106 protein-coding genes (1 of these 106 running past the window's edge) are annotated in these 115,343 nt (G+C 55.9%); 50 read left to right on the top strand and 56 right to left on the bottom strand.

Annotated features, from left to right (window positions below):
- Positions 1-1,351: the 3' portion of an MFS transporter gene (locus tag PUZ33_RS03200; RefSeq protein ID WP_047024879.1), read on the top strand. 137 nt of this gene lie to the left of the window's left edge; 1,351 of the gene's 1,488 nt are visible here — the last part of the coding sequence; the start codon falls outside the window, past its left edge; it ends in the stop codon at positions 1,349-1,351.
- Positions 1,352-1,413: 62 nt separating this feature from the next.
- Here the strand turns inward: PUZ33_RS03200 and PUZ33_RS03195 are convergent, their stop codons facing one another.
- From PUZ33_RS03195 to yddG, 3 genes are all read right to left on the bottom strand, one after another.
- Positions 1,414-1,950 (bottom strand): dihydrofolate reductase family protein, encoded by a 537-nt coding sequence (locus PUZ33_RS03195; protein ID WP_062676899.1) that lies wholly within the window; start codon positions 1,948-1,950, stop codon positions 1,414-1,416.
- A gap of 141 nt (positions 1,951-2,091) precedes the next feature.
- Complete coding sequence (gene ompC / locus PUZ33_RS03190; RefSeq protein ID WP_013096520.1) at positions 2,092-3,165, bottom strand: porin OmpC; 1,074 nt, start codon at positions 3,163-3,165, stop codon at positions 2,092-2,094.
- 625 nt (positions 3,166-3,790) lie between these two features.
- Positions 3,791-4,669, bottom strand: coding sequence for an aromatic amino acid DMT transporter YddG (gene yddG, locus PUZ33_RS03185; RefSeq protein WP_062676900.1), 879 nt, complete (start codon positions 4,667-4,669; stop codon positions 3,791-3,793).
- 368 nt (positions 4,670-5,037) lie between these two features.
- Between yddG and fdnG the strand changes: the two genes are divergently transcribed.
- From fdnG to fdnI, 3 genes are read left to right on the top strand one after another with little or no spacing between them, the layout of a single operon-like run.
- Positions 5,038-8,085 (top strand): formate dehydrogenase-N subunit alpha, encoded by a 3,048-nt coding sequence (gene fdnG / locus PUZ33_RS03180; RefSeq protein WP_095427444.1) that lies wholly within the window; start codon positions 5,038-5,040, stop codon positions 8,083-8,085.
- 11 nt (positions 8,086-8,096) lie between these two features.
- Positions 8,097-8,981 (top strand): formate dehydrogenase subunit beta, encoded by an 885-nt coding sequence (gene fdxH / locus PUZ33_RS03175; protein ID WP_062676901.1) that lies wholly within the window; start codon positions 8,097-8,099, stop codon positions 8,979-8,981.
- A complete protein-coding gene (gene fdnI / locus PUZ33_RS03170) occupies positions 8,974-9,630 on the top strand; it encodes a formate dehydrogenase-N subunit gamma (RefSeq protein ID WP_013096526.1) in 657 nt (218 codons plus the stop codon). Before fdxH ends, fdnI begins: the two co-directional genes overlap by 8 nt.
- A 54-nt stretch (positions 9,631-9,684) precedes the next feature.
- On the opposite strand, the gene PUZ33_RS03165 is transcribed toward fdnI, so the two are convergent.
- Positions 9,685-10,008, bottom strand: a complete 324-nt coding sequence (locus PUZ33_RS03165) for a CcdB family protein (RefSeq protein WP_072262788.1) — start codon at positions 10,006-10,008, stop codon at positions 9,685-9,687.
- A gap of 291 nt (positions 10,009-10,299) precedes the next feature.
- Positions 10,300-11,118, bottom strand: a complete 819-nt coding sequence (gene ppk2 / locus PUZ33_RS03160; protein WP_058682723.1) for a polyphosphate kinase 2 — start codon at positions 11,116-11,118, stop codon at positions 10,300-10,302.
- 167 nt (positions 11,119-11,285) lie between these two features.
- Here ppk2 and araJ point away from each other — a divergent pair, with 167 nt between their 5' ends.
- A complete protein-coding gene (gene araJ / locus PUZ33_RS03155; protein ID WP_062676902.1) occupies positions 11,286-12,461 on the top strand; it encodes an MFS transporter AraJ in 1,176 nt (391 codons plus the stop codon).
- Positions 12,462-12,520: 59 nt separating this feature from the next.
- On the opposite strand, the gene adhP is transcribed toward araJ, so the two are convergent.
- The 6 genes from adhP to PUZ33_RS03125 form a co-directional block, all read right to left on the bottom strand.
- Positions 12,521-13,531 carry an alcohol dehydrogenase AdhP gene (gene adhP / locus PUZ33_RS03150; RefSeq protein WP_013096530.1) on the bottom strand — a complete coding sequence of 337 codons (1,011 nt, stop codon included), beginning with the start codon at positions 13,529-13,531 and terminating at the stop codon, positions 12,521-12,523.
- A gap of 195 nt (positions 13,532-13,726) precedes the next feature.
- Complete coding sequence (locus PUZ33_RS03145) at positions 13,727-15,436, bottom strand: ABC-F family ATP-binding cassette domain-containing protein (protein ID WP_062676903.1); 1,710 nt, start codon at positions 15,434-15,436, stop codon at positions 13,727-13,729.
- Between the two features lie 723 nt (positions 15,437-16,159).
- On the bottom strand, positions 16,160-17,857 hold the full coding sequence (locus PUZ33_RS03140) for an NAD-dependent malic enzyme (protein WP_013096532.1): 1,698 nt from the start codon (positions 17,855-17,857) through the stop codon (positions 16,160-16,162).
- A 176-nt stretch (positions 17,858-18,033) separates the two neighbouring features.
- On the bottom strand, positions 18,034-18,171 hold the full coding sequence (sra, locus tag PUZ33_RS03135; RefSeq protein WP_013096533.1) for a stationary-phase-induced ribosome-associated protein: 138 nt from the start codon (positions 18,169-18,171) through the stop codon (positions 18,034-18,036).
- 95 nt (positions 18,172-18,266) lie between these two features.
- A complete protein-coding gene (bdm, locus tag PUZ33_RS03130) occupies positions 18,267-18,482 on the bottom strand; it encodes a biofilm-dependent modulation protein (protein WP_013096534.1) in 216 nt (71 codons plus the stop codon).
- Between the two features lie 233 nt (positions 18,483-18,715).
- Positions 18,716-19,567, bottom strand: coding sequence for a Vmh family MBL fold metallo-hydrolase (locus PUZ33_RS03125; RefSeq protein ID WP_062676904.1), 852 nt, complete (start codon positions 19,565-19,567; stop codon positions 18,716-18,718).
- Positions 19,568-19,678: 111 nt separating this feature from the next.
- Here PUZ33_RS03125 and PUZ33_RS03120 point away from each other — a divergent pair, with 111 nt between their 5' ends.
- Both PUZ33_RS03120 and PUZ33_RS03115 read left to right on the top strand, forming a co-directional pair.
- The gene (locus PUZ33_RS03120; protein ID WP_072262789.1) at positions 19,679-20,572 is read left to right on the top strand and encodes a LysR family transcriptional regulator; all 894 of its coding nucleotides are present in this window, start codon (positions 19,679-19,681) and stop codon (positions 20,570-20,572) included.
- A gap of 81 nt (positions 20,573-20,653) precedes the next feature.
- Positions 20,654-21,082, top strand: a complete 429-nt coding sequence (locus tag PUZ33_RS03115) for an OsmC family protein (RefSeq protein ID WP_020690322.1) — start codon at positions 20,654-20,656, stop codon at positions 21,080-21,082.
- Positions 21,083-21,105: 23 nt separating this feature from the next.
- Here the strand turns inward: PUZ33_RS03115 and PUZ33_RS03110 are convergent, their stop codons facing one another.
- Positions 21,106-22,011: a LysR family transcriptional regulator gene (locus tag PUZ33_RS03110; protein ID WP_062676906.1), complete on the bottom strand. Its 906-nt coding sequence runs from the start codon at positions 22,009-22,011 to the stop codon at positions 21,106-21,108.
- Between the two features lie 135 nt (positions 22,012-22,146).
- On the opposite strand from PUZ33_RS03110, the gene PUZ33_RS03105 reads away from it, so the two are divergent.
- Positions 22,147-22,896, top strand: a complete 750-nt coding sequence (locus PUZ33_RS03105; RefSeq protein WP_029883329.1) for an SDR family NAD(P)-dependent oxidoreductase — start codon at positions 22,147-22,149, stop codon at positions 22,894-22,896.
- Here PUZ33_RS03105 and PUZ33_RS03100 read toward each other — a convergent pair.
- From PUZ33_RS03100 to PUZ33_RS03070, 7 genes are read right to left on the bottom strand one after another with little or no spacing between them, the layout of a single operon-like run.
- Positions 22,893-23,822 carry an ABC transporter ATP-binding protein gene (locus PUZ33_RS03100; protein ID WP_062676907.1) on the bottom strand — a complete coding sequence of 310 codons (930 nt, stop codon included), beginning with the start codon at positions 23,820-23,822 and terminating at the stop codon, positions 22,893-22,895. The genes PUZ33_RS03105 and PUZ33_RS03100 overlap by 4 nt on opposite strands.
- The gene (locus tag PUZ33_RS03095; RefSeq protein ID WP_062676908.1) at positions 23,815-24,801 is read right to left on the bottom strand and encodes an ABC transporter ATP-binding protein; all 987 of its coding nucleotides are present in this window, start codon (positions 24,799-24,801) and stop codon (positions 23,815-23,817) included. Before PUZ33_RS03095 ends, PUZ33_RS03100 begins: the two co-directional genes overlap by 8 nt.
- Positions 24,798-25,694 (bottom strand): D,D-dipeptide ABC transporter permease, encoded by an 897-nt coding sequence (gene ddpC, locus PUZ33_RS03090; RefSeq protein WP_038419496.1) that lies wholly within the window; start codon positions 25,692-25,694, stop codon positions 24,798-24,800. The genes PUZ33_RS03095 and ddpC overlap by 4 nt, the downstream gene beginning before the upstream one ends.
- Positions 25,691-26,713: an ABC transporter permease gene (locus tag PUZ33_RS03085; protein WP_062676909.1), complete on the bottom strand. Its 1,023-nt coding sequence runs from the start codon at positions 26,711-26,713 to the stop codon at positions 25,691-25,693. The genes ddpC and PUZ33_RS03085 overlap by 4 nt, the downstream gene beginning before the upstream one ends.
- 22 nt (positions 26,714-26,735) lie before the next feature.
- A complete protein-coding gene (locus PUZ33_RS03080) occupies positions 26,736-28,268 on the bottom strand; it encodes an ABC transporter substrate-binding protein (RefSeq protein WP_062676910.1) in 1,533 nt (510 codons plus the stop codon).
- A 15-nt stretch (positions 28,269-28,283) separates the two neighbouring features.
- Positions 28,284-28,859, bottom strand: coding sequence for a D-alanyl-D-alanine dipeptidase (gene ddpX / locus PUZ33_RS03075; RefSeq protein ID WP_013096545.1), 576 nt, complete (start codon positions 28,857-28,859; stop codon positions 28,284-28,286).
- A 12-nt stretch (positions 28,860-28,871) separates the two neighbouring features.
- Positions 28,872-29,726: a MurR/RpiR family transcriptional regulator gene (locus PUZ33_RS03070; protein ID WP_062676911.1), complete on the bottom strand. Its 855-nt coding sequence runs from the start codon at positions 29,724-29,726 to the stop codon at positions 28,872-28,874.
- Positions 29,727-29,993: 267 nt separating this feature from the next.
- Between PUZ33_RS03070 and PUZ33_RS03065 the strand changes: the two genes are divergently transcribed.
- From PUZ33_RS03065 to dsbG, 14 genes are all read left to right on the top strand, one after another.
- The gene (locus tag PUZ33_RS03065; RefSeq protein ID WP_274205296.1) at positions 29,994-31,478 is read left to right on the top strand and encodes an alpha/beta hydrolase; all 1,485 of its coding nucleotides are present in this window, start codon (positions 29,994-29,996) and stop codon (positions 31,476-31,478) included.
- 91 nt (positions 31,479-31,569) lie between these two features.
- Entirely contained in the window at positions 31,570-32,781 is a 1,212-nt protein-coding gene (locus PUZ33_RS03060; RefSeq protein ID WP_062676936.1) for a diguanylate phosphodiesterase, read from the top strand.
- 88 nt (positions 32,782-32,869) lie between these two features.
- Positions 32,870-33,763 (top strand): aminoimidazole riboside kinase, encoded by an 894-nt coding sequence (locus PUZ33_RS03055; RefSeq protein WP_058650749.1) that lies wholly within the window; start codon positions 32,870-32,872, stop codon positions 33,761-33,763.
- 169 nt (positions 33,764-33,932) lie between these two features.
- Positions 33,933-35,450 (top strand): carbohydrate porin, encoded by a 1,518-nt coding sequence (locus PUZ33_RS03050; protein ID WP_062676913.1) that lies wholly within the window; start codon positions 33,933-33,935, stop codon positions 35,448-35,450.
- Positions 35,451-35,517: 67 nt separating this feature from the next.
- Complete coding sequence (locus PUZ33_RS03045) at positions 35,518-36,888, top strand: sucrose-specific PTS transporter subunit IIBC (protein WP_029883319.1); 1,371 nt, start codon at positions 35,518-35,520, stop codon at positions 36,886-36,888.
- Positions 36,888-38,294, top strand: coding sequence for a sucrose-6-phosphate hydrolase (locus tag PUZ33_RS03040; RefSeq protein WP_062676914.1), 1,407 nt, complete (start codon positions 36,888-36,890; stop codon positions 38,292-38,294). Before PUZ33_RS03045 ends, PUZ33_RS03040 begins: the two co-directional genes overlap by 1 nt.
- A gap of 28 nt (positions 38,295-38,322) precedes the next feature.
- Positions 38,323-39,339, top strand: coding sequence for a LacI family DNA-binding transcriptional regulator (locus PUZ33_RS03035; RefSeq protein WP_020688679.1), 1,017 nt, complete (start codon positions 38,323-38,325; stop codon positions 39,337-39,339).
- Positions 39,340-39,436: 97 nt separating this feature from the next.
- Positions 39,437-40,987 carry a methyl-accepting chemotaxis protein gene (locus tag PUZ33_RS03030; RefSeq protein WP_023619630.1) on the top strand — a complete coding sequence of 517 codons (1,551 nt, stop codon included), beginning with the start codon at positions 39,437-39,439 and terminating at the stop codon, positions 40,985-40,987.
- 761 nt (positions 40,988-41,748) lie between these two features.
- Positions 41,749-42,168, top strand: coding sequence for a hypothetical protein (locus PUZ33_RS03025; RefSeq protein ID WP_062676915.1), 420 nt, complete (start codon positions 41,749-41,751; stop codon positions 42,166-42,168).
- Between the two features lie 5 nt (positions 42,169-42,173).
- A complete protein-coding gene (locus PUZ33_RS03020; RefSeq protein WP_274205297.1) occupies positions 42,174-42,740 on the top strand; it encodes an RNA polymerase sigma factor in 567 nt (188 codons plus the stop codon).
- Between the two features lie 90 nt (positions 42,741-42,830).
- A complete protein-coding gene (locus tag PUZ33_RS03015; RefSeq protein ID WP_013096558.1) occupies positions 42,831-43,202 on the top strand; it encodes a hypothetical protein in 372 nt (123 codons plus the stop codon).
- Between the two features lie 47 nt (positions 43,203-43,249).
- Entirely contained in the window at positions 43,250-45,280 is a 2,031-nt protein-coding gene (locus tag PUZ33_RS03010) for a protein-disulfide reductase DsbD family protein (RefSeq protein WP_062676916.1), read from the top strand.
- Positions 45,281-45,287: 7 nt separating this feature from the next.
- The gene (locus tag PUZ33_RS03005; protein WP_045294147.1) at positions 45,288-45,899 is read left to right on the top strand and encodes a DsbA family protein; all 612 of its coding nucleotides are present in this window, start codon (positions 45,288-45,290) and stop codon (positions 45,897-45,899) included.
- Between the two features lie 42 nt (positions 45,900-45,941).
- Positions 45,942-46,700 carry a thiol:disulfide interchange protein DsbG gene (gene dsbG, locus PUZ33_RS03000; protein ID WP_062676917.1) on the top strand — a complete coding sequence of 253 codons (759 nt, stop codon included), beginning with the start codon at positions 45,942-45,944 and terminating at the stop codon, positions 46,698-46,700.
- A gap of 39 nt (positions 46,701-46,739) precedes the next feature.
- On the opposite strand, the gene PUZ33_RS02995 is transcribed toward dsbG, so the two are convergent.
- From PUZ33_RS02995 to PUZ33_RS02985, 3 genes are all read right to left on the bottom strand, one after another.
- A complete protein-coding gene (locus PUZ33_RS02995) occupies positions 46,740-48,032 on the bottom strand; it encodes a glycoside hydrolase family 10 protein (protein ID WP_062676918.1) in 1,293 nt (430 codons plus the stop codon).
- A gap of 7 nt (positions 48,033-48,039) precedes the next feature.
- Complete coding sequence (locus PUZ33_RS02990) at positions 48,040-48,327, bottom strand: VF530 family DNA-binding protein (RefSeq protein ID WP_023619621.1); 288 nt, start codon at positions 48,325-48,327, stop codon at positions 48,040-48,042.
- A 126-nt stretch (positions 48,328-48,453) separates the two neighbouring features.
- Positions 48,454-49,941, bottom strand: a complete 1,488-nt coding sequence (locus PUZ33_RS02985) for a UbiD family decarboxylase (RefSeq protein ID WP_047024849.1) — start codon at positions 49,939-49,941, stop codon at positions 48,454-48,456.
- 115 nt (positions 49,942-50,056) lie between these two features.
- Here PUZ33_RS02985 and PUZ33_RS02980 point away from each other — a divergent pair, with 115 nt between their 5' ends.
- Positions 50,057-50,941 (top strand): LysR substrate-binding domain-containing protein, encoded by an 885-nt coding sequence (locus PUZ33_RS02980; protein WP_062676919.1) that lies wholly within the window; start codon positions 50,057-50,059, stop codon positions 50,939-50,941.
- Here the strand turns inward: PUZ33_RS02980 and PUZ33_RS02975 are convergent.
- The 3 genes from PUZ33_RS02975 to PUZ33_RS02965 all read right to left on the bottom strand — a co-directional run bounded on the left by PUZ33_RS02975 (position 50,932) and on the right by PUZ33_RS02965 (position 53,728).
- Complete coding sequence (locus PUZ33_RS02975) at positions 50,932-51,843, bottom strand: LysR family transcriptional regulator (protein ID WP_062676920.1); 912 nt, start codon at positions 51,841-51,843, stop codon at positions 50,932-50,934. The two genes, PUZ33_RS02980 and PUZ33_RS02975, sit on opposite strands and share 10 nt — an antisense overlap.
- Positions 51,844-51,858: 15 nt before the next feature.
- A complete protein-coding gene (locus PUZ33_RS02970; RefSeq protein WP_062676921.1) occupies positions 51,859-52,845 on the bottom strand; it encodes an MBL fold metallo-hydrolase in 987 nt (328 codons plus the stop codon).
- A 142-nt stretch (positions 52,846-52,987) separates the two neighbouring features.
- Complete coding sequence (locus PUZ33_RS02965; RefSeq protein WP_038980747.1) at positions 52,988-53,728, bottom strand: 5'-nucleotidase, lipoprotein e(P4) family; 741 nt, start codon at positions 53,726-53,728, stop codon at positions 52,988-52,990.
- Between the two features lie 162 nt (positions 53,729-53,890).
- Between PUZ33_RS02965 and treZ the strand changes: the two genes are divergently transcribed.
- The 3 genes from treZ to glgX are packed head-to-tail and all read left to right on the top strand — an operon-like array spanning position 53,891 to position 60,231.
- The gene (treZ, locus tag PUZ33_RS02960) at positions 53,891-55,675 is read left to right on the top strand and encodes a malto-oligosyltrehalose trehalohydrolase (protein WP_062676922.1); all 1,785 of its coding nucleotides are present in this window, start codon (positions 53,891-53,893) and stop codon (positions 55,673-55,675) included.
- Positions 55,672-58,140, top strand: coding sequence for a malto-oligosyltrehalose synthase (gene treY, locus PUZ33_RS02955; RefSeq protein ID WP_062676923.1), 2,469 nt, complete (start codon positions 55,672-55,674; stop codon positions 58,138-58,140). Before treZ ends, treY begins: the two co-directional genes overlap by 4 nt.
- A 15-nt stretch (positions 58,141-58,155) precedes the next feature.
- Positions 58,156-60,231 carry a glycogen debranching protein GlgX gene (gene glgX, locus PUZ33_RS02950; protein WP_062676924.1) on the top strand — a complete coding sequence of 692 codons (2,076 nt, stop codon included), beginning with the start codon at positions 58,156-58,158 and terminating at the stop codon, positions 60,229-60,231.
- A 2-nt stretch (positions 60,232-60,233) separates the two neighbouring features.
- Here glgX and PUZ33_RS02945 read toward each other — a convergent pair whose 3' ends face one another.
- Positions 60,234-60,782: a winged helix DNA-binding protein gene (locus PUZ33_RS02945; RefSeq protein ID WP_013096572.1), complete on the bottom strand. Its 549-nt coding sequence runs from the start codon at positions 60,780-60,782 to the stop codon at positions 60,234-60,236.
- A 215-nt stretch (positions 60,783-60,997) separates the two neighbouring features.
- On the opposite strand from PUZ33_RS02945, the gene PUZ33_RS02940 reads away from it, so the two are divergent.
- The 3 genes from PUZ33_RS02940 to PUZ33_RS02930 are packed head-to-tail and all read left to right on the top strand — an operon-like array spanning position 60,998 to position 63,722.
- The gene (locus PUZ33_RS02940) at positions 60,998-61,720 is read left to right on the top strand and encodes a DUF969 domain-containing protein (RefSeq protein ID WP_023619610.1); all 723 of its coding nucleotides are present in this window, start codon (positions 60,998-61,000) and stop codon (positions 61,718-61,720) included.
- Positions 61,717-62,703, top strand: coding sequence for a DUF979 domain-containing protein (locus PUZ33_RS02935; protein ID WP_013096574.1), 987 nt, complete (start codon positions 61,717-61,719; stop codon positions 62,701-62,703). Before PUZ33_RS02940 ends, PUZ33_RS02935 begins: the two co-directional genes overlap by 4 nt.
- A 23-nt stretch (positions 62,704-62,726) precedes the next feature.
- Positions 62,727-63,722 (top strand): DUF2891 domain-containing protein, encoded by a 996-nt coding sequence (locus PUZ33_RS02930; RefSeq protein WP_062676926.1) that lies wholly within the window; start codon positions 62,727-62,729, stop codon positions 63,720-63,722.
- Between the two features lie 36 nt (positions 63,723-63,758).
- Here the strand turns inward: PUZ33_RS02930 and PUZ33_RS02925 are convergent, their stop codons facing one another.
- On the bottom strand, positions 63,759-65,168 hold the full coding sequence (locus PUZ33_RS02925) for an MFS transporter (RefSeq protein ID WP_062676927.1): 1,410 nt from the start codon (positions 65,166-65,168) through the stop codon (positions 63,759-63,761).
- Positions 65,169-65,285: 117 nt separating this feature from the next.
- On the opposite strand from PUZ33_RS02925, the gene PUZ33_RS02920 reads away from it, so the two are divergent.
- Positions 65,286-66,197: a LysR family transcriptional regulator gene (locus PUZ33_RS02920; RefSeq protein WP_062676928.1), complete on the top strand. Its 912-nt coding sequence runs from the start codon at positions 65,286-65,288 to the stop codon at positions 66,195-66,197.
- On the opposite strand, the gene PUZ33_RS02915 is transcribed toward PUZ33_RS02920, so the two are convergent.
- Positions 66,165-67,622, bottom strand: a complete 1,458-nt coding sequence (locus tag PUZ33_RS02915; RefSeq protein WP_062676929.1) for a Cu(+)/Ag(+) sensor histidine kinase — start codon at positions 67,620-67,622, stop codon at positions 66,165-66,167. The two genes, PUZ33_RS02920 and PUZ33_RS02915, sit on opposite strands and share 33 nt — an antisense overlap.
- Positions 67,612-68,295, bottom strand: coding sequence for a copper/silver response regulator transcription factor (locus tag PUZ33_RS02910; protein ID WP_029883300.1), 684 nt, complete (start codon positions 68,293-68,295; stop codon positions 67,612-67,614). Before PUZ33_RS02910 ends, PUZ33_RS02915 begins: the two co-directional genes overlap by 11 nt.
- Before the next feature lie 162 nt (positions 68,296-68,457).
- On the opposite strand from PUZ33_RS02910, the gene PUZ33_RS02905 reads away from it, so the two are divergent.
- From PUZ33_RS02905 to silA, 4 genes are read left to right on the top strand one after another with little or no spacing between them, the layout of a single operon-like run.
- Positions 68,458-69,843 (top strand): efflux transporter outer membrane subunit, encoded by a 1,386-nt coding sequence (locus PUZ33_RS02905; protein WP_062676930.1) that lies wholly within the window; start codon positions 68,458-68,460, stop codon positions 69,841-69,843.
- Between the two features lie 27 nt (positions 69,844-69,870).
- Complete coding sequence (gene cusF, locus PUZ33_RS02900) at positions 69,871-70,212, top strand: cation efflux system protein CusF (RefSeq protein WP_020688657.1); 342 nt, start codon at positions 69,871-69,873, stop codon at positions 70,210-70,212.
- A gap of 11 nt (positions 70,213-70,223) precedes the next feature.
- Positions 70,224-71,465, top strand: coding sequence for an efflux RND transporter periplasmic adaptor subunit (locus PUZ33_RS02895; protein WP_063161204.1), 1,242 nt, complete (start codon positions 70,224-70,226; stop codon positions 71,463-71,465).
- 10 nt (positions 71,466-71,475) lie between these two features.
- Entirely contained in the window at positions 71,476-74,616 is a 3,141-nt protein-coding gene (gene silA / locus PUZ33_RS02890) for a Cu(+)/Ag(+) efflux RND transporter permease subunit SilA (protein ID WP_062676932.1), read from the top strand.
- Positions 74,617-74,643: 27 nt separating this feature from the next.
- On the opposite strand, the gene PUZ33_RS02885 is transcribed toward silA, so the two are convergent.
- The gene (locus PUZ33_RS02885) at positions 74,644-75,219 is read right to left on the bottom strand and encodes a hypothetical protein (protein WP_062676933.1); all 576 of its coding nucleotides are present in this window, start codon (positions 75,217-75,219) and stop codon (positions 74,644-74,646) included.
- Between the two features lie 34 nt (positions 75,220-75,253).
- Here PUZ33_RS02885 and PUZ33_RS02880 point away from each other — a divergent pair, with 34 nt between their 5' ends.
- From PUZ33_RS02880 to PUZ33_RS02860, 5 genes are all read left to right on the top strand, one after another.
- A complete protein-coding gene (locus PUZ33_RS02880) occupies positions 75,254-75,586 on the top strand; it encodes a hypothetical protein (protein ID WP_232519547.1) in 333 nt (110 codons plus the stop codon).
- A gap of 252 nt (positions 75,587-75,838) precedes the next feature.
- Positions 75,839-76,150 carry a hypothetical protein gene (locus PUZ33_RS02875; protein ID WP_045902974.1) on the top strand — a complete coding sequence of 104 codons (312 nt, stop codon included), beginning with the start codon at positions 75,839-75,841 and terminating at the stop codon, positions 76,148-76,150.
- A 130-nt stretch (positions 76,151-76,280) separates the two neighbouring features.
- Positions 76,281-77,648, top strand: coding sequence for a chromate efflux transporter (chrA, locus tag PUZ33_RS02870; RefSeq protein ID WP_058680428.1), 1,368 nt, complete (start codon positions 76,281-76,283; stop codon positions 77,646-77,648).
- Between the two features lie 110 nt (positions 77,649-77,758).
- Positions 77,759-78,202, top strand: a complete 444-nt coding sequence (locus PUZ33_RS02865; RefSeq protein WP_013096588.1) for a PACE efflux transporter — start codon at positions 77,759-77,761, stop codon at positions 78,200-78,202.
- A gap of 40 nt (positions 78,203-78,242) precedes the next feature.
- Positions 78,243-78,608: a VOC family protein gene (locus PUZ33_RS02860; protein ID WP_252107565.1), complete on the top strand. Its 366-nt coding sequence runs from the start codon at positions 78,243-78,245 to the stop codon at positions 78,606-78,608.
- 1 nt (position 78,609) lies between these two features.
- On the opposite strand, the gene PUZ33_RS02855 is transcribed toward PUZ33_RS02860, so the two are convergent.
- Together PUZ33_RS02855 and PUZ33_RS02850 are read right to left on the bottom strand one after the other, a co-directional pair.
- A complete protein-coding gene (locus PUZ33_RS02855) occupies positions 78,610-80,226 on the bottom strand; it encodes a mechanosensitive ion channel family protein (protein WP_058680429.1) in 1,617 nt (538 codons plus the stop codon).
- A 157-nt stretch (positions 80,227-80,383) separates the two neighbouring features.
- The gene (locus PUZ33_RS02850) at positions 80,384-81,151 is read right to left on the bottom strand and encodes a DeoR/GlpR family DNA-binding transcription regulator (RefSeq protein WP_058680430.1); all 768 of its coding nucleotides are present in this window, start codon (positions 81,149-81,151) and stop codon (positions 80,384-80,386) included.
- 86 nt (positions 81,152-81,237) lie between these two features.
- Here PUZ33_RS02850 and PUZ33_RS02845 point away from each other — a divergent pair, with 86 nt between their 5' ends.
- Both PUZ33_RS02845 and tam read left to right on the top strand, forming a co-directional pair.
- Positions 81,238-81,822 (top strand): NUDIX domain-containing protein, encoded by a 585-nt coding sequence (locus PUZ33_RS02845; protein WP_020688643.1) that lies wholly within the window; start codon positions 81,238-81,240, stop codon positions 81,820-81,822.
- A gap of 83 nt (positions 81,823-81,905) precedes the next feature.
- Positions 81,906-82,664, top strand: a complete 759-nt coding sequence (tam, locus tag PUZ33_RS02840) for a trans-aconitate 2-methyltransferase (protein ID WP_058680431.1) — start codon at positions 81,906-81,908, stop codon at positions 82,662-82,664.
- Between the two features lie 6 nt (positions 82,665-82,670).
- Here tam and PUZ33_RS02835 read toward each other — a convergent pair whose 3' ends face one another.
- The 7 genes from PUZ33_RS02835 to PUZ33_RS02805 all read right to left on the bottom strand — a co-directional run bounded on the left by PUZ33_RS02835 (position 82,671) and on the right by PUZ33_RS02805 (position 88,737).
- The gene (locus PUZ33_RS02835; RefSeq protein WP_038980702.1) at positions 82,671-83,861 is read right to left on the bottom strand and encodes a cytochrome c biogenesis protein/redoxin; all 1,191 of its coding nucleotides are present in this window, start codon (positions 83,859-83,861) and stop codon (positions 82,671-82,673) included.
- A gap of 137 nt (positions 83,862-83,998) precedes the next feature.
- Positions 83,999-85,294 (bottom strand): sensor histidine kinase, encoded by a 1,296-nt coding sequence (locus PUZ33_RS02830; protein WP_252107567.1) that lies wholly within the window; start codon positions 85,292-85,294, stop codon positions 83,999-84,001.
- On the bottom strand, positions 85,291-86,031 hold the full coding sequence (locus tag PUZ33_RS02825) for a response regulator (protein WP_020688639.1): 741 nt from the start codon (positions 86,029-86,031) through the stop codon (positions 85,291-85,293). Before PUZ33_RS02825 ends, PUZ33_RS02830 begins: the two co-directional genes overlap by 4 nt.
- Before the next feature lie 44 nt (positions 86,032-86,075).
- A complete protein-coding gene (locus PUZ33_RS02820; protein WP_013096598.1) occupies positions 86,076-87,071 on the bottom strand; it encodes an alpha/beta fold hydrolase in 996 nt (331 codons plus the stop codon).
- Between the two features lie 145 nt (positions 87,072-87,216).
- The gene (locus PUZ33_RS02815; protein ID WP_058680433.1) at positions 87,217-87,657 is read right to left on the bottom strand and encodes a GNAT family N-acetyltransferase; all 441 of its coding nucleotides are present in this window, start codon (positions 87,655-87,657) and stop codon (positions 87,217-87,219) included.
- A gap of 12 nt (positions 87,658-87,669) precedes the next feature.
- Positions 87,670-88,140 (bottom strand): GNAT family N-acetyltransferase, encoded by a 471-nt coding sequence (locus tag PUZ33_RS02810; protein ID WP_020688637.1) that lies wholly within the window; start codon positions 88,138-88,140, stop codon positions 87,670-87,672.
- 9 nt (positions 88,141-88,149) lie between these two features.
- Positions 88,150-88,737: a hypothetical protein gene (locus PUZ33_RS02805; protein ID WP_058680434.1), complete on the bottom strand. Its 588-nt coding sequence runs from the start codon at positions 88,735-88,737 to the stop codon at positions 88,150-88,152.
- Between the two features lie 134 nt (positions 88,738-88,871).
- Between PUZ33_RS02805 and PUZ33_RS02800 the strand changes: the two genes are divergently transcribed.
- Complete coding sequence (locus tag PUZ33_RS02800) at positions 88,872-89,420, top strand: GNAT family N-acetyltransferase (protein ID WP_058651321.1); 549 nt, start codon at positions 88,872-88,874, stop codon at positions 89,418-89,420.
- On the opposite strand, the gene PUZ33_RS02795 is transcribed toward PUZ33_RS02800, so the two are convergent.
- The 10 genes from PUZ33_RS02795 to sad form a co-directional block, all read right to left on the bottom strand.
- On the bottom strand, positions 89,408-90,322 hold the full coding sequence (locus PUZ33_RS02795) for a bestrophin family protein (protein WP_058680435.1): 915 nt from the start codon (positions 90,320-90,322) through the stop codon (positions 89,408-89,410). The two genes, PUZ33_RS02800 and PUZ33_RS02795, sit on opposite strands and share 13 nt — an antisense overlap.
- A 197-nt stretch (positions 90,323-90,519) precedes the next feature.
- A complete protein-coding gene (locus PUZ33_RS02790) occupies positions 90,520-91,971 on the bottom strand; it encodes a tagaturonate reductase (RefSeq protein WP_058680436.1) in 1,452 nt (483 codons plus the stop codon).
- A 117-nt stretch (positions 91,972-92,088) separates the two neighbouring features.
- Positions 92,089-92,616: a GNAT family N-acetyltransferase gene (locus PUZ33_RS02785; RefSeq protein ID WP_038419424.1), complete on the bottom strand. Its 528-nt coding sequence runs from the start codon at positions 92,614-92,616 to the stop codon at positions 92,089-92,091.
- Between the two features lie 82 nt (positions 92,617-92,698).
- Complete coding sequence (locus PUZ33_RS02780) at positions 92,699-93,664, bottom strand: sensor domain-containing diguanylate cyclase (protein WP_058680437.1); 966 nt, start codon at positions 93,662-93,664, stop codon at positions 92,699-92,701.
- 53 nt (positions 93,665-93,717) lie between these two features.
- On the bottom strand, positions 93,718-94,710 hold the full coding sequence (locus PUZ33_RS02775; protein WP_020688631.1) for a sensor domain-containing diguanylate cyclase: 993 nt from the start codon (positions 94,708-94,710) through the stop codon (positions 93,718-93,720).
- A 176-nt stretch (positions 94,711-94,886) separates the two neighbouring features.
- On the bottom strand, positions 94,887-96,326 hold the full coding sequence (locus PUZ33_RS02770; protein ID WP_058680438.1) for a GGDEF domain-containing protein: 1,440 nt from the start codon (positions 96,324-96,326) through the stop codon (positions 94,887-94,889).
- A gap of 112 nt (positions 96,327-96,438) precedes the next feature.
- The gene (locus PUZ33_RS02765; RefSeq protein ID WP_058680439.1) at positions 96,439-96,795 is read right to left on the bottom strand and encodes a DUF4186 domain-containing protein; all 357 of its coding nucleotides are present in this window, start codon (positions 96,793-96,795) and stop codon (positions 96,439-96,441) included.
- Entirely contained in the window at positions 96,795-97,721 is a 927-nt protein-coding gene (glsB, locus tag PUZ33_RS02760) for a glutaminase B (RefSeq protein ID WP_013096610.1), read from the bottom strand. The genes PUZ33_RS02765 and glsB overlap by 1 nt, the downstream gene beginning before the upstream one ends.
- Positions 97,722-97,785: 64 nt before the next feature.
- Positions 97,786-99,375, bottom strand: coding sequence for a methyl-accepting chemotaxis protein (locus tag PUZ33_RS02755; RefSeq protein ID WP_058680440.1), 1,590 nt, complete (start codon positions 99,373-99,375; stop codon positions 97,786-97,788).
- 116 nt (positions 99,376-99,491) lie between these two features.
- Positions 99,492-100,880, bottom strand: coding sequence for a succinate-semialdehyde dehydrogenase (gene sad, locus PUZ33_RS02750; RefSeq protein ID WP_047024813.1), 1,389 nt, complete (start codon positions 100,878-100,880; stop codon positions 99,492-99,494).
- 99 nt (positions 100,881-100,979) lie between these two features.
- Between sad and ptrR the strand changes: the two genes are divergently transcribed.
- On the top strand, positions 100,980-101,858 hold the full coding sequence (gene ptrR / locus PUZ33_RS02745) for a putrescine utilization regulator PtrR (protein WP_013096613.1): 879 nt from the start codon (positions 100,980-100,982) through the stop codon (positions 101,856-101,858).
- Here the strand turns inward: ptrR and PUZ33_RS02740 are convergent.
- From PUZ33_RS02740 to dtnK, 4 genes are all read right to left on the bottom strand, one after another.
- Positions 101,812-102,294, bottom strand: coding sequence for a GNAT family N-acetyltransferase (locus tag PUZ33_RS02740; RefSeq protein ID WP_013096614.1), 483 nt, complete (start codon positions 102,292-102,294; stop codon positions 101,812-101,814). The two genes, ptrR and PUZ33_RS02740, sit on opposite strands and share 47 nt — an antisense overlap.
- A gap of 82 nt (positions 102,295-102,376) precedes the next feature.
- Positions 102,377-103,138: a DeoR/GlpR family DNA-binding transcription regulator gene (locus PUZ33_RS02735; RefSeq protein ID WP_029883777.1), complete on the bottom strand. Its 762-nt coding sequence runs from the start codon at positions 103,136-103,138 to the stop codon at positions 102,377-102,379.
- A 1-nt stretch (position 103,139) separates the two neighbouring features.
- The gene (locus tag PUZ33_RS02730) at positions 103,140-104,126 is read right to left on the bottom strand and encodes a D-threonate 4-phosphate dehydrogenase (protein WP_029883778.1); all 987 of its coding nucleotides are present in this window, start codon (positions 104,124-104,126) and stop codon (positions 103,140-103,142) included.
- A complete protein-coding gene (gene dtnK / locus PUZ33_RS02725; RefSeq protein WP_058680441.1) occupies positions 104,119-105,336 on the bottom strand; it encodes a D-threonate kinase in 1,218 nt (405 codons plus the stop codon). The genes PUZ33_RS02730 and dtnK overlap by 8 nt, the downstream gene beginning before the upstream one ends.
- Positions 105,337-105,509: 173 nt before the next feature.
- Here dtnK and PUZ33_RS02720 point away from each other — a divergent pair, with 173 nt between their 5' ends.
- From PUZ33_RS02720 to PUZ33_RS02695, 6 genes are all read left to right on the top strand, one after another.
- Complete coding sequence (locus PUZ33_RS02720) at positions 105,510-106,658, top strand: iron-containing alcohol dehydrogenase (RefSeq protein WP_058680442.1); 1,149 nt, start codon at positions 105,510-105,512, stop codon at positions 106,656-106,658.
- Positions 106,659-106,672: 14 nt separating this feature from the next.
- Positions 106,673-107,557, top strand: coding sequence for a dihydrodipicolinate synthase family protein (locus tag PUZ33_RS02715; protein WP_058680443.1), 885 nt, complete (start codon positions 106,673-106,675; stop codon positions 107,555-107,557).
- Positions 107,558-107,633: 76 nt separating this feature from the next.
- Positions 107,634-109,046 carry a sodium:solute symporter family protein gene (locus PUZ33_RS02710; protein ID WP_013096620.1) on the top strand — a complete coding sequence of 471 codons (1,413 nt, stop codon included), beginning with the start codon at positions 107,634-107,636 and terminating at the stop codon, positions 109,044-109,046.
- Between the two features lies 1 nt (position 109,047).
- Positions 109,048-110,211: a sialidase family protein gene (locus PUZ33_RS02705; protein WP_058680444.1), complete on the top strand. Its 1,164-nt coding sequence runs from the start codon at positions 109,048-109,050 to the stop codon at positions 110,209-110,211.
- A complete protein-coding gene (locus PUZ33_RS02700; protein WP_058680445.1) occupies positions 110,208-110,678 on the top strand; it encodes a YhcH/YjgK/YiaL family protein in 471 nt (156 codons plus the stop codon). Before PUZ33_RS02705 ends, PUZ33_RS02700 begins: the two co-directional genes overlap by 4 nt.
- 1 nt (position 110,679) lies before the next feature.
- Positions 110,680-111,357 (top strand): SDR family NAD(P)-dependent oxidoreductase, encoded by a 678-nt coding sequence (locus tag PUZ33_RS02695; protein WP_058680446.1) that lies wholly within the window; start codon positions 110,680-110,682, stop codon positions 111,355-111,357.
- Here the strand turns inward: PUZ33_RS02695 and PUZ33_RS02690 are convergent.
- Entirely contained in the window at positions 111,354-112,145 is a 792-nt protein-coding gene (locus PUZ33_RS02690; protein WP_014831906.1) for a PhzF family phenazine biosynthesis protein, read from the bottom strand. The genes PUZ33_RS02695 and PUZ33_RS02690 overlap by 4 nt on opposite strands.
- Positions 112,146-112,172: 27 nt before the next feature.
- Complete coding sequence (locus tag PUZ33_RS02685) at positions 112,173-112,961, bottom strand: PhzF family phenazine biosynthesis protein (protein ID WP_020688617.1); 789 nt, start codon at positions 112,959-112,961, stop codon at positions 112,173-112,175.
- A gap of 175 nt (positions 112,962-113,136) precedes the next feature.
- Between PUZ33_RS02685 and PUZ33_RS02680 the strand changes: the two genes are divergently transcribed.
- Entirely contained in the window at positions 113,137-114,333 is a 1,197-nt protein-coding gene (locus PUZ33_RS02680; RefSeq protein ID WP_029883786.1) for a sugar transporter, read from the top strand.
- 81 nt (positions 114,334-114,414) lie between these two features.
- Here the strand turns inward: PUZ33_RS02680 and PUZ33_RS02675 are convergent, their stop codons facing one another.
- Entirely contained in the window at positions 114,415-115,257 is an 843-nt protein-coding gene (locus tag PUZ33_RS02675) for a lysozyme inhibitor LprI family protein (RefSeq protein ID WP_058680447.1), read from the bottom strand.
- Between the last annotated feature and the right edge of the window lie 86 nt (positions 115,258-115,343).

Raw genomic sequence — 115,343 nt, 5'->3', positions numbered from 1 at the left:
CATCGATATCTACTCGCTGGTGATGGCGGGTATGGTGCTGCCAATGGGCGCGCTCGGCGACCGCATCGGTTTTAAACGGCTGCTGATGCTTGGCAGCACGCTGTTTGGCCTGTCATCGCTGGCGGCGGCCTTTGCCCCCTCTGCGGGCTGGCTGATTGCCGCGCGCGCCTCGCTGGCAATTGGCGCGGCAATGATCATACCGGCAACCCTTGCGGGTATACGCACCTTGTTTATTAACGCGCGAGATCGCAACATCGCGCTTGGCGTCTGGGCTGCGGTCGGGTCCGGCGGGGCTGCGTTTGGCCCACTGATTGGCGGTATGCTGCTGGAGCATTTTTACTGGGGATCGGTCTTTTTGATCAACGTGCCGATTGTGCTGGTGGTGGTGTCGCTGGCCGCGGTCTATGTTCCGCGTCAGCAAGGGCGCCCAGAGCAGCCGCTAAATATTAGCCATGCCGTCATGCTGATTGTGGCAATTTTGCTACTGGTCTACAGCGCCAAAACCGCGCTTAAAGGCGGGCTTTCACCATGGCTGGTGGCCTGTACGCTGCTCACCGGCGCGGTATTGCTGTTTATCTTCGTGCGTATTCAGCTTCGCGCCCGCGTGCCGATGATCGACATGCGCCTGTTTTGCCATCGCATCATTTTAAGCGGGGTGGTGATGGCGATGACCGCCATGATCGCCCTGGTGGGGTATGAATTATTGATGGCCCAGGAGCTGCAGTTTGTGCATGGCTTTACCCCGTTTGAAGCGGGCATGTTCATGCTGCCGCTCATGGTCGCCAGTGGGTTCAGCGGCCCGATTGCCGGGATACTGGTTGGTCGTCTGGGGCTGCGCATGGTAGCGGCAGGCGGAATGGGGCTGAGCGCCGTCAGCTTTATTGGCCTGTCGATGCTCGACTTCAGCACGCAGCAGTGGCAGGCGTGGTGCCTGATGGTGCTGCTTGGCTTCAGTGCGGCGAGTGCGCTGCTGGCCTCCACCTCGGCAATCATGGCGGCGGCACCGAAAGAGAAAGCCGCCGCTGCCGGGGCGATCGAAACCATGTCCTACGAACTGGGCGCGGGTCTGGGGATCGCGATATTTGGTCTGTTGCTGACCCGCAGCTTCTCGGCGTCGATTGAACTACCGCAGGGCTTACCTTCAACGCTGGCTGATAAAGCCTCGTCATCCATTGGCGAAGCGATGAAGGTCGCGCAGGATCTCAGTCCTGCGCTCGGTGAAACCGTCATTGAGGCGGCAAAAACGGCGTTTATCACGTCGCACAGCGTGGCGTTAGGCAGCGCTGGTGGGATGTTATTGCTGCTGGCGATTGGGATTTGGTTTAGCCTGGCGAACGCGCCGCAACAGTAAATGCAAGCCCGAAGGCGCTGCACCTTCGGGCTTTTCACTTCTTCTTCAGCGGCGCGGTGTCGTTATCGCGTCAGCCGATAGTGCGACTGCACCAGACCCGACGGAAATCTGCGGGTGGATAAAAGCATTAAATCGATATCCCGGGTCAGCGAGCCGAACAGTGGCTTGCCTGAGCCGATCAGGACAGGAACAGTGGTGATAACCATATCGGCCACCAGTCCTTCGCGCAGAAACGACTGGATCACCTGTCCGCCATCTAAATAGACGCGGTGTGCGTTCTGCGCTGCCAGCTCAGCAAGCGCTTCCTTTGGGGTACAGCGGGAGAACTGCACTTTACCTTTCAGCGGCTCGGGCACCTCGGTGTCAGCCAGCTGACTGGAGAGCACCAGCACGGGGCGGTTATAGGGCCATTGGTCAAAGGTCAGCACTTTCTCATAGCTTCCCCGGCCCATCACAATCCAGTCTTTGTCGGCAATGAACGCATCATAACCATGATCTTCCGTTGGATCATCGCGCTGGAGTAGCCAGCCGATATCGCCATCCTGGCGGGCAATGTAGCCATCAAGACTGACGGCGATAAAAACGTGGGTGGTAATCATCGAGGGCTCCCTGTTCAGGCTGTGACGTTAGGACAGTGACGACAGAGCAGTATACCGGAACCGGGGGATGACGATCAGGGGAGCGGGCAGAGGGGCAAAAAAAAGCCAGCCGCAGGGGCTGGCTTTCTGGTGTGACAAATCTTAGAACTGGTAGGTCAGACCTACAGCAACGATATTGTCGGTAGCGATTTTAGCGTCTTTGGTGAACGCATTGTCGTCCAGCAGGTTGATTTTGTAATCAACATAGGTGGACATGTTTTTGTTGAAGTAGTAGCTCGCGCCAACGTCAACGTATTCCACCAGATCCTGGTCGCCGTAAGAACCGATGTCTTTACCTTTGGATTTCAGGTAAGCGATGGACGGACGCAGACCGAAGTCGAACTGGTACTGAGCCACAACTTCGAAGTTCTGTGCTTTGTTTGCAACGTGACCGTCACCGAAAGCTGTCATGTTACGGGTTTCAGAGTAGGTGGTTGCCAGGTAGATGTTGTTCGCATCGTACTTCAGACCGGCTGCCCATACTTCTGCGTTCTCGCCACCTGCGTTCAGGTCGCTAGCTGCACGAACCTGACGGTCAGTACGGTCAGATTTCGCGTAGGTTGCACCCGCTGCGAAGCCGTCGAATTCATAGGTAGAAGAGAGACCCCAGCCGTCACCGTTAGATTCGGTGATGTCGTTACGGTCGTTTTTACCCTGGTACTGAGCGGCAACGTTCAGGCCGTCAACCAGACCGAAGAAGTCGGTGTTACGGTAAGTCGCGACGCCAGTTGTACGGCCAGTCATAAAGCCATCAGTCTGGGTCCAGGTATCGCCACCGAATTCTGGCAGAACGTCAGTCCATGCGCCGATGTCGTACGCCACGCCGTAGTTACGGCCGTAGTCGAAGGAACCGAATTCGTTGAATTTCAGACCTGCGAACGCCAGACGCGTTTTGTTACCGTCAGCACCCTGGGATTCAGAGCGGTTGCCCTTGAACTCATATTCCCATTGGCCATAACCGGTCATCTGGTCATTGATCTGAGTTTCGCCTTTGAAGCCCAGACGAACGTAGGTTTTGTCGCCGTCGTTGTCAGTATCATCAGAAAAATAGTGCAGACCTGTGACTTTACCGTACAGATCCAGCTTGTTACCGTCTTTGTTAAAAACTTCAGCCGCGTTTACAACGCCTGCTGCCAACATGGAAGTGACCGCCACTGCAACTAATTTAAGTTTCATCTTAAATATTCCTTATAATTTTCTTGGGTATTTCCTGAACCACTTCGAACGATTTCCAAACGAGGCTGTTCGTCAATGGCAAGCTATTTTTAAAAATCTTGTAGCCTGCTTTCAATAATAAGTTTCAAAATATTAAAGATAATTTCAATTAGTGTGATCGTGATCGGGTAAATTTCAGCTTTAACGAATAGATTGCCTGAAAATTATGCATTTTGTGCGCGTTTTACCGCCATTTTCGTTGCGGGGAATATAATTATTACCATTTTTATTTCATGGCGTTAATTATCGTTTTTTCCGTGCTTTTGCAATCGTTGATGAAATTGATATGCATTAAAATCAGTGGCTTATAAGATTAATCTCACGCTGATATCGATGTGTGAAGTGAATGTTTTGCAGTGAATTATATTATTTCATGCTTTTTCTGACGTGACTGTTTGCTATGCAGTTATTACGTTCCGGTGTCAGTTTATGTCAATTTGCGCGCCATATCTTTACGAACGAGAGTTAATATAAACAGAAACTAAACCGCTTTCTATTATTTTGCTAAAGAGTGAATGGGCGATCACATTTTAAATTTATGTTAATTATGTGGCCGGGTTGTAATTAACCCGGCATCAGGAAAAGATTATTTTCGTGTGGCGTACCAGCACAGCAAAGAACCCACACAGACCATGATGGCGCCTTGCCAGAAGGAGAAGGAAAGTGGGGCGCTCAACAACAGCGCCGCCAGCGCAGCGGATAAGACCGGGGTAAAATAGGACACGGCTGCCAGCACCGTGACGTTACCGTGAAGGATCCCAATATTCCACGACGCATAGCCCAGCCCCAGTGCGACGCCGCACATGAGTAATTTCACCACCACCGGAACGCTGAACACCATTTCCGGTTGATCGCTTAGGGCATATTTCACCCACAAACTCAGCGCGGTAAGCAACACAAAGAGCGTGATCCCGTTTTGTCCTTTGGCATATTTACTGGTTACCGTGCAGTACGCCGCCCAGATAAACGCGCCGGCAAATGCAAGGGCATAGCTGAGGGGGCTGGAGACAACATTGCGGATAATCTCATTCACCTGCAACCCCTGTTCGCCGCCCAATACCCAGCACACACCGAGTAAAGAGAGGGCTAATCCGGGGATCACCCACAGGGACGATTTCTGCCCGTTAAACAAAATGGCAAACACAATGGTCAGACTTGGCCAGAGATAATTCACCATGCCGACTTCAATCGCCTGTGAACGCGTAGCTGCATACCCTAACGACAGCGCCAGACAAATTTCGTAGCTCACAAACAGGAGGCTGCCGGCAATAAGATAGCCGGGAGTGAAGCGCCGGATTTGAGGAAATCCTACCGTCACCAGACAGAGTAAGCCGCTGACGGTATAGATCATGGCGGCGCCCCCCACAGGCCCAAGCCCTTCACTCACGCTGCGAATGAGCCCCACCATGGTGCTCCATAACAAGATTGCTGCCAGCCCAATCAGCGTTGCTCTTTTTCTGTCCATACCCTTGCCATTACTCTCAAAACCAAAGGCAAAACTTATAGCACCGATCGCGCCCCGGTCGCGAATTATTCTCTTAAGCCGTTAATCAAAAAGAGGTATTTAAATGCGAGATGGCTGACTATTAAGGGGGCGAACACCGGCGACCTTGATTTGACGCAAAAAAAACAGGGGCTTTAATGTTAGTTTGCGGCGCGAAGTCTTAGCGCCTATCCCATTAGGCTATTTTATTCGCCATTTTGATGCCGGGCAGTGCTCGAAATCCTCACGTACTACGTGTACGCTCCGGTTTCTGCGCGCTGTCCGACACCAAACTGGCTTCAACAATTACGCCTACTGGGATAGGCTCTTATCCGTAAATGAGGACAACAATGGACGTCAGCCGCAGACAATTTTTTAAAATCTGCGCGGGCGGTATGGCCGGAACAACAGCCGCGATGCTGGGATTCGCTCCCAAAATGGCGCTGGCTCAGGCGCGCAACTATAAACTGCTGCGTGCCAAAGAGATCCGTAACACCTGCACATACTGCTCCGTGGGTTGTGGGCTTTTAATGTATAGCCTGGGCGATGGCGCGAAGAACGCCAGAGAGGCCATTTATCATATTGAAGGGGATCCGGACCATCCGGTGAGCCGTGGGGCACTCTGCCCGAAAGGGGCGGGACTGCTGGACTACGTTCACAGCGACAACCGTCTGCGCTATCCGGAATACCGCGCGCCGGGTTCCGACAAATGGCAGCGTATTTCCTGGGATGAAGCCTTCTCCCGGATTGCCAGACTGATGAAAGCCGACCGCGACGCCAACTTCATTGAGAAGAACGCGCAGGGCGTGACGGTGAACCGTTGGCTCTCTACCGGCATGCTGTGCGCCTCGGCGGCCAGCAATGAAACCGGCATGCTAACGCAAAAATTTGTTCGCTCCCTCGGGATGCTGGCGGTTGATAACCAGGCGCGCGTCTGACACGGACCAACGGTAGCAAGTCTTGCTCCAACATTTGGTCGCGGTGCGATGACCAACCACTGGGTTGATATCAAAAACGCCAACGTCGTGATGGTGATGGGTGGCAACGCTGCGGAGGCCCATCCAGTGGGGTTCCGCTGGGCGATGGAAGCGAAAAACAATAACGATGCGACGCTTATCGTCGTTGATCCGCGCTTTACGCGTACGGCATCGGTGGCCGATATCTATGCACCGATCCGCTCCGGTACGGACATTACGTTCCTGTCGGGCGTGCTGCTGTATCTGATTGAAAACAATAAAATCAACGCGGAGTACGTAAAACACTACACCAACGCCAGCCTGCTGGTGCGGGATGATTTTGCCTTCGATGAGGGGCTGTTCAGCGGTTATGACGCGGACAAACGTCAGTACGATAAATCGTCCTGGAACTACCAGTTCGATGAAAACGGCTATGCCAGACGCGATGAAACCCTGAGTCATCCACGCTGCGTGTGGAACTTGCTGAAACAGCACGTTTCCCGCTATACGCCGGACGTAGTAGAAAACATCTGCGGTACGCCAAAAGCCGACTTCCTGAAAGTGTGTGAGGTGCTGGCCTCTACCAGTGCCGCCGACAGAACCACCACGTTCCTGTACGCGCTGGGCTGGACGCAGCACACCGTTGGTGCGCAGAACATCCGTACCATGGCGATGATTCAGCTGCTGCTCGGCAATATGGGTATGGCGGGAGGCGGGGTAAATGCCTTGCGCGGTCACTCCAACATCCAGGGCTTAACCGATCTGGGGTTACTCTCGACCAGCCTGCCGGGTTACCTGACGCTGCCGTCGGAAAAACAGGCCGATCTGCAAACTTATCTCACGGCGAATACGCCAAAAGCAACGCGTGCGGAGCAGGTGAACTACTGGAGCAATTATCCGAAGTTCTACGTCAGCCTGATGAAATCGTTTTATGGCGATGCGGCGCAGAAAGAGAACGACTGGGGCTTTGAGTGGCTGCCGAAATGGGACCAGGCCTACGACGTCATCAAGTATTTCAACATGATGGATAAGGGCAACGTCACGGGCTATATATGCCAGGGCTTTAACCCGGTAGCGTCCTTCCCGGACAAAAACAAAGTGGTTCGCAGCCTGAGCAAGCTGAAGTACATGGTCGTTATCGATCCGCTGGTGACGGAAACGTCTAACTTCTGGCAGAACCACGGCGAGATGAACGATGTGGATCCCGCATCAATTCAGACCGAGGTCTTCCGCTTGCCGTCTACCTGTTTTGCCGAGGAAGACGGGTCGATCGCCAACTCCGGTCGCTGGTTACAGTGGCACTGGAAGGGGCAGGATGCGCCGGGTGAAGCGCGTAATGACGGTGAAATTCTGGCCGGGATTTACCATCGCCTGCGTGAGATGTACCGCACCGAAGGCGGCAAAGGCGCTGAACCGTTGCTGAAGATGAGCTGGAACTATAAGCAACCGGATCATCCTGAATCCGAAGAGGTGGCCAAAGAGAACAACGGCGTGGCGCTGGCCGATCTCTATGACGCCAACGGCAATCTGGTGGCGAAGAAAGGCCAGCTGCTGAACAGCTTTGCGCTCCTGCGCGATGATGGTTCCACCGCGTCGTCCTGCTGGATCTACACCGGCAGTTGGACCGAGCAGGGTAACCAGATGGCCAATCGCGATAACGCTGACCCGTCCGGGTTGGGCAATACGCTGGGCTGGGCCTGGGCATGGCCGCTAAACCGTCGGGTGCTGTACAACCGTGCGTCGGCGGATATCAACGGTAAACCGTGGGATCCGAAACGGATGCTGATCGCGTGGAACGGCGCGAAATGGGCGGGGAATGATATTCCTGACTTCAACACCGCGCCACCGGGCAGTGAGACCGGGCCGTTTATTATGCAGCCGGAGGGGCTGGGACGCCTGTTTGCCCTCGACAAGCTGGCAGAGGGGCCATTCCCGGAACACTACGAGCCGATGGAAACGCCGCTCGGCACGAATCCGCTACACCCAAATGTTATCTCCAGTCCGGTCGTGCGTATCTACGCTGACGACGTGTTGCGTTTAGGCAAAAAGGACAAATTCCCGTATGTGGGAACCACCTATCGCCTGACGGAGCATTTCCACACCTGGACCAAGCACGCGCGGCTTAACGCCATCGCTCAGCCGGAACAGTTTGTGGAGATAAGCGAAACGCTGGCGAAAGCGAAAGGGATTGCCAATGGCGATCGCGTGACGGTGAGCAGCAAACGTGGCTTTATCCGTGCGGTTGCGGTGGTCACCCGTCGTCTGCAGACATTAAACGTGAATGGTCAGCAGGTGGAAACCGTGGGTATCCCGCTGCACTGGGGCTTTGAAGGTGTGGCGCAGAAAGGCTATCTCGCCAATACCCTGACGCCAAACGTTGGCGATTCCAACTCGCAAACGCCGGAGTACAAGGCGTTTCTGGTCAACATCGAGAAAGCGTAAGGAGCGAGTAAATGGCGATGGAAACACAAGACATTATCAAACGCTCCGCGACCAACCCGATAACCCCCGCGCCGCGCGCGCGGGATTATAAGGCCGAAGTCGCCAAGCTTATCGATGTCTCTTCCTGCGTGGGTTGCAAAGCCTGCCAGGTGGCTTGTTCAGAGTGGAATGATATCCGCGATGAGGTAGGGCACTGCGTTGGCGTTTACGACAACCCGGCCGATCTGAGCGCCAAATCCTGGACGGTGATGCGTTTTAGCGAAACTGACCAGAACGGCAAGCTGGAGTGGCTGATTCGAAAAGATGGCTGTATGCACTGTGAAGATCCGGGCTGCCTCAAGGCCTGCCCGTCTGCAGGCGCCATCATCCAGTATGCGAACGGGATCGTCGACTTCCAGCAGGATAACTGTATCGGCTGCGGGTATTGCATTGCGGGTTGTCCGTTTAACATCCCGCGCCTCAATAAAGAGGATAACCGGGTATACAAATGCACCCTGTGCGTAGACCGCGTCAGCGTCGGGCAAGAGCCTGCCTGCGTCAAGACCTGTCCAACCGGGGCCATTCACTTCGGCACCAAGAAAGAGATGCTGGAGGTGGCGCAGCAGCGCGTGGACAAACTAAAAGCGCGCGGCTACGACAAGGCGGGCATCTACAACCCGCAGGGGGTGGGCGGTACGCACGTGATGTATGTTCTGCATCACAATGATCAGCCGGAGCTGTACCACAATCTGCCGAAAGATCCAGCGATCGATACCTCAATCAATCTCTGGAAAGGGGCGCTAAAACCGCTCTCGGCGGCGGGCTTTATCGCCACCTTTGCCGGGCTGATTTATCACTACATCGGTATCGGGCCGAATAAAGAGGTGGATGACGACGAGGAGGAGCATAATGAGTAAGTCGAAAATGATAGTGCGCACAAAGTTTGTCGATCGCGCCTGTCACTGGACGGTGGTGATCTGCTTCTTCCTGGTGGCCGTATCCGGAATTTCGTTTTTCTTCCCGACGCTGCAATGGCTGACGGAAACGTTCGGCACGCCGCAGATGGGGCGTATTCTGCATCCGTTTTTTGGCGTACTGATTTTTGTGGTGCTGATGTTTATGTTTGTGCGTTTCGTCCACCACAATATCCCGGACAAGCAGGATATTCCCTGGCTGAAGGGCATTATTGAGGTCCTGAAAGGGAACGAACATAAAGTCGCGAAGGTCGGTAAATACAATGCCGGACAGAAGATGATGTTCTGGAGCATCATGAGCATGATTTTCGTCCTGCTGGTGACTGGTGTGATCATCTGGCGTCCTTATTTTGCGCAATACTTCCCGATGCAGGTCATCCGCTACGCGCTGCTGATCCACGCAACCTCAGCCATCATTCTGATCCATGCCATTTTGATCCATATGTATATGGCGTTCTGGGTTAAAGGGTCGATTAAAGGCATGATTGAAGGGAAGGTGAGCCGCCGCTGGGCGCAGAAACACCACCCACGCTGGTACCGGGAAGTGGAGCGACAGGAAGCGAAACAGGAGAGTACGGAAGGGATGAAGTAAAACGTCCTGCGCCGTCGGCTTTGCCCGGCGGCGCTTCGCTTGCGCGGGCCTACGTTATGTGTTCGTCACTAACGCATCTATCGCCGCAATGACGGTACTTCTTGCGCTGCGAAGATTACATACAAAATTTTTATTATTTAATTTCTTTTTCTCCACGTGTGTTATGCCCGCAGTGTTAAGAAAATATCTCTCAAATTCAATTTTTATTAATGGTGTGGCGGCGTTGTAATGCCCATGTAAGTTATTATGATAGCTTAAAGGAACAATCAGTCTTGTTGATAAATCATCATAATAGTCATGTTGTATTATCATAAAATAAGGCTGATATTCGCGCGTTTTGTCTGAGGGGTTACGATAAACATCGAACTGAAAGCACATTAAAGCCCTCCAAAATAAGGGTCATCTGATAATAATCCCGCTTTAGCAGTAAATTCATTCATGGCTTTTATGAATTCCTGATCCTGATGGTGCTGGCGTCTGCGTTCCTCTGGAGTCAAGGCCTGACGCGGTATTCTCTCTGTCCGGGGTGGTCTGCCACTGCAGTTTTTTGTTCGGTTTGGTTTCATTTTTTAGCCTCCTTTGTTGGTGCGGTCATTATCAACCGCAGCCAACAAAAAACAATACCGTTTCCCCTGGTAATCTTCATTATGCGAGCCGTCTTCCAGCTTATCAGAATTTCTCCGCAATATATCGGAAAGGGTATTTTGTCGGTTTGGCTTTGCCAATTTTGCGCTTCGGCAAATCCACTTTTTCAACGTGAAGTTCTTTATACGGGATCTGGGAAAGCAGATGAGAGATAATATTCAACCGCACGCGTTTTTTATCTTCCGAGCGCGCCACAAACCACGGTGCCCAGGCAGTGTCCGTGGAGGCAAACATGGCATCCCGCGCTACGGTGTATTCATCCCATAAATTGAACGATTTAATATCCATAGGCGATAATTTCCAGATCTTGCGGCCATCGTTGATGCGATCGCGTAGCCTGCGTTCCTGCTCCTTTGGCGTCACTTCAAGCCAGTATTTCAGCAAAATGATCCCGGCATCGACCATCGCTTTTTCCATCACCGGTGCGCCATCAAGAAACTTTTCAACCTGTTCCGGCGTGCAGAACCCCATCACCCGTTCAACGCCTGCGCGGTTGTACCAGCTGCGGTCAAAAATAACGATTTCACCGGCAGCGGGCAGGTGCGGAACATAACGCTGGAAATAGAGCTGCGTTTTCTCTTTCTCTGTAGGCGCAGGCAGCGCGACAACCCGGAATACGCGCGGGCTGACGCGTTCGGTTATCGCTTTTATGGTCCCGCCTTTACCGGCCCCGTCGCGTCCCTCAAACACGATGCAGACTTTCAATCCTTTGGCGACAACCCATTGCTGGAGTTTGACCAGTTCAACGTGAAGGCGACGAAGCTCTTTTTCATACTCTTTTGTTTTCAGAGGGGCATTTTTAACGACATCAACAGCGACGCTGGTTTTCTTGTTACTTGCCATGATTGTCATCCTCAGGTTGTCCGATCGCGGGGAAGAAGCGAGGCCGCATTAAGAAGTGTAATTCACCTGAATTAATGGATTAACGTGTCAGTCTGCTGATTTGAACTGGCTCACCATACAAGATTATTCAATAATGCCCGCTGCGAATTTTCACTCGTGGTTGTGGTATGAAAAAGACAATTTTCTCGTTAGCCCTTAGCACGTTTGGCCTGGGCATGGCTGAATTTGGCATTATGGGTGTCCTGACGGAACTGGCGCATGATACCGGTATTTCCATTCCCTCCGCCGGAAATATGATTTCGTTTTACGCCTTTGGCGTGGTGATTGGCGCGCCGATTGTGGCGCTGTTTTCCAGTAAGTTCTCGTTAAAAACCACGCTGCTGTTTCTGGTTGCCCTGTGTGCGGTGGGCAACGCGATGTTTACCTTTTCCACATCCTATTTTTGGCTGGCGGCAGGGCGCTTAATCTCGGGGTTCCCGCACGGCGCAATTTTCGGCGTGGGGGCGATTATCCTCTCGAAAATAGCGCCACCGGGTAAGGTGACGGTGGCCGTGGCGGGGATGATCGCCGGGATGACCGTGGCGAATCTGGTGGGGGTTCCGTTTGGAACCTGGCTGGGGCATACATTCAACTGGCGCTATACCTTTTTCCTGATAGCCCTGTTTGACGCGCTGGTGATCCTCTCGGTGCTGGTGTGGGTACCAAACCTTCATGACGCATCAGAAATAAAACTCACCAAGCAGTTTCACTTCCTGAAAAAACCGGAGCCGTGGCTGATTTTCGCCGCCACCATGTTTGGCAACGCTGGCGTTTTTGCGTGGTTCAGTTTTGTGAAGCCGTTTATGGTCAATGTCTCTGGCTTCTCCGAGGGGTTGATGACGATCATCATGATGTTGATGGGCCTCGGCATGGTGCTGGGTAACCTGCTGAGCGGGAAACTATCGGGTCGTTTCAGCCCGCTGCGTATTGCTGCCACCACCGATATGGTGATTGTCGCCTCACTGTTATTGCTTTTCGCCTTTGGCGAACAGAAAACCGCGTCGCTTGTGATGGGGTTCATCTGCTGTGCCGGGCTGTTCGCACTCTCTGCACCACTGCAAATTCTGCTGCTGCAAAATGCGAAAGGAGGGGAAATGCTCGGTGCCGCAGGCGGACAGATGGCGTTTAACCTGGGCAGTGCGATTGGTGCTTATTTTGGCGGAATGATGATTACGCTCGGTTTTAGCTGGAGCTATGTCACGCTACCGGCGGCGATATTATCCTTCCTGGCGATGAGCGCGCTGCTGGTGTATGGCTATCTGCGCGCCCGGCGGGCTCAGTATGATGCTCGTGCGCTGGCCTGAGTGCCGGAATGTGGTCATAAAAAACCGCCCCATAAACGGAGCGGTTAGCGGGAACGGCGTTACGAGCGTAAATCAATCACCATACGGCCGCGGATCTGGCCCTGTTCCATCTCTTTGAAGATGGCGTTGATATCTTCCAGCGGGCGCATTGTCACTTTTGGCACCACTTTGCCTTCGGCAGCAAACTGGAACGCTTCCTGCAGATCCTGACGGGTACCAACCAGCGAGCCGACCACCTGGATACCGTCCAGCACCAGACGGGGGATATCCAGACTCATGGCTTCCGGCGGCAGGCCAACGGCCACCACGCGGCCACCGGCACGCACCGCGTCCACCGCCGAGTTAAACGCTGCTTTCGCGACCGCGGTTACCACAGCCGCATGCGCGCCGCCGGTTTTTTCCTGCACGATTTTAGCGGCATCTTCGCTGCGGGAGTTGATGGTTAAATCTGCCCCCATGCTCGCTGCCAGCTTCAGCTGTTCGTCGTTAACGTCAAGGGCGATGACTTTGGCGTTGAAGACGTTTTTCGCATACTGCAGGGCGAGGTTACCCAGTCCGCCCAGGCCATAGATCGCAATCCACTGGCCCGGCTTGATATGGGAGACTTTTACGGCTTTGTAAGTGGTGACGCCGGCACAGGTTATGCTGCTGGCCGCAGCGGAATCCAGCCCGTCAGGCACTTTTACCGCGTAATCCGCGGTGACAATGCACTCTTCAGCCATGCCGCCATCAACGGAATAACCGGCGTTTTTCACATCGCGGCACAGGGTTTCGTTGCCGGTATTACAGTATTCACAGTGGCCGCAGCCCTCAAAGAACCACGCGACGCTTGCGCGGTCGCCGACTTTCAGTGACGTCACGCCAGGCCCAACTTCTTTCACGATCCCAATCCCTTCGTGGCCCAGGATCACACCGGTTTTATCACCGAAATCGCCATTTTTGACGTGGAGGTCAGTATGGCAAACGCCACAGCACTCCATTTTGAGCAGGGCTTCGCCGTGCTTCAGTGGGCGTAAGGTTTTTTCGGTAACATTGACCTGATGATCCTGTGTAACAACAGCAGCCTTCATAGGTTTCTCCTTGTTTTTGATGGGTATGTGTATCGCAGGGGAATACTACTTAAGGATTAATAGTTTAGAGGAGTTATGCAAGGCGGCGGCAACATAATGTCACCAATTGATGCGATTTCAGATTAAGAATACAGCGATCCTCTAATAATTAGGGGGGAATTCACTGGCCCGGCGAGAAGCTCGCCGGGCACAGATCTACAGTTTTGCTTCTATCACCTCAATCTCTTTGCGCCATTGCGCCTGCAGATGTGGTTTCTGATGCTTAGGCTTACGCGCCAGGTCTTCTGCGAGTAGCGTTTCCAGCGCGATCAGCCTTTCAAGCAGATCGTCCGAGGCTTGCGCTTTAACATCCGCGACTGCGGGTGACGCCGACGACGCCATCAGGCCTGTGCGTTCACGCAGCCGTTCGAACACGGCTTCGGCGTCATGCCATTCGCTCAGCAAACCGTCCTCAATCAGCCAGAAGCGATTGCAGCTTTGGGCGATCAGCTGCCGGTCATGGCTGACCAGCAGCACTCCGCCGTCAAACTGTTGCAGGGTAGTGGCCAGCGCCTCTTTGCCTTCCATGTCCAGGTGGTTGGTAGGCTCATCCAGCATCAGCAGGCTATAACGGGCAAGCGTCAGGCCGACAAACAGCAGGCGCGAACGCTCCCCGCCGCTGAGGGTGCTGACCTTTTGCCCGTGACGCGCCCACGGGAACCCGGCGCTGATAAGCGCCATCTTGCGATCCTGTGGCGCTGGCGCAAAAGGCTCCAGCGCGTCGAAGATCGTTGCCTCATCCGGAAGCTGATTCAGCGCCTGGTCGTAATAGCCTGGCGACACGCGAGGATGGAGTTTTAGCCCAGCCTCTGACGGTTCACCTGAGAAATGCCGCCAGATGAGCTTCATCAGCGATGATTTGCCGCAGCCGTTACGCCCGACGATAGCCACGCGATCGCCACTTTTCAGCCGCGCAATGTCGACGTGAAATAGATCGGGCAACCCAGGTGCAGGCGGTACGCCGAGGTTTTCCATCTCCAGCAGTCGGTCCGCCCGCAGGGCATCACCACGCAGGGTTAACGTCCACGGACTGCCTGCCGTGAGCTCTGTCTGGCTCTCCTTTAGCCGCTCGACCTGTTTTTCCATCTGTTTGGCTTTGCGGGCCAGATCTTCGTTATCGTAGACCTTGCCCCAGGTGGCCAGCCGTCTGGCACTGGCGGTTACGCGGTCGATCTCCTTTTGCTCCGCCTTATGTCGCAGCGCATCGCTTTCGTCTTTCGCCACCAGCGCCTGGCGCGCGGCGGTGCAGGGAAGGGCGAAGTAGTGCAACATCTTATCGCGCAGGATCCAGCTGCCGTTGGTGACGGCATCCAGCAACTGCCTGTCGTGCGAGACCAGTACAAAGCTGCCGGACCAGTTCTGTAAAAACTGCTCCAGCCAGAGCATGGTAGGCAAATCGAGGTGGTTGCTCGGCTCGTCCAGCAGTAACAGATCCGGCTCGCCGATCAACGCCCGCGCGAGCAGGAGACGCGTGTGTTGCCCGCCGCTCAGCGTCGCCGTCGTCAAGGCCATGTCCTGTGGCGTAAAGCCCATACCCGCCAGCAGCGTTTCTGCTTTCCAGCGCAGGCTCTCGCGCTCAGTCGTGGGCAGTTGCGCCAGCACGGCATCCAGCATGGTCAGGGGATAAATGGCTTCTGGCAGATGTTGCTCAACGCGTGCCATCAGACAGTGTCCGGCCAGCGCGACGCTTCCGGCAGCGGGAGAATCTGTGCCGTCCAGCACCTTCAGCAGCGTACTTTTGCCGCAGCCGTTATCGCCCAGCAGGCCAATGCGGTCGCCTTTTTTCAGCGTAAAGGAGAGGGAGTCGAAGAGCGTGCCAAACGCCGTATCAACACGTAAAGATTGTGCAGTGAGTAAAGTGCTCATTGTTGCTTACCCAAGAGTTACAGGCATGTTTATGCCTCGTCAAACATCGCTGACGATAACTCAGTAAGCCCGAGAGAAGGGATTTCAGGGGTTGGTGTCTTCGCTCAAGCAGAAGTTATCGCAGCACGATACCGATAACGCTTGAGCTGGTGCGATCACCAAATGCATGTGAAACATTGAAAATTTCACAGTACAGCATAATTGGCCTCCTTATATATTCAGTGGGTTAATGGATGAAAGGAGTGTAGCGGGGGAAAGGCGGTTTGGCTAGGGGGGGCGAATGTAATTCCCTCTCCCACAGGGCTGAGGAATCCCCAGTAATTTTTTACCGAAAGCGACGAATGTTGCTTCAGGCAAATAAATGACTTATAGCGACGCCCTGGTCCGGCTGTAAATCGCTGAGGCGTTTCCTGCAGGCCGGGGCGAGGCGCATGGATGCGCCGAGAGGGCGGCTTTACAGGGACGTTACATCCGCCCGTCCCCGATAAGCCGGAAGGAATAAGCCGAGGGCACCGCGAAGCGGCGATTGAGCCGCCCTGGCACGTTCACAAGTCATGCCGTTACAGAGTAGCAAGGAACATAAAGTGAACGGAATGACCTCTACAGCCATATGTTCCCCCTCACCCCAACCCTCTCCCTCAAGGGAGAGGGGGGCCTCCGTGCAGACATTATTTTATGGGGATCGCTCAGCCCACAGGGAGAGGGAACGGTCGGAACACAGTGTTAGATCGAAGTACGACGGTAGCTGCGGTATTCCGGCATCCAGAAGTTGTCGTCGATGGCCTGCTGCAGCGCGTCAGCAGAGGTTTTCACTGCCACACCCTGCTGCTGGGCCATTTTCCCGACCGCGAACGCAATTGCACGCGACACCTTGTGAATGTCTTTCAGCTCTGGCAGCACCAGTCCTTCGCCATCGTTCACCAGCGGCGAGTGGCCCGCCAGGGTTTCGCTTGCCGACATCAGCATCTCATCGGTAATGCGCGACGCGCCGGAGGCGATCACACCCAGACCAATGCCCGGGAAAATATAGGAGTTGTTGCACTGGGCAATAGGATAGGTTTTGTCCTTCCACACCACCGGATCGAACGGGCTGCCGGTTGCGACCAGCGCGTTCCCTTCGGTCCAGGCAATGATGTCCTGCGGCGTTGCTTCCACGCGCGAGGTCGGGTTGGAGAGCGGCATCACGATAGGGCGTTCGCAGTGCTTGTGCATCTCACGAATGATCTCTTCGGTGAACAGCCCCGTCTGACCGGAGACGCCAATCAGGATATCCGGCTTCACGTTGCGCACTACGTCCAGCAGAGAGAGCACTTCGTTGTCGGTGTCCCAGTTCTTCAGATTCTCACGTTTCTGCACCAGCTTAGTCTGGAACGGCAGCAGGTTTGGCATGCCGTCGGTCAGCAGGCCGAAACGGTCGACCATGAACACGCGGGAGCGCGCCAGCTCTTCGCTTAGCCCTTCACGCTGCGTCTGGGCGATAATCTGCTCGGCGATACCACAACCCGCAGAGCCTGCGCCCAGGAAGACAATTTTCTGATAGCTCAGTTGGCTGCCTGCCGCGCGACTGGCGGCAATCAGCGTGCCGACGGTGACCGCAGCGGTGCCCTGAATATCATCGTTAAAAGAGCAGATCTCATCGCGATAGCGGTTCAGCAACGGCATCGCGTTTTTCTGCGCGAAGTCTTCAAACTGCAGCAGCACGTCCGGCCAGCGGTGCTTGACCGCCTGGATGAAATCATCAACAAACTGATAATACTCGTCGTCGGTAATACGCGGATGACGCCAGCCCATATACAGCGGGTCGTTAAGCAACTGCTGGTTGTTGGTGCCCACATCCAGCACCACCGGCAGGGTATACGCCGGGCTGATGCCGCCGCAGGCGGTATACAGAGAGAGCTTACCGATTGGGATCCCCATGCCGCCAATACCCTGGTCACCGAGACCCAGAATACGTTCGCCGTCGGTCACCACGATCACTTTGATATTGTGGTTCGGCACGTTCTGCAGAATATCGTCCATGTTGTGGCGGTTCTGATAAGAGATAAAGACGCCACGGGAGCGACGGTAGATCTCTGAGAAGCGTTCACAGGCGGCACCCACCGTTGGGGTGTAGATCACCGGCATCATCTCTTCGAGATGATTTTGTACCAGACGATAGAAGAGGGTTTCGTTGGTGTCCTGAATGTTGCGCAGGTAAATATGTTTGTCGATTTCGGTTTTGAAACCCTGATACTGGATCCACGCGCGCTCTGCCTGTTCTTCAATGGTTTCCACCACTTCTGGCAGCAAACCGAGCAGGTTGAAGCTGCTGCGCTCTTCCATGCTGAAGGCGCTACCTTTGTTGAGCAGGGGGAATTCGAGTAATACCGGGCCGGCATAAGGGATATATAGGGAACGATGTTTTTTCAGTTTGTTGTCCATGTCACTCACTCTTTTTTTGAAGATCCGTCCCTGACACTGCTGTTTGTCATCTTTCTGGCCTGTGCGATGGGGTGCGGTCAGGCGGTATTATAAAGGAGCTAAATATTAATTACCGCAACACATAAACAAAAACACCATCGGTTTTGCCGATGGTGTTGAGGATCTCTCCTGGGAACTTACTTGCCCGCGTGGCGTTTTCTGCCGGTGGCGTGAGTGACCTGTGTTTCACTGTCGCCTTCAATCACCACTTTACGTTGGTTAGAAAGCTTGTAGTTCAGTCCCAGTATATGGCGTGCCTGACGGTTCGATTTCATGTTAACTCCTCAATCCTGTTGATAGTTTTAAGGACCAGTTCGCTTACGCAAACGAAATGTAACCCCTTAGGTTGCAGATCCAGCTTAGCAGGTTTTTACAAAGGTGCGTTTTGCCCGCTGACGACGTAGTTAATGGTCTGCTGGTAGATGTCACTGAGGATGTCATTGTCTGTGGATTCCACCCACTTGGTCAGTTCCATCAAAATGTCATCTTCAGTCACAGCACCATGCTCGGCGTGAAGACCCTGTGCAATCGCGTTAACGAGTTCAGGTTGTGCTGCTGCAGTATTGGCCGGGTAATAAGTAAACATGCTGCCTCCGTGTCGTTGTCTGTTTAATGGTACGGCTCGCAAAAAAATTTAATTCACAAACAGAATGGCAAATATTTTGGCCGCTGTGTCTAAGATTCATCTTAGAAATAAAAATGACATAAGTGCATGCTTTTATGCGCTTTTAGAATGGGAGGATATATTGCGGGTTTACCGCGAGGATATTTTGCAGGTGCTCCTGCTATCACCGAAATATAGCAGGAGCAGATTTTACATCACCACTTCATTTCGCCAGTATTCACTTTGGCGCTTAATTCCAGCGAGCTCTCTTCAGCCAGACCCGGATACTGTTTTTTCATGGCGTTGATCACGCCTGTCGATGTTTTATGTTCTGACAACGCCTGTTCGAAGCGCTGGAGATAATCACGGGTAAAGTCGAGAGCACCGCTGCCTGCCGGTGGTGTTCCCAGATAGTGACCCGGGATCACGCGTTCAGGCTTATGTGCCGCCATGCTTTCCAGCGTCTGTTGCCACTCCTTGCGGCTGGCTGGCGTCTGGGTGTCTGCCGTCCAGACGTGAATACCCCAGGCGACACCGGTACCACCGAGGATAGTTTTAGCCGAAGGGATCCAGACATAGGCGGCGTAGCTTTCTGGCTGCTCGATATCAATCTTCTCGCCGTCCACCATGAAGGTAGTGGATGCCAGCACCTGCGGAACGATAAGTTCGGTTGGCGCACCGTCTTTCATCTGCGGTGCCCAGAAGGCAAGCTTGGCGTCTTTGGTGGCCTTGATATGGTCAACCACCTGCTGTGTGGCCACCACTTTGGCATTCGGGAAGGCTTTCACCAGCGGTTGCAGTCCAAAATAGAAATCCGGATCGCCAGAGGTAATGACGATTTTGTTCAGGGTTTTCCCGCTTTTGCGAATTTTGTCGACCAGCGCTTCGCCATCTTTGACGCTGAACTGGGCGTCAAACAGCACGGCCTCTTTTGGACCAGAGACCAGCGTGGAGGAGACCGCAAACATCCCTTTGTCCTGCGGGTTATAGGTATCAATGGTTAATGGCGCAGCCAACACCGCGGGCGTGATAAGCGTGGAAAGCAGTGCAAGGTGAGTGAATTTCATTCTGATGTCTCTGTTGTTCAGGAAAGTCTTTATTGTACGGATATTCGCATTTGCCAGAATTCCTGAAACAAGACATGCTTTGTTTCATAAATTGAGCAAATGGGGTGTGATATGGATCGCGTTATTGCCGCTCAGGTCTATAACCGGATATGCGAGCTGGGAAGCCTGAGTGCAGCGGCCCGGGCGTTGGGTATCTCCCGTCCGATGGTGAGCCGCTATCTTGAGCAAATGGAGAAGTGGGCCGGTACGCGGCTGGTAAACCGCTCGACGCGCAAGCTGACGCTGACGGCGGCCGGAGAGAAGGTGCTGCTAAAAACGCGAACGCTGTCCCAGCTGTCGCAGGAAATTGAGGGCCAGTCGGAGAAAGATCTCCCTTCAGGCACGCTACGGGTGGCCTGCGCCCATTTTACCGCCATGCATCTGATTGCCCCGGTGCTGCCCGGCTTGCTTTCGCGCTACCCGCAGCTGCGCATTGAGCTGGATGTGAACAACCACCCGGTGAGCCTGGTAGGGGAACGCATTGATGTGGCGATCCGCATCACGGATAACCCAGAGCCCGGGATGATCGCCCGCAGGCTCGGGGAGTGTCGTTCCGTGCTGTGCGCGTCGCCGCAGTATCTTGCAACCCACGGCACGCCAGAGCAGGTGAAGGAGTTAGCGCAGCACAACTGTCTGCACTACAGCTTTTTCGCCGGTCAGGCGTGGCACTTCCTGACGCCGGAAGGGGAAAACGTCAGCGTCGCCGTGAGCGGCAACCTCAGCGCCAGCATCTCGTCATTGTTGATGGAGGCGGCGGTGAAGCATTGCGGCATTGCCATGCTGCCGGAGCAGGAAGCACATGCCGCGATTGAACAGGGCACGCTGGTCCCGGTGCTGAGCAGCCTGACGCCCAAAGCGTTAGCCATTCACGGTATTTATCAGTCCCGGGAGTATCAGCCCGCGGCGTTGCGCGTGTTTCTTGATGAGATAGCGCACCATCTGTCAGGCGACGCGCAGCGGGAATAGGTTACAGAATTGTCTGTGTTCCTGGGGGTGCCGGAACCATCGTCTATACTTACCCCTTTGTAAGCCAAAAGGAGAGCAAGAATGACGATTCATAAGCACGGTTCGGCACACTGGTCTGGTGATATCAAAAATGGCAAAGGGACGGTCTCAACGGAAAGTGGCGTCCTGAATCAACAACCTTACGGCTTTAACACCCGCTTCGAAGGCGCTAAAGGCACTAACCCGGAAGAGTTGATTGGCGCAGCCCACGCCGCCTGTTTCTCAATGGCGCTGTCGCTGATGATTGGTGAAGCGGGCTATACCGCAGATTCCATCGATACCACAGCGGATGTCTCCCTGGATAAAACCGATGGCGGCTTCGCAATCAGCAAAATTGCGCTAAACAGCAAGGTCACCGTACCGGGTATCGACCCGCAGAAATTCGACGGCATCATCCAGAAAGCGAAAGCAGGATGCCCGGTGTCGCAGGTACTGAAAGCGGAAATCACGCTGGACTATAAACTTAACTAAGCCTGAGCCGGGCGAAGGCCCGGCTATCCCTTCAGCGCAGCAGGAAAAACCGCTGCCAGCCATGCAATAAACGCCTTAAGGCGATGCGTCAGATGCCGGTTTTGCGGGTAAACCACGTGAAACGGATACGCCGCCGGGTGCCAGTCGCTTAAAATTTCTTGTAACGTACCCGCCTGAAGATATGTCTTTGCTGAATATGTAAACGTCTGAATGATCCCTAATCCTGCCACCGCCGCTGCCAGGTGCGCATTGCTTTCATTAACCCCGAGATAGTGCGAAATGCCGATCTCCTGCACCTCGCCGCCTTTCCTGAAGCGAAACGGAAAGGGCCGCCCGGTGACCGGGGAGAGATAGCTTATAAGTTTATGTCCGTTGCGCAACTCTTGGGGATAAGCCGGAACGCCGTGCTTTTTCAGATAGCCCGGCGTTGCGCAGCTCACCATGTCGGCGTCGCCCAGATGACGGGCGATAAGGGTGGAATCGTTCAGCGGACCGCCTCTGATCACACAATCCACGTTGCCGCTGATCAAATCAACAGGACGATCCGCCACGCCAAGATCGATGCGAATATCCGGGTAGCGCTGCATGAAATCCGGGAGCAGGGGGATGAGCACGTCGCGGGCAGTCGAACCGCCAATATCCACCCGCAGATGTCCTTTCGGTGTGGCGTGAGAGACGCGAAACGAGGTATCGATATCTTCGATATCAATGAGCACCCTGAGCGCTTTTTCATAATACTTCGCGCCTTCCGGCGTCGTGACCACCCGGCGGGTGGTACGGTGCAGCAGCCGTATTTCAAGATGCGCCTCAAGCGCTTTCACAAACTTGCTCAGTGTGGCAATGGGCATGTTTAGCGAATCAGCCGCTCGGGTAAAGCTACCGGTTTCCACAACCCGCGTGAAGGCGCGCATCGCCATGAGCTGGTCCATCTTTTTTCTCTCGATTATTTCTGTCTGTGAATAGTCATTTTCATTTTTGCTGGTTTTTCACTAATCCGGCAAGGGCTAATGTGTCTCCAGCGCAAGCAAAAACGCACAACGCAAACCCAACAAAAGGTAAATGACATGAACACAACGCTCTTCGAAAAAATCGCACTGGTCACTGGCGGCAGCACCGGTATTGGTCTTGCCACGGCGCAGGAGCTGGCGGCTCAGGGCGCCAAAGTCTATATCACCGGTCGTCGACAGGCCGAGCTGGATGCCGCTGTCGCACAAATTGATTCCCGTGCGGTGGGTATTCGTGCCGACGTCTCACAACTCGCCGATCTGGATCGAGTCTATGCGCAGATAGCAAAAGAAGAAGGGCGTCTCGATATTTTGTTCGCCAATGCGGGTGGCGGAGATATGCTGCCGCTGGGAGCAATCACCGAGGAGCAGTTTGACCGTATTTTCGGCACAAACGTGCGCGGAGTGCTGTTTACAGTACAAAAAGCGCTGCCGCTGTTATCTGCCGGGTCGTCCATTATTCTGACCGGTTCAACGGTGTCGATAAAGGGAACGGCAAACTTTAGCGTCTACAGCGCCAGCAAAGCCGCCGTACGCAACTTTGCCCGCTCCTGGGCGCTGGATCTGCAGGGCCGTGGGATCCGTATCAACGTGGTCAGTCCTGGCCCCGTCAAAACCCCGGGACTCGGCGAACTGGTGCCAGAAGAACATCGTCAGGGGTTGTACGATGCGCTGGCTGCACAGGTTCCGTTAGGACGTTTAGGTGCGCCGGGCGAGGTGGGGAAAGTGGTGGCGTTTCTGGCCTCTGACGCGGCCAGCTTTATTAACGCCACCGAGCTGTTTGTTGATGGTGGGATGGCGCAAATTTAATCCACATTACGCCAGCAGCGCACGCTACGGCCCTCGTGTGAAGGCTGTAGCGGCTGCGGGCGTTCACACCCCTGCGTGGCCTGCGGACAACGGTCGCGGAAATAGCACCCCTCGGGCAGATGGCGGTTACCCGGGAGATCCGTTTTACGCAGCGCCAGGTTTTCATCCAGCGGCTCACCGGTTCTGGGAACGGAATCGAGCAGCAGCCGGGTATACGGATGACGCGGCGTAACCAGCACCTGTGCCGCCGTGCCCAGTTCGACAATTTGCCCGAGATACATTACCGCCACGCGATCGCTCATGTGCCTGACAACCGAGACGTTATGGGATATCAGCACATACGTCAGGTTGCGTTCCTGCTGCAGCTTCACCAGTAAATTGAGGATCTGCGCCTGTACGGAAATATCCAGCGCGCTGGTGGGCTCATCCAGCACGATGATGTCCGGGTTTGAGGAAAGGGCGCGGGCGATAGCAATGCGCTGACGCTGGCCGCCGGAAAAGGCATGCGGCAGACGGTCGAGATATTCCGGACGGATACCCACCTGCTGCGCCAGGTTTTCAGCAAGCTGGCGTCGTTCCCGTTCGCTGCTGCGTTTTTGCACCCACACCGGCTCGGTGATGATGCGCCAGACCGGCAGACGCGGGTCAAGCGACGAGAGCGGATCCTGAAACACCATCTGCATACCGCCCGTGTGGTTTGTCCGTGCACACAGGCCGGCACTGGGTTTGAGCATCCCCATTAAAAGCTGCGCCAGCGTGCTTTTACCACAGCCGGATTCGCCAACAATCCCCAGTGTTTCGCCGCGATGGATCTTAAGATCCAGTCCGTTGAGGGCGTGCACCTGTTCCGTGACCCGCCCCAGCCAGTTTTTGCGTGCGGGAAAGTTAACGTGCACGCGATCCAGTTCCAGCAGTACGTCAGACATGGGTTTTCTCCTGTTGTGGATACCAGCAGGCCGCCCGTTGGCCTTCGGCCCCCTGAGGCAGTAAGCGCGGTGTTTCAGTGCATTTTACGCCCGCAGCAAAACAGCGCTCCCGAAAAGCACATCCGCGCGGAAGCAGGCTAAGATTGGGCACCGTACCGGGGATGGCAGGCAGCATCTCGCGCGGCTCGCCGTTTTCAGGCGCACACTGCAGCAGGCCGATGGAATAGGGGTGAACGGGATGGTGGATCAGGGTTTGCGTGGTGCCGCTTTCAATCACGCTCCCGGCGTACATGACATACATCCGGTCGCAGAGTTGTGAAACCACCGCCATGTCGTGGCTGATAAACAGTACCGAGGTTCCGCTGGCCCGTGCTTTATGCTTCAGCAATCGCAGTACCTGTAGCTGGACGGTGACGTCCAGTGCGGTGGTCGGCTCATCGGCAATAATCAGTTCAGGCTCGCAGGAGAAGGCCAGCGCAATCATCACCCGCTGGCGCATGCCGCCGGACAGCTCGAACGGATAACGTTCCATGACCTCCGCCGCATCCGGGATCTGCATCTCTTCCAGCAGGGTGATCGCTTTTTTCCCGGCATCACGCCGTGAAAGGGGCTGATGCTGGCGGATCACCTCCACCATCTGTTTGCCAATTCGTCGCGTTGGGTTCAGCGCTGTCATCGGCTCCTGAAAAATCATCGCCACTTTGGCACCGCGCCACTGGCGGAGCTGTTTCTCGGATGCATTCAGGACATCTTCACCCAACAGTTTTACCTGCCCGCGATGGACCCGGTAACTGCCCTCCGGCAGCAGACGCATGGTCAGCATCGCCGTTACCGATTTTCCGGAGCCGGATTCGCCCACTACGCCAACAATCTCGCCGCGTTTGATCTCCAGCGATACGTGGTTCAGGGCGTGAACTTCGCCGCGAAATATCGGGAAGCTCAGGTGTAAATCTTCAATGGTTAATACTGCTTCGCTCATGCCTGTTTTCCTCCCGATTTCGGATCCAGCAGGTCGCGAATGCCGTCACCAAACAGATTAAACCCGACGGCAGTGACCAGAATTGCCGCACCAGGAAAGGCGCAGTACCACCACTGGTCGAGCACATAGTTGCGGCCCACGGCCACCATCGCTCCCCATTCGGCGGTGGGCTGCTGTGCCCCAAGGCCGATAAAGCCCAGCGTGGCGGCCATCAGAATGGCGCTGCCAATATCCAGTGAGGCCTGCACGATCAGCGGTGGCAGGGCGTTACGCAGAATGTGCCAGCTGATCAAATGCCAGCGCGATGCGCCAAAAGTGCGCGCGGCCTGCACATAGGTAAACTGGCGCACCACCAGGGTTTGCCCGCGCGCCAGGCGAACGTAAAACGGGATACGCACAATCGCAATCGCCAGCATGGCGTTAAACAGACTCGGCCCAAGCGCCGCCGCCAGCGCCATGGTCAGTACCAGGGAGGGAATGGAGAGCATAATGTCCATCACCCGCATAATGATGGCATCGCCGCGCCCGCCCAGCACGCCGGACAAACAGCCCAGCAGCGAGCCGATACTCCCGGCAATCACCACCACCGCCAGCCCGGCGGTAATGGATTGCTGGCTACCGACCAGCACGCGGCTGAACAGATCGCGTCCGACTTCATCGGTACCAAACCAGTGTTGTGCAGACGGGGCCTGCAACCGGGCAGTAAGATCCAGCGCGTTCGGATCATGGGGGACGATCCACGGTGAAGTTACCATCAGCAACAGCATCACCAGCATAATCACCCCGCCGATCAGCGTGAGCGGGCTTTGACGCAGCATCCAGAACAGCCTTGGCCAGTCGATGCCCGGTTTCGTTGTGTTTACGGGGACGGGCGTTTCCTCAGTCAACATCATTCGGCACCTCCGCGCCCGATACGAGGGTCAATCCACAGATAGAGCAGATCAACCACCAGATTGACGACCACATAGGCCAGTGAAACCACCACGGAAAAGCCCATGACGGCAGGGAAATCCAGCGCCTGAATGGAGGTCACCACCCAGGCACCCATGCCTGGCCAGGCAAAGACGGTTTCGGTCAGTACCGCACCATAAAGCAGATCGCCCAGCGCCAGCCCGAGTACGGTAATGGACGGGATCATCGCATTCGGCAGGGCATACCGCAGGACGATATACCAGCCCGGCAAGCCGCTGGCGCGGGCGGTGCGAATATAATCTTCGCTGAGCTGCTCCAGCATGGCGGAACGTACCTGACGCGCCACGATGCCAAGATGAACAAACGCCAGCGTCAGTGACGGTAAAATCAGGTGTTGCAGGGCGTTGAAAAAGATCTCGCCGTTACCCTCCAGCAGGGCATCCAGCAGATAAAAGCCCGTCACGTGGGCAGGGGGATCGAGCCAGTCGTCCAGCCTGCCGCCGCCGGGCAGAAGCTGCAGATGGCCGTAGAACAAGACGATGACGCCCAGACCCAGCCAGAAGGCCGGTGTGGAGATCCCGGTCATCGCCATCAGCCGTACCAGATGATCCAGCCAGCGGTTACGGTAGACCGCCGATAAAATCCCCAGCGGAACGCCGATCACCAGCGCCAGCAGCAGGGAACAGAACGCCAGCTCCAGCGTGGCAGGGAAGAAGGCTTTTAAATCTTCCGCCACCGGCCGCCCGGTACGGATAGAGGTCCCTAAATCGCCGTGCGCCAGGGCGTCCACATAGCGGCCAAACTGGATATAGAGCGGCTGATCCAGTCCCAGTTGCTGGCGAATGTTCTGCACAATCTCGTCGCTGGCACGGTCACCGGCCAGCAGGCGGGCCGGATCGCCGGGGATCAGGTGTGAAATGATAAAGGTGATGATACAGACACCGGCTACTACCAGGATTAACCCCCAGCAGCGCTGGCGCACAATGCTCCAGAATGTCATACACTTTCCCCCGGCGAAACCGTTACTTGCTCATGGTGGCGATGTTGAACACCTGCTCGAGCATTGGATTAAAGGTGAAACCTTTGACCTCTTTGTTCATTGCCAGCTGGTAGTTCTTCTGGAACAGATAAACGTAGGCCGCTTCGTCAATCACAATCTTCTGCGCCTGCTGGTAATCGCGGGTGCGCTCCGCCTGGTCCGTGGTTTTCAGCGCCGCCTGCAGCAGGGAATCGACCTCTTTGTTCTCATAGAACGAGCGGTTGCCCGGCAGACCTTTTTTGTCTGACTCAAACCAGTAGTTCATGAACATGTACGGGTCGGCAAAGTCCGGGCTCCAGTTGCCAATGGCAATGTCATAATCGCCTTTACCCACGCGGTCGCGCATGGTGGCGTTGGCCAGTTTTTCCAGCTTGACGTTGATACCGAGCTTGCCCAGGCTGGCCTGAGTGGAGAGGGCGATAGGCTCCCAGTTCGGGTCGTTGTCCGAGTAGAGGAACGTCAGGCTGGACGGTTTATCTTTGACTTTCTCCAGCGCCGCTTTCGCTTTGGCCTCGTCAAAGCTGTACTGCATGGCGGTGGCGTCAAAGCCCCACATGCCATCCGGGATCGGGCCGCGCATCTGCTTGCCGTTACCGCTGAGAATGCCTTTCACCATTCCCTGATAATCGGTTGCCCAGGAGACGGCCCGGCGCAAATCCACCTGATTCAACGGTGCTTTGCTGTTGTTGAGATAGAGATAGGTCACGCGCAGGGACGGATACTCCGCCACGGCGACTTTGCCCTCCTGCTTGAGCGCAGAAAGCTGATCGACAGGCAGGGAGTCGGCAATATCCAGATCGCCACGGGAAAGCTGCAGGCGACGCGACGCGCTTTCACCGATAATTTTCACCGAGACGCGCTTAAAGTGGGGTTTATCACCCGCCCAGTGCGGGTTAGGCACCAGCACCAGCTGCTGACCTTTTTGCCAGCTCTTCAGCATAAATGGCCCGGAACCGGCGGTGTTCTGCGCCAGATAAGCCCGCGCATCATCGGCGGCATTGGCCTTCAGTACGGCCGGGTTAATAATCGATGCACCGTCATTCGCCAGGGTATAGAGGAAGGGAGCAAACGGCTGGCTGAGGGTGAATTTCACCGTGTGGTCATCAACGGCGTCAATTTTGAGATCTTTCGGGAACGCTTCAGACGGCCCCTGACTGAGCTTCAGCAGGCGCTTAAACGACAGTTTTACCGCTTCAGCGGTGACCGGCGTGCCGTCAGAGAATTTCGCGTTGTCCGTCAGGGTGAAGGTCCACTCTTTCTGATCCTCAGATGCCTTCCAGCCCGTGGACAGATCGCCTTCGACCTCCGTGGTGCCAGGCTTGTACTTCACCAGACGCTGATAGGACGGATAGGTGACGGTCCAGTCGTTGTTATCAATGGTGATTGCCGGATCGAGGGTTTGCGGGTCGGCGGATTTACCTATCACCAGCATGTCTTTCGGAACGGCGGCCTGCGCAGCAGGCATGCTCAGAGCCAGCGTGGCGGCGATAAGCGTCGTGAGAAGCGTTGTTTTCATGGCAGTGCTCCAGGTTTAAAGAGGGGTGTGCGTCAACGGAAAACAGGCGAAACGATCGTCAAGAAGGGGATAACTGGCGGCGTTTGGCAACTCGAAGTGCCACCATTCGCTGCCGATCCCCACAAAGCCGCCGCCAAACATGATGGCGTTAAGCAGCAGGCGGTTGCGCTGGGCGTGCGGCGGCACGGAGGGGTGATACGGATGAGAACGGTCATCCATCTCATCAAACCCGGCCCCCATATCCAGCACGTTGTTATGTTCATCCATCAGGGTGACGTCGATGGCCGTGCCGCGGCTGTGATTGGAGCCAATGGCCACATCCACCACATATTCCGGGTTCGGGCACGCATCCCACAGCTGCGCCTGGGCCTGCTGAGGGCGATAGGCGTCGTAGACCACCAGTTTCAGTCCGGCGAGCGTGGCGATGCCAATCGATTTCGCCAGCGCGGTGGCGGCATCGGTATGCAGCAAACACAGCGCCTCCTGATAAATGGGGCGGCCAGTCAGGTTATCGGCGGTGGCGTATTTCAGATCGATATGCAACTCAGGAAACATTCTGGCGACATCAATCAGTTCACTCTCTTCGGGCATAGCTCCGCTCCTTTAGCGTTCGAATTGTCCAAACTCTTGTTGTAATTCACGGTTTATTGTCAGACGGTCTGCAAGCGCATCACCCAGCGCCTGGACCACGCCTGACAGCAGCAGGTTGAAAAGACAGCTCACAGGGGCCAGCGAATCCCAGAAGTGGCCGGTATCGGTTTTAACCTGCAATAAATCAATAGGGTAATCCCGCGCCCACGGACACCAGATATCGGTGATCAGGGCCATCGGAATACCTTTCTCACTTGCGACACGACAGTACTGCCGGGCAATGGCGGAATAGGCGCGGGTATCGGTCAGCACCACATAAGGGTGGTCAAAACCGGAGTTGAGCGATTCAACCCAACTGCCGGATAACCCCTCGGAGTAGCTCACGCGCGGGCGCAGATATTCCAGGTGGCTGAAGAAGGCGTTGGCAATCCCGCGCGTTGACTGAATACCCAGCACAAACACCGCCTCAGCATGGGTGAGCTGATGGACGATTTGCTTAAAGACATCGGTTTGTGCCAGCTGATAAACATGGGTGATTGCATCCACCTCCAGCGAAAGGGAGTGCTGGAGACGATCCGAAAGCGGACGCTGCTGTTGCCAGGAGTCCAGGCGTTCGTTCATTCCCCAGGGCTGATAAGGATCGCGCAGGCTTTTTTTGGCATCGTCCAGGTTGCGATACCCCAGCTTGCGCAGGAAGCGCCCGACGGTGATCCCGCTGGTGCCGGTAGTCAGCGCCACGCTCTCTGCCGTCTCAAACGGTATCAGCGCGGCGTGCGCCAGCATCCAGCTTGCCACACGCTTTTCGCTGGGCGTCAGCTGGCTGAAGGTGGCTTCGATACGGTTCAGCATTTCAGGTTTGGTGGTCATTACCGCCTCGCTGTTAACCGGCTGTCAATGGCCGGAATTCTGTTACCTGGTTAACAATGCATGACGCGTGCCATGTTCACATGACGGCGAAAAGCCGCTGTGCTGTAAATTTAATGCAATATTTGATTAACCAATGATCAACATTTGTGCAGCGTAGTTCACTTTTGGTGCATTGTCGGATTCGACAGAGATGAATTTGGTGAATACGTCAGCCCCTTCACATTTTTGATAAGATACAAACACAGTGACTAAGAGAAGGAACCCGGCATGGCGAATCTGCCCTGGCGTGTCAGCGTGCGCCTGATGGCTCTCGCAAAGAAAGTGGCGATGGTCATAGGGATTATCGTGGTTGTGCTGCTGGCAGTGCGGGTATATCTCTCGCAGCAGGGGCCGGCGTTACATCTCTGGCACACCTGGCGTGCGGATGAAATGAGCGTAAGCGAGCTGGATAAGGCGAACTTTGCTGACTATCTCGACCGGGAAAAGGCCATCTTCACCGACCTGGATAACGCGGTCACGGCAAAAACGAAGGGGGAGGAGCGTACCGCCTTAAACCGCTACTACCGTCAGAGCCTGGTGTGGCCCGGAAAATTTACTCCGGATGCAAATCGCTCGTTTGTGCTGATGCCTGCCGGTAAACCGCGTGGTGCGGTGGTTTTACTGCACGGACTCACCGATTCGCCCTATAGCGTTAAGCACCTTGCCGTTGATTATCAGCAGCGCGGATTTGTGGCCGTGGTGCCGCGCCTGCCCGGACACGGGACGGCACCAGGGGCGCTGACAAACGTTGACTGGGAGATGTGGCTGGCGGCGACGCGTCTTGCCGTGCGCGAAGACTCCCGTCTGGCGGGGGATAACGTTCCTTTGCATCTGGTGGGCTATTCCAACGGCGGGGCGCTGGCGATGAAATACACCCTGGACGCGCTGGAGTCGCCTTCGCTGCGAAAACCTCAGCAACTGGTGTTGTTGTCACCGATGATCGGCGTCACGGCGTTTGCCCGCTTTGCCGGATTCGCAGGCTTACCGGCACTGTTACCGGCGTTTGCGAAAGCGGCTTGGCTGAATATCGCGCCGGAGTATAATCCTTACAAATACAATTCTTTCCCGGTAAACGCGGCGCGTCAGTCGTGGCTGTTGACGAAGGCGCTGCAGGAGCAGATTGGCCGCGATGCACAAAACCACACGCTGGATCGGTTGCCGCCGGTACTGGCCTTTCAGTCGGTGATGGATTCCACCGTCAGTACCCGTGCGGTTGTCACGGGGTTATTTGACCAGCTCCCGGCCAACGGCAGCGAACTGGTGGTGTTTGATATCAACCAGGCGGCGAGTTTCCGCCCGTTATTCCGGCCGTCGTCGTGGACGGCCCTCTCTGAGCTGTTGCCGTCTGCGCAAAGACGTTACAGTGTCACGATTGTTACCAACGCCAGTGCGGAGCGTTTCGCCACGGTCGCGAAGCACATCCCCGCAGGCAGCACAGAGGAGACCGTGGAGCCGCTGGCGCAGCAGTATCCGCCGGAGGTCTATTCGCTTTCGCATGTCGCCGTACCTTTCCCGCCTGATGACGATCTGTATGGCCGGCATCCTGCCGCGAAAAACCGCTATGGCATCAGCCTGGGCACCATTGCGTTGTGGGGAGAGACCTCCGTACTGAGCGTGGGTAAAGATGCCCTGATGCGGGTGACCTCAAATCCGTTTTACGACTACATGAAGATGCGGATCGACAACCGCATCGGGACGGAGGAAAAAGGGTGATCCCTTAAGCCGTTAATTTATTAGGTAGCGCTGGTGAAGTATGTTAAACAGTAACTTCCCCGGCGCCTCCCTTATTCTGGAACCCATTCCTGTGCTCACCACGCTGATTTATCGAAGCCAGTTACATTTATCCTGCCGGTCCGCAGAATTAAGCGCGCTGGTAGAACGAGCACGAAGCCGCAATGCCAAACTGAACATCACGGGTGTCCTGCTCTCGAACGGCTGTGACGTCCTGCAAATCCTTGAGGGGGCGGAAGAGAGCGTCGTGAAGCTGTTCCACAAAATTCGCGATGATGAGCGCCACAGTGGCGTCGTCGAACTGATGCGGGATTACGGCCCCCGCAGACGGTTTGACAATGTCGGCATGCTGCTGTTTGACCTGCAGGTCCAGTCCCCAAAAGAGGTGCTTGAGTCGGTTTTGCATTACAGCCAGCTGGAAAGCTATCTCATATCCGATGATCGGGTGTTCAAATTCATTCAGACCTTTATCACCGGGAAACATACCGGCCAGACGAGGAGCCCGGTGGATGCGGGAAAATGGACGCTCGCATGTGAAAAAGCGCCCTTCGGTGAGGCCATGGGGTTAATTGCCGGTCAAATCTGTCAGTTTGCGCTGCAGCCGATAGTCGAGCCCTCGGAAGGGAAAATCAGTTCACTTGAAGCGCTTATTCGTGGCAACGATGGCGGGAGCCCGGAACATTTCTTCAAAACGCTCGATCAGGACAAGCTCTACGAAGTGGATCTGCAAACCAAAGCGTATGCCTTTGCGCTTGCGGAGAAACTGGGTATCGGCAGCCATAAAATTGCGGTGAATTTGCTTCCCATGTCGCTGGTCAAGGTGCCCGGGGCGGTCGAGTTTCTGGTGGAGCAAATCAGACAACACGGGCTTCAGCCGGAGCAGGTGGTCATAGAAGTGACTGAAAACGAGATGATTTCCGGCTTTAACAAGTTCAACAGCGCGATCAAACAGCTTCGGGGTGAAGGTATTGGCCTGGCGATCGATGATTTCGGCTCCGGGTATGCGGGGCTTTCGCTGCTTACCCGCTTCCAGCCGGATAAAATCAAGATCGATCGGGAAATAGTCAGCAATATTCATCTCAGCGGCCCAAAACAGGCGATTGTCCGATCGATAGTGAGCTGCTGCACCGACCTTGAGATCACGCTGGTGGCGGAAGGCATTGAGAAGCTGGAGGAGTGGTGCTGGCTGGAATCCGCCGGTATTCGCCGTTTTCAGGGGTTTCTGTTTGCCCGGCCGCAGCTTAACGGGGTGGGCGATATTCACTGGCCACACCTGGTACGATAACGCTTTTTCCTTCCTGATTATTTCCCCTTTGGTCAGCCTGTGTTTAAATAGCTAAAACGGTTTAACATAGTTTAGCTACGGGGATGACATGGATAAAATCTGGGTACTCGGTGATGCAGTGGTGGATTTACTGCCAGAGGGGGACGGCAAATTGCTGCAATGTCCCGGCGGCGCACCGGCAAATGTGGCGGTCGGCATCGCCCGACTGGGCGGAAAAAGTGCCTTTATTGGCAGGGTCGGCGACGATCCGTTTGGCCGCTTTATGCAGAAAACGCTGGCGGATGAGCAGGTTGATGTGCAGTGGATGCGCCTCGATCCGGCTCACCGCACCTCAACGGTGGTGGTTGATCTGGACGAACAGGGCGAACGCTCGTTTACGTTTATGGTTCGGCCGAGCGCCGATCTGTTTCTCGATTCCACCGATCTGCCGCCTTTCAGGGCCAAAGAGTGGCTGCACGTCTGCTCCATTGCGCTCAGCGCGGAGCCGAGTCGCTCTGCCACTTTTCAGGCGATGGATGCAATTAAAAAAGCCGGTGGTTTTGTCAGCTTCGACCCCAACATTCGCCCCGACCTCTGGCAGGATGAGGGCGATCTTCGCCGTTGCCTCGAACTGGCGCTACAGCGCGCGGACGTGGTGAAGCTTTCCGTTGAAGAGCTGACGTTTTTGACCGGCGAATCCCATATCGAAACTGGTCTGGCGGCGCTGATGCGCCATTGTCCGGCCCGACTGGTGCTGGTGACGCTGGGTAAAGAGGGGGTAATGGCCTGGCATGAGGGCATCACGACACACTATCCGGCCACACCTGTAGCGTGTGTTGATACCACCGGCGCAGGCGATGCGTTCGTCGCAGGGTTGCTGTTCGGCCTGGCCTCGTCAGGCCAGGATCTGGCAACAACCCTTGCACTGGCCCAGCGCTGTGGTGCACTGGCCACGACGGCCAAAGGGGCAATGACCGCGCTGCCGTACCGTCACAACCTGTAATTCCTTCCTGGCCGCCGACCGGCGGCCTGAATTGTTGCCTCGATCACACTTACTAAAACGGTTTAGCAAAAAGTATTGCCGATCCAAAATTCACGGGTTTAGTATCAGCAACCTAAACCGGTTTAGCAATTTAGCATTATCAAAACACTTTTTTTAGGGATGCGACAAAATGTATAAAAAACGCAGACTTGCCGTGATGATTGGCATGCTGGCCGGTAGTACCTCTGTTTTTGCCCAGACCGATATGACAAGCATTGAATCGCGCCTGGCGGCGCTGGAACAGCGTCTTCAGGATGCGGAAATGCGCGCCCAGAATGCGGAGAAACGCGCGACGGCAGCAGAACAAAAAACGCAGCAGCTGGTTGCCGCCCAGCAGCAAACGCAGAACACCACCCAGGAGGTGGCCCAGCGTACCACGGTGCTGGAAAAGAAAGCCGATCAGAGCAGTGGCTTTGAATTTCACGGTTATGCCCGCTCAGGTCTGCTGATGAATGATGCGGCGTCCAGCAGCAAAAGCGGTCCGTATCTGACACCTGCCGGGGAAACCGGGGGCGCGGTCGGTCGTCTGGGTAACGAAGCGGATACCTACGTTGAGCTAAATGTGGAACACAAACAGACGCTGGAGAGCGGAGCGACCACGCGCTTTAAGGCCATGTTAGCCGACGGGCAAAAGACCTATAACGACTGGTCAGCCGATACCAGCGATCTTAACATTCGTCAGGCCTTTGCCGAGCTGGGCAATCTGCCTGATTTCACTGGCGCGCTGAAAGGGAGTACCTTCTGGGCCGGTAAACGCTTTGACCGCGATAACTTTGATATTCACTGGCTGGATTCTGATGTCGTGTTCCTCGCCGGTACCGGCGGCGGTGTCTATGACGTGAAGTGGAATGATACGCTGCGCAGCAACTTCTCGATTTACGGGCGCAACTTCGGCAGCGAAGAGCAGATCGACAACAACGTTCAGAACTATATCCTCAGCATGAATCACTTTGCCGGGCCATTCCAGCTGATGGTGAGCGGCCTGCGGGCGAAGGATAACGACGAACGCAAGGACAGCAATGGCGATCTGATTAAAACCGATGCGGCGAACACCGGCGTGCATGCCCTGGTGGGTCTGCACAATGACAGCTTCTACGGCCTGCGAGAAGGCTCAGCGAAAACGGCGCTGCTGTATGGTCACGGCCTGGGGGCAGAAGTTAAAAGCATCGGCTCTGATGGCGCGCTGCTGTCAGAAGCCGATACCTGGCGCTTCGCAAGTTACGGTGTCACGCCGCTCGGCGGTGGCTGGCATATCGCGCCTGCTGTACTGGCCCAGAGCAGTAAAGACCGCTATGTCAAAGGCGACAGCTACGAGTGGGTTACGCTCAATACCCGCCTGATCAAAGAGGTTACGCAGAATTTCGCCCTGGCGTTTGAGGGCAGCTATCAGTACATGGATTTGAACCCGGAAGGATACAAAGATCGCAACGCCGTTAACGGCAGCTTCTACAAGCTGACCTTCGCGCCGACCTTAAAGGCGGGCAAAATTGGCGATTTCTTCAGCCGTCCTGAACTGCGCCTGTTTGCCACCTGGATGGACTGGAGCAGCAAACTGGATAACTACGCCAGCGATGACGCCTTTGGCAGCAGCGGCTTTAACGCTGGCGGGGAATGGAACTTTGGGGTCCAGATGGAAACCTGGTTTTAACCCTTCACGCTCCCGCCAGGCGGGAGCGTATCAAACATCATAAAAATGAAGTCAGGCAGAGGTAACTATGGATTTTGATAATATTTCCCGTGCGCTCATTCCGCTGCTCGGTGGCAAAGAGAACATCGCCAGTGCCGCGCACTGCGCAACGCGCCTTCGTCTGGTGCTGGTCGACGATGCGCTTGCTGACCAGCAGGCCATCGGCAAGGTCGAGGGGGTGAAAGGCTGTTTTCGTAACGCGGGCCAGATGCAGGTGATTTTTGGTACCGGCGTGGTGAATAAGGTTTACGCGGCTTTTATTCAGGCGGCAGGGATTGGTGAATCCAGCAAGTCAGAAGCGGCAGATCTCGCGGCGCGTAAGCTCAACCCGTTCCAGCGCATTGCCCGCCTGCTTTCTAATATTTTCGTACCGATCATTCCCGCCATTGTTGCGTCCGGTTTGCTGATGGGCCTGCTCGGAATGGTGAAAACCTACGGCTGGGTGAATGCCGATAACGCCATCTACATCATGCTGGATATGTGCAGCTCGGCGGCGTTTATTATTTTACCGATCCTGATTGGTTTTACCGCCGCGCGTGAGTTTGGCGGTAACCCCTATTTAGGCGCCACGCTAGGTGGCATTCTGACCCACCCGGCGCTGACCAACGCCTGGGGCGTGGCGTCCGGCTTCCACACCATGAATTTTTTCGGCCTTGAGATTGCCATGATTGGCTATCAGGGAACGGTGTTCCCGGTGCTGCTGGCCGTCTGGTTTATGAGCATTGTGGAGAAAAACCTGCGCAAGGTCATCCCGGATGCGTTAGACCTGATCCTGACGCCGTTCCTGACCGTCATTCTCTCCGGTTTTATCGCGCTGCTGATTATCGGCCCGGCGGGACGCGCGTTAGGCGATGGCATCTCCTTTATTCTGAGCACGCTGATTACCCACGCGGGCTGGCTGGCCGGTCTGCTGTTCGGCGGGCTCTATTCCGTGATTGTTATTACCGGCATTCACCACAGCTTCCACGCGATTGAAGCCGGGCTGTTGGGGAATCCGTCGATTGGCGTTAATTTCCTGCTGCCCATCTGGGCCATGGCGAACGTGGCGCAGGGTGGTGCGTGCCTGGCGGTGTGGTTTAAAACCAAAGACGCAAAAATCAAAGCCATTACCTTACCGTCGGCGTTCTCGGCCATGCTCGGCATTACCGAAGCCGCTATCTTTGGTATCAACCTGCGTTTCGTGAAACCGTTTGTGGCCGCGCTGATTGGCGGTGCGGTGGGCGGCGCATGGGTGGTGTCGGTGCATGTCTACATGACGGCGGTAGGGCTGACGGCGCTGCCGGGGATGGCCATCGTGCAGGCCAGTTCGCTGCTCAACTATATTATCGGCATGGTGATTGCCTTTGGCGTGGCGTTTACCGTCTCGCTGCTGCTGAAATATAAAACGGACTCTGAATAATGACATTACCTTCCCGCTGGCCTGCCGTGCTGCAGGCCGTGATGAAAGGCCAACCGTGCGCGCGTGCCGACCGCCACTACCCGCAGTGGCACCCGGCACCGGTGACGGGGCTGATGAACGATCCGAACGGTTTTATCTGGTTCGCCGGGCGCTACCATCTGTTTTATCAGTGGAACCCGCTGGGCTGCGATCACCGGTATAAATGCTGGGGGCACTGGAGTTCGCACGATCTGCTGCACTGGCAGCACGAGCCGATGGCGCTGATGCCAGATGAAGAGTACGACCGCAGCGGTTGCTATTCCGGCAGCGCCGTGGACAACAACGGGATGCTGACGCTGTGCTATACCGGCAACGTTAAGTTCGATGACGGCAGCCGCACCGCCTGGCAGTGCCTGGCGGTGGAACAACCGGACGGGACCTTTAAAAAACTGGGGCCGGTGCTGGCGCTGCCGGATGGCTACACCGGCCACGTGCGCGACCCGAAAGTGTGGCAGCACGACGGGCAGTGGTACATGGTGCTGGGCGCGCAGGATGTGCAAAAGCGGGGCAAAGTGCTGCTGTTCAGGTCTGCCGATTTGCACACGTGGGAATCGTGCGGAGAAATCGCCGGTCACGGCGTCAACGGACTCACGGATGCGGGATATATGTGGGAGTGCCCGGACCTGTTTGCCCTCGACGGGACGCACGTTCTGATCTGCTGCCCGCAGGGGTTGGCGCGTGAGCCGCATCGTTATCTCAACACCTATCCGGCAGCCTGGATGAGCGGGGCGTTTGACTATCAGCGCGGCGCATTTAAGCACGGTGCGTTACACGAACTGGATGCCGGTTTTGAATTCTACGCCCCGCAAACGACGCTGGCGGATGATGGCCGGCGGATCCTGATTGGCTGGATGGGCGTGCCTGACGGGGAAGAGATGCTGCAGCCCACCCGGGCACAGGGCTGGATCCATCAGATGACCTGTCCGCGAGAGCTGCGCTACCGCGACGGCAAGCTCTGGCAGACCCCGGTGCGTGAGCTGGAAATGCTGCGTGAAGAGGAACTGCACTGGCAGGGCAACGCCTGCGATGCGCCGGAGCTTGATGCCTCACGCCTTGAGTTCGAGCTGAGCGCTGCCTGCGCGAAACTGGATTTTGCCGGTGCGCTGCACCTCACGATCGATGGCAATGGCCTGCGTCTGGAACGTGCCAGCCTGCAAACGGGTGAGACCTTAACCCGCTACTGGCTGGGTGAGGTTCACCATCTGCGCGTTCTGTGCGACCGCTCCAGCGTCGAAATTTTCATCAACCACGGCGAAGGGGTGATGAGCAGTCGCTATTTTCCTGACCAACCGGCCCGTGTGCGATTCGAAGGTGCGTCCGACATCACATTACGCTACTGGTCGCTGCGCGGCTGCATGGTAGAATAGCGGTTTTGGCAGCCGGATCTAAGTCGTTGTGAGAAAAACAAAACGCGTCACCATTAAAGACATCGCGGAGCTGGCGGGGGTGTCAAAAGCCACCGCCAGCCTGGTACTGAACGGACGCAGCAAAGAGCTGCGCGTGGCGGAAGAGACCCGTGAGCGCGTGCTGGCCATTGCGAAAGAGCATCACTACCAGCCCAGCATTCACGCCCGCTCGCTGCGCGATAACCGCAGTCACACCATTGGTCTGGTGGTCCCGGAGATCACCAACTACGGGTTTGCCGTGTTTTCTCACGAACTGGAGACGTTGTGCCGCGAGGCGGGCGTTCAGCTGCTCATCTCCTGTAGCGATGAAAATCCGGGGCAGGAAACCGTGGTGGTCAACAACATGGTGGCGCGTCAGGTCGACGGGCTGATTGTTGCCTCCAGCATGCTCAACGATGCGGATTACCAGAAACTGAGTGAACAGCTGCCCGTGGTGCTCTTTGACCGCCATATGAATGACAGCTCGCTGCCGTTGGTGATCACCGATTCCATTACCCCGACAGCCAAACTGGTGGCCGACATCGCCCGCCAGCACCCCGATGAGTTTTATTTCCTCGGTGGGCAGCCACGGCTTTCCCCCACGCGCGACCGCCTTGAAGGGTTTAAACAGGGTCTGCGCGACGCGAACGTTACGCTGCGCCCGGAGTGGATCATTCACGGAAATTATCACCCGAGTTCCGGTTACGAGATGTTCGCCGAACTCTGTGCTCGCCTGGGGCGTCCGCCAAAAGCCCTGTTCACCGCCGCCTGCGGCCTGCTGGAAGGGGTGCTGCGCTACATGGGGCAGCACAATCTGTTGCAAAGTGACATCAGGTTAGCCAGCTTTGACGATCACTATCTTTACGATTCGCTCACGATCCCGGTGGATACCGTGCGCCAGGATAACCGTCAGCTTGCATGGCACTGCTTTGATCTGATTGGGAAATTGATCGACGGTGAAACACCTGAGCCCGTGCAGCGGAAACTGGATGCCACCCTGCAGCGGCGCTATAAAGCGGCAGAATAGCCCTGCCGGACGACGGGATACATCAATAACTTTAATTAATTTAAGTTTTGGTTTAGCCGATAACCATAAGGAATAATTTTCTTTGAGGTATCGGTTCATGTCGTTAAAAAAATCATCCCTGATTGTCTTTTTCTCGCTGCTTTTCTTCTTTATCGCCAGCACCCTCACCAGCGTTGGCCTCATCATCAAAAGTAATAACTCCCTGGATAACGTGAACAAAGAGATCCAGGTGGTGCTGTCAATTATTGATCCCATCAACCATAGCCGCACGCTGCGCGTCCGGGTGATGGAGTATGTGAAGATGGTAGAGGCGGGCGCATCAGCGGATGAATCTGCGAAGCTCGCCGCAGTAAAAGAGGCACTGACCAAAGCCGATCGCGCCTTTGCTGCCTTTATGGCGTCTCCCCGTCTGACCGATGAAGCGCCGCTGGTAAGCGCTTATCAGGATGCCTGGCAGAATTACCGTAACCAGGGGCTGGCACCGCTCATTGATGCTGCCGCCGCGCACGATATTGCCAAATTCAACGCCCTGATACCGGAAGTCTCGCGCCTCGATCGTCAGTATGAGATTGTCCTCGACCAGGTTCTGGCCGTACACCAGGCCTATGCCAAAAGCCTGAACGAAGATGCGAGCAGCAACTTTGTTTCTGGCCTGGCGATTATCGCTGCTATCGCGCTGCTGTTTGTGCTGGTGATCGTCGCCGTCAGCCTGCTTATGAAACGCCTTGTTCTGGCACCGGTTAATCTGGCACGTGAACATTGCAGCCAGATTGCCGCAGGCAAACTGGATATTCCGGTGCCGGTGAAGGGGAATTCCGGCAATGAAATTGATCACCTGATGGGCTCTATGGAGCAGATGCGCCAGGCGCTGCTGGCAACCATCGCCCAGGTGCGTGACGCGAGTCATACCGTGACCCATGCCGCACAGGAGATTGCCTCCGGGAATATCGACCTGGCTTCGCGCACCGAACAGCAGGCTTCTGCGCTAACCCAGACGGCGGCCAGCATGGAAGAACTGAGCGCGACCGTCGCCAATAACACCGATAACGTCTATCAGGCCGGAAAACTGGTGCAGGACGCGGTGAAAAATGCCCACACCGGGGAGGCCGTCACGCGTGAAGTGATTGAAACGATGAATACCATCGCCGCAAACTCGAAGCGCATCGAGGACATCACCAGCGTGATCAACAGCATCGCTTTCCAGACCAACATTCTGGCGCTCAACGCGGCGGTAGAAGCGGCGCGCGCCGGTACCCAGGGGCGTGGTTTCGCCGTGGTAGCCAGCGAAGTTCGCACGCTGGCGCAGAAAAGCGCGGTGGCGGCCAAGGATATCGAAAGCCTGATTGCCCAGTCGGTTTCCAGCGTCAAAAACGGTGCCGAACTGGTGGGGCGCTCAGGGGAGGTCATTGACTCGATTATCAGTTCCGTCAATAAAGTGAACACGCTGATGGAGCAGATCTCTGTGGCCTCTGAAGAGCAAAGCCGCGGGATTAGTCAGGTCGGGCAGGCAGTGACGGAGATGGACGGCGTGACCCAACAGAACGCCGCGCTAGTGCAACAGTCCGCCGCGGCGGCCGCGTCGCTGGAAGAGCAGGCCCAGCAGCTCACGCGGAGTATTTCGAGTTTTAGTTTGCCAGTGCAGGCTTGATATTATTGTGGATTGTAAGCCGGGTAAGCGTAGCGCCACCCGGCAATAAACGCGGCTAAGTAGTTGGTTTCAGCTTAATTTTGCCAGGTGTTTTGATTCAACAACCGGTGTGACGGGCATTATCTTTGGCGATGTTTCGCTGATAGCCGATGTAGCCGAAGGCATACCAGTAGCGCCGGGAATAAAAAGAAAATTAATCCTGTCAGGAATGCGTCATCCCCATGAAAATGCAGTATGGCATTAAAAAATACGCCAGCAGCCACGCCGACCACTAATAAAAATATAAACACCCAGACAGTGTGGTACCAGAGGATATAATTCGTCAGTCTGCCTATCATTACCGGATTGCTCCTTTTTAATGTGTCTGTTTCTATTTCCTGCTGCAGGGCATGACGCTTTGAATAATAGACAGAGATGTAATGATTACAAACCTTTAACTGAAGATAGTTAATTAAGCCTCGCTTTAGAGTATTGTTAAATAGAAGGTTTTTTGGATGATTATAGGAATAGTCTCAATAACTGGAATGGGGCATTTAAAAAGCATCAATATCAAACCTGCTGAATAAATAACCTGATTTAAAAGTGCGAACAGATCGGCATTATTACGGGTTTTAATTTTTATGCTGTTTCCACTCGTCAGCCGCGAAAAGCGTAAACCACATTGACTACGATGTTTTTAAAAATTTTTAGCAATATTTTTGTTCCTCATCCGTCTACCTCATCACAAGCCATAATCAGTTACTGTAAACGAGGTCAACACCATGAGAGAGTTTGATATGCACGGCAGAGGTCACGGGCTCGGATTCGGTCGCCACCGTATGGGCAAGGGCTTAGTCATCGGCGCGGTCATTTTTATCGTGCTCGGTCTGCTGGTGATGTCCCTGTGGAACGCCTTACTCCCGGCGATCCTCGGCGTGAAAGCCATTGGCTTCTGGCAGGCGCTGGGCATTTTGATATTGAGCCGGATCCTGTTTGGTGGTCTGGGGTTCCGTCCGGGTATGTTTGGTGCGCACCGCCGGATGCACGAACGCTGGATGAACATGACGCCCGAACAGCGTGAAGCCTTCATGCAGCAGCGCCGGGAAGGATTTGGTCGCCATGGTCGCGGGCACTGTGGCTGGCACGGCCACCGTGATGACAAGCGTGAAGACAACACGCCAAAAGCGCCGGACGCAGAGTGAGCGAGATGAAAACCGGGGAGGCGGGCGGATCCTTGCTGATGTCGGCGGTTAATGCCTGCCGCGCCCGGCTGAGAGCCTTTATTCGCGGAAGAACGCCGGTACGTGACGACGCCGACGATATTTTGCAGGAGATCACGTATCAGCTGATGAAGGTGGAACAGCCGGTCGAAAACGTTGCCGCGTGGCTGTTTCGCGCGGCGCGAAATGAGATGACCGACCGGGCGCGGAAAAAGCGTGAAGTATCGCTCTCCGGTTATTTCAGTTTCACAGGCGAGGAGGATGACGATTTTCCGGAAGATGAGATCGCTGAAACCCTGTTCGGCGTTCCGCATACCCCGGAAGAGGAGTACCTCAAAACGCTGCTGTGGGAAGAGCTGGGGCAGGCGCTGGCTGAACTGCCCGCAGCGCAGCGCGAGGTCTTTGAGAAGACGGAGCTACAGGGCTACAGCATCAAATTGCTGGCCGGGGAAACCGGGGTTAGCGAGCAGGCATTATTATTGCGTAAGCATAAGGCCGTGTTGTTCCTGCGCACGCGATTGCGGGATGTGTATGACGCGCTGACAGGGGGATAATGTTCCCGGCAGACAAAACCTTACACTGTCGGGACTTGTAGATTCATCACTATCGTTTATGATCGGGGCGTCTTGTTATTTTGGAACGTTATGCGCAACCGTCAGCTTCTCGGTAAATGGCTTCTGATAATCACGTGTCTGGCAATGGCAATTTGCCTGGTTCAGCGTGCGGTTTATCTCAACCATTTTTTACAGGGGCTGGATCCTCAGGTGCAAACGCTCATGATGGCTGACGCCCCGGGTCAGGAGGCTGAACAGCCCGGCCCGTCGCCGTGTCAACTTGGCGCACAGTCTTTGCTTTGCGCCCAGCCGCTGTTTTTTGACGGTGCGCTACCGGCGATTATTATCTTCTTCGCTCTGCTGCAGTTGTTTACCCAACGGCGCACATTTCTCTCCAGGGAGCAGCCTGTCCAGGCACCGCCTCCCCGAATACACCTCAAAAACTGCGTTTTCCGTGAATGAAAAACATCGTCACCACACGATAATTTTCACTATTCACGGAGTAAAACATGGTTAACCTTTTCAGGGGACTCGTCCTCCTGTGGCTGTCCTGCATGGGTATTGCTCATGCGGCAGATACGGGCTGGCTGGTGTCACCGCAAAACGATCACGCCCGCATCCGCTTTCAGGCTGAGCGGGATCACGACCGCATCATCGGCCTGCTCAGCGTCGAGCTGCAGCCCGGCTGGAAAACCTACTGGCGTTCGCCGGGCGAGGGCGGCGTGGCCCCGAAAATCAGCTGGCCACAGGGCGTTAAGGATACCTGGTTCTGGCCGGTTCCTACCCGCTTTGATATCTCGGGCCTGACGACCCAGGGCTACCACGATAGCGTCACGATCCCCATAACGATCGCCGGGACGGACGCGGATGTGCTCGACGCCACGCTTACGCTCTCAACCTGCAGCAACGTCTGTCTGTTGACGGACTATAAGCTGCATCTGGATTTCCGCACGCCAGCGGATGCGGGCTTTCGTACGGCATTTGAAGACGCGATGCGTTCAGTACCCGGTGCGTCAGGCGTGTCGTCAGACTTCAGCGCCTGGTTATCAGACGGCAAGCTGATGATGACGGGCACGACGGAAGGCGAATGGGTCAATCCCGGGATCTATTTTGACCCGCTGGGGGGTGACATTCTGCCCGGCGAACCGGTGATTAAGCACACCGGAAACCGGCTTCAGGTCGCGGTTCCGGTCACCGATGAGTGGGGCGATAAACCCGCGACGCTTGCGGGGAAAACGCTGTCGTTTGTCGTCACCAATGGCGATAAAGCCCAGCAAACGCAACTGACCGTAGGCGCAGCCCCCGCGGACGTGGTGCAGAGTGCGCCAGCGGGAACAGTCAAAATGTTGGCCTTTGCACTGCTGGGCGGTCTGATCCTGAACCTGATGCCCTGCGTATTGCCGGTAATGGGCATGAAACTCAGCAGCGTCCTGCAGGCGGGGACGGACACGCGGAAGATCCGGCTGCGTTTCCTGGCGACCACTGCGGGTATTCTGACCTCCTTTATGCTGCTGGCCACGATGGTGACCGTCCTGAAAGTGACCGGCGCGTCGCTGGGCTGGGGCATCCAGTTCCAGAACCCGTGGTTTATTGGGCTGATGGTTGCCGTGACCTTTATCTTCGCGCTGAACCTGTTTGGTGCGTTTGAGCTGTTTCTGCCTTCCGCCGCCACCGGACGGCTCGCCACAACGGGCGGAACCGGACTGACGGGCAGCTTCTGCGAAGGTGTGTTTGCCACGCTGCTTGCCACGCCGTGTTCTGCGCCGTTCCTCGGTACGGCCGTGGCCTTTGCGCTGGGCGCACCGCTGCATTCCCTGTGGCTTATCTTCCTGATGCTCGGGGTGGGCATGAGCTTGCCGTGGCTATTCGTGGCGCTGATCCCCAAAACCGCCTTGTTGCTGCCAAAACCTGGCCGCTGGATGAATACCCTGAAGGTGATTCTGGGGGGGATGATGCTGGCCTCCAGCCTGTGGCTGGTGACGTTGCTGAGTCTGCACCTGGGCGAGATGTTCAGCCACATCCTGATGCTGCTTCTGATTGTGGTTGCCATTGTGGCCTGTGCGCTAAGCGCTCAGAAAACGTCGCCGCTGTTCTGGGTGGTGGCGCTCGTGCTGGCCATATTGGGCGGATATCAGCTGCGCGGGATAGTGAACGCAACGCCGGTTACCACGACTGAGAATAGCGAACAGTCAATCCCGTGGCAGCCGCTCAGTGAGGAGGCAATCAGCGATGCGCTTGCGCAGGGGAAACGGGTGTTTGTGGATATCTCGGCGGACTGGTGCGTCACCTGCAAGGTGAATGAGCACCGGGTGCTCAATCAGCCGGAGGTTATCGCCGCGCTGCGCCAGCCGGATGTGGTGGCGCTACGCGGAGACTGGAGTCAGCCATCAGAGACGATTGCGGCGTTTCTGAAAACACGCAACCGCTACGCCATCCCGTTTAATCAGGTGTATGGCCCCGGAACGCCGGAGGGCGACATCCTCTCGCCACTGCTGGACAAACGCACCCTGATAACCACCCTGAACAAAGCAAAAGGCTAACGCTGTTATGAAAAAAATCCTTATTACGTTTCTGCTGTTTTTCGCGTCAGCCCAGGTCATGGCGGCGGACCCGATCACCCCGGATCAGGAGCAACGCGCTCAGAAGCTGGTCTACGATTTTCTGTTTAACGACCCGGATTCGCCGCGTATCGGTGCCAAAAATCCAAAACTGACGCTGGTGGTGTTTACGGACTACAACTGTCCCTACTGCAAAAAATTCGATCCGTATCTGGAGAAGATCGTTGAGAAACATCCGCAGGTGGCGGTGGTGTTTAAGTTTCTGCCATTCCGTTCGGAGAGCTCGCTGACTGCCGCGCGCGACGCGTTAACCGTCTGGCGTTCACATCCTGAGCAGTTTATGAAATTCAACGAGACCCTGATGGCGAAAAAAGGGTATCACGATGACGCCAGCATTCAGGAGGCGCAAAAGCGCGCGGGCGTGAATGTTGCAACGCCGGATGATACGAGCCTGGTCACGGTAAAACGCAGCCTGATCATCGCCGAGAAACTGGGCATTCAGGGGACACCGGCCACGCTGATTGGCGAAGGATTGTTACCTGGCTGGGTGCCGTTTGAACAGTTTGATGAAATGGTCACTGATGCACTGAAAAACCGCTAACCTGTAGGGGGCCGCAGGCCCCCGAACAAACCGGAGAGGGACATGAATAAATTACTGTTACTTTCGCTGCTGACTGCGTCAGGGCTGGCGCAGGCTGCGGATACGATACCTGATGTCGTGAAGACCTTTAGCGAGCAGCAGGAGATTACGATCCTCAAGAAAATTGACGTGCCCGGTGGCGCACCCGCCTGGCTGGGGCAATATCAGGACATGGGGGTGACGCTCTTTCTGACACCTGACGGAAAGCACGTTATTTCGGGTTATCTCTATGACGAGAAGGGTAAAAACCTCAGCGAGGGTATTTTTCAGAAAGAGATCTACGCCCCGATGGGACGCGAAATGTGGAAACAGCTTAACGCCGCGCACCCCCTGAAAGAGGGGGCGGATAACGCGCCACGCAAAGTCTTTGTTTTCGCTGACCCGTTCTGCCCGTACTGCAAGGCATTCTGGTCGGAAGCACAGCCGTGGGTGAAGGCGGGTAAGGTGCAGCTCAATACGCTGCTGGTGGCGTTTCTCAACCCAAACAGCGGCCGTAACGCATCTGCGATCCTGAATGCAAAAGATCCGGTTACGGCGTGGAAGGAGTATGAACTGTCCGGCGGTAAAAAACTGCCTAAACCGGAAGGCACCGCCTCGCGTGAAACCGTGGCGATATTGCAAAAACACCAGGCGTTAATGGACAGTCTGGGGGCGAATGCCACACCGGCCATTTATTATCTCAATGACCAGAATGAGCTCCAGCAGGTTGTCGGTATGCCGGACGCGAAGCAGCTTGAGGCGATGTTCGGGCCGAAGCCGTAAAAAAACAGGCAGAAACAGGGCGTTTCTGCCTGACTGTACTTAGCTTCCCCAGCGTCCTTTCAGGTAGTTTACCGCCTGCTGCGTCTGCGGCTGGTTGAGGTAATCTTCGCGGAACAGGATCGTGCCATTCACGTTCGGCAGGGAGTCGTTGAGATCGAGCTGTTTTTTCAGCTCCGGCACGCCGCCCTGAATCGTCCAGTCCGGCTCATTTCTCGACGGCTCGCCCACTTTATAGAACGCAATGCCGATGTACAGACGGGTATGGGTCGGTTTCACCACGTCGGCCCACCATTTGGTCAGCACGTCATAGCGTGCCGCATCCCGGGAGAAAGGCCAGTAGATCTGCGGGGCAATGTAGTCCAGCAACCCCTGTTGCACCCACTGACGGGTGTCAGCGTAGGATTCATCATACGCCGCCGCGCCACGGGTGTCGGATCCTGCCGGATCGAAAGAGCGGTTACGCCAGACGCCCGCCGGGCTGACGCCAAATTCAACCTGCGGTTTTGTCTGTTTGATCGCCCGAGAGACCTGCACAATCAGCTGCTGCGTATTGTGGCGACGCCAGTCGGCTTTGGAGCTAAACCCCTGGCCGTATTGTCTGTAGGTCTGCGCATCATTCAGCGTTGAGCGAGGCGATTCGGCATAAAAGTAGTCATCAAACTGCACGCCGTCTATCGGGTAGTTCGCCACCACCTCGGTCACAACCCGGGTTATCCAGTCACGCACCTCCGGGATGCCCGGGTCGAGCACAAACCGATCGCCTGCGATGCGAACCCACTCAGGGTGCTGCACGTAGACGCTGGACGGTTGCTGGTATGAGGTGCGGTTCAGCGCGGCGATGGTTGACGGTTTGGTATTGGTTGAAACGCGATAGGGGTTGAACCAGGCATGAACTTTCATCCCACGCTTGTGGGCTTCATCGAGCATAAACTGCAGCGGATCGTAGCCCGGATACTCGCCAATATTGCCTGTAAGCATATCTGACCACGGCAGGATTTTGGACGACCAGAGCGCGGTGCTGTCCGGTTTTACCTGGAAAAACACCGTGTTAATTCCCAGGCGTTTCAGATTGTCGAGTTTGTCGATCAGCGCCTGTTTTTGCATCGCAATACGCTGGTCAGCACTGCGGCCATTCACCGACGCGACCGGCGGCCAGTCGAGACGGGAGACAGTTGCCAGCCAGATCCCACGCATCGGCTCGTTTGCCTGCTGCGTCGGTTTGCCTGGGGGCGGGAGCGGTGTGACCAGCGACTTTGAGGGTTTTGAGGAGCAACTAACAAGTAAAAGCGCGCAGCCAAGCAGCGCACCAGTCCGTTTTACATGTCGCATCATTTGCGTATTAGCTCTTGGTTATCCGACTATTGGCCCAGGGGTTAAAGGCGGGCGCCTCGCGTTCAGCGGTCCCGTTATCATTGAGGGAATCAAGATACAGGGCCTCGACCTCCGCGCGTGCCCAGGGGGTACGGCGCAGGAATTTCAGGCTCGACTTCACGCTTGGGTCATTTCTGAAACAGTTAATTTTGATTCGATCGCCCAACTCGCGCCAGCCATATCGCGCCACCAGGGCGTTGACCATCATCTCCAGCGTAACGCCATGCAAAGGATCTTTGGAAATATGTGCAGTCATAGGCGTCTGGTGTCTCGATTTTCAGGGGATTGGGGTAAACGCTGAAAGGGTACAAGAAAGCAGGGGAAGCGGCAATTTAAGCTTGCGTTTCTTCACCCGGTGGGGCGAAGAAACGGCGACGACGGTCTATTTTTTATCGCTGAACAGCTCCGGCGCCCACGGTGTGGGGTCAACCTCCATGAACGGCGCCCGTTCAAACCGCGCCTTCAGCGCCCACGGCACCGTGCAGTCGAAGATAGTCTTGCAGGAAATGCCGTTTCCACGGATCGAGGTGCTGTAATCCGGCGACTGCGACGGATCCAGCTGGTGGCCGCGGATCCCCGGAAGCGTGGTGATGCTCACATCGCCCTGCATGCGGGTGGTCATTGCCCACAGGATGTCGTCACTGTCGAAGATATCCACGTCTTCATCCACGAGGATAATGTTTTTCAACTCGGAATAGGTGGCCAGGGCGATAAGCGCCGCCTGGCCCTGACGTCCTTCGTCTGACGGCTGGCGTTTTTTCACCTGTAAAATGCCGAGAAATTTACCGCCTCCGGCGGTGTGCGCATAGACGTTTTGCAGAAAGCCGGGAATAGCCTCTTCGACCGCGTTGCGAATGCTGGCCTCGGTCGGCAAACCGGCAAGCGTGGTGTGCTCTTCGCCCGGGCCCACCAGCGTCTGCAGGATCGCGTGGTTTCGCATCGTCACGGCTTTCACTTTGATCACCGGCAGAGATGGATTCGCCTCGCCGCAGTAGCCCGGGAACTCCGGCATGGCGTGGCCGGTGTTGGTGTGCTGATCTTCTCTTACGCGCACGCCGGGAAGCAGTTCGCCCTCGATGATGATTTCCGCCCGCGCGATCGCTTTCTCTTTTACCGCCACGCCCTGTACCAGCTCCACCGGTTGCTGGCGTAATGCCCCGGCGACGCCAAGCTCGTTGTAACCGAATGGCGTGGTTGGCGCTTCGAAACAGGCCCCAATGTAGATAGCCGGGTCAAGTCCCATATTGATGGTTACCGGCAGCGGTTTGCCCGCCGCTTCGGCCTTCTTGCGAAAAACTTCGATATGGCGACCGGCGGCAAGGAACATAGAGAGTTCATCTCGCTCCTGCACACAGAGACGGTGAATCGTCACATCGGTCAGCGAGGTATCTTCCGGATCGCTTGCCAGTACCAGCCCCAGACAGAAGAACGGGCCTGCATCAATCGGCGTGTTGGTCGGGGCCGGAAGCAGCTTACGCAGGTCAAAGTCCGGATCGTCGGCGTAAAAGACCTGCTCCTGGCACGGTGCCTGCGAGGCCGGAACCACCACCGGTGCAACCGGGTTTTTCACCGCCTGACCAACGTGCTGCGCCAGCTTCGAGGGTTCACAACCCAGCAGAAGCGCCGCTCTTTCCCGGCTGGCGTGCATACCTACCAGGATGCGGGAGCCGGGGTAGCCCTTCACGCTATTGAACATCATGGCCGGGCCCGTGCGGGTGGGGCGTTTTACGGTACCGCCCGCGCCGATATGGCGGTAGACGCCCGCCAGTTCAGCATTGGGATCTACCGGGTGATCGGTTTCGATATAGTGACCTGGATGGCGTTGCAGCAACGCGATGGCGCTTCTGAGATCGTTGATGGGGTTTTGCATGTTTTTCTCCCTTAATGGCTGACCTCCATTGTTGGGCGAACGACAGATATCATCAATTGCATCATTAATGCTATTTTGATAAGAATTTTATTATCAATTTTCGCGGGACTTCATTATGCAATTTCGTCTGATGCGTAATTTTCTGGTGGTAGCCGAAGAGCTCCATATGCACCGCGCCGCGGAGCGTCTGAACATGGCGCAACCTGCGCTGAGCCAGCAGATTAAAGCGCTGGAGGCGCGTCTGGGCGTCACACTGTTTAACCGGGCACATCGTCGCTTAACCCTGACGCCTGCCGGAGACGCGTTTCTGGTCAAAGCCCGGCTGGCAATTGCGATGACCGAGCAGGCCGTGCTGGACGCCAGACAAACCGCCCGTGGCGAACAGGGGGTGTTGAATCTGGGATGTGTATCGAGTGCGATGTTCGACGGTAAGCTGCCTGCAACGCTGCGCCAGCTGCACGAGAACTGGCCCGCAATTGCCATTTCGCTGATGACCGGGAACGTGCAGACGCTTTACGAAGCCGTGCAGACCAACCAGCTGGACGTGGCGATTATCCGGGCTCCGCTGCCTGCGTTACCTGACGATCTGCAATCTCGCCCCTTTACCTCAGAGAAAACGGTGCTGGCACTGCCTCGCCAACACCCCCTGGCCACGTCATCCGCACTGACACTTTCATCCGTGAAGGACGAAAAGTGGATCTCGCTGCGCGATCCGCAAGGCATGGGGCTGGAACAATATTTCTATGACGCCTGTAACGGTGCGGGTTTCCAGCCGGAGGTGGTGCAGAATGCCACCGACGTGCCCACCGTCATCAGCCTTGTCGCGGCGGGATTTGGTATTGCGCTCTTGCCCGCCTCAGCCAGGGCGGTGAGCGTCGGGAATGTGGTTTACGTCGACATTATTGATCGGCTCAGGGAGAGCGAGCTGACGCTGGTTTGTCACCGAATCATTCGTTCTGAAGTCTTAAAAAAATTCCTCACCACCGTTGCTCAGGGTTGACGCCCGGCGGCCAGCAGCAGTTGTTCGCGCAACCAGGCGTTCGCCGTGTCCTGACTGTTTTTAGGATGCCAGAACATGCTGATGGCGATCGGCTGCAGTGGCAGCGGGGGCGGGAAAATATCCAGCGTGGTGGCGAACTGCTGCAACATGCGTCCCGGTAAGGTGCAAATCAGGTCAGTCCCCGCCACCAGAGGTGGTGCCATGGCATAGCTTTGCGTGGACATCACCACGTTGCGCTGATATCCCAGCCCGGCCAGCGTCTGGTCGACAAAGCCGGTAAATGGATCGCCCTGGGAGGAGACCACCAGATGAGAGAGGGCGCAATACTGCGCCAGATCCAGCGGCCCCGTACCGCGAGGATGCCCTTTGCGCTGGGCGGTAGCAAACGCGTCTTCAAACAGTTTGCGTCTGACCCAGCCGTCGTGCGCGCCCGCACTCACGCCGATGTAAATATCAACGTCTCCGCTTTCCAGCTGCTGGGGCAGGTTCACCCACTCCGGCAGGGCGAAACGCAGGCGGATCCCCGGCGCTTCACGTCTGATGTGATTCAGCAGTTCAGCCCCAAGCATCAGGGCCGGGTTTTCATGCAGGGCAATGACGAACGTGCGATTGCTCTCGCGGGGGGTAAACCCGGTGGGGGCAAGCATCGCGCTGATGCCACGCAGAACGGCCGCGACCTGAGGCCTCAGCGCCTCGGCTCGGGGTGTGGGCAACACCCCACGTCCATGTGGGGAAGGGATAAACAACGGCTCGCCAAAAATGGCACGCAGGCGCGAAAGACGGGCTGACAGCGCGGGCTGGCTGACCCCCAGACGTGCGGCGGCGTGCGTGATGTTCCGGTCGGTGAGCAGTGCATCCAACGTCAATATCAGGTCAATATCCAGGTCTGAAAATGGCGTCATGTTGTTTTCCGTTGTTTATTTAGCTGTGCTGGCGTCCCGGTTGGTATAGGTAACCGGAACCCAGGCATAGCCCGCGCGTTCGCCTTTGGTGACATAACCGATACCGGGGAACGGCAGGTGTGGCGCGGCAATAAGATCTCTGTTTTTGACAAAGTCGTCAAAGGCCTGCTTGCGCACTCGGGCTGCTCCGTCCTGATCTTCATCGTAGGCGATGGTCACATCAGGCTGCGGGAACTGTACCGCAGCGACGTGGATAATGTCGCCCACGAAGGTAATTTTCTCGCCTTTACTTTCCAGCGTATAGAAGGCCGAGCCCGGTGTATGGCCGGGGTGAACCGTTCCGGTAATACCCGGCAGCAGCGCTGATGTACCGGTAAAAGGCACCACTTTGCCGGCATCAAGATACGGTTTTAAGGTCTTCTGTGCCACGTCAAAGTAGTTCTGATCGTAACCGTTTTTTTTCTGATTCTCTTCATTGAAGAAAAAGTCGATATCCGGTTTCCCCACGAACACGCGGGCGTTGGTAAATACCGCCTTACCGTCCTTTATCAGGCCACCGGAATGATCGGAATGCGCGTGCGTCAGTAAGATTTCCGTGATGTCCTGCGGTTTGATCCCCTGCGTTGCCAGGCTCTCGATTAAACGCCCGCCGTTGCCCGGACCAAAAAGCTGGCCTGAACCGGTATCGACCAGAATTTTGTGTCCCGGCAGCGCAATCAGAAAGGCGTTAATGGAGACCTCAACCGGGTTAGACTGGAAATTTTTCGCCAGTAACGCATCGGTTTTTTGCTCTGTGGTCCGGCGCAATAGCGTGTGCAGATCCTGCGCGACGCTGCCGTCCGTAAACGACGTAACCAGCACGTCGCCCACCTGAACGCTGTAGCCGCCCGCCGGTTGTTTCACCACGTGCTGAGGCGTCTCTGCCAGGGAGTGCAGCGCAGGGTAGAAGAGCAGTGAACTGGTGATGAGCGTAGAGAAGGCAAGTTTCTTGACAGTAAGCATGATGATCTCCTTTAGAAAGTCCTCATCTTACTTATGCATCAAAATTTAAGAACCCGCTCAAAAGTGATAGGACCTATAAATGGGATGGATAGCTCAGTGGGTTGGCCGGGCAACGGCAATACCGTGCCCGGCGGGCAGATTGTTACGGCTTCCAGCTGTCCGGCGTGGCTTTTGACCATGAGCCATAAGCGGCATTAGGCAGCACAATCCAGTCATTGCCAAAATGCTCTGCGCTTGCCTCAACCAGCTCGCGCTGCTGCTCACTCGGTTTTTTGTTTTTAAACTGCACGGCGAAATCGGGCAGGCTGTCGCCAAACAACATAATGATCTGTTGCTTTTTAAGGATGCTCTGGCGGCGCTCTTCTTTACTCACCGTATCCAGAAGCACGCTGTCGTCCGAGACCTGCGGCAGACCAAGGGATTTTAACGTGTTGATGGTATCTGCTTTATTTTCCTGCATGCGGTCAGAGACATAGTAGATACGCACCTTGCTTTGATTCACATGCTCAAGAAACGCCTTCGCGCCGGGGATCAGGCCGGGTTTTCCCTGTTTTTCCCAGTCGCTCCAGGTATCCCATTGGGTGTAGTCATGGCACTGTTCCATGTCGCGCACCAGCAGCGGGGTGTTGTCGAGCACGGTTTCATCCAGATCCATGACCACCGCGTAATTTTCTGGCGTTTTCAGATCTTTCACTTTCTCGTCAAAACGGCCGGTGGCAAAACGGTACGTCTGCAGCTGAAGCGCCATGATTTCAGCCGACTTCTGCTGGTAACGCAGCGCCATTTCGTAGGCTTTTGGTTCACACAGTTCATTATTTGCCGCGGTAGCGGTTGCGCTCAACATCGGTACTGCCACCAGTAATGCCTTAGCTATTGAATTCATTATTGTTTCCTTAACACCCTTGTCAAAATGACGAAAGCGTAATGAATTTAAGTGACAGAAAAATGACGGTTGCACGTTGGGGCTCTGTTGAAACGTGCTTTAGATCCTGAACTAAGCTTGTACTTCATTCCGCGTAAAATGTGGGTCATTCGAGGACAATGAATGGAATTCAGGACATTTCAAAAGCAGTGGGGTGCTGAGTTTATTTCCGGTGACGTTGTACGTTTTCGCGTCTGGGCTGAGGGACAACAACAACTTACGCTACGCCTGGCAGAACGCGATCTGCCCATGACGGCGGTCGGTAACGGCTGGTTCCAGATTGACGTACCTGGCGTGACGCATGGCACCGAGTATCAGTTCGTTTTACAGGACGGCATGGCGGTACCTGACCCCGCATCGCGGGCGCAGAAAGGGGACGTTAATGGCCCCTCCGTGGTGATTGACCCCGGCCGCTATCAGCCCAACAACCCAGACTGGGCAGGGCGACCGTGGGAAGAGACGGTGATTTACGAACTGCATATTGGCACCTTTACACCGCAGGGCACCTTCCGGGCGGCTATCGACAAGCTGCCGTATCTGGCTGAACTCGGCATCACCCAGCTTGAAGTCATGCCGGTTTCACAGTTCGGCGGCAGCCGCGGCTGGGGTTATGACGGCGTATTGCTGTATGCCCCGCACTCCGCCTATGGCACGCCGGAGGATTTTCACGCGTTCATCGATGCGGCGCACGGCCTGGGCCTTTCTGTCGTGCTGGATATCGTACTCAACCATTTCGGCCCGGAAGGAAACTACTTACCCTTGCTGTCACCCGCGTTTTTTGATGCGCAGAGAATGACACCGTGGGGTAACGGTATCGCCTATGAACGGGAGCCAGTCAGACACTACATTCTTGACGCGCCCCTGTTCTGGCTGACCGAATACCGTCTGGATGGCTTACGGTTTGATGCCATCGACCAGATTAAAGATACGGCGTCGAAACATATTCTTCAGCAGATCGCGGAAACGATCCGCGAAGCGCTCCCGGATCGTCATATCCATCTCACCACCGAGGACAGCCGTAACGTGATTTTCCTGCATCCTCGGGATGAGAAGGGAGCCACGCCGCTGTTTACCGCCGAGTGGAATGATGATTTCCACAACGCCGCCCACGTCTTTGCCACCGGCGAAACGCATGCCTACTATCAGGATTTTGCCTTCGAACCGGAAAAAAAATTCGCCAGAGCACTCGCAGAAGGATTTGTCTATCAGGGTGAGGTCTCTTTGCAGACCGGACACTCACGCGGGGTGGAATGCCACACCCAGCCGCCGACCTTCTTTGTCGATTTTATTCAAAACCACGATCAAACCGGTAACCGCGCCCAGGGCGAACGGCTTATTACCCTTGCGGGCGCGGATAAAACCCGCGTTCTGCTCGCCGCGCTGCTGCTGTCACCCCATATCCCGCTGCTGTTTATGGGCGAAGAGTATGGCGAAACCAACCCGTTCCTGTTCTTTACGGATTTTCATGGCGATCTGGCGAAAGCCGTGCGGGAAGGGCGGGCAAAAGAGTTTACCGGCCACAGCGGACACGATGGCGATGTACCGGATCCGAATGACGAGCAGACTTTTGCCCGCTCAAAACTGGACTGGCACAACGTGACGACTGCGCAGGGTAAATCCTGGCTGCGCTTCACGCGAAGCCTGCTGGTCCTGCGGCATCGCTATCTTGTGCCGTTACTTCGCCCTGGCGGCACCGTTGAGGGCAAAATCGTTAAGACAGCTCCCGGTATGGTGGCGGTGAGTTGGTCTTTCCCGACGGGTACATTGTCGCTGGCGCTGAATATCGGTAATAAGCCCGTTGACGTTCCTGCGCTGGCAGGCGAAACGCTCTTTAGCTGGCCGGAGGCCGCTGAGGTGTTAGCGCCGAACAGCATTGTCGTTCGTTTTGCAGATGGAGACGCATCATGATCCCTTGTGCCACATACCGAATACAGTTCCGCAATGGCATGACCTTTGACCGCGTGGTGGAGCTGGTGCCATACCTTAAAGACCTCGGGATCAGCCATCTCTATGCCTCACCGATATTTACCGCCACCACCGGTTCAACCCACGGTTATGACGTCACCGATCCTAACGAAATCGATCCTGCCATTGGCGGGCGCGCCGGTTTCGACCGCATGACGGCGGCACTCAGGCAGGCGGGAATGGGGCTCATTCTGGACATCGTCCCTAACCATATGTCGACCTCGCTGGAAAACCGCTGGTGGCGGGATGTTATCGCGTTTGGTCAGCAAAGCCGTTACGCGCACTATTTTGATATCGACTGGTCGCGCCCGCTGACGCTGCCGTTCCTTGGCGATACCTTTGAGGCCGAGCTGGAGAAGGGGGCAATTGCTCTGAAACGTGACAGTGTCACCGGTGAGACCGCGCTGGTCTACTATGACACAGCCTATCCGCTTAACCCCGGAACATGGGCTGCGGAGAAAAGCATCGAGGCGATCCACGAGGCGCAGAGCTGGCGGCTGATGTCCTGGCGGGAAGCGCCGAAACAGCTCTCATGGCGGCGCTTTTTTGAAATTACCGGCCTGGTGGGCGTCAGAGTGGAAGACGAGGGGGTGTTTCAGGATACGCATCGCCTGATCCTCGAGCTCGTGCATACCGGCATTGTCGACGGGTTGCGCATTGACCATATCGACGGGCTGGCCGACCCGCTGGGTTACCTGCAGCGGTTACGGCAGGCAACCGGTCCCGACTGTTATATCACGGTGGAGAAAATTCTCGCCAAAGGGGAACAACTGCCTGCGGAATGGCCGGTATCCGGCACCACCGGATATGAGTTTATCGCCTCGCTGGCCGAAGTGCTGGTCGACGATAATAACCTCGGGCGGCTGGAAAAAATCCACGACGAGACGCTGGGCGTGACGGTCGATCGCCATGCGGAACTTCGCAACGCTAAAGGGCTGATGACCGATCGCAATTTTGAGGGTGAATTCACCACGCTGCTTAACATTGCTACCGACCTTGCCCGATGCAACGACATTGACGTGCCGCAGGACGACATACGTTACACGCTGCGCGAACTGCTGATTGCGTTTCCGGTCTACCGCACCTACGGCACCGCCGACGGGTTAACCGCTCCGGATGTCGCGCTGTTGAACCGCGTTGTTGCCAGCGTCGACGCACCGGAACCGGCGTTAAGCCTGTTGGTGAGGATCCTCACCGGCGACCTGGACGCCAGCAGCCGCGATGCGGCCTCGCTGTTCAGAACCCGCTTCCAGCAGCTTACCGGGCCGCTGATGGCGAAATCGGTGGAAGATACGCTCTTTTTCCGCCATAACCTCGAGCTCGCCCTGAACGAAGTGGGGGCCGATCCCACCCCGCGCGCGTTCTCGTTATCCCGCTTTCACCAGGAGATGCGCATCCGTCTGGCCCGTCAGCCCGATGCGCTGCTGGGGACCTCCACGCACGACACCAAGCGCGGGGAAGACGCGCGGGCACGCCTCTACACCCTGACGGAAGCCCCGGAACAGTGGGGCGAAAATCTGGCGCGCTGGCGACAGATGAACCAGACCCAGGTGCGTTTTCTCAATGACGGTACCGCGCCAAACGCGGCCGATACCTGGATGATCTACCAGGCGCTGGCGGGCGTCTGGCCTGCAACGTTGTCGCCTGACGATAGTGAAGGGCTAAAGTCTCTCGAAGCGCGTTTCCTCGGGTTTATTGAGAAAGCGCTGCGCGAGGCCAAACAGCGTACCGACTGGATCGACAGCAATGAGGGCTATGAGAGCGTGGTGCTGAATTACGTCCGGCACTTGCTGTCCCCTGAGAACACGCTGTTCCTGCATGATTTCTCGTCCTCCCTGCAACCCTTTATCCGCGCCGGGCTGATGAACAGCCTGAGCCAGACGGTGATCAAACTGACGGCGCCGGGCGTACCAGACATCTATCAGGGAAGCGAGGCGCTTAATTTTAGCCTGGTCGACCCGGATAACCGGCTGGAGCCGGATTTCGCCACGCTTAGGCAAAACCTGAGCAGCGCCGACGCAAAGCTCTTTGCCGACGAACAGCAGTGGCGAAACGGCAGGGTGAAGCAGTATGTCACCGCCACGCTGTTACGCGTCCGGCAGCACTATTTATCGCTCTTCCAGTACGGCGACTGGCTGCCGCTGAAGGTCAGCGGCGAACGCGAGGAAAACCTGATTGTCTACGCGCGCGTGAAGGACGGGGAGGCGCTGATTGTTGCCGTACCGCGTCTGGTTTTTGCTACCCCCACAAACGAAACGCTGTGGGCCAACACTTCGGTCGTCATCCCCGAAGAGCTTTCCGGGAAACGCTACCGGGATCTGTTTACCGGTGAACGTCGGGCGCTGCGGGAGACGCTGGATTTAACGTCTGAAACAGGAAGTTTGTTAGTTCTGCTTACCTGCGAATAATCGTGGAGAACGAAAATGGCAAAGGAAAATACGTTTGACATACGGGCCGGTCATGGCCAGCAGCTGGGTGCAAATTATGACGGGAAAGGGGTTAACTTCGCGCTTTTTTCAGCTCACGCCGAGCGGGTGGAGCTCTGTCTGTTTGACCCCTCCGGTAAAACGGAAATCGCCCGTCTGGAGCTGCCGGAATATACCCACGAGATCTGGCACGGCTATGTGCCCGACCTCCAGCCCGGCGCGCTGTATGGCTATCGCGTCTACGGGCCGTATGACCCGGAAAACGGGCATCGCTTTAACCCGCATAAGCTGCTCATCGATCCCTATGCTCGTGAACTGGTGGGCGATATCGACTGGAATGATGCCCATTTTGGCTACGAACTGGGTCATGATGCGCTGGATCTGAGCTTTGATACGCGTGACAGCGCGCCGTTCACCCCAAAATGCAGGGTCATCGATCCGAATGCGTTTGACTGGCAGGACCATCAGCGGCCAGCGATCCCCTGGCCGCATACCGTGGTCTATGAGAGCCATGTGAAAGGCTTTACCCAGCTCAACCCGGCGATACCGCCCGAGCTGCGCGGCACCTTTGAAGGCATGGGGCATAAAGCCTCGGTCGATTACATCAAAAGTCTGGGTATCACCGCCGTCGAGCTGCTGCCGGTTCACTGGTTCCCGGACGATCAGCACCTGCTGGACCGCGGCCTGAAGAATTTCTGGGGCTATAACACGCTGGGCTTTTTTGCGCCCGCGTCACGCTATTACGGCCCGGCGGGGATCCAGGGTTTTCGCGATATGGTCCGCGCCTATCATGACGCGGGTATCGAGGTGATTCTGGATGTGGTCTATAACCACACGGCAGAGGGCAATGAGCTTGGCCCGACGCTCTCGTTCAAGGGTATCGATAACTACAGCTATTACCGCACCTTGCCGGATCAGCATCGCTATTACATCAATGACACCGGCACGGGGAATACGGTGAACACCTCACACCCGCGTGTGCTGCAGATGATCATGGATTCGCTGCGCTACTGGGCGGAATCGATGCATATCGACGGTTTTCGCTTCGATCTGGGCACGATACTGGGGCGCGAGCCAGAAGGGTTCGATCCGCGCGGCGGCTTCTTTGATGCCATGACCCAGGATCCGGTTTTATCAAAACTCAAGCTCATTGGTGAGCCCTGGGATATCGGCCCCGGCGGCTATCAGGTGGGCGGCTTCCCGCCCGGCTGGGGCGAGTGGAACGACAAATATCGCGATACCGTTCGCGAATACTGGCGGGGCGATAACGTTCCCACTGATTTTGCCGCCCGCCTGCTGGGCTCGGGCGATCTCTATGATTTACGCGGGCGTCGCCCGTGGGCCAGCGTCAACTTTATTACCGCGCATGACGGCTTCACGCTGAACGATCTGGTGTCGTACAACGAGAAACACAACGCCGATAATGGTGAAGAGAACAACGACGGGCATAACGATAACCGCGCGTATAACTATGGCGAGGAAGGCCCGACCGAGAACCCCGACATTATTGCCACCCGTGAACGGCAGAAACGGAACTTCCTCACCACGCTATTGTTCTCCCACGGTACACCGATGCTGCTGGCCGGGGATGAGTTTGGCCGGACGCAAAAAGGGAACAACAACGGCTATTGCCAGGACAGCGAGATCTCCTGGATCAACTGGAAAGGGTTGTCAGAAAACGACGTCGCGCTGCGTGAGTTTACCCGGCACCTGATTGCGCTGCGCGCGAAACAGCCGCTGCTGCGCCGGGAGAGCTGGCGAGACGGTCTTGAGATCCGCTGGTTTAACGCCGGAGGAGGACCGCAGCAGTCTGAGCAATGGGAGGAAGGCTCGACAATCGGCGTCTCCATCAGCCGGCCCGATCTCATCCAGGAGGTGGGGATCTGGCACGACGTGCTGATGCTGTTCAACCCGTTCGAAGGCGCCGTGTCGTTCCAGATCCCGCAGTTTGGTGAAGGAGGCTGGGTGCTGGAACTCTCCACGGCGGGGGAAGTTGCCACGGGCGAGGTCATCACCCGGACCGTGGATTACGAACTGGCGGGGCGCAGTATTACTCTCTTCAGACGCCCGTGATGTCAAAGTGATGCCGCCGCCCGTGCGGCGGTGTCATACAGGGATGAAATGGTGCGCAGCAGCTGGGCGGTGTCACCGATAGCGGCACCCGAAATCCCGCTTTCGGCATGTATGTTGATCAGACACGCTTCGCGCACATCCCGGTATTTCATGCACAGTGCTTTTCCCGCCTCCGTGGTGGAAAAGAAAAGCTCTTTTCCTGCTTTTTCACTGGTGACGTAGCCCGCCTTGACCAGCTTTTTCAACGCGTAGGTCACCACGTGGGTGTCTTCCACGTTGAGCACAAAACAGATATCGGCCAGCTTCTTCTTGCGATTGCGGTGATTCACATGATGCAAAAGCGAGACGTCAAAGGCCCCCATATCCGGCTCACCGGCCGCGGTCATGCAGCGCACCATCCATTTATTGAACGCGTTACTGGTCATGATCAGCGCGTACTCCAGCTCCGATAGCTCCGCGCAGCGCTCGGAAACCAGATGGCGGGAGGAGACGATCCGGCCGTCGTTAATGTCGTCGTGATTCATTGATGCAGCACTTTTCTTCAGGGTCATAACGTTCCTTACGGGAGTGTGGCTGTTGCCCGGAAATGTAAACTCATCGATAAAATAAGAACATTTTATTGATAAATTGTTTACATGTTTTTGCGGTTCAGATATAGCTTTTTAACGCAGGTTTTCGAAGCCTGACGGAAAACACAACATCGCTCGCCGCAAATTAAAAAAATAGCCGTCGGCGCGCAACGCTCACTTTGGATAGGGTAACGTTTATGGACGGTTCTACACTGTTGCCGCTTATCGGGATCCCGGTGGTGGTTATTGGTTTTGCCCTGCGCTTCAACCCGCTACTGGTGGTCGTGGTAGCGGGGCTGGCGACGGGTCTGCTGGTTGGGATGGATTTCGGCATGCTGCTGGAAACCTTCGGCGAGAAGTTCGTCAACAGCCGCTCTCTGGCTACATTCATTCTGATCCTGCCGGTTATTGGTCTGCTGGAATATTACGGTCTAAAAGAGCGCGCACAGGCGTGGGTGGCGAAGATCGCCAGCGCCACTTCGGCGCGTATTCTGATGATCTATTTTGTCGCCCGCGAGGGGACGGCCGCGCTGGGGCTGATGTCGCTGGGCGGTCATGCCCAGACGGTGCGTCCGTTGCTGGCACCGATGGCCGAAGGGGCGGCGCTGAACGAGTACGGCGAACTGCCCCAGCATATTCGCGACAAAATCAAAGCCCATGCCGCCGCGTGTGACAATATCGCGGTGTTCTTTGGCGAGGATATTTTTATCGCCTTCGGGGCGGTGCTGCTGATCGACGCTTTCCTGAAGGAGAACGGTATTCAGGGTATTGAACCGCTGCATATCGGCCTGTGGGCGATCCCGACGGCGATTGCGGCATTGATTATTCATATGACGCGTCTGCTGAGGCTGGATGCCAGCATCCGCCGTGACGTGATGGCCTGGAAAGCCGGGCAGGGAACGCAGGAGATCGCGCCATGATGACGTTGCTCACCATTAACCGCGTGTACTACCTGATTGGCTTTGTCGTGATGCTGCTGGTGGTCATGACCCTGCGCGATCGCGCCAACCCCAAACGTTTTACCACGGCACTGTTCTGGTTTCTGTTCGGTGGGATCTTCCTGTTCGGTGACCTGATGGTGCAGGAGCTGGGCCGCTCGCTGGCGTACCGGATCATTGGCGGCGCCGTGATTGTAATTGCCCTTCTGGCAGGCTTTGGGCTGGTCGGTAAAGGGCAGTACAAAATGGCCAGTGAGCCTGAGCGTATTGCCTCATCAAACCGGCTGAAAAACTGGCTGTTTTTACCGGCCCTGATGATCCCGGTGGTGACGGTTATCGGCACGCTGTTCCTGAAAGGGGTGTCGATTGGCGGAGTTTACCTGCTCGATCAAAAACAGCTCACGCTGGCGGCGCTGTGCGTGGCCTGTGTGGCGGCAATTCTTACCGGCTGGTGGCTGACAAAAGGAACGCCGCTGCATGCCGTCCGTCAGTCTCGCCGCCTGGTGGATACCATTGGCTGGGCGGTGATCCTGCCGCAGATGCTGGCCATGCTGGGCGGGGTTTTTGTGGTGGCCAATACCGGCAACTCCGTGCAGAAGGTGGTCAGCCTGTTTGTGAACCCGGACAGCCGCTTTATGCTGGTGGTGATTTACTGCGTCGGCATGGCGCTGTTCACCATGATCATGGGTAATGCCTTTGCGGCCTTCCCGGTGCTCAGCGCCGGTATCGCCTTACCGTTTCTAATCCACGTGCATCACGGTAATCCGGCACCGCTGCTGGCGATTGGTATGTACGCTGGCTATTGCGGCACGCTGATGACGCCGATGGCGGCGAACTTCAACATCGTTCCCGCCGCGTTACTGGAGCTGAAAGACAAATATCAGGTCATTAAGATCCAGATCCCGACCGCGTTAACCCTGCTGGTGGTCAACGTGTTCTTAATGTATTTCCTCGTGTTTCGCTAAGCGTGGCAACCTAAGGAGCTGTGATGGAATTAACGCAACACCAGGCTGATGCTTTTGCCAGAATGCCTTTGACCTATCTGCGCCAGGAATACCCGAACCATATTATGCATCTGCTCAATGATGACGGGGACGTCCTGCCGCCGCGCGAACTGCATCCCATTTTTTATGGCTGTTTTGACTGGCACTCGGCGGTACACGGCTACTGGCTGCTGCTGCGCTGCCTGCGCCTCTACCCGGAACTGTCGTGCCGGGATGACATTATCACGCTGTTTGCCGACCATCTCACGCCAGAAAAGGTGGCGCAGGAGCTGGCCTATTTCAACGCGCCGTTCCGCGCCTCGTTCGAGCGTCCGTATGGCTACGGCTGGCTGCTGGCACTGGCCCAGGAGCTGAAACAGTCATCGCTGCCGCAGGCGGCAGGCTGGTATCAGACGCTTGCGCCGTTAACGCAGGACATTCGCAACCGTCTGGTGGATTACCTCAGTAAGCTGACGTACCCGATCCGGGTTGGCACGCATTACAACACCGCGTTTGCCCTCGCGCTGGGGATCGATTACGCCCGGGCGGTGGAAGATAACGCGCTGGAGAGTGCCATTCTGGGGGCGGCGACGCGGTTTTATCACGCGGATACCCAGTATCCGGCTCACTATGAACCGGGTGGTGATGAGTATGTATCCGGCGCGCTGACAGAGGCTCTGCTGATGAGCAAGGTCGCGGAGAATTTCCCGGCCTGGTTCGACGCGTTTCTGCCGAATATCGGGGCTGTTTCAGCGCTGATGAACCCGGCAGAAGTAAGCGACCGTACCGACCCCAAAATTGCGCATCTGGACGGATTAAACCTCAGCCGCGCCTGGTGCATGAAACATATTGCCAATGCGCTGCCGGAGGATCATCCGGCGCAGCAGGTGCTGCGTGATGCGGTGGCGAAACACCTGACGGCGAGCGTCGGGCATGTTGTCGGCAGCCACTACAGCGGTGGGCACTGGCTGGCGAGTTTTGCGCTGCTGGCGCTGGAGTAAATATGGGGGCAGCGTCGCAGGACGCTGCCCTGGCATTTATGCCGTAGCCTGTCGCGCGCGACGCAGTCGGCTAACGCTAAATAATACTGACGCAGTTGACGCGATCACCGCGATCCACAGCGCAATATGAACGGCACCGTCATCCAGCATTTGATGATCTGACCCTGCGGTCGCAGCCAGCAAAACTCCCACCACGGCGGCACCGAGACACTGGCCGAACGTTCTGACGATGGACAATACCCCGGAAGCATAGCTGGCGTACTCCCGGGCAACGTTAGAGAGCATTTCACGGTTATTGGGACTCTGGAAACAGCCAAAGCCGATACCGCACACCAGGCTCCTGAGACAGATATCCCAGGCTGAAGGGCGGGCAGGCAGCGTCGCCAGCAAAATCAACCCAACGACAAAAATCATCAGTCCAAGCGTGGAGATCAACGGGGCGGAGATCGTGTCTGCCCAACGGCCCGCGTGCGGCGCAATGAGTACGATACCTATCGGCCAGGGGGTGAACAGTAAAGCGGAGATCGCCGGGCTATAGCCGTACACGCTCTGAAACAGAAACGGCAGCGCGATAAAGGTAATGCCCTGACTCACAAACGAGGCCAGCGAGGTTAGCGCGGCGAGGGTAAACCGTCCGTTGCTGAATATCACCGGCGGCAGTATGGGGCTCCGGGCACGGCGGATATGCCAGACAAAAGCGATGAGGCTGACCGTGGCGACAAGTGCCCAGCAAACCGTGCTGATGGCGTGCGCTCTATTCTCTACGCTGTTTGCCGCCATGATCATCGACCCCAGCAGGATCACGGACAACAGGGCACCGGGCACGTCAAACGGGGACCTATCAGAGGCCGTCGCCCGCGGCAGCGCTTTCCAGGCCAGCAGCAGGGCAACGGTGCCGGGAATAATGTTGATCGCGAACAGCCATTGCCAGCTCAGTACGTCGAGTATTGTTCCGCCCAGCACCGGTGCAATAGCGGTGCTGGCGGCGATAAGCAGGGCGTGCAGCCCCAGAATGCGGCCAAGCAGCCGTCCAGGGAATACCGAGCGCAGGATCGCCGGGGCAATACTCAGCGTGGCCGCGCCGCCGATACCCTGCAAAATACGCATCCCGATCAGCATTTCCGGCGTTGTTGCCAGCGCGCAGCCGAGCGAGGTCAGGGTAAACGTAGCCAGTCCTGCCAGAAACACCGGGCGATAACCGACGCGCGCGGCGAGTGCGGCGAAGATGGCTAACGTCATTGCCGCAGACAGCAGGTAACCGTTGGCGAACCAGACTGCGACATTCGCGGGCACCTGCATCGCGCTGGCCATTGATGGCAGGGCAATGTTGATCATGGTGCCATCGAATACGCCCATCAACGTGGTGGTCATCACCGCAGCCATCACCCGGGCGCGTTCATGTCCCGGTAACCCTTCGTCGCCGGGTTGGTTTGAAAAGAGCGTCATCGTGTTATCTCCAGGCAAGAATGTTGATGACGACACTATAGTAATGGGTTATACAGGGCGGAAGACGCAGCATTTGCACTTATACGTTGCATCAAACGCCCTGTATGAGGAGGTTTTGTGACCGATCCTGATTTCAACTTGCTTGTCGCGCTCGACATCCTGCTGGCTGAAGCCAGCGTGGCGGGGGCGGCGCGGCGTCTTAACCTGAGCACCTCAGCCATGAGCCGCACGCTGAGCAGGCTTCGTGAGGTCACCGGCGATCCGATTCTGGTGCGGGCCGGGCGTCAGATGGTGCTGACTCCGTGGGCCGAAGCCACCCGGGATCGCGCCCGACATACGCTGCATGAGGCAAGGGCGGTGCTGCAGCCTTCAACGGACACCTTCCGGGCAGAAAATATTGAACGGGTGTTTACTGTCAGAGCCAATGATGGCTTTGTGGTGGCGTTTGGCCCGTTGCTGATTGCGGCCGTTGCGGAAGCGGCGCCGGATGTCTGCATCCGCTTTGCCCCAAAACCGGAGAAAACGTCGCGTTATCTGCGGGAGGGGCTGGTTGACCTGGAAATTGGTGTGCAGAGCAACATGGGGCCCGAAATTCGTCTGCAGCGGCTCTTTGAGGACCGCTTTGTAGGCGCGGTGCGCAAAGGGCATCCGCTGGCGGCGCTGCCAGCAGTCAGCCTTGAGGATTATGTCGCCTGGGGTCATGTGGTGACCGCGCCAAATGGCTCATCACACGGTTTTGTTGATGATGCCCTGGCCGCGCGGGGGATGAAACGCAAAATCGCCAGCGTGGTGCCCGGTTTTCCGACTGCGTTATCCGTGGCGCTGGCGTCCGATCTGATTGCGATGGTCCCGGCGTTGTATCTGCTCAATCAACCGATGAGCGAGAACGTGCACATCTTTGAACTGCCGTTCAACACCCGGACCATTACCGTATCTCAGATGTGGCACCCGCGGATGGAACAGGATCCGGGCCACCGGTGGCTCAGAGAGAAGGTGCTAGCGGTGTGCCATCAGTCGCGGCACCGATAATATAAAACGGGTCGTCACAGCATCGGATTCCACACGCACGTTGCCGTGATGCGCGGTGATGATGGATTTCACAATCGCCAGGCCGATCCCGCTGCCTTCGCCTTTTCGCTGTCTGGACGGATCCACCCGGTAAAAGCGGTCGAACAGCCGGGGCAAATGCGCCTCAGGGATCGGCTTGCCGGGGTTGGCAACGATCAGCTCGCACACATTTTCCTTTTCGCTTACCGACACGGTCACCGTTTCTCCGTCCGGCGTATAGCGCAGGGCATTGGAGAGCAGGTTATTGATGGCTCTTCGGAACATCTGCGGATCGCCGTCTATCAGGCAGGGCGTGCCGTTAAAACGCAGCGTGATATGGCGTTCTTCCGCCCAGGCTTCGAAGAAATCAAAGACTTTTATCACCTCTGCGCTCAAATCAAAGGTTACCCTGTCAGGGATCAGCTGATTATTATCCGCCTGGGCCAGGAACAGCATATCGCTGACCATGCGGGTCATCCGGTTGTACTCTTCAAGGCTGGAGTACAGCACATCCTCCAGCTCTTTCGGCGAGCGGTTCTGGCTTAACGCAATTTCCGTTTGCGTTACCAGATTGGTGATCGGGGTTCTGATCTCATGGGCGATATCGGCAGAGAAATTTGCCTGGCGGGTAAAGACATCCTCAATTTTTTCAATCATGTGGTTAAACGAGATCACCAGCTGCTCCAGCTCAACCGGCACCCGCGACGGCTCAATCCTCGCATCCAGATTCTCTGAGGTGATATTTTTTATCGCATTGCTGACGTTACGCAGGGGCAGGTGTCCCTGACGTACCGCGATGCGAATGAGCAGAATAATCAGCAGGCTGATCGCCACCGCGATGGCAATCAGGTTCTTTTTCAGCGCCTCAAGGTAGTGAAGATGAAAATTAATGGAGAGGCCGATCAGCATGACATAGTGTTGTTCTTTTCCCTGCAATGTCGCCGTGCCGGACGAGGCGATAATCCGGTATGTTTCCATCTTCATGTCGGACCCGGCGTGCATCGCCTTGCCTGCATCCTCCACCGTCCAGAGAAAGACATCCTGCGCGCGGCGATGGGCGCTGAAATCCGCGGTATTCACCGCTGGCCGGATGGCCTCGCCCTGTGAGCTGAAGAGCACATTGCCACGGGGATCGAGCAGCAGGACGGCAACGTTGCGATAGCTGGCCAGCGACTCTTTTATTTTGCTGATTTTCTTTTCATCCGGATCCGCGGGTGACTGCAGTATGCGGTGCATGGCGCGGCTGATTTGTTGCAGATCGCTGATATCCTGCTCAGCAAAGTGCTTTTCAACGGAGTGGAGCATAAACCAGGTAAACGCGAAAAAAGCCAGAATGGTGGAGAGGCTGATAAAGAACGTCAGGCGCAGAGCCAGGGAGAAGGGGCGTCTGGCGGGCTTACTCTGCATCCGGAACCTCCAGCATATAGCCCACGCCGCGTACCGTCTGGATCAGCTTCGGTTCATAATCGTTATCGATTTTGGCGCGTAACCGCTTCACCGCGACGTCAATCGCGTTGGTGTCGCTGTCGAAATTCATATCCCAGACCTGCGCGGCAATCAGCGAGCGGGGCAGCACTTCACCCTGATGGCGAACAAAAAACTCCAGCAGGCTGAACTCCTTGCTGGTGAGCAGAATGCGGTTTCCGGCGCGGTTTACCTTCCTTGATACGAGGTCGATGCTCAGATCTGCCACCGTAAACTGGCTCTCGGCGATCACCGTATTGCCGCGTCGTAACAGCGTTCTGACCCGGGCGAGCAGCTCAGCAAAGGCAAAGGGCTTAACCAGGTAATCATCCGCCCCCAGTTCCAGGCCTTTCACCCGGTGTTCAATGGTGCCAAGAGCCGACAGCAACAGGACCGGCATTCCCTTTCCGGCAGAGCGGAGCATGCGGATGATATCCCAGCCGTTCACATCAGGAAGCATGATATCCAGAATGAGCAGGTCATAATCGGCGGTCATGGCGAGATGGTAGCCGGTCAGGCCGTTGTCAGCGCGATCCACCACAAAGCCCGCTTCCGTAAGCCCTTTGCTGAGGTACTCACCGGTTTTAATTTCGTCTTCAACAATCAATATTTTCATCACGCTTCCCCGACTGGCTGCTCAGCACATTCTATTGCACCCGTGACCGTTAACAATGACTTACGCCATAAATGACAACATTGTCATTATCCTGTCACCCGTCAAACAGGACGCGTTCAGTAGAGTAGCCCTAAAAATACTCTGGAATTCATCTGAACCGCTATGTTCCTGCTAAAACGACTAAGCATCACTACGGTATTTATCCTGACAGGATGCGTCTCGCTGGCCCCTGAATACCAGCGCCCGACGTCACCGGTACCCCAGCAGTTTTCGCTGTCGCGTAACAGCCTGACGCCCGTGGAGGGCATGTATCAGGACACCGGCTGGCGCAACTTCTTCGTCGATCCGCAAATCGCGGGATTGATTACAGAGGCCCTGAAGAACAACCGCGATATAAAAATGGCCGCGCTGAAGGTTGAAGAGGCCCGGGCGCAGTTCAACGTGACGGATGCGGATCGTTATCCTCAACTGAACGCCTCCTCGGGCGTCACTTACAGCGGGGGGCTAAAGAGTGACAAACCCACCTCACAGCAGTACGACGCGGGACTTGCGCTTAGCTACGAACTCGACTTTTTTGGCAAGCTAAAGAACATGAGCGATGCCGACCGACAGAACTTTTTCGCCAGCGAAGAAGCCCGTCGTACCGTGCATATTTTGCTTGTCGCTAATGTGTCCCAGAGCTATTTCAACCAGCAGCTGGCCTACAAACAGCTGCGTATCGCGCGCGATACGCTGTCAAATTATCAGCAGTCTTACGCCTTCGTTGAGCAACAGCTGGTGACGGGAAGCACGAACGTGCTGGCGCTGGAGCAGGCCCGGGGGCAGATCGAAAGTACCCGGGCAGACATTGCCAAAAGAGAGGGGGAGCTGGCACAGGCTAATAATGCCCTGCAGCTGGTCCTCGGAACGTATCGCGCGCTACCTGGCGACGGCGGAATGAACGCCAGCGATATTGTGCCGGTAAAAATACCACCGCACCTTTCATCGGCAATATTGTTGCAACGCCCGGATATTATGGAGGCGGAGTATCAGCTTAAAGCGGCCGATGCGAATATTGGCGCGGCGCGCGCTGCCTTTTTCCCGTCCATCTCCCTGACCAGCGGGCTTTCAACGGGCAGCACGGAATTATCTGGCCTCTTCACGTCCGGCAGCGGCATGTGGAATTTTATTCCCAAAATAGACATTCCCATTTTTAATGCGGGCAGGAATAAAGCCAACCTGAAGCTGGCCGACATTCGCCAGCAGCAGTCGGTTGTAAATTACGAACAAAAAATTCAGTCCGCCTTTAAACAGGTCGCCGACGCGCTCGCACTGCGGGACAGCCTCAGCCAGCAACTTGCTGCGCAACAGCGGTATCTTGATTCGCTAAACATCACCCTGCAGCGTGCCAGAGGGTTATATACCCGCGGTGCGGTCAGTTATATCGAAGTATTAGACGCGGAACGCGCGCTGTTTTCTACGCAGCAAAACATTCTCGACCTTATTTATGCCCGACAGGTTAATGAAATTAATCTCTTCACCGCACTGGGCGGCGGTTGGGTCGAATAACCTTAATTAACTCAACAGGAAAATAATATGCGTAATTCAATGAAGGCCGTTGTATTCGGTGCGATCTCCATGATGTTTTCTGCCGGCCTGCAGGCCGAGGTTCATCAGCATGCAGAGATGAGTGCTGCCAGCGAAGGGGCCACAGAGCAGGTTGTCTCCGGGACTGGCATCGTAAAGGACATTGATCTCACAAACAAAAAGGTAACGATCGCTCATGAAGCCATCCCGGAAATTGGCTGGCCCGCCATGACCATGCGTTTCACCTTTACTGACGCAGACGAAAGTATTAAGGCCGTAAAAGTCGGCAACCGCGTGAAATTTTCTTTTGTGCAGCAGGGCAATATCTCTTTACTCAAAAGCATTAAATAGCGAGACACGGCATGGCATCGTTAAAGGTTAAATATGCTGCAATAATAATCGGCAGCCTTCTTGCGGGAGGGCTGATTGCAGTGACGGCGTGGCAGTATATTTATGCTGCAGCAAAAACAGAAAATACCCCGCCGGAACGAAAGGTGCTTTTCTGGTATGACCCGATGAAGCCCGACGTTAAATTCGATAAACCCGGTAAATCGCCGTTTATGGATATGGATCTGGTACCTAAATACGCGGATGAGAATGACGATAAAAACGGTGCCGGTATCCGTATTGATCCGACGCAGGTTCAGAACCTGGGATTAAAAACGCAAAAAGTAACCCGCGGCACGCTGAATTATGCCCAGACCCTCCCGGCCAACGTCAGTTATAACGAATATCAGTTTGTGATTGTGCAGGCACGATCCGAAGGCTTTGTGGAGAAAGTGTATCCCCTGACGACAGGCGATCGTGTGAAGAAAGGCACCCCGCTCATCGATATCACCATTCCGGAGTGGGTGGAAGCGCAGAGTGAGTTCCTCCTGTTGTCCGGCACCGGTGGCACGCCCACGCAGCTGAAAGGGGTGCTTGAACGGCTTCGTCTGGCAGGCATGCCGGAAGCGGATATTCAAAGGTTACGCTCGACCCGCACGGTCCAGACCCGGTTTACCATCAAAGCCCCCATTGACGGGGTGATCACCGGCTTTGACCTGCGTACCGGGATGAATATTTCGAAAGATAAGGTTGTGGCACAGATTCAGGGGATGGATCCGGTGTGGATCAGCGCGGCCATACCTGAATCCATCGCGTATCTGCTGAAAGACTCCTCGCAGTTTGACATTTCGGTCCCGGCGTACCCGGATACATCGTTTCACGTTGAAAAATGGAACATTTTGCCAAGCGTCGATCCTGCCACCCGTACGCTGCAGGTTCGCTTGCAGGTTTCCAACAAAGACGAACGGCTTAAGCCGGGCATGAATGCGTACCTGAAGCTGAACACCCAAAGCCAGGAGATGCTGTTGATCCCCTCCCAGGCCGTTATCGATACGGGTAAAGAACAGCGGGTCATCACCGTTGACGCGGAAGGGCGGTTTGTGCCGAAGCAGATCCACGTTCTGCACGAATCCCAGCAGCAGTCCGCCGTAGGATCCGGCCTCAACGAAGGGGAGTCGGTGGTGGTTAGCGGTCTGTTCATGATTGATTCCGAAGCCAATATTACCGGTGCGCTGGAGCGTATGCGTCAGCCTGAAAAGAGTCATTCAGGCCATTGAGGAGACGACGATGATTGCATGGATTATCCGGCGCGCTGTCGCCAACCGTTTTCTGGTGATGATGGGGGCGCTGTTTCTTAGCGTCTGGGGAACATGGACCATCATCAATACGCCGGTGGATGCCTTACCCGATCTGTCTGATGTTCAGGTGATCATTAAAACCAGCTACCCCGGCCAGGCACCGCAAATTGTCGAAAACCAGGTGACGTATCCGCTCACCACGACCATGCTGTCGGTGCCGGGTGCGAAGACCGTGCGTGGGTTTTCACAGTTTGGTGATTCTTATGTGTACGTTATTTTTGAAGACGGGACCGATCTCTACTGGGCCCGCTCGCGCGTTCTGGAATATCTCAATCAGGTTCAGGGGAAGCTGCCTGCTGGTGTCAGTTCGGAAATTGGGCCAGACGCTACGGGCGTGGGCTGGATCTTTGAATATGCGCTGGTGGATCGCAGCGGAAAACACGACCTGTCCGAACTGCGTTCCTTGCAGGACTGGTTCCTGAAATTTGAGCTGAAAACCATCCCGAACGTGGCGGAAGTGGCCTCGGTCGGCGGGGTGGTAAAGCAGTATCAGATCCAGGTCAATCCGCTGAAACTGGCGCAATACGGCATCAGCCTGGCTGACGTGAAGCAGGCCCTGGGATCCTCTAATCAGGAAGCAGGGGGCTCATCGGTCGAAATGGCGGAAGCAGAGTATATGGTCCGGGCCAGCGGCTATCTTCAGACCATTGATGATTTCAATAACATCGTCCTGAAAACCGGCGAGAACGGAGTACCGGTTTATCTGCGTGATGTTGCTCGCGTACAAACCGGGCCTGAAATGCGGCGCGGGATCGCCGAGCTTAACGGGCAGGGAGAGGTCGCGGGCGGCGTGGTGATCCTGCGTTCGGGTAAAAACGCGCGTGAAGTGATTACCGCGGTAAAAGATAAACTGGAGACGCTGAAGTCCAGCCTGCCGGAAGGTGTTGAGATTGTTACCACGTACGATCGCAGCCAGCTGATTGACCGGGCCATTGATAACCTGAGTTATAAACTGCTGGAAGAGTTTATTGTGGTGGCCATCGTCTGCGCGCTGTTTCTCTGGCATGTGCGGTCTGCGCTGGTGGCGATTATCTCTCTGCCGCTAGGCCTGTGTATTGCCTTTATCGTCATGCATTTCCAGGGGCTGAACGCCAATATTATGTCCCTGGGCGGGATCGCCATTGCCGTGGGAGCGATGGTGGATGCCGCCATCGTGATGATTGAAAACGCGCATAAACGGCTTGAGGAGTGGGATCATCAGCACCCTGGCGAGCAGATTGATAACGCGACCCGCTGGAAGGTGATCACCAACGCCTCCGTTGAAGTAGGCCCCGCGTTGTTTATTAGCCTGCTGATCATCACCTTATCGTTCATCCCTATTTTTACCCTCGAAGGTCAGGAAGGGCGACTGTTTGGTCCGCTGGCCTTTACCAAAACGTACGCCATGGCAGGTGCAGCCGCGCTGGCCATTATCGTAATTCCCATTCTGATGGGCTTCTGGATCCGGGGGAAAATTCCCTCCGAGAGCAGTAACCCGCTGAACCGGCTGCTGATTAAAGCCTATCATCCGCTGCTGCTGCGGGTGCTTCACTGGCCAAAAACAACCCTGCTGGTGGCGGCCTTGTCGATCTTCACGGTTATCTGGCCGCTGAGTCAGATGGGCGGCGAGTTTCTGCCGAAGATCAACGAAGGCGATCTGCTCTATATGCCGTCAACGCTGCCGGGCGTTTCTCCGGCTGAAGCGGCTGCGCTGTTGCAGACCACGGACAAGCTCATCAAAACCGTGCCTGAAGTGGCCTCTGTGTTTGGCAAGACCGGTAAGGCAGAGACTGCAACGGACCCCGCACCGCTTGAAATGGTGGAAACCACCATTCAACTGAAACCCGAGGATCAGTGGCGACCCGGGATGACGATTGACAAGATTATTGACGAACTCGATAAAACCGTCCGTCTGCCGGGTCTGGCTAACCTCTGGGTGCCGCCGATCCGTAACCGCATCGACATGCTTTCTACAGGGATTAAAAGCCCAATCGGTATCAAGGTGTCAGGCACCGTTCTGTCGGATATCGACGCCACGGCGCAGAGCATTGAAGCGGTCGCCAAAACCGTACCCGGCGTGGTGTCTGCTCTTGCAGAGCGGCTGGAAGGCGGGCGTTACATTGATGTGGATATTAATCGTGAAAAAGCGTCCCGCTACGGTATGACGGTGGGGGATGTGCAGCTGTTTGTCTCCTCCGCCATTGGTGGCGAGACGGTAGGGGAAACGGTCGAGGGCGTGGCCCGGTACCCGATTAATATTCGTTATCCTCAGGACTACCGGAACAGCCCACAGGCATTGAAAGAGATGCCGATCCTGACCCCGATGAAGCAGCAAATCACGCTGGGGGATGTGGCGGCTATTCGTGTCGTTTCCGGCCCGACGATGCTGAAAACGGAAAATGCCCGACCAACCAGCTGGATCTATATTGATGCCCGCGGCAGGGATATGGTGTCGGTGGTCAATGACCTTAAGACGGCCATCAGCCAGAACGTGAAGCTGAGACCGGGAACCAGCGTGTCATTCTCCGGTCAGTTTGAACTGCTGGAACATGCCAATAAGAAACTGAAGCTGATGGTGCCGATGACGGTGATGATCATTTTCATTCTGCTGTATCTGGCATTCCGCCGCGTTGATGAAGCCTTATTAATTTTGATGAGTTTACCGTTCGCCCTGGTCGGGGGGATCTGGTTCCTGTACTGGCAGGGCTTCCATATGTCTGTCGCCACTGGCACGGGTTTTATTGCCCTGGCCGGGGTGGCCGCCGAGTTTGGCGTGGTGATGCTGATGTATCTGCGCCATGCCATCGAAGCGAACCCGGCCTTATCCCGACGGGAGACATTCACCGCACAAGCGTTGGATGAAGCCCTGTACCATGGCGCGGTCCTGCGTGTCCGACCCAAGGCGATGACGGTGGCGGTTATCATTGCGGGTTTGCTGCCCATACTCTGGGGAACCGGCACGGGGTCAGAAGTTATGAGTCGGATCGCCGCGCCGATGATTGGCGGGATGATCACCGCGCCGCTGCTGTCGCTGTTTATCATTCCGGCGGCGTATAAGCTTATCTGGTTGCGCAGGTATAAAAAGCAATAAACAGACCCCGCCAGAGATGGCGGGGTTTTACGTGTTACGAGTCTGGTGCAACAGTTTACGGCAGGCACGATTGTGCAGGATAAAGAGCAGCATCTTATAGAAAGAAATAGAGTGGATGCAGTAACCGCTGAGCAGCAGCATAAAGATGCTTATCAGCGCCGCGATGAGACTGACGCCCGGAACACTCGCACCGCTTAGCGCAGTCAGCAGATAGACTGACGTTAACACAAGGCTCATAACCGCCAGCGTAAGATGCACCTGCACGGCACGCATGAGGCCTTTGCCAATCAGAAACATCGTCATGCCATTAATGCCTGAGAACAGCAGGGCGATCAATACCACCCATATAAATACGCTTTCTTCAGGCTGCCCGAGGGCGGCGCTGACTTTGTAACCTAACCACAGCTGCGGTATCCCAAAACTGACGATCACCCCAAGGGTACTGAGAACAGCTGGAATGCCCATGGTATAGCATCCCGTGGGTGTCCCGATCAGTTCGGCCAGTTCCGCTTTTAACTGTTGCAGTTGTGCAGTATTGGCCTTGCTGATTCTTACCGCCAGGTCGTTACAGTGGTTTAGTCGACGATATAGTGCTTTAATCATTTGAATATAATGACATAAACGTCATCAGCCCGTCATGCGAAAGAGGTTCAGCCATATGAGCTGCGAGCACTGCCGTGAACTCTGTGTTAAGTACGTTATCCGGACGCCCGATCAGTTACGAAAAGCAATTCGTATTGCCAGAAATGCAATCAACGAAGGGATGTTGTCAGAAGTTCTGACAAAGGACGACTGGAATCAGTACAGCTTCAGTGAGTGTGCTGAAAAGATGATATGGGGCGACATCGTCGATTACCACTTTGCGTGCAACTTTTGCGGTACCCAGTTCGTCCTGGGGGCAGAAACGTACCATGGAAGTGGAGGTTACTGGTCGCCAGAGTTTGAAAAGCCTTCCGACATCATTGACTGATTATGATGTGAGAGCAGAGGCTGAGGCACAGGACATGATTTAAGGATTTATCGAATTTAACATAATATACATTATGCGCACTGGGGTTGATTCAGGGCGAATCCAGCATTCCGTGGCCGTCATTTCATTGTGTTCCCTTGGCTACTGATAGCTGTTGTAAAATCATTTACGAGTTTGTACATAACGCTACCCACTGAGCTACCTGGTTGATAGTCTTGATTACACGGAGTAATCAGCGCTGATGGAGAAAACATGTCGATAACCGAAGCAAAGCTGCTGGCATCTGGATTTACATCCTCGGACCTTCAGAAGTTGCGTAAGTACATAACAAAAGATGCCCTTTCTCTGGATATGGTGATATCTGACTTGTCCAGACGTTTTAACGCAGCGTTGTTATTGACCATATTGCTTGCAGCTGTTTACCTCATAGTTCTTATCATCGCGTCCAGAGAAAATGTAGTATCCACGGGCGTTGCGATGTTGATCGCTTTGTTCATCATTTGGTTTTTTCAGCCTCCGTTTCTTTCCTATAAAGCATGGAAAATTAAAAAGAAATACCGTTAACACGGCCGCTGTCTTTAGAATCTCTTATCTCAGTTTGCTGACGTAGCCATCATCACTCATCTTTCATAAATATGGCATAAGCTTAGCGGATCCTTCTCTCAGCAGAATTCAAAAACAGGTTCAGATACTCATGAACAGCAATCTGCCTCCGGTCGACGACGAACCGGGCGTTCCACCTCCGCATGTCAGTTTCCGTGAAGCCTTTTTATTCTGGCTGAAGCTGGGATTCATCAGCTTTGGCGGGCCGGCTGGACAAATTTCGATAATGCATCAGGAGCTAGTTGAAAACCGATGCTGGATATCCGAACAGCGTTTTTTGCATGCACTGAATTACTGTATGGTGCTTCCGGGCCCGGAGGCGCAACAACTGGCGACCTATATTGGCTGGCTGATGCACCGCACCTGGGGCGGCGTGGTTGCCGGGACACTGTTTGTGCTCCCTTCCCTTTTTATCCTTATTGCCCTGTCGTGGATTTACGTGGCGTATGGCCATTTGTCTGTCGTGGCCGGTCTCTTTTACGGCATAAAACCGGGAATTACGGCGATTGTTGTGCAGGCTGCGCACCGTATCGGTTCGCGGGCGCTGCGTAACCGCACGCAGTGGGCAATCGCTGCCGCCGCGTTTGTCGCCATTTTCGCCCTCAATGTCCCTTTTCCCGTTATTGTCCTGTCAGCCGCAATGATGGGTTATGTGGGTGGGCGCCTTTTCCCCGACCATTTTGGTCAGGGTAACGCCCATGACGCCAGCCGAAAATCCTACGGTGCTGCCATTATTGATGACCATACGCCAGTGGCTCCGCATACGGTTTTCAAATGGTCACGCTTGACCCTGATTATCATTGCCGGTGTTTTTTTATGGGCAACGCCAATGGCGATGCTCTATCTAAACCTTGGCTGGATGCACCCGTTTACCCAGATGGGCTGGTTCTTTACCAAGGCGGCGCTGCTGACCTTTGGGGGTGCCTATGCGGTACTGCCTTATATCTACCAGGGCGCGGTTGGTCATTATCAGTGGCTCACGCCAACGCAGATGATTGATGGTCTGGCGCTGGGCGAAACCACGCCGGGGCCGCTTATCATGGTTGTGGCATTTGTGGGATTTGTTGGTGGCTATGTGAATATGGCGTATGGCCCGGATCAGCTTTTCCTGGCAGGTGCTGTAGCGGCCGTGCTGGCGACCTGGTTTACGTTTCTGCCATCGTTTCTGTTTATCCTCGCCGGGGGGCCTTTTATTGAAACGACGCACAACAATATTAATTTCACCGCGCCACTCACGGCAATTACCGCAGCGGTGGTTGGCGTGATCCTGAATCTGGCACTCTTTTTTGGCTACCACGTGCTCTGGCCACAGGGTTTTGATGGCAAAATGGACTGGATAGCGGCGGTCATTGCTTTTGCTGCCGCCATCGCACTATTCCGATTCAAATATAGAGTCACACATGTAATTGCCGCATGTGCGGTAATCGGTTTGATTTTACATCTTTTCCTCAGAACATAGAGCAAGGCCCCGAATAACCGGGGCCTGACAGCCATTCTACCCTTCACGTTTAAAGAAAGTTGAAGCACGTCTGATATACTTCAGTTTTTTTAAAAAGCTGTACTAAGTAAATGGAAATTGAACTGGATAAAAGTTTTAAAGAACGCGTTTTGCATGCGGTTCTTTTCGAAGTGACGGCCAACGTCATCATTGCGCTGTCACTTGCATGGCTGATGAACGTGTCGGTGCTTCAGTCGGGGTCGTTGTCCGTGATATCTGCACTTGCCGCCACGGCATGGAATTTTGTGTTTAATAAATTCTTTGACGCCTTGCAGAAAAAATATGCGTTTCAACGAACATTTCTCGTGCGTGCAATCCATGCTGTCTGCTTTGAAACAGGACTTATCATCACATTAATTCCTGTCGCGATGGTAATGCTGAATTTAACAGTCACTGAGGCATTTTTTGTCGAGATCGGTCTGGTACTGTTTTTTCTGCCATACACGATGCTCTTCAACTGGCTTTATGACTACCTGCGTTGGACATTTGTTGGTCGGAAACGATCCGCCATCTAGAACTATACTCTTTATTTCTGCATCTTATTGAGGAAAGAAGATGTTCGACCATGTGAAATTCGGCGTCAGTGATTACGAAAGAAGCAAAACCTTTTTCATCAAGGCGCTTCAGCCGCTTGGTATTAAGATCGTTGATGAAGGCACACCCGAATATGGGGTTGAAATGAGCTCCGGCAATGTTTCACTTTGCCTGTTCCAGACGCGCGACAAACCGGCCCCTCTGCACCTGGCGTTTGTGGCAGAAACACGCCAGCAGGTAGATGATTTTTACCAGGCTGCCTTGCAAGCGGGCGCCCGTGATAACGGTGCCCCAGGCTTGCGGCCATACAGCAAAATCTACTATGCCGCCTTTGTCATTGCACCTGACGGCCATAATATCGAGGCGGTCTGTCATGCACCGGACTGATTCATGATGGCTTTTGTGCGGGTTTCTCTGCCGGTGCTGCGAACCAGTTTTCTTCCGCGACGACGACCGCACCTTCCGGCTGCATCACGAAGTTTGGCGACATAATCTGCACGTTGAACTCGTTGAAAACGTCCTGAATGTTACTGTGGAGCTCATTGCGGGCTTCGGCAAGTGACTGTCCGGGCTGCAATTTTACCTGCAGCTCATAGGCAATGTACCAGTCCATCAGCCCCAGCTGACGCACCAGGGGCTGCTGCGAAGGGTCAACACATTTCGACCGTCTCGCCGCCATCTCCAGCATGGCATGAACCTGTCGCCACGGCGTGTCATAGCCAATCGTCACGCCAATCGTCAGGTTCACGCCACCGTCAGGATTCTGTACGCTCAGATTGGTGATTTTTCCGCTCACCACCACCGCATTGGGTACGGTCACAACATAGTTCTCGCGGGTGATGATCTTGGTCGCCAGCATGCCTATCTCCGTGACCAGCCCTTCGTTATCCGCCACCCGTATAACGTCTCCTTTCCTCAACGCTCGTGAGTAGATCAGTACCAGTCCGCTCATCGCATGGTTCATCACACCTGCCGAACCCAGGGTAAGCATCAGGCCAAAGAAGACGCTAATGCCTTTAAACGCCAGCGAATTCGCTCCCGGTAAAAACGGATAGGCCGCAGAGAGGGCAAATAACCACACCACGACAGAAATCAGTTTACGCGTAGCTCCCACGGTTTCAGGATGAATGCCCGGCAGCTGCAGGCGCCCTGCTTCCACCTGATTTAACAACACCTTCAGGAGCTTCAGAATAAAGGCGGTAATCACAAAGATGATCAGGACAATAATAATTCCCGGCATGGCCGAGACAATCGACAGCGCAATATCCCGCAGCACGCGCATGGTCCAGTCGCCTAACGATGCACCCCAGACGCGTGTCCAGGGGAACAAGCTGAACGCCCAACTCAGCCAGAGATACAATCCGAGAATGCCCAGTAAAATCATCAGCAAAGCATACAAACGAGCCTCAATTGCGCCGACAAACTTACGCCAGCTCTGCGGGATAACGCTGCGGTTTTCAAGAATGCGGCGACGGCAGACATTGCGAACCCAGCGCCACGACCGCCACGCCCCGTACCAGAAAAGAGACAGAACCAGCAGCCCGACAACCGTTTTCCCGGCGGAGAGCGCCAGCCAGCCGGTGTCATATTGATCGCGAAGCGCCGTACGTTGCGCCTCCATCCGCGCCAGCACGCGCTGAGCGGCCTGGTCGAGAGTCAAATCGTCCCCCTCATCCAGATCCGCCTGCGTAAGCAATAATACGGGCTTATTGTTCATGACAATCAGCCTTCCCTGCTGGTTGTAACGGGTGACGGGAACAATTTTCAGCGGTTCACGTACGTCCTGCTGCGTGAAATTGCGCAAGGTATGGCGAATACGTAACACGCGTTCTTCAGGCGTCGTGAGACCAAATTTGGCCTGCAACATCACAATCGGTTGATGAAAAATATAAACGGTTCGGGCCCGCTCCTGCTCAGTAGGCTCCTGGCGTGGCTCGGCGGCGACGCCAGTAAATGAGATGACCGAGAGCACGCAGGATAATAATGCGAGCAGGACCTTATTCATTTCCACCCCCTGAAACGCAACTTATTGTTATTTTTCAATTGCCCCAGAGAATGGCGAGTCTCTGCATGTTGAGCATAGTTCAGTCATACTCGTATGCAACTTACAAAGCCTTCCACAAGCCTGACGAATTGCACGAACCTGCCTGAAGTTCGCGGGATTAAACCGGATCTGAAGTCGTCACCACGGAGACGCCCTTATCCCTTACCGCGCTAATCCAGGCGCGATCGGTATCATCTTCCACGACAATCGTATTGGCCAGCGATAGCTCGCCAATCACAAACGATGACGCGGTGTTAATTTTTTCTGGCGATGCCAGGACCACTGTCTCGGCGGCCCTGCCGGAAAATGCACGTTTGATGCACGCCTCTTCGAAATCGCCGGTGGTAAGCCCCGCTTCTGGATGGATGCCGGTAACCCCCATGAAGAACAGATCCGCATGGATATTGTCGATGCCTTCAATGGCCGCTGCGCCTACCGTCACGATGGAGTGTTTGTACAGACGTCCTCCGATCAGGATCACTTCAATCGAAGGATGCTCGACGAGCCCAAGGGCGATGCTCGGGCTGTGTGTGACCACGGTAATGCGTAAATCCGCCGGTAAAAACGCGATCAGTTCCGATGTGGTGGTGCCGCCGTCGACAATCACCACCTGCCCAGGGGAAATGAGCTTTGCGCCTTTGCGGGCCACATTTTTTTTTGCGTCCATCTTCACCGATTTACGCTCGGCAAATGGCACAGTGGCCGACGAGGCCGGCAGCGCACCGCCATGGACACGCTGCAAACGCCCTTCCGCCGCCAGTTCGCGGAGATCACGACGAATGGTGTCTTCTGACACCGCGAAATGTGCGCTGAGCGCTTTAGACTGGACCTGGCCTTCAGCGGCAAGCTTCTCGAGGATTAATTGTTTTCGCTGACTGGTGAGCATTGTGGATTCCTGATGTTGCACGTTTTATCTTGAATGTGCATGATAATGCTGTTTATGACGATCACTCTACGTAAGGAGCAGCAAACGTGCAATCGAAACGTGCAGATGTGCGCATCATTGAAAATGAAACGCTGTCGGATAACTGGTACATCCTGAAAAAGTACACCTTTGAGCTGCAGCGACGCGACGGTGAATGGCAGCGGCAAAGCCGCGAAGTGTATGACCGGGGAAACGGGGCCACGATACTGCTCTATAACCGTGATAAAAGAACGGTGATCCTGACGCGCCAGTTCCGCTTTCCGGTCTTTATCAATGGCCATGAGGACGACCTTATCGAGGCCGCTGCCGGGCTGCTGGATAACATGGATCCCGAAAGCCGCATCAAGGCGGAAGCGGAAGAAGAGACCGGATATCGTGTCTCCCGTGTTGAGAAAGTCTTTGAAGCCTACATGAGCCCAGGCTCCGTCACGGAAAAACTCTATTTTTATATCGCAGAGTATCACCCGCAGGATCGGGCCAGCGCAGGCGGCGGCATCAAGTCAGAGGGAGAAGATATCGACGTGCTGGAAATGCCGCTGGATGAGGCCTTGCGCGGTATTGATACCGGCAGGATTGTCGACGGCAAAACGATCATGCTGCTTTACCATATCGCGCTGAAAGGCGTTCTGTAGTCACTGCGTCGGTCGAGACCTGCCCCAGTGCGGGTCTCTGCCTGTGCTATTCTTGCTGATGAATTCAACACGGAGAGGCAAAAATGGCCGACTGGAACCCTTCGCTTTATCTGCAATACGGTGCCGAACGCACGCGCCCTGCTGCTGAACTGCTCGCCAGAATTCCACTGGATGAGGTGTCCACCATCGTTGATTTAGGCTGCGGACCGGGAAACAGCACCGCGCTGTTGAAGCATCGCTGGCCTTCCGCCCACATCACCGGTGTCGATAACTCACCGGCGATGCTCGAAGAGGCGCGCCAGGCGTTGCCCGATTGCCACTTTGTTGAGGCCGATATCCGGCAGTACAAGCCAGGCCAGCCGCTGAGCCTGATTTATGCGAATGCCTCGCTACAGTGGATCCCTGACCATTACGATCTCCTGCCGCATCTGGTTTCGCTGCTGAAGCTAAACGGCGTGCTCGCGGTCCAGATGCCCGATAACTGGCTTGAACCGACACACGTCTCGATGCGCGAAGTGGCTGTTGAACAAGGTTATCCGAATCGAGGCCGTGAACCTCTGCCCGGTGTCCATGCGTATTACGATATTCTGACGGAGGCAGGCTGCGACGTGGATATCTGGCGCACGACCTACTTCCATAAAATGGGATCGCATCAGGCGATTATTGACTGGGTCAGAGCCACGGGGCTGCGTCCGTGGTTACAGGAGTTGAATGAAAGCGAGCAGAAGCAGTTCCTGAAACGCTACCATGAACTACTGGAAGAGCAGTATCCGCTTCAGGAAAACGGGCAGATACTGCTGGCATTTCCACGCTTGTTTATCGTTGCTCAACGTCAACCCTGAGTCGGGTCAGGAGCGGGCCTCCTTCAGCAGCTGCTGAATGACCTTTTCCTGCTGGTCATAATTGCCTTCGCCAAAGGAGGTGTAGCGCAGTTGCCCTTTGGCATCGAAATAGTAGTGTGCGGGCCAGTACTGATTCCCGAAGGCGTTCCAGATCTTATAGTTATTGTCCGTGACCACCCGATACGGGAGCTGCCATTTCGTCACCGCTTTTTGTACCGAGGCGAGCGGTTTTTCCCACGGGTATTCCGGCGTATGCACACCTATCACCACCAGACCCTGCGCCTGGTACTTTTTGGCCCAGTCGCGAACGTGCGGGAGCGTATGCTGACAGTTGATGCAGTCCCACGTCCAGAAATCAATCAATACTACCTTCCCCCGCAGAGAGTCAGACGTGACAGGGTCACCATTAACCCATCCTGTTCCGCCGCTTAAGGAGGGTAACTGGCTGCTGGGTTCGGTCATCACCACCGGCTGAAGCTTCACCGGTGCCGTTGCGGGTTTCGCCAGCGTCAGGAGCGAATTTTCCAGACGGTCTGCGACCCCGTTGGCGCCTTTCAGAACGGACGTCATCCCGGTGGCGTTAAACGCAACGGTCGCTAACATGACCACGCCCGCCCCCTTGCGTAACCTTTCCATCAATGCCGATCTGGCACGCAGGGGTGCCATCAGCGCGCGACCACCGATAACCAGCAGCCCCAGCATCAGCGCGCATCCGCTGCCGTAAGCGGCCAGCAGTGCCCCCGTGGCAATGGCGGAGTGACCGGCAATATTCAGGCTGAAGATGGCACCCAGAATCGGTCCGGCGCACGGCGACCAGAGTAACCCGACGGCCAGCCCGGCCAGAAACGCGGAGAGAGTACCGCGCGTCTGTCCGCTGCGTGTGTTTAGTAGATTACCTGCGCTGACGGCCGGTCCGGCAATACGCTGGGCGAATGTCGGGAAAATGAGTGCCAGCGCGGCTATTGCCAGTACAACCAGTGCGACCCAGCGCCCTGCTATCGTCGCCTGGGCGATCCAGTTGCTGGCGGCGGTAGCCACCAGTGCCACGAGGGTGAACATTACAATCATCCCCGCGAGCAACGCCAGAATATGCCGTCGTTGCCCCTGGAACCCGGCAAACAGCAGTGGAATAACCGGGAGTGTACATGGGCTGAGCAGGCTTATCATTCCGCCCAGAAAAGCGATTATCAGAAACATAGTGACCTCACATTACAGATGCCCTGCGAAGCTGCAGTGAGGTTATTTCACCGTGTTGATATGTTCAGGATGTGTGCAAATCAGCGCGAATTGTCTGTGCGCGTATCATGAAGGCTGTCCGATACAAAACCGTACAATTACCCGCGCGGCAGCGTAATCGAAACGTCCAGCCCACCCTCGGCGTGGTTCGCCAGATGCAATTTCCCGCCTAACTGCGCAGTCAGCTGGGCGGCGATGGCCAGCCCTAATCCGGTGCCCCCGGTGTCGCGGTTTCGTGAGGTTTCCACCCGATAAAACGGCTGCAATACCGCCTCCAGTTCGGCGTCCGGTATCCCCGGTCCGCCATCGCGAATGGCGATCGTGACATGATGGGCATCTGAATGAATCGTAATGACGGCGTAGTCGCCAAATTTCAGCGCATTATCCAGCAGATTGGTCATCACCCGGCGTAGCGCCTGCGGACGCGTGACCACGGGCAGACGGGCATCGGTTGCCTGAAGCTGCACGTTTTTCCCGATGTCCTGGTAATCCCTGGCGATGCTGTTTATCCAGGCATTCAACTCCAGCTTGAGCGAGGTCTCTTCCAGCGATTCTGATGACCGGGCATACGCTATTCCTTCCCGCACCAGGCGCGTCATATTGTCCAGGTCGTTGAGCAACTTGTCCCGTAGCTCCGGCTGGTCCGCCATTTCGACGCGCAACTTCATGCGCGTTATCGGAGTCTGAAGGTCGTGCGATACGGAGGCCAGGATCTGCGCGCGCTCTCGCAGGTAAGACTGGATACGCGCCTGCATCGCATTAAAGGCGTGCGCGGCCCGTTGCACCTCGACCGGCCCTGTCTCGGTCATTGGCGAGCTTGCTGCCGGGTCAAGGGAATCCACCGCCCGGGTAAACTGAGAAAAGGGTCGAATAACCTGACGCACGGCAATCCATGAGCAGAACGCCAGAAGCAGTAGCTGCAACACAAGCACTACAGGCAGCCAGCTGGCGACCGGAGGCATTCGGGGGATAAGGTCAATGGTTAGCGGCGAACCATCGCTCAGCGTAAGGTGGGCCTGAATATGGGAAACCGGCCCCGGCACGGCAGTAAACGTCAGTGGCCAGGTTGCCGACAGCGCCTCTGTCAGGGTGCGGATGGCATCCTGCGAGCGTTTGTCATGCGGTGCAGGCCCCGGTTCGCCGGTTCCCAGAATGTAGCGATAGTTCCCCCGCGCCAGTCGTTCCAGCCAGGCTGGACGCTCCTTTGCGGGAAGCCGGTCGAGGATGGCCACACTGGTGGAAACGTCATATTCCAGGTTGCCGAGCATCACCGTGCGGGCGCTGCGCATTCGCTCAAGCATGACCAGCGTGAGGCTGAGCGCGTTGGCCAGCAGGAGCCCCAGCATCACGATGATCAGCAGTCGCGTCAGTAACGAGCGTGGCCAGAGCCTCATTCATTGGCCTCTTTGATGATCACCGGCATGGTAAAAACGTACCCTTCGCTGCGAACGGTCTTGATGTAGGCCGGCGTGCGGGCATCTTCATTCAGTCGCTGACGAACCCGACTGACCAGAAGATCAATCGAGCGCTCAAAGAGTTCAGCATCTCGCCCCTGGGTCAGGTTAAGCAACTGATCGCGGCTCAGCACACGCTGAGGATGGTCAAGGAACACGCGCAGAAGTCGGTATTCCGCCCCGCTGAGTGCCACAATCATCCCCTCGCTGTCGATCAGGTGACGAGCAACGGTGTCCAGTTGCCAGTCGCCGAACATCACCAGGCGCCCGGCCTCGGTCACCTGCAGATTGGGTGGCATGGTACGAAAACGGCGCAAAATGGCTTTGATACGCGCCAGCAGTTCGCGCGCAACAAAGGGCTTCACGACATAGTCATCGGCCCCCATTTCCAGCCCCAGGATCCGGTCTGTCTCTTCGTTGCGCGCGGTCAGCATCAGGATCGGCAGATCTTTATGTTTACCGCTGCGCAGTCCCCGGCAGAGCGTTAATCCGTCATCGCCTGGCATCATCACGTCCAGCACCACCAGATCGACATGCTGTTTATCTAGCACGGCCCGCATCTCTTTGCCGTTTGCCGCGCCAGACGCGCGATAGCCCGACTTGACGAGATAGTCGACAATCAATTCACGAATATCCCTGTCGTCATCGACGACAAGGATATGATCAATATGCTCCACCGGGATCTCCTGACTGAGGGGTAACGTATTGAAAATAGCACATATCACAGCTTATCCGCGTCGATAACCGCCTTGACGAAATCCTGCGGATCTTCCTGCGGCGGGTTGTGCCCCACGGTGGCCCCAAAGGTGCGGTGTTCATATTTACCGGTGAATTTACCGGCATAGGCCTGCGGCGCAGGATGTGGCGCCCCGTTGTTGCCGCCTTCGATGGTGATTGTCGGAACGGTGATATTTGGCAATGTCGCCAGCTTCTGCTCGTAGCTGTCGTATTTACGCTCACCTTTTTCGAGGCCTAAACGCCAGCGATAGTTGCTGAGCGTAACCGCGACGTGATCGGGGTTATCCAGGGATTTTGCGCTGGCGTTAAAGGTCGCATCGGAAAACTTCCAGTCTGGTGAGGCCTGAGACCAGATCAGACGGGCGAAGTCATGGGTATTTTTGGCATAGCCTTCGGCACCGCGTTCTGTTGCGAAATAGAACTGATACCACCACTGCTGCTCTGCTTTTGGCGGCAGCGGCTGTTTACCAATCTGCTGGCTGCTGATGAGATAGCCACTTACCGAAACAAGGGATTTGACGCGTTCAGGCCACAGCGCCGCGACAATGTCCGCCGTACGGGCGCCCCAGTCGTATCCCGCAAAAACAGCCTGCTTAATGTTGAGGGCATCCATCAGGTTAACGATATCTTTCGCCATGGCCGAAGGCTGGCCGTTACGCGGCGTGCTTGCTGACAGGAAGCGCGTGGTGCCGTAGCCGCGCAGCGAAGGCACAATGACCCGGTAACCTTTTGCCGCCAGCGCGGGTGCGACTTCGGCATAGCTGTGAATATCGTAGGGCCAGCCATGTAACAGAATCACCGGCTGTCCCTCTTTTGGTCCGATATCGACATAGCCGATATTCAGATCGCCAGCGTTAATTTGCTGAGGGTGATCGAAGGCTGCGGCAACATCTTTGCCGGTGACTTCGGCCTGACAGGACATAACGGTGCCAAGAGAAACGGTTAACGCCAGGGTTGAATACGCGAGTTTGCTGAACATGTTGGTATCTCCGGTTAAGAACAGTTGACGGGGATATAACAACACGCGTTTGTATAGAGGATATGTGCGAAAGGGGGTTTATTGCAATCCTGTGTATGTATCCGGTACACAGATACAGTGTGATACAAACACAGGTGATTCAGGCTTACAGCGAGAGGCGGTAACGTACGTAATCGTCAGCTTCGCCGTATTTGTCATAGAGTTTACGCGCCGGGTTGTTCTCCCGGGTCACCCAATACAGTTTCGACCACCCTTCGCGCTTGCCTTCGGCTATCAGGGCATCAATGAGCGCCTTCCCGGCCCCCGCACCGCGTTCGGTGGCATCAACAAACAGATCTTCCAGGTAGCAAACGGGGGCCGTTGACCAGGTGCCTTCGTGGAGAATGCACATCGCGAAACCAATGATCTTTTTGTCTTTCTCTACTACGCGGCAGAACATCGGTGAATGCGCTGAGAGCGCCCTTTCCCATGTCGATGCGGTAACCGATTCATCGAGAAAGCAGTCATAAAAATGGGTATATCCGTCCCATAGCGGTCGCCACTGGGCGTAATCGTCTGCGCTTAAAGGTCTTACCGTGACAGCCATGCGTTCCTCACATTACAAGTTGATCGCCATTTCAAAACAGCGTAAATCAGCGCCCGCCATGCGCGAGTGATGATACTTTTCGCTCAGCGTGACAAACCCCAGCTTCTGGTAAAACGACCGGGCGTTAGGCGTTGCATCGAGCGTCAGGCGGGTTAACCCCCGGCTATGTGCCTCCTGTTTGAGCGCCTCGATAATCCGGGTCGCCATGCCTTTTCCGGATGCCGCCGGCAAGGTGAATATCGCCTCCAGACAGTGGGTATCCAGATCAAGATAGCCAGTTGCCGCAATGTCGCCCTTTTCATCTTCCACCACGTAAAAAGGGTATTCAATGACCATTTGCCGATAATGCTCCGGCATGTCGTCGGGCGTCCAGCGCGCAATGACGTCCGCGTCGTAACTGGTTTTACAGCCGTGACGAATCGCCTGATTGCGAATATTCCAGAGTATTTCAGCTTCCTGCGGATGTGCTTTTCGTAACGTCATATCACCTCTTTAATGGTTTTTTAACCGGATTTCACGTGCAACTCTGGCAAGACGCTGAGTGCGACAATAGAGGGTAAACAGCACAAAGCCGCTGCTATTCATTACCATCCGACAAAGTATCAGCGCGAAGGATGCGGTGACCAGTGGCCAAAGGTTTCCGCTATGAGAAAACAGAAGATGCAGAACCTGAACGAGAGTTATGACCAGCAGAATGATGAACACTGCCATAAACCCCAACAATCCTGACGTTACCCCTCGGGCCAGAAGCACGCTGATAACAATGAGCGCGCCTGTCATTATTAATGATGGTGCGAAAAAGCTCAGTGCATGGTGTAAAGGTGACAAACCCTGCAACGCGCTGAGAAAAGGCAGAAGGTTTAACGCAAACGCCACTAAAAAAAGAGGTAATAGCGCCGCTACCGGGTAAGGATTTTGACGCGGAAGCTCGCTGAGGGGGCGAGAAAAATACCCTTCCAGCTCGGGGGTGGAATGATTCAAAACACGGGTATCACGACGAGCAATGGCCTCCTCTATCACTTTGCCATGCTGCAGGAGATCCTGGAAAACACGTCCGGTTAAAAGAGACCACAAGCGCATTAAAATTTCGCCATTGAAGAAATGATGCCTATTTTTGGTAGGGTATAAACTCAGCACGCCTCAACTGAATGTGATAGAGATGAAAATACCAGAACGCAAACAGAATCATAACGCTTAAATATGGAGATCTGCGGATGACGATACCGACGCTCACGACAGAACGCTTGCTTCTAAAACCGCTGGTTGCCGAAGATGCCGTTCAGATACAAAAGCGCTATCCGTGCTGGGAGATCGTCCGCTATCTGGTCTCTTCCGTGCCCTGGCCCTACCCGGATAACGGCGCGGAAAACTATGTCAACAACGTGGCGCTGCCGGATATGGCGAAAGGGATTGCCTGGTTCTGGAGCATCCGCCGTCGTGAAGCGCCGGACGAACTGATGGGGGTTATCTGCCTGTACGATGTGGAAGATAACAACCGCGGGTTTTGGCTGGCGCCGGAGTTTCAGGGAAAGGGATATATGCGCGAAGCCAGCATTGCGGCAACGGATTACTGGTTTAACACGCTGAACAAACCCGTATTGCGCGCGCCGAAGGCGGCCGCCAATAGCCGCTCCCGTCGTATTTCAGACAGTAGCGGCATGCGGCTTATCAGAACGGAAAAGAAAGCGTACGTCAGCGGTATGCTCGATTCTGAGCTGTGGGAAATCACCCGGGACGAGTGGAACGCCCGTCAGGTCAGCTGATAATACTTATCCGGCATCAGTCTTTCCGGAATGTTCTCTTCATCGTTCATCTGCAGCAGATCGCGTTCCATCATGTTGCAGATGGCGTCCAGCGGCAGGTCGTTGTCTTCGGTACCAAACGGATCTTCCAGCTCTTCTGCCAGCGTATCCAGCGAAATAAAGGTATACGAAATCAGCGCAGAGACAAACGGCGTCATGTAGTGCAGGTCAACGACCAGCGCGAACGGCAGCATGATGCAGAACAGATAGACCGTACGGTGCAGGATAAGCGTATAAGCAAATGGCACGGGCGTGGTGGCGATGCGCTCGCAGCCTGACAGGACAATCGACATATCGTTGAGACGGTTGTTCAGGCTGTGGAACAGCATATCGGAGAGGTCTCCGTTACGGCGTCTGACGGCCAGCCATTCACCCATGATCAGCAGAATACGGTTCGCCGGGGAATTGGCGGCCATGACGTTGCGTAAATCCTCCGCCGCCAGATAGCGCGACAGTTGCCCTTCCCCCTTTTCACGACGCAGGGTCATGCGCAGACAATGGGCAAAGGCGATCTGCAGGCGGACGAACTCACCCAGATGTTTATCATCCGGCAAGGTGTTTTTAACCTCGCGAAATAACGAGCGTGCCGCTATCATCAGTTGCCCCCACAGCTGGCGAGCCTCAACGTAGCGTGAATAGCAGGCGTTGTTTCTGAACCCCAGAAAGATAGCGATGGCCACACCCAGGATGCTGAACGGCGCAACGGTAAATTTGATGCCCAGCGAGGTATACCACGGCAGCATCAGAATAACGGCGATGGATAGCAGGAAGTTAAGTAACAACCGGGTATAGATTTTAGGAAGTACCGAACCGTGCCAGACGAAAATCAGTTGTAGCCAGTGCTGTTTGGGACGAACAATCATAGTCAGCTTCAGGAAAGGAAAGAGCCGCGTTATTAAACGTGATCCCTGTCACGGTTGCAAGCTTGTTAATAACAGATTGCATTTTATCACCTGATAAGCAATAAACCGCACGGTGCTACAGCCTGTTTTACATAAACGAGTCCATAGTATGTTGTAACTAATGAGATATAAAATACCCGGCCGAAGCCGGGCATGGGTTAACAAAGCGGTTTTACTGCGGCCCGCATCCCCTGTTGCAGAATCGCGTCGAGATCGCGCGAAACCTGACCGACAAGACCCTCTAGCTGAGTTAAATCCTGCTCCCAGTGCTCAGTAACGCTTAAAACGGAGGCGACCAACTCGCGGGTGGTGATCTGTTTATCGTGATGCTGCGCCCACAGCTGTTGGTAACGAGCAAGCCAGTGCACGTCATCCTGCACCGGATAGTTCTCCCCGTTACGCTCTGCACGGTAGAACGCGATCAGTGCGGCCAGCGCGAACGTCAGGCGAGCGGGCAACGTGCCAGATGCCCTCACCCCCGCCAACAGCTGCGGCAGAATGCGCGTGCGATACTTGGTCATGCCGTTAAGGGCAATCGACAGCAGCTGATGCTTGATATACGGATTGCGGAAACGACCCGTAACGGCGCTGGCGAAAGAGGCCAGTTCATCACGCGGCAAATCCAGGACCGGAATGATTTCCTCATAGATCGCTTTTTCGATGAACGCGCATATGTTGGCATCATTCATCGCCTCGCCCACCGTATCCAGCCCCGCCTGGAACGCCACCGGCACCAGCGCCGTGTGCGCGCCGTTGAGAATCGCCACTTTGCGCTCCTTGTACGGCTTAATGTCATCCACAATCCGCACGTTTAACGGGAATTTGTCCAGACGCAGTTCGCTGGCCAGGGATTCAGGCCCCTGAATAACAAACAGGTAGAAATGTTCAGCGGTATCCAGGAACGCATCGTGATAGCCAAGCCCGGCTTCCAGCGTCGCCGCTTCGTCGCGCGGATACCCCGTTACAATGCGGTCAACTAACGTGGAGCAGAAGCTGTTATGCGCATTCAGCCACTGAATAAATTCCGCTGGCAGTGCCCATGCCTGTGCATAGCGCAGCACCAGTTCGCGCAGCGCTTCGCCGTTATAGTCTATTAGCTCGCACGGAATGATGATCCAGCCTTTGTCCGCTGCGCCGTTAAAATGGCTGAAGCGCTCAAACAGCAGCCGCGTCAGCTTCGCTGGATAGCTCACCGCTGGCGCATCTTCGAAACGATCGCCCGCGTGCCAGCTAATCCCCGCCTCGGTGGTGTTGGAGAAGACAAAACGCATCTCTGGATTGTGCGCCAGTTTCAGAAATTCATCGTACTGGCTGTAGACGCTAATCTCCCGATTCACCGAGCGGATAAGACGCGCTTCGCTGACCGCCTCGCCCTGCTCATTCAGACCCCGAATGATCGTGGTATACAGGCCATCCTGAGTGCTTAATGACGGCGGGAAGTCGCTTTGAATTGGGCGTACGACCACGACGCCGGCATTGAGATCGGTATGTTCGTTTAACAGGTCGATTTGCCAGTCGACAAACGCACGCAGGAAATTGCCCTCGCCAAACTGAATGATTCGTTCGGGGTGGAGAGCACCGGGGAAATCACGACGGTTAAGTGTGTTCACAATGGGGTCCTTTTATGATTAGTCGTACAACCTGATTAAATTGGTATGATAACTTACCAAAGCTTTTCGACCAGAACCCCGCTTTTGATCAATTCATCACGTCATTGAGGGAAATAATCACAAGAACTTATAGAAGACCGATGTGGCGGTCATCGCGCCATCCGGCATTAGCGCATAACGCGGGATCTCCCCCACTTTTTGCCAGCCAGCACGCTGGTAGAAGGTCTCCGCTCCGCTGCCGGTTGAGGTATCCAGCACCAGCACCGAGATGTCTCTTGCTCTGGCCTGCACTTCCAGCTCCTCCATTAGCGCCATCGCGGCACCTTTACGACGCGCTTTTTCATGCACCAGCAGCTTTGCCACATCGGCACGATGCGGCTGGTTTTCCGGCTGATCTGTAATGAGCTGCACGGTGCCAATCATGCCATCCTGAGAATCGATGCAGGCCAGCACAACGCGTTCGTTACGCCCTACGCTCCCGGCAATATCCTGCCAGAAAGCACGAGCTTTATCGGTACTGAATGGCAACATAAAACTGACGGAAGCGCCGCCCCTGACACAGTTTTCAAGGATATCGGCCAGCGCATCGAGGTGGGTGAGAATATCGTCCCGGGTGAGGGTTTTGATCTGCAGTGAGGTATTCATGGGTTTTCCTTACGTTGAATACGCTCACTGTGCATTTAACATTTACGTAACGCAATCACATCAGACATAGGCTTTTGTTATGTCATGTTGCGCGCTTGCGCTGCTGCTTCATGGCATACATTTTTTCATCCGCGTCTTTCATCCACTGCTGCAGATCGTTGCCGTTATGATCGAACTCGCTCAGCCCCCAGGAAAAATGGAGTGACCAGGGATGCAGCCTGCGCGCATTGTACTGTTCAACCTGCTCGGCCAGATACTGCATGGCAATCCAGGCCCCCTGCTCGTCGGTATCGGCAAACAGCACGGCAAACTCATCGCCGCCAAAGCGAACCAGCAAATCCGCTTCACGGAAAGAGGTGCGCATCAGTTCCGCCATCACTTTCAGCGCGTTGTCGCCCTCTTCATGTCCGTAGCGATCGTTAATCTCTTTGAAGCGATCCAGATCCAGCCAGCCCAGAGTTAACGGCTCCGCCCGACGTCTGGCTACGGAGAGCGTGAAGCGGAGCAGCTGGTTAAAGCCCCGACGGTTAAACAGACCGGTTAATTCATCGGTTGTCGCCGCGCTGACGGCAGCAAACTCGTCTTCCGCCAGCGCGCTCAGGTCGCCCAGCACGGCAAGATCGGCAGCGGAAAATTCACGAGGAGAATAATCAATCAGGCACAGCGATCCCACGCTCGCCCCGTCACGTAAACGCAGTGGAAAACCGGCATAGAACCTTACGCCAGGCTCAGCGGCCACCAGCGGGTTATCGGCAAATCGATCGTCCTGACGCATATCGGCAACCACCAGCGGCGCTTCGCTGAGGATCGTATGGCCGCAAAACGAGATATTACGCGGAACGGTTTCAGGCGCCTGACCATCGGCCGACTTCACAATCAGCGAGTGTTCATCAATAAGATTGACCATCGCCAGGGGGACCTGGAAGAAGCGTTTTGCCAGACGTGTCAGTCGGTCAAACGCCGGGGAACTGTCGATCTCAAGCAGGCCTGACTCGCGCAGCGAGTTCAGACGTTCCATTTCATTTGCTGGGGTTGCAGGTGTTTTCATAACGTCTCCTGACGCAAAGCGTTACTCAAAGCGTAGCCTAAACAGAGACATTGTCAGTGCGCGAATATTCTGTTCTTACCGTCCCGCTTGGCGCGGTACAGGGCGTTGTCCGCGGCCTGTAGCCAGTCGGTTACGCTTATCATTTCTCGCGTGGCACAGGCGATACCGATGCTGAGCGTGCAATGCACCGTCTCCTGAGCCACCTCCTTTTTCATTGCAGCCGCATCCATAATGCGTCTGGCGACAACTTGCGCCTCTTCAAGGGTGGTATCCGGCAGCAACACCACAAATTCATCGCCGCCAAGGCGTGCGGGGGTATCGTTCGGGCGTGTCGACAAATGCAGTATTTGCGAGACGGCCGCCAGCAATGCATCCCCAACCTTATGACCAAAACGATCGTTAACGTCTTTAAAATTGTCGATATCGATGAACATCAGGGCCGATTCCCGGCACGTCTGGCGCAGTTTATTCAGTTCGTGGTCAATGCGCTTTTCGAGCAGACGTCGGTTCGCGATATCCAGTAGCGGATCCATCATCGCGATCCGCTCAAGCTCCCGGCTCTTGATCCGCAGGCGCAGCGCAATGCTGTCCGTTAATATGCTCAGTGCCAGCAGATAAATTGCAATCAGCGGCAGCGTGGCAAACATGGTGCGCTGCGAAACGTACATATCCACCGCCATTCCCTGCGTCAGCCAGGTCACCAGAAAAACGCCCACCATGGTGATGGCCGCCTTTCTCATCAGCGTAACGCCCCCTGCCGAGAGCCGGTCGGTCAGCATGATGGTGGCAATGACCACCGACGGCAGCGGATTGACCGCCATCATCGCGATCCAGAATCCCCCCGCCCCGGCGTCCAGCACCAGATTCTGATGCTCAGTCACCAGCGGCATGGCCGAATTTCGCGCCCGATACCAGGCAAGCGTAGGCCAGATAAACGCGTTCAACGCCAGCAAACACATCAGCCAGATTGAACGATTCTGTTCAATCAGTACGGAGAGGATGGGAACAAAACAGAGAAACGTGCCGAGAATACGCATCAGATACATACGTTTGACAAACCGGCTTCCTGGTACACGAGGGGGTCTACTGAGTTTGTCAGCTGCATTCATTCTGCGAATTTTCCGATAGCTTTCTTGCGGTATCTTATTGACGTTAAAAATACCTAGCAAGCAATTTATCTGCTATTCGTTATGATTCATCCCCGGCAGAATGCGGGCTACGCTCAGGTTTCACTCTCCGGGGTCGGGGTAATGGGATCGTCTGACACACGCGCACTGGTGCGATTTCTCCCCGCTTTTTTGGAACGATAGAGATGATCGTCTGCTTCGGCCATCAGCCTGTTGAAGACTTCGGTCAACTGCCACGATGCCGCCTTTCCGCTTCCGAGACCAATACTCACGGTCAGATAGAGCGTTTGCTGGCGCCAGGTAAACGGATGAGCGGCAATGGTGAGTCTGATACGTTCCGCCAGCGCAAAGCCGTGCTGCGCGTCACCGGTGTTCACCACAACCGCGAACTCTTCTCCGCCCATACGCGCCACCATACCGTCGTCTCCGACAACCTGCTGAACCTCGCGGGCAAACGCGGCCAGCACGCGATCGCCACACTCATGCCCATAGTTATCATTGATGCTTTTGAAGTAATCGATATCCAGCAGCATCACGGTCAGAAAACGTGTCTGCCGCTGCGCCTCTTCCCGCTTTAACGCCTCATAGAGCCCGGAGCGTGAATAAACGTGGGTCAGAAAATCATAATCCGCGCGCAACGACACCTGACGGATGAGCGAATTAATGGCCGCCATACTGACGGAGACCATAACCGGACAGATCGCCATGGTGGCAATCCCCAGCCGGGCGGAGAACATCATCGGGGTAGAGAGCGGCGTGCCCACGGCGATATTGATAATGGAGTTAGCGACCAGAACGATCTCCAGACCGCCGGTCAGAAACGTCAGCAGACAGGTCGCGGGCAAGGAGTAGCGGACCGCACACCAGATCAGCGCCGGCAGCGGAAAGGCAAGGCTTCCCGCCCCGCCAATCACCACCGATGCCATCACCGAGACAATCAGCGCAATGACCGGTAAAAGTTGCTCCAGACGCAGTCTTAATGCCCGCGTCGGCATACTGACCGTGAGCATGCAGGGTAAAATGAGCACGCCGGTTGAGAACTGCTCGCTGAACCAGTCGGCAAACAGCGGCCAGAAGGTATGGCTGTCGATCCCCACCGACCCGGTTGCGCCGAGCAGCGCACATAATAAGGCGGCGATAAGACAATAATTGAACAGCCGCAGCGCATTAATGGGATCGGGGGTTTTCTTCATCAACCGCTTATCACGCACCACCAGCAATGCGACAACGACGATAAAGACCATATTCGACAGGTTGATGACCACCGAGGCCATTCCCCAGTTGGTGGTGACCGCGTCGTACATCAGCATGGCGACATACGACACCGCGTAGTTATGCAGGCGATTGAGATAGGTAAAACGGGCAAAGACGCCCGCCATCACGCCATTCAGCGGCCAGAACAGCGACAAGGCTTCGACCAGACGTAATTCCGCACCGATAAAGTAGAACAAGGTGGTGAGAATAAAGATACCCGCCGCATTACGCAGTGGGGATTCAGGGCGAAAAAGCGTGAAGGCAGCGGGGTCTGAACGCATTAAATATCATTCCATATAATAACTTATGGCAACTAACTGACCCGTCACCACGCGGGGGATCTCATAGCGTGCATCTATAACACAATTACAACAGGATCAGCACCCATCAACATCAGGCGTTCATCTGCAACACCAGCCAGTGGTGGATCACGCCGACGATATAGTGCTGTTGCTGCGCGGTGAGCTGAACACCTTGCGGAATGTTGTGCCATTTCGCCAGACAGCCGCGACAGCAGGTGGCGGTCGCGTGCTGGGCAATAAACACCGGATGGCCGCGCATGGGGGTCTGTTTACCGTCGTTGACGGGGTGCGCGGGGGCAAGACGCTTCGCAATAAAGTCGGCAGCATGCTGGTCAATGGTATCGGCACCTTTGTCCCAGCAGTACTGTCCTTCTTTTGTGCCTAAGCGAAAGCGCGACCGAAAGGTCGATCGCGCCAGACGAGAAAAAAGAGGATCCAGGTCAGACATCAGTAAACGGAACGTCCCAGGCGTTGGGTCAGTTTCTCCAGAACCGCCACACCGGCCAGTGAATTACCCGTCTCATCCAGCTCCGGGCTCCAGACAGCAATAGCCATCTCATGCGGTACAATGGCAACCACCCCACCCCCGACGCCCGACTTGGCCGGAAGACCGACGCGCCAGGCAAATTCGCCCGCGTTCTGATACATCCCGCTTGTCGCCATCAGGGCATTGACCTGACGCGCCTGCATAGGTGAAACCACCTCCTGATCGAGATGCGGTGCGTGCCCCTGGTGAGCAAGGAACAGGAAGGTCTGCGCCAGCTCCACGCAGCTCATTTTCAGCGCGCAGTAGTGGAAATAGTTTTGCAGTACGGTCGCCACATCATTATGGAAATTGCCGAACGATTTCATCAACCAGGCAATGGCGGCATTACGCGCAGAGTGCTCGAACTCCGAACGGGCGACCACTGAATCATAAGCAATATCGTCAACGCCTGAGAGCTGGCGAACAATTTCAAGCATGCGCTGGCGTGGCGCGCTAAGACGGCTTTGCAGCATATCGCAGACCACCAGCGCCCCGGCGTTGATAAAGGGGTTACGCGGTTTACCCTGTTCAATTTCAAGCTGTAGCAGAGAGTTAAACGGCTGCCCGGAGGGATCTTTACCCACCCGTTGCCAGATCTCCTCTTCCTCGTACTGTCGCATGGCCGCAACCAGACTTAGCACTTTCGAAATAGACTGGATGGAAAAACGTTCCGTGGCGTCACCGGCCTGGTAACGCTGACCGTCTATCGTACAAATTGCAATTCCCAGCTTATTCCCGCTGACCGAGGCAAGGGCCGGAATATAGTCGGCAACCTTTCCTTTTCCAAGTAACGGACGAACCTGCGCCAGAATCTCGTCCAGCATCTCATTATGGATGACCGCAGCCACTCTCTTTGCTCCTTGCCCTCAGGCTAAAACGGGCTGCGAGTATAACAGACGCTTATGTGTTGCGTCAGGCACTGAGACGAAAACGCGAAACCGCCTGCAATAAAAGATCCGACTGTTTGTGCAGGCGCTCAGAGGCATCGGACGCGTCAGAGACAAGGCTGTCGGTCTGCCGCGACACCTGATTCAGCGCCTGAAGCTGACGCGTCATCTGATGAATACTCTCCCCCTGACTCAGCGTGGCCGCGGAGATCTCATTCAGCAAACTGCTTAATGTTCCCACCAGGCCCGTGACCTGCTGCAGGTTATCTTCCAGACGGTTAACGGCCCGTGACCCGTCTTCGATCCCCTGAAGGGAACGGTTGATAAGCTCCTGAATGGTTTGCGTCGAATGGCTGCTCTTCCTCGCCAGCAGCCCCACTTCACGAGCGACAACGGCAAACCCGCGCCCCTGGTTTCCCGCGTGAGCCGCTTCAATTGCTGCATTCAGCGCCAGAATGTTGGTCTGAAACGCGACGCTGTCGATCATGGCCACGATCCCCCGCATCTCTGAGGATCGGTCGACGATCGCCTGCATCGACGCATTGACGGTCGACATCATCTGATCCCCTCCCGCCGCGGCCTGGCGCGCCTCATCCGCCCGCGAGCTGGCAAGCTTCGCATAGCCCGTGTTGCCTTCCACGTGGGTTTCCAGGGTCGCGATATGCGCCGTCACGTCTTCCAGCTCTTTGGCCTGACGCGCCGACTGGTGATACAGCTTTTGATTACCCTGCGCCAGTGCGCCAATGTTTTCCACCATGGCGGTGGTCGCATCGCTGACCTGGGTCACCAGCTGCTGTAGCCCGTTCTGCATGGTGGCAATACTGTCGCTGAGCTGTGCAATTTCACGGTTAAAACGCGTCACGCCAGGAGGGGTACCGGAGAGATCGCCCGCGGCCAGCCGGTTGATATGCGCAATCAAGCGCCGCAACGGGGTAATCACCCATCGGGACATCCCGAACCAGACGGCAACCGCAATAGCGAGCAACAGAACAGGCGCAAGCAGGAACAGCGTTTGCAGACCGGAGAGCTGCGCAATCAACGACTGACGCCCTTTGAGCGCCTGCTTCTCGCTTGCTTGCTGATAGCGGGCATAGTTGTCATTAAAGTCGGTCTGAAACGCCTGCGCCGGCACGGCAAAAAACGCATCGATGGTGTTGGTTTTCACCAGCCCTTCCGCCTGCTCTTTTATCGCGCCGTAAAAAAGCTGATAGCTGTTAACCAGGGCGTCATCTTTTGGCGGATTAAGCGCCAGCCAGGCATTCCACGCCTGCTGCGAAACGGCCAGCGCCTTTTGCGCGTCGTCCATCAGGCTGTGCCAGCTGCCCTCGGAGCCGGTCTCTTTATCCTGCATAAACCAGACGCCGGAGCGGTTAAGCAGATCGCTTGCGGCCAGCAGGGAAACGCGAGCCAGATCCAGCTTGCTCTGCTGCTGGTACGCCAGCAGGTTTTGCTGCTCGTTGCGTTGCGCTTCCTTAAGGGAGGCATTGAGCAGGAACGACGAGGAGAGTTGCAGGGCGGAAAAGAGGCCGATAATACAAAAGATACCGGTCAGCAGGCCAAACTGGCGGGGGATAATGCGCTGCGCAATACGACGATGAATTTGCGTTAGGTTCATAATTTTCTTCAGTAACAAGACGTTAGACGCGTGCGAGTCTACGAAACGAAAATGACAGAACCATTGCAGAGAAATGACAGAGGCCCTCGTCGTCAGGGCCTCTGTAAGGATGGCGGTTACACTCTGTTCTTCCACACCGTCTGCACGTTACAAAACTCGTGCAAACCAAAGTGGGAAAGCTCACGGCCAAAACCACTTTTCTTCACGCCGCCAAAGGCCACGCGCGCGTCACTGGCGCTAAAGCCATTGATAAACACTCCGCCGCACTCCAGCTCGCGGGCGAATTTTCCGGCCAGCGCTTCGTTGGCGGTAAACACCGTGGCAGAGAGACCAAAGTCGCTGTCGTTGGCAAGCTGCAGGGCATGTTCCGCATCCTTCGCCACCGTAATCGCCGCAACCGGACCAAACAGCTCCTGACGGAAGGCGGTCATTGTCGGGGTGACATGGCTCAGCACGGTTGGCGCGTAATAGTTGCCCTCCCCGCTGATTTTCTCGCCGCCCAGCAGCAGCGTGGCCCCTTCCGCGAGCGTGGCCTGCACCTGCTGATGCAGTTCGTCACGCAGATCGAAACGCGCCATCGGGCCAATATCATTCTCTTCCCGATCCGGTGCTCCCATCTTCAGCGCCGTAACCGCCGCAACAAAACGCCGGGTAAAGTCATCGGCAATACCCTCTTCGATAATAAAGCGCTTTGCCGCCGCGCAAACCTGCCCGGTGTTCTGATAACGTCCCGTGACAGCCGCGCGAACGGCCAGATCCAGATCGGCATCATTCAGCACGATAAACGGATCGGAGCCGCCCAACTCCAGAACGCATTTTTTCAGCGCCGCTCCCGCCTGAGCCCCTATCGCCGCACCTGCACGCACGCTACCGGTGACGGTGACCGCTGCAATACGACGATCGTTGATCGCCTGGCTCACGCCATCATTGGTGGCATTCACCCAGCCAAAGACGCCTTGCGCAATACCGGCATCAGCAAAGATTTGCCCAATCAGCTCTGCAGAACCCAGGACGTTCGGTGCGTGTTTGAGCAGATAGCTGTTACCTGCCAGCAGGATCGGCACCGCACCGCGCAGTACCTGCCAGAGCGGGAAGTTCCACGGCATTACCGCAAGAATCGGCCCCAGCGGACGGTATTCAATGACCGCGTTTTGGTTTTCCACCAGCGTGGGCTCCGCACGCAGCATCGCCGGGCCATGTTCCGCATACCAGTCGCACAGACCCGCAGATTTGGCCACTTCCGCCCGCGCCTGCACAATCGGCTTGCCCATTTCCCGGGAGATCATTTGCGCCATCTCTTCCCCACGCTGGCGCAGTGCTGCCCCCAGGTCGCGCAGTTTTTGTGCCCGGTGAGAGACGCTTTCTCCTCGCCACTGGCGAAAACCGGCATCAGCAAGGGCGATTGCCTGTTCGACCTCTTCGGATGTGGCCCAGGGATAGGCGGCCAGCGTCTCGCCTGTCGCCGGGTTAACAGAGAGGGCATGCGTAGCAGATGAATAAGTCATGATGTTCTCCACGTAATATCGGTTGATTGATTGTGGCCCACTCTGCTATTTCTTAAAAATGAATAATACTAACCACCTTATTCACGAATCGAGAATGCTATGGATTTAACTCAGCTTGAAATGTTTAACGCCGTTGCCCTGACCGGCAGCATTACCCAGGCGGCGCAGAAGGTGCATCGCGTTCCGTCTAACCTCACCACCCGCATCCGCCAGCTTGAGGCCGATCTCGGCGTTGAGTTGTTTATCCGGGAGAGCCAGCGTTTGCGCTTATCTCCCGCCGGGCACAACTTTCTGCGCTACAGCAAGCAAATCCTGGCGCTGGTTGACGAGGCGCGCATGGTCGTCGCCGGTGATGAGCCGCAGGGGTTATTTGCCCTTGGCGCCCTGGAGAGCACCGCCGCCGTGCGGATCCCGGAAAGTCTGGCGGCGTTTAACCAGCGCTATCCGCGCATTCAGTTCGCGCTCTCTACCGGCCCGTCCGGAACGATGATTGACGGCGTTCTGGAAGGCACCTTAAGCGCGGCGTTTGTCGACGGGCCACTTTCACACCCGGAGCTGGAAGGCATGCCGGTCTACCGGGAAGAGATGATGCTGGTCACCCCCGCCGGACATGCGGAGGTGACGCGCGCCGCTCAGGTAAGCGGCAGCGATGTCTACGCGTTTCGCGCAAACTGTTCGTATCGACGTCATCTGGAAAGCTGGTTTCACGCAGACCGCGCCACGCCCGGGCGGATCCATGAGATGGAGTCGTATCACGGTATGCTCGCCTGCGTGATTGCAGGGGCGGGTATTGCGTTAATGCCCCGCTCCATGCTGGAGAGCATGCCGGGGCATCATCAGGTAGAGGCGTGGCCGCTGGCGGAGAACTGGCGCTGGCTGACCACCTGGCTGGTGTGGCGTCGTGGGGCGATGACCCGCCAGCTCGAAGCGTTTATAGCGCTGCTAAACGAACGTCGACAACCAGAGCCTTCTCCATAAACAGGCTCAGCGGATCGTCGACATACGGCGCAAACGCCGGACGGCGTTCATATCCGCACTGTTCATACAGGCGAATGGCGGCGTGTTGCTTGATCCCTGTCTCCAGGCGCACGGTGTGGCAGTGACGACTCAGGGCTTCATCCTCAAGGGCAGCAAGCAGCTTCTCGCCCAGATGTTGCCCGCGATGGGTCGGATCGATATAGACCCGTTTCATCTCGCCGGTACCGTCGCCATTAAGCACCACGGCGCCACATCCCACGGCCTGCAGCTGCGGGTCGCGAATGATCATCAGGATAAGCGAGGCTTCAGGCAGCGCAGCCAGATCGAGCAGATGATTGCTTTCAGCGGGATAGAGTTCGCTCTGATAACGGTCAAGCGCCGCGATCAGCTTGAGGATGTCCGGATGACGGGCAGATTCAGAGGTAATGGAATACATGGCAGGCTCCTTGCTTTTTTTGTGAGGCCAGGCTTCAACATAGCGTCTGCCATCTGTTCGGACTTCATAGTTTTAACTTATGTCATGACGCCAGCGTCAGGCGGGTCTCAAGCTGTTCCAGCTGGGTCCGGGCCGCTTCATCCAGCCTGCTGTCGGTGACGATATCCGTCAGGGTGTTCAGGTGCGCCACATTAAACAGCGACCAGGCACCGTATTTAGAGCTGTCTGCCAGCAGCACCCGGCGTTTTGCATTGGCTATTAAATCCCGCTTCAGCGCGGCCTTCTCTTCCGTAGGCGACGTGATACCGCGGGTAATATCCCAGCCATTACAGCTGACAAAAGCCACATCAGGCCAGACATTCTGCAACAGCCGACGCCCGTGCTCACCAATACAGGACTGGCTCGAATCATCGATACGGCCGCCAATGATCGTCACTTCAATCTGTTTAAACTCAGAGAGAAACAGCGCAATGTGCAGATCGCTGGTGATGACGCGAAGCGGCAGATGCGTGAGCTGACGCGCGAGTTCAATCATTGTGGTACCGGCATCCAGCACAATGGCATCCCCCGCTTTCACAAAACTCGCGGCCGCGCTGGCGATGGCATGTTTTTCTGCCAGACTGCGCTGCATTTTTTCGGACGTGGTCGGCTGGGAAGGAATAAACCGGTTAAGAGTAACGCCTCCGTGGGTACGGCTGATGACGCCCTCCTGGTCAAGCTTAATCAGGTCGCGGCGGATCGTCGCCGGTGAGGCATCGGTGATCGCCACCAGCTGATCCACCGTGACCAGGTTGTGCCCTTTGAGGTAATCCATTATCTGCTCTAACCGGTTATATCCCTTCATATTATTCCCGTGTAATTTGCATAGCCAACTGAATAGACACCGTCATGCTCTCCGACCTGGCTTTACCGGTCCATGCAATATCGAACGCGGTTCCGTGGTCTGCAGAGGTGCGGATAAACGGCAATCCGGCGGTGATATTCACCCCGTCGTAAAAGCCGAGCAATTTTAGCGGAATATGCCCCTGATCGTGATACATCGCAACGACCATGTCATACATTCCTTCGTGGCATTGCATAAATACCGTATCCGGCGGGCACGGTCCGGTGACGTTGACCCCCTGCGCCTTCATCGCCGCAACGGCCGGGCCAACAATCGTGATCTCTTCATCGCCAAACAGGCCATTTTCTCCCGCATGCGGGTTCACGCCCGCAACCGCAATACGAGGTGCGCTAAAGCCCACCCGCTTCAGGAAGGTATCCGCAATGCCGATGACGGTTTTTACCCGATCCTGATTGAGCGTATCAAGGAATTTACGCAGCGCAATATGGGTCGTGATATGAATGACCTTCAGCCGATCGGTGTACAGCACCATAGCGTAGTCTTTGCTGTGCGTCAGATGGGCCAGCAGCTCGGTATGCCCGGGGTAGTGATGTCCGGCCAGATGCAGCGCTTCTTTATTCAGTGGCGCCGTGGCAACCGCTTTCACGTCCCCCGCCATCGCCAGTTCCGTCGCGCGCTTCACGCAGCGATAGGCTAAATCCCCCGCCTGAGCCTGGACCACGCCGGGCTTCAGGGCATCAGGGTCGGCCAGCGGTTCGTCCAGCACGTTAATCACGTTGGGTGCGAAACGGGCCTCGCTAACCTGCCTGATGATATGGATGTCAGCCTGCCCCACGATCCCATCATCCAGCACCCGCCTGAGCGTGCGGGCACAGCCCACCACGACAACCGGGGCTCCCGTTAATTCGCTCCCGGTGAGGGATTTGATAATGATCTCCGGGCCAATGCCCGCCGGGTCACCCATGGTTACAGCAATAATGTTAGTCACTCAGTCTCTCCTCGATAAAATGCAACACCTCAAGCAGCGTCTCTTCTTTTCCGAAGCCCCCTGCTTTGGTCATTACCGGCTGGTGCCAGGCACAACCCAGAAATTTGCCGTAAGGGACGCATCCTGCGACGCGCCCTGTTATTTCAAATCCTTGCGCATCAAGCGCACTGGCGACGGCCATTGCCACATCGCCGCCTGAGACATACAACGCATCCGGCGGACATGCCGTCAGTGCCTCTCGGGTAATCTCTCCCAGGAAGGCGCAGATCGTTTCACCCAGTTCGGTCCGGGTCATTTGATACTGCGCGCAAAGCCGTTCAACCTGATGTCGCGCCTCATGGTCCGGGCAGGTATGAACGATGCAGTGACGGCCCGCCTTCAGGGCCTGCGTGATGCGCATGAGCACGCTCGCCGTCTCCCCCTTCAGCACATCATTAACATCAATAAATACCGACGAAACCGCAGGCTCTGCAGCGGCCAGCGCAATCTGACGTTGAGCGATCTCACTCATTGATCCCACCACCGCCAGCAGCTGCTGACGCTTCACGGGGGCGAGATGGCGTGCCAGCGCATCACATAACCCGGCAGACCCGACCAGCAGCGGTGTCTGCGGGCAGGTCAGCGCGGCGGCAATAATGGCGTCCAGATCCTCGTCACACTGGGCATCGACAATGAGCCACTCCGTTCCCTGCGCCAGTTCGGCTGCCAGCGTGTTTACCGTCACGGATTGACAACTCACGTCGGTAAACAGGTCAGCAATCGTGGCAGACGGGACGGGCGTTTTCGGATCGCTGGCGAATTCGGTTTCATCCACCGGAATGCCGTTCACCAGACACCTGCCGTGGCGTGTGATCCGCCCTGCCGCGGGATATGCTGGCGCCACAATCACCTGCCGTTTGCCGCTTACTGCCTTAAGGACGCCTGTTTCTGCCCCTACATTGCCGCGCAGCGTGGAATCAATCTTTTTGATGAGCCAGTGCGCATCCGCAATATCCGCCCCCAGTACGGCCACTTTTTCGGCCGCCTCTGGTGCCCGCAGCGCACGGGAATCGGTATTAATAACCAGTGCATCCACCGGCTGGGTAAAGGGGGTGTGGAATGCCACGCTGACCTTCTTACCGCTCAGCGCCAGGCTGACACCCGCATCGTTTGCCCCGGTAAAGTCATCTGCAACGACAACGACGTCTCTGAACAGGTTGTTTTCTTTCATTCCCACTCCGGGCTCGTTTTTCCTGTTAATGATTATATTCAATCATGATTGATTATATGTGAGCAAGATCAAGTTAATCAGTTTGCGAATAAATTATAAATTTAGCCACACGATGACCATGAAGCGTCTTAATTGAGCGAATTTAATCATGGACACAAAGACAGGAGAAAAGCGTGGTTACCCTCAACAGCACCATTATTAGCGGCGCAAATGCGCTCGCCGCCATCAGGCCATTACTCACCGATAACGCGCAGCTCTTGCTGGTTACGGACGGCAACATTGCGCGTCTGGAGGCGGCAACACAGATCCGTTCAATTCTTGAAGAGGGCAACCGCCGCGTCACGGTGATTGACACGGTGCCGCCTGAACCCTCCCACCACGATGTCAGCCAGTTGCTCGCGAGGTTAAACTGCGGATCGTTTGATGTCGTGGTCGGGATCGGCGGCGGCAGCGTACTGGATGTGGCGAAACTGCTCTCCGTGCTTTGTCACCCGCTGTCACCGGGGCTGGACAGCCTGCTGGCAGGGGTAAAACCGGTGGCACGCATCTCCTCACTTCTGATCCCCGCCACCGCCGGAACCGGGTCAGAAGCCACGCCGAACGCTATTCTGGCGATACCGGAGCAAAACACGAAGGTCGGTATTATCTCTCCGGTCCTGCTGCCCGATTACGTCGCCCTGCTGCCGGAACTGACCACCAGCATGCCCGCGCATATTGCCTCCTCCACCGGCATCGATGCCCTGTGCCATCTGATTGAGTGCTTCACCGCCACGGTCGCCAACCCGGTCAGCGATAATGCGGCGTTGACCGGGCTCGCTAAGCTGCTGAAGAACATTGAAACGGCCTGCGCTGAGCCGGGCAACCTGCTGGCAAAGCTGGAAATGCTGTGGGCCTCTTATTACGGCGGGGTCGCGATTGCGCATGCCGGCACACACCTGGTTCACGCCCTGTCTTATCCGCTTGGCGGGAAATATTACCTACCGCACGGCGTGGCCAACGCCATTCTTCTGGCGCCCTGCATGAGGGTGGTTCGTCCCCACTGCGTGACAAAATTTGCGCAGGTCTGGGATCTCGTGCCAGGCGCGGACAGCAGCCTGTCCGATGACGAAAAATCTCACGCGCTGGTGGAGTACTTTGCCGCGCTGGTTCGTCGGCTCAACCTGCCGGACAACCTTGAGTCCCTGGGCGTGCCGCGCGAAGACATCGCTTCCCTGAGCGATGCCGCCCTGAACGTTAAACGGTTAATGAACAATGCCCCCTGTCAGGTGAATCACGACGAGGTGCAGGCGATTTACCGGACACTGTTTCCTGAACATGCATAGTCAAGGAGTAAGAAATGCGTAACAACATCAAGGGCGTGCTGACGGCCATCGTCACCCCCTTTGACGCGGAAGGCGAACTCAACCTTCCCGGCTTAACGCGGCAGGTTGCCCGGCAGCTGGACGCCGGAAACGGCATTTTTTGCGGCGGAACCAACGGCGAGTTTTTTGTCCTGAACGAAGCGGAAAAAATCGCGGTCACCCGGACCTGTGTGGAAACCGTCGCCGGACGCGCGCCCGTCGTGGCGCATATTGGCGAAATCTCCACCCGCGACACCATCCGGCTGGGAAAACAGATCGCCGCGCTGGGTGTGGATGCGGTTTCCGTCATCACCCCTTACTTCGTGCCGCTGAAACAGTCTGAACTCATCGCACACTACATCGCCGTCGCTGACGCGCTAACCGTACCGGTTTTTCTGTACAACATTCCGGCGCGGACCGGCAACACCCTTGAGCCCGCCACGGTACGGGCGCTGGCCGAACACCCCAACATTTCAGGTATTAAAGACAGTGCCGGGAGCTATGAAAGCCTGCGTGGTTTCCTCAACGCAGTAAGCGACATTGACGGGTTCGACGTGCTGAACGGACCAGATTCACTGATCCATCAGGGCTTCGTCGAGGGATGTTCAGCCTGTATTTCCGGGCTGGCAAACGTGGCGCCAGCGGCGATCAACGCCATCTGGTCACGCTTTAACGCGGGTGATGTTGAAGGTTCCCGGCAGGCGCAGGAGCGCGTCACCCGGCTCCGCACCGAGCTCTACAGCGTGGCGTTTTCCCCTGCCGCCGTTAAAAAGGCCCTGCAAATCATGGGCGAGGATGTCGGAGAGAGTCGCTATGCCGTGGCGTTTAGCGAGCAGCAGTGCCAACAGATTCGCCAGATAGTGACAACGTCACTTAGCTAAACGGCGTTGGTTTCGTCAATAAGAATACCGGGTACCTCAGGTGCCCAGGATTCACACGCCCTGAAGAGAGGCAAAGATGAATAATTTTACCGCTGAAGATACCCTGATCATTGTGGGCATAGTCATTGCCTACATCCTGTTCACCACCTGGCTGACCTTCCGGATCCGCAGTAAAAACTCCGGGGACTTTATGGAAGGCTCCCGTGCGATGCCGGCGTTTATTGTCGGGATCCTGCTGATGTCTGAGTATATCGGCGCTAAATCCACCATCGGCACCGCGCAGGCGGCGTTTGAGGACGGGTTTGCTGCGTCATGGTCCGTCATCGGGGCCGCGATTGGTTTCCCGCTTTTTGGCCTGTTGCTGGTAAAACGCATATACAACACCGGGAAAATCACCATCTCGGGTGCGATTGCTGAAAAGTACGGTAACAGCACCAAAAACATTATCTCCCTCATCATGATCTACGCCCTGCTGTTGGTGAATGTGGGGAATTACGTCAGCGGCGCAGCAGCCATTTCTACCGTACTGAAAGTCAATCTGCCCGTTGCCGCTTTCATTACGGCTATCGTCAGTACCTTCTATTTCGCCTTCGGCGGCATGAAAGGCGTGGCGTGGGTAACCGTGCTGCACAGTGCGCTGAAATACTTCGGCATTCTGGCCATCATGGGCTTTGCGTTATCCAAAACCGGCGGTTTCACGCCGATGATCGAAAACATGCCGGACTTCTACTGGACCTGGGATGGCAACATCGGCGCGTCGACCATTTTCGCATGGCTCATCGGCACCATTGGCTCCATCTTCTGCACTCAGTTTGTGATCCAGGCCATCTCATCCACTAAAGATGTTAAATCGGCTAAACGCTCCACCTGGGTCGCGTTCTTCTTCTGCCTGCCGATCGCGCTGGCCATTGCGGTGATTGGCGTGGCGGCAAAATACCTGCATCCGGAGATCGACAGCCTGTATGCGATGCCGATTTTCCTGCAGGATATGAACCCGTGGCTGGCCGGTCTGGTCACCACCTCTCTGGTGGCGTCCATCTTCGTCAGCGTCAGTACCGTGGCGCTCGCCATTGCCTCCCTGGTGGTAAAAGATTTCTACGTGCCGATGCGCAACCCGACCCCCGAGCAGGAGTTTAAAGCTACCCGCTGGATCTCCCTGCTGATTGGTTTCCTGCCGCTGATTTTTGTTCTGCTGGTGCCTGAAGTCCTGAAGCTGTCGTTCTTTACCCGCGCCATTCGTCTGTCGATTTCCGTCGTGGCGGTCATCGCATTCTACGCCCCGTTCTTCCGCAGTACCCGCGGAGCCAATGCTGGGCTGATCGGCGCCTGCGTCGTGACCTCTGTCTGGTATCTGCTGGGCGATCCGTTTGGCATTAACAATATGTACATCGCCCTGCTGACCCCTGCGGTCATCATGGTCATCGACCGTCTCATTCCGGGAAAGGCACAGGGTAAAGCGCCAACCCCCGTTGAAAACAATGGAGTCTGATATGTCTGTAACCGTAACCCGCGACGGGATTATTCGCCCACAACAGGATACGCGCGTGGAGGCGGCCATGCTGCCTTCCGCCTGCCCACAAAACCACGCGGCAAATCTGCTGCCGCTGCCGGATGGTTCGCTGATGTGCGTCTGGTTTGGCGGTACCCAGGAGGGTATTGCGGATATCTCTGTGTGGGGTTCGCGCCTGTCACCGGGAAGCCAGCAGTGGAGTGAGGCAGAAAAACTGTCGGATGATGCCACGCGCTCCGAACAGAACCCGGTTTTGTTCCTGGCACCCGATAACGTGCTGTGGCTGCTGTGGACCGCGCAAATGTCCGGCAACCAGGACACCGCTATTGTGCGCTATCGCCAGTCCCGGGATCTGGGTAAAACCTGGGGGGGCATCGCGACCCTGCTCGATAAACCCGGCACCTTTATTCGTCAGCCGATTGTCGTGCTGGAGAACGGGAACTGGCTGCTGCCGGTGTTTTACTGCCGCACCCGGCCGGGTGAGAAATGGGTCGGTAACGATGACATCAGCGCGGTGAAAATCTCCGAAGACGGGGGCAAAACCTGGCGTGATGTCGAGGTGCCGGACAGCCTGGGCTGCGTCCATATGAATATCACCCCGCTGCGCAATGGCACCCTGATTGCCCTGTTCCGCAGCCGCTGGGCGGATAACATTTATTACAGCCAGTCAACGGACAACGGCGAAAGCTGGTCCGTGCCGGAGCCCACGGTATTACCTAACAACAACTCCTCTATCCAGGTGACAACGCTTGCCAGTGGCGAGCTGGCGCTGGTGTTTAACCTCATGAGCGCCGCCGGGGCGCAGGAGCGTCGCACCTCGCTGTACGATGAAATTGACGATGGCGATGGTCGTAAAGAGCCTGTTGTGACCCACGGTCGAACCGCCTTCTGGGGTGCCCCACGTGCGCCAATGACCGTCGCCATTTCGCCGGACGGAGGCAAAAGCTGGCCGTGGCAACGGCATCTGGACGAGGGAGATGGCTACTGCATGACTAACAACTCTCTGGAGAAACTGAACCGTGAGTTTTCCTATCCGAGCATTAAACAGAGTCCGGATGGCAGCCTGCATATCGCCTACACCTACTTTCGTCAGGCCATAAAATACGTGCGGGTGACGCCCGAGTGGGTCAAGGAGTCAGCATGATTATCGGACATCTCGACGCCCTGCCGCTGGCAGGGTTACCACCAGTGTTGTTTGCCCTGCTGTCCCGCCCGGACTGCACGCTGGAGGCGCTTAGCGAACGCGACGACGGCCGCTGGCAGCCGGACAATGCCCCCTGGTTTTGCCAGATTGGTCCGGCGCAGACGCAGCCGCGCGCGGAGCGGCATACGGAGTACCATCACCAGTGGGCGGATATTCAGGTTGTGCTGGCGGGAGAAGAACTTATCTATGCCGGCGCGCGCCCTGTTGGCAAGCCGGATGACGAAGAGCGTAAAGCGGACCTGTTCATTGCCAGCTCATCGGCACACAGCGTCGGGATCCGCCTTGGCGCGGGTGACTTTGCGGTCTTTTATCCTGGAGAACCACACCAGGCGCTGTGCGCCAGCGGCGCGCCGATGACCGTGCGCAAAGCGGTGTTTAAAGTTCCTCGTTCAATGCTGGAGGTCTGACATGCGTCACGCCGTCGTGACCGGAGCCAGCTCCGGAATTGGTGAGGCCATCGTTAAGCGTTTACTGGCGGAAGGCTGGCAGGTCACCGGACTCAGCCGCCGCGCCGTGATGCCGGATACCCTTGGCTTTACGGGGTTACGCGTGGATATCACCGACCCTGAGGCGCTGAACAGCGCCCTGCACGCCATCGCGACACCGCAGGCGGTGATCCACGCCGCCGGGATGATGGCCGCCGCCCCACTGGGGCAACTGGAAAGCAGGGTTGGCGCGTCACTGTGGCAACTGCACGTTCAGGCCTGCGAAGCCCTGTTTAACCATTTCGCGCCCGCTATGGCCGCCGGTGGACGATTTGTGGCGATTGGCAGCAGAACCTCCCGCGGGGCGGCAGGTCGTTCGCAGTATGTTGCCACCAAGGCGGCGATGACAGGGATGGTCAGAAGCTGGGCGGCGGAACTGGCCCCGCGTGGGATCACCGCGAACGTGGTCGCGCCGGGCGCCACCCAAACGCCGATGCTTAGCGCACCGGGGCGAGAAAGTTCACCGCCTGCCTGTCCGCCCATCGGCCGTCTTATCACGCCAGAAGAGGTCGCGGGGCTGGTGAATTTCTTGCTCAGCGATGAAGCCGCCGCCATCACCGGCCAGGAGATGGTGATATGCGGCGGCGCCTCGCTCAGCTAGCGCAGGAAGATACGCCCTTTCAGATAGAGCGTCGCCTGGCCGCCAATCAGCACACGGTCGCCCTTCAGTTCGCAGCGCAGATCCCCGCCACGGTACGAAACCTGGCGGGCGTTCATCGACGTTTTGCCCAGCTTCTCGCTCCAGTACGGTATCAGCATGCTGTGCGTCGATCCGGTGACCGGATCTTCCGGTACCCCTTCGCCCGGGCAGAAGAAGCGGCTGACGAAGTCATACTCCTCTCCTGGTGCCGTCACGCAGACCATTTTCCCCAGCGGCGCCATCGCTGCAATATCCGGGGTTAAGGCTTCCACCTGTTGCTGGCTCTCCAGCACCACCATGTAATCCCGTCCGACGCGGACCTCTTTAGCCTGGGCTATCCCCAGCGCGCTGAACAGGCCTGGCGGTGGATTGTCAACCATCTCGGTCGACCACGCAGGGAAATTGAGCGTCAGCCAGTCGCCGCTGCGTTTCACCGTCAGCTCACCCACGAAGCGCGTGGTGAAGGTGATTTCGGTATGCGGATAATCAAGGTATTCGAAAATCACGTGGGACGCCGCCAGCGTGGCGTGGCCGCACAGATTAATTTCATGCAGCGTAGTGAACCAGCGCAGCTCGAAGCCGGTGTCGGTACGCACGAAGAAGGCTGTTTCGGACTGGTTATGCTGTTGCGCCATTTTGAGCAGCGTCTCATCCGAAAGCCACTCTTCCAGCGGGCATACCGCCGCGGCATTGCCGCCAAAAGCCCTGTCGCTGAAGGCATCCACCAGATAAAAATCAATTTCCTGCATTGTCTTTTCCTCTGTTGTTATAGGTATCTAGCGCAGAAAAACTGTGCCTTTCAAATAGCATGACGCCTGTCCGCTCATCAGCACGCGCGAGCCTTTTAGCTCGCACCGCACGTCGCCGCCCCGCGCGGAAACCTGACGGGCAAACATCGTCGTTTTACCCAATTTTTCGCTCCAGTAAGGAATGAGCATGGTATGTGCAGAGCCGGTCACCGGATCTTCCCAGACGGCAACGCCGGGGGAGAAAAAGCGGCTGACGAAATCGTAATCCCCGTCGCCCCGCGCCGTAACGGCAACCTTATGTTCGCCAGGCGTCATGGCTGAAATTGTCGGTGCGAGCGCTTCAACCTGCTGGCGATCTTCCAGCACCACCACCCATGCGCGGCCTTTGCGGGCTTCAACGTAGCGGCGGATACCGAGCGCCGCGAGCATCTCCGGCGGGGGCGTCTCTTCATGCGTGGGACATGCCGGGAAATCCAGCGTCAGCCACTCCCCCTCCCGGCTCACCGTCAGGCGGCCAGAGGCTGTTTCGAAGTGGATCCGCGAGTCAGGATAGTCCAGCTCATTGAACAGAACGTACGCCGCAGCAAGCGTGGCGTGACCGCAAAGATTAACTTCGGTCAGCGTGGTAAACCAGCGTAGCTCAATGCCCCCTTTCGTACAGACGAAAAATGCGGTTTCCGACTGATTATGCTGTTGCGCCATTTTCAGTAACGTTTCGTCCGGCAGCCACGCCTTGAGCGGGCAAACGGCAGCCGGATTTCCGCCAAATGACACATTGCTAAACGCATCGACCAGATAAAAATCAATCTCCTGCACTGTCTTACCGCCTGTTTTTGTTGGAGTGTTCTTTTATATTCAATGAAAACCCTGCCTCCGGCTACCGCTTTCATAAGGTAAATATTGAGATCTGCATCACATAATGGTTGAGTTTTCGCCGTGCAAGGCTTTAAGATCGTCTCCTCTTCTTTTGCAACGAATCTCCGACATCCCTATGACAACGAACACAGTTTCCCGCAGGGTTGCGTGGCTACGCGTGGTCACGCTGGCTATTGCCGCGTTTATTTTCAACACCACAGAATTTGTTCCGGTTGGGCTGTTGTCTGACATCGCAGAGAGTTTCCAGATGGAAACGGCGCAGGTGGGCATTATGTTGACCATTTACGCCTGGGTGGTGGCGTTGATGTCGCTGCCGTTTATGCTGCTGACCAGCCAGATGGAGCGGCGTAAGCTACTGATCGGGCTGTTTGCGTTGTTTATCGCCAGCCACGTGCTGTCGTTCCTGGCGTGGAATTTTACGGTGCTGGTGTTAAGCCGCGTCGGGATCGCCTTTGCGCATGCCGTTTTCTGGTCGATTACCGCGTCGCTGGCTATCCGACTGGCACCGGCGGGGAAACGCGCCCAGGCGCTGAGCCTGATTGCCACCGGGACCGCGCTGGCGATGGTGCTGGGCCTGCCGATTGGCCGTATCGTGGGCCAATACTTCGGCTGGCGTACCACGTTCTTCGCCATTGGCATGGGAGCGCTGGTTACCCTGGTGTGTCTGGTGAAACTGCTGCCGAAGCTGCCAAGCGAACATTCCGGCTCACTGAAAAGCCTGCCGTTGTTGATGCGTCGCCCGGCGCTGCTGAGCATTTATCTGCTTACCGTTATTGTGGTCACCGCCCACTATACGGCTTACAGCTATATCGAGCCGTTCGTTCAGGTGGTGGCCGGCTTTAGCGGCAATTTTGCCACCCTTCTCCTGCTGCTCCTTGGCGGGGCGGGCATTATTGGCAGTATTCTTTTCGGCAAGCTTGGCAATCAGCACGCTTCAGCGCTGGTGAGCAGCGCCATCGGTTTGCTGCTGGCGTGTCTGCTGCTGCTGATGCCCGCCGCGGGCAGTGAAAGCCAGCTGGCGATCCTCAGCCTGTTCTGGGGTGTGGCGATCATGATTATCGGTCTCGGGATGCAGGTGAAAGTGCTGGCCCTCGCGCCGGATGCCACAGACGTGGCGATGTCGCTGTTCTCGGGCATTTTTAACCTGGGAATTGGCGCGGGTGCGCTGGTGGGCAATCAGGTGATTCTGCACGTATCTATGTCGGCGATTGGCTATCTGGGGGCCATTCCGGCGCTGGTGGCGCTTATCTGGTCGGTGTTGATCTTCCGTAAATGGCCGGTGGCGCTGGAGGAACAGGGGCAGCACGGGTGACGTCTGTTTGTGCCGGGTGGCGGCTACGCCTTACCCGGCCTACGAGACCAATTGGACTGTGAAATTAAATTGCGTACTGCATTAATATTCCGCTTCTTCACTGCCACCCAAATAATAGTATCTGTCGTCGGTCATTTTGGTCTGGCAAGTATAGATGTCGGTTCTGACAGAGAGCGGCGTTTGTTCTGATGATGCGTCGCTAATTTTTCCGCATTTTTTTGCTTTTTCGTTAATCCAGGCATTCTGCTCTTTTTTCATTGAGGTTTTAACAGAAGCAGGAAGTTGCTTCCAGAGATCGTTCAGACGTTGATCGCTATCAGCAAAAATATATTTGGCATTATTTAATTTACTGATGAGTTCGTCCTTCTCGAGGTCGTTTTTATTCATAATAAGAATTGTTATCCCAGCCAATGATTCAGAAACATAATCCCTGTTTCCGTATTCATATGAAACAGAAATATCTTTACCGTTATCGGCCAGGGACATTGAATAGACAAATTTGTCCCACTGAACGCTGTTGTTAAGAATTTTACCATCGCCGTTAGTTATCCCTCCCAGTTGGTTCGGATGGGATCCAATGTAGCTCATGATATCTGCTGGCACGGTGAGTGAAACTTTAGCATTACAGCTAAGTATCGCTTTATTATCTTGATTGGTTTTTGTGGTGACGTTTTCTAAAACAAGCCCGATCTCATTCACTTTAGCAATGTAATCCTTAAGCGGTTTGCCATAGAATTTCGAAGGTGAAGAGATATATGTTTTCTGTAGTTTACTAACCGCATCATTTCTGATTTTCGACTGCGTAGCAGAAATAGCGTCTTCACGACCGCATTTAAAATCAGGTGTTGAATCGAACAGACCAGCGTTGGCATTTAATGCAAGGAACAAAGAACTTAAAGCAATAAGAGACGTTTTAGCACGCATATCCATATATCCTGAAAAGAAATGAGTGCAGTACGTTACTTTAAGTGGTAACACGCGGCAAGCAAGGCAGCGTTTTTTTACCTCAG

It is taken from the genome of Enterobacter cloacae complex sp. 2022EL-00981, assembly GCF_028737495.1.
Lineage (GTDB): Bacteria > Pseudomonadota > Gammaproteobacteria > Enterobacterales > Enterobacteriaceae > Enterobacter > Enterobacter cloacae.
Note: the sequence above shows the minus strand (reverse complement) of the source record. Positions and strands in the feature narration are given on the sequence as shown.

What these genes read in the sequence shown, in the direction of transcription:
- PUZ33_RS03195 (WP_062676899.1), bottom strand. Translation starts at nt 1,950, where the DNA reads ATGATTACCACCCACGTTTTTATCGCCGTCAGTCTTGATGGCTACATT.
- ompC (WP_013096520.1), bottom strand. Translation starts at nt 3,165, where the DNA reads ATGAAACTTAAATTAGTTGCAGTGGCGGTCACTTCCATGTTGGCAGCA.
- yddG (WP_062676900.1), bottom strand. Translation starts at nt 4,669, where the DNA reads ATGGACAGAAAAAGAGCAACGCTGATTGGGCTGGCAGCAATCTTGTTA.
- fdxH (WP_062676901.1), top strand. Translation starts at nt 8,097, where the DNA reads ATGGCGATGGAAACACAAGACATTATCAAACGCTCCGCGACCAACCCG.
- fdnI (WP_013096526.1), top strand. Translation starts at nt 8,974, where the DNA reads ATGAGTAAGTCGAAAATGATAGTGCGCACAAAGTTTGTCGATCGCGCC.
- PUZ33_RS03165 (WP_072262788.1), bottom strand. Translation starts at nt 10,008, where the DNA reads ATGTGCTTTCAGTTCGATGTTTATCGTAACCCCTCAGACAAAACGCGC.
- ppk2 (WP_058682723.1), bottom strand. Translation starts at nt 11,118, where the DNA reads ATGGCAAGTAACAAGAAAACCAGCGTCGCTGTTGATGTCGTTAAAAAT.
- araJ (WP_062676902.1), top strand. Translation starts at nt 11,286, where the DNA reads ATGAAAAAGACAATTTTCTCGTTAGCCCTTAGCACGTTTGGCCTGGGC.
- adhP (WP_013096530.1), bottom strand. Translation starts at nt 13,531, where the DNA reads ATGAAGGCTGCTGTTGTTACACAGGATCATCAGGTCAATGTTACCGAA.
- PUZ33_RS03145 (WP_062676903.1), bottom strand. Translation starts at nt 15,436, where the DNA reads ATGAGCACTTTACTCACTGCACAATCTTTACGTGTTGATACGGCGTTT.
- PUZ33_RS03140 (WP_013096532.1), bottom strand. Translation starts at nt 17,857, where the DNA reads ATGGACAACAAACTGAAAAAACATCGTTCCCTATATATCCCTTATGCC.
- sra (WP_013096533.1), bottom strand. Translation starts at nt 18,171, where the DNA reads ATGAAATCGAACCGTCAGGCACGCCATATACTGGGACTGAACTACAAG.
- bdm (WP_013096534.1), bottom strand. Translation starts at nt 18,482, where the DNA reads ATGTTTACTTATTACCCGGCCAATACTGCAGCAGCACAACCTGAACTC.
- PUZ33_RS03125 (WP_062676904.1), bottom strand. Translation starts at nt 19,567, where the DNA reads ATGAAATTCACTCACCTTGCACTGCTTTCCACGCTTATCACGCCCGCG.
- PUZ33_RS03120 (WP_072262789.1), top strand. Translation starts at nt 19,679, where the DNA reads ATGGATCGCGTTATTGCCGCTCAGGTCTATAACCGGATATGCGAGCTG.
- PUZ33_RS03115 (WP_020690322.1), top strand. Translation starts at nt 20,654, where the DNA reads ATGACGATTCATAAGCACGGTTCGGCACACTGGTCTGGTGATATCAAA.
- PUZ33_RS03110 (WP_062676906.1), bottom strand. Translation starts at nt 22,011, where the DNA reads ATGGACCAGCTCATGGCGATGCGCGCCTTCACGCGGGTTGTGGAAACC.
- PUZ33_RS03105 (WP_029883329.1), top strand. Translation starts at nt 22,147, where the DNA reads ATGAACACAACGCTCTTCGAAAAAATCGCACTGGTCACTGGCGGCAGC.
- PUZ33_RS03100 (WP_062676907.1), bottom strand. Translation starts at nt 23,822, where the DNA reads ATGTCTGACGTACTGCTGGAACTGGATCGCGTGCACGTTAACTTTCCC.
- PUZ33_RS03095 (WP_062676908.1), bottom strand. Translation starts at nt 24,801, where the DNA reads ATGAGCGAAGCAGTATTAACCATTGAAGATTTACACCTGAGCTTCCCG.
- ddpC (WP_038419496.1), bottom strand. Translation starts at nt 25,694, where the DNA reads ATGATGTTGACTGAGGAAACGCCCGTCCCCGTAAACACAACGAAACCG.
- PUZ33_RS03085 (WP_062676909.1), bottom strand. Translation starts at nt 26,713, where the DNA reads ATGACATTCTGGAGCATTGTGCGCCAGCGCTGCTGGGGGTTAATCCTG.
- PUZ33_RS03080 (WP_062676910.1), bottom strand. Translation starts at nt 28,268, where the DNA reads ATGAAAACAACGCTTCTCACGACGCTTATCGCCGCCACGCTGGCTCTG.
- ddpX (WP_013096545.1), bottom strand. Translation starts at nt 28,859, where the DNA reads ATGCCCGAAGAGAGTGAACTGATTGATGTCGCCAGAATGTTTCCTGAG.
- PUZ33_RS03070 (WP_062676911.1), bottom strand. Translation starts at nt 29,726, where the DNA reads ATGACCACCAAACCTGAAATGCTGAACCGTATCGAAGCCACCTTCAGC.
- PUZ33_RS03065 (WP_274205296.1), top strand. Translation starts at nt 29,994, where the DNA reads ATGGCGAATCTGCCCTGGCGTGTCAGCGTGCGCCTGATGGCTCTCGCA.
- PUZ33_RS03055 (WP_058650749.1), top strand. Translation starts at nt 32,870, where the DNA reads ATGGATAAAATCTGGGTACTCGGTGATGCAGTGGTGGATTTACTGCCA.
- PUZ33_RS03050 (WP_062676913.1), top strand. Translation starts at nt 33,933, where the DNA reads ATGTATAAAAAACGCAGACTTGCCGTGATGATTGGCATGCTGGCCGGT.
- PUZ33_RS03045 (WP_029883319.1), top strand. Translation starts at nt 35,518, where the DNA reads ATGGATTTTGATAATATTTCCCGTGCGCTCATTCCGCTGCTCGGTGGC.
- PUZ33_RS03040 (WP_062676914.1), top strand. Translation starts at nt 36,888, where the DNA reads ATGACATTACCTTCCCGCTGGCCTGCCGTGCTGCAGGCCGTGATGAAA.
- PUZ33_RS03030 (WP_023619630.1), top strand. Translation starts at nt 39,437, where the DNA reads ATGTCGTTAAAAAAATCATCCCTGATTGTCTTTTTCTCGCTGCTTTTC.
- PUZ33_RS03025 (WP_062676915.1), top strand. Translation starts at nt 41,749, where the DNA reads ATGAGAGAGTTTGATATGCACGGCAGAGGTCACGGGCTCGGATTCGGT.
- PUZ33_RS03020 (WP_274205297.1), top strand. Translation starts at nt 42,174, where the DNA reads ATGAAAACCGGGGAGGCGGGCGGATCCTTGCTGATGTCGGCGGTTAAT.
- PUZ33_RS03015 (WP_013096558.1), top strand. Translation starts at nt 42,831, where the DNA reads ATGCGCAACCGTCAGCTTCTCGGTAAATGGCTTCTGATAATCACGTGT.
- PUZ33_RS03010 (WP_062676916.1), top strand. Translation starts at nt 43,250, where the DNA reads ATGGTTAACCTTTTCAGGGGACTCGTCCTCCTGTGGCTGTCCTGCATG.
- PUZ33_RS03005 (WP_045294147.1), top strand. Translation starts at nt 45,288, where the DNA reads ATGAAAAAAATCCTTATTACGTTTCTGCTGTTTTTCGCGTCAGCCCAG.
- dsbG (WP_062676917.1), top strand. Translation starts at nt 45,942, where the DNA reads ATGAATAAATTACTGTTACTTTCGCTGCTGACTGCGTCAGGGCTGGCG.
- PUZ33_RS02995 (WP_062676918.1), bottom strand. Translation starts at nt 48,032, where the DNA reads ATGATGCGACATGTAAAACGGACTGGTGCGCTGCTTGGCTGCGCGCTT.
- PUZ33_RS02990 (WP_023619621.1), bottom strand. Translation starts at nt 48,327, where the DNA reads ATGACTGCACATATTTCCAAAGATCCTTTGCATGGCGTTACGCTGGAG.
- PUZ33_RS02985 (WP_047024849.1), bottom strand. Translation starts at nt 49,941, where the DNA reads ATGCAAAACCCCATCAACGATCTCAGAAGCGCCATCGCGTTGCTGCAA.
- PUZ33_RS02980 (WP_062676919.1), top strand. Translation starts at nt 50,057, where the DNA reads ATGCAATTTCGTCTGATGCGTAATTTTCTGGTGGTAGCCGAAGAGCTC.
- PUZ33_RS02975 (WP_062676920.1), bottom strand. Translation starts at nt 51,843, where the DNA reads ATGACGCCATTTTCAGACCTGGATATTGACCTGATATTGACGTTGGAT.
- PUZ33_RS02970 (WP_062676921.1), bottom strand. Translation starts at nt 52,845, where the DNA reads ATGCTTACTGTCAAGAAACTTGCCTTCTCTACGCTCATCACCAGTTCA.
- PUZ33_RS02965 (WP_038980747.1), bottom strand. Translation starts at nt 53,728, where the DNA reads ATGAATTCAATAGCTAAGGCATTACTGGTGGCAGTACCGATGTTGAGC.
- treZ (WP_062676922.1), top strand. Translation starts at nt 53,891, where the DNA reads ATGGAATTCAGGACATTTCAAAAGCAGTGGGGTGCTGAGTTTATTTCC.
- treY (WP_062676923.1), top strand. Translation starts at nt 55,672, where the DNA reads ATGATCCCTTGTGCCACATACCGAATACAGTTCCGCAATGGCATGACC.
- glgX (WP_062676924.1), top strand. Translation starts at nt 58,156, where the DNA reads ATGGCAAAGGAAAATACGTTTGACATACGGGCCGGTCATGGCCAGCAG.
- PUZ33_RS02945 (WP_013096572.1), bottom strand. Translation starts at nt 60,782, where the DNA reads ATGACCCTGAAGAAAAGTGCTGCATCAATGAATCACGACGACATTAAC.
- PUZ33_RS02940 (WP_023619610.1), top strand. Translation starts at nt 60,998, where the DNA reads ATGGACGGTTCTACACTGTTGCCGCTTATCGGGATCCCGGTGGTGGTT.
- PUZ33_RS02935 (WP_013096574.1), top strand. Translation starts at nt 61,717, where the DNA reads ATGATGACGTTGCTCACCATTAACCGCGTGTACTACCTGATTGGCTTT.
- PUZ33_RS02930 (WP_062676926.1), top strand. Translation starts at nt 62,727, where the DNA reads ATGGAATTAACGCAACACCAGGCTGATGCTTTTGCCAGAATGCCTTTG.
- PUZ33_RS02925 (WP_062676927.1), bottom strand. Translation starts at nt 65,168, where the DNA reads ATGACGCTCTTTTCAAACCAACCCGGCGACGAAGGGTTACCGGGACAT.
- PUZ33_RS02915 (WP_062676929.1), bottom strand. Translation starts at nt 67,622, where the DNA reads ATGCAGAGTAAGCCCGCCAGACGCCCCTTCTCCCTGGCTCTGCGCCTG.
- PUZ33_RS02910 (WP_029883300.1), bottom strand. Translation starts at nt 68,295, where the DNA reads ATGAAAATATTGATTGTTGAAGACGAAATTAAAACCGGTGAGTACCTC.
- PUZ33_RS02905 (WP_062676930.1), top strand. Translation starts at nt 68,458, where the DNA reads ATGTTCCTGCTAAAACGACTAAGCATCACTACGGTATTTATCCTGACA.
- cusF (WP_020688657.1), top strand. Translation starts at nt 69,871, where the DNA reads ATGCGTAATTCAATGAAGGCCGTTGTATTCGGTGCGATCTCCATGATG.
- PUZ33_RS02895 (WP_063161204.1), top strand. Translation starts at nt 70,224, where the DNA reads ATGGCATCGTTAAAGGTTAAATATGCTGCAATAATAATCGGCAGCCTT.
- silA (WP_062676932.1), top strand. Translation starts at nt 71,476, where the DNA reads ATGATTGCATGGATTATCCGGCGCGCTGTCGCCAACCGTTTTCTGGTG.
- PUZ33_RS02885 (WP_062676933.1), bottom strand. Translation starts at nt 75,219, where the DNA reads ATGATTAAAGCACTATATCGTCGACTAAACCACTGTAACGACCTGGCG.
- PUZ33_RS02880 (WP_232519547.1), top strand. Translation starts at nt 75,254, where the DNA reads ATGCGAAAGAGGTTCAGCCATATGAGCTGCGAGCACTGCCGTGAACTC.
- PUZ33_RS02875 (WP_045902974.1), top strand. Translation starts at nt 75,839, where the DNA reads ATGTCGATAACCGAAGCAAAGCTGCTGGCATCTGGATTTACATCCTCG.
- chrA (WP_058680428.1), top strand. Translation starts at nt 76,281, where the DNA reads ATGAACAGCAATCTGCCTCCGGTCGACGACGAACCGGGCGTTCCACCT.
- PUZ33_RS02865 (WP_013096588.1), top strand. Translation starts at nt 77,759, where the DNA reads ATGGAAATTGAACTGGATAAAAGTTTTAAAGAACGCGTTTTGCATGCG.
- PUZ33_RS02860 (WP_252107565.1), top strand. Translation starts at nt 78,243, where the DNA reads ATGTTCGACCATGTGAAATTCGGCGTCAGTGATTACGAAAGAAGCAAA.
- PUZ33_RS02855 (WP_058680429.1), bottom strand. Translation starts at nt 80,226, where the DNA reads ATGAATAAGGTCCTGCTCGCATTATTATCCTGCGTGCTCTCGGTCATC.
- PUZ33_RS02850 (WP_058680430.1), bottom strand. Translation starts at nt 81,151, where the DNA reads ATGCTCACCAGTCAGCGAAAACAATTAATCCTCGAGAAGCTTGCCGCT.
- tam (WP_058680431.1), top strand. Translation starts at nt 81,906, where the DNA reads ATGGCCGACTGGAACCCTTCGCTTTATCTGCAATACGGTGCCGAACGC.
- PUZ33_RS02835 (WP_038980702.1), bottom strand. Translation starts at nt 83,861, where the DNA reads ATGTTTCTGATAATCGCTTTTCTGGGCGGAATGATAAGCCTGCTCAGC.
- PUZ33_RS02830 (WP_252107567.1), bottom strand. Translation starts at nt 85,294, where the DNA reads ATGAGGCTCTGGCCACGCTCGTTACTGACGCGACTGCTGATCATCGTG.
- PUZ33_RS02820 (WP_013096598.1), bottom strand. Translation starts at nt 87,071, where the DNA reads ATGTTCAGCAAACTCGCGTATTCAACCCTGGCGTTAACCGTTTCTCTT.
- PUZ33_RS02815 (WP_058680433.1), bottom strand. Translation starts at nt 87,657, where the DNA reads ATGGCTGTCACGGTAAGACCTTTAAGCGCAGACGATTACGCCCAGTGG.
- PUZ33_RS02810 (WP_020688637.1), bottom strand. Translation starts at nt 88,140, where the DNA reads ATGACGTTACGAAAAGCACATCCGCAGGAAGCTGAAATACTCTGGAAT.
- PUZ33_RS02805 (WP_058680434.1), bottom strand. Translation starts at nt 88,737, where the DNA reads ATGCGCTTGTGGTCTCTTTTAACCGGACGTGTTTTCCAGGATCTCCTG.
- PUZ33_RS02800 (WP_058651321.1), top strand. Translation starts at nt 88,872, where the DNA reads ATGACGATACCGACGCTCACGACAGAACGCTTGCTTCTAAAACCGCTG.
- PUZ33_RS02795 (WP_058680435.1), bottom strand. Translation starts at nt 90,322, where the DNA reads ATGATTGTTCGTCCCAAACAGCACTGGCTACAACTGATTTTCGTCTGG.
- PUZ33_RS02785 (WP_038419424.1), bottom strand. Translation starts at nt 92,616, where the DNA reads ATGAATACCTCACTGCAGATCAAAACCCTCACCCGGGACGATATTCTC.
- PUZ33_RS02780 (WP_058680437.1), bottom strand. Translation starts at nt 93,664, where the DNA reads ATGAAAACACCTGCAACCCCAGCAAATGAAATGGAACGTCTGAACTCG.
- PUZ33_RS02775 (WP_020688631.1), bottom strand. Translation starts at nt 94,710, where the DNA reads ATGTATCTGATGCGTATTCTCGGCACGTTTCTCTGTTTTGTTCCCATC.
- PUZ33_RS02770 (WP_058680438.1), bottom strand. Translation starts at nt 96,326, where the DNA reads ATGCGTTCAGACCCCGCTGCCTTCACGCTTTTTCGCCCTGAATCCCCA.
- PUZ33_RS02765 (WP_058680439.1), bottom strand. Translation starts at nt 96,795, where the DNA reads ATGTCTGACCTGGATCCTCTTTTTTCTCGTCTGGCGCGATCGACCTTT.
- PUZ33_RS02755 (WP_058680440.1), bottom strand. Translation starts at nt 99,375, where the DNA reads ATGAACCTAACGCAAATTCATCGTCGTATTGCGCAGCGCATTATCCCC.
- sad (WP_047024813.1), bottom strand. Translation starts at nt 100,880, where the DNA reads ATGACTTATTCATCTGCTACGCATGCCCTCTCTGTTAACCCGGCGACA.
- ptrR (WP_013096613.1), top strand. Translation starts at nt 100,980, where the DNA reads ATGGATTTAACTCAGCTTGAAATGTTTAACGCCGTTGCCCTGACCGGC.
- PUZ33_RS02740 (WP_013096614.1), bottom strand. Translation starts at nt 102,294, where the DNA reads ATGTATTCCATTACCTCTGAATCTGCCCGTCATCCGGACATCCTCAAG.
- PUZ33_RS02735 (WP_029883777.1), bottom strand. Translation starts at nt 103,138, where the DNA reads ATGAAGGGATATAACCGGTTAGAGCAGATAATGGATTACCTCAAAGGG.
- dtnK (WP_058680441.1), bottom strand. Translation starts at nt 105,336, where the DNA reads ATGAAAGAAAACAACCTGTTCAGAGACGTCGTTGTCGTTGCAGATGAC.
- PUZ33_RS02715 (WP_058680443.1), top strand. Translation starts at nt 106,673, where the DNA reads ATGCGTAACAACATCAAGGGCGTGCTGACGGCCATCGTCACCCCCTTT.
- PUZ33_RS02710 (WP_013096620.1), top strand. Translation starts at nt 107,634, where the DNA reads ATGAATAATTTTACCGCTGAAGATACCCTGATCATTGTGGGCATAGTC.
- PUZ33_RS02705 (WP_058680444.1), top strand. Translation starts at nt 109,048, where the DNA reads ATGTCTGTAACCGTAACCCGCGACGGGATTATTCGCCCACAACAGGAT.
- PUZ33_RS02700 (WP_058680445.1), top strand. Translation starts at nt 110,208, where the DNA reads ATGATTATCGGACATCTCGACGCCCTGCCGCTGGCAGGGTTACCACCA.
- PUZ33_RS02695 (WP_058680446.1), top strand. Translation starts at nt 110,680, where the DNA reads ATGCGTCACGCCGTCGTGACCGGAGCCAGCTCCGGAATTGGTGAGGCC.
- PUZ33_RS02690 (WP_014831906.1), bottom strand. Translation starts at nt 112,145, where the DNA reads ATGCAGGAAATTGATTTTTATCTGGTGGATGCCTTCAGCGACAGGGCT.
- PUZ33_RS02680 (WP_029883786.1), top strand. Translation starts at nt 113,137, where the DNA reads ATGACAACGAACACAGTTTCCCGCAGGGTTGCGTGGCTACGCGTGGTC.
- PUZ33_RS02675 (WP_058680447.1), bottom strand. Translation starts at nt 115,257, where the DNA reads ATGCGTGCTAAAACGTCTCTTATTGCTTTAAGTTCTTTGTTCCTTGCA.